This window comes from Paenibacillus sp. 7516 (genome assembly GCF_002272715.1).
Lineage (GTDB): Bacteria > Bacillota > Bacilli > Paenibacillales > Paenibacillaceae > Paenibacillus > Paenibacillus illinoisensis_A.
This window is the reverse complement of the sequence record NZ_NPBI01000020.1, coordinates 346,029-461,371: the sequence shown is the minus strand read 5'-3', so window position 1 is coordinate 461,371 and position 115,343 is coordinate 346,029. Positions and strand designations below refer to the sequence as shown.

The following is a 115,343-nucleotide window of genomic DNA, read 5'->3' as shown; positions in this document are numbered from 1 at the left end:
ATGTACAGCTTCGTGATCATTCAAACGTTTGTTATATATACGTAAATACTCTACCAGGTTCTCGCGATCCACACGTGTGTTCTCCGATTGATCCAGCCACTCGGCACGCGCATGAAGTCCGGATTCCCAGTGAATGTCATACTCGTAAAGGCCCCGCGCAGCATCACGTGAGCAGATATAATCTTCTGCAAGTTTTGTTCCGCTGCGGAGTGCCTCGGTAATACCTTTCATGAGGTCTGCCTCCTATTCTGCTTCAAAGAGCCTTTCTTGATTGTACCGAACTACAGGCCACTTCGTCAAAAGAAAGTCACCAAAAAAATTAAAAAACCGCCGAACAAGCCGGCGGTTTAATAACATCAATAAGTCCAAACGGAATATAATTCCTTAAACGTATGGTTCGGAAACCCAGTGACCTTTGGAAATCTCAATCAATTGAGCATTCTCCAGGTTATATGGATCGTTTACAGGACCAGTTGCTCCATTTTGGATGGGTCCAGACTGTTCGTCCGGCAGCAAAATGCGGCGTTTGTTTGCTTCCACTTCCGGATCAGGTACAGGAATAGCAGATAGCAATGTTTTAGTGTAAGGGTGAACAGGGTTAGAGTAAAGTTCTTCACTCTCTGCCAGTTCAACCACTTTACCCATGTACATAACAGCAACGCGGTCACTGATATGCTTAACCATCGACAGGTCATGCGCAATGAAGAGGTAAGTCAAACCAAGACGCTGTTGAAGCTCTTCGAGCAACTTAACCACTTGAGCTTGGATGGATACATCAAGTGCAGACAAAGGCTCGTCACAGATGATGAATTTAGGATCCACAGCAAGCGCACGGGCAATACCGATCCGTTGTCTTTGACCACCGGAGAATTCATGCGGGTAACGAAGCGCATGGCTTGGATTCAAGCCTACGAGATCCAGCAACTCCTCTACACGTTTCTTCCGCTCTTTACCGCTGGAAGCCAGCCCATGGATATCAAGAGATTCTCCGATAATATCCATAACGTTGAAACGTGGATTCAGTGATGCATATGGATCCTGGAAGATCATCTGCATGTCTTTACGCATTTCTTTCATTTTGCGTGGAGACAGCTTATAGATATCCGTTCCGTTAAAGTTTACATTTCCGCCCGTTGGCTCATAAAGACGAAGAATCGTGCGTCCAGTTGTGGATTTACCACATCCGGATTCACCTACAACCCCTAAGGTTTCGCCTTCAAAAATATCAAAGCTGACATCATTAACCGCTTTGAGAATGTTTCCTTTACCCAAATTGAAGTATTGTTTCAGGTTCTTTACTTCAACTAGCGGCTTGTTGGCACCTTTGATAATACCAACCGGAGTCGGTTTTTCTTTCTTAGGCTCGTCCAAACGAGGCAAGGCGTTCAACAATTTGATCGTATATGGATGCTTAGGATTGCTGAAAATTTCAGCTGTCGTTCCCGTTTCCACAACCTCGCCTTCCTTCATAACGACAACCCGATCACACATACCAGCTACTACACCAAGGTCATGGGTAATGAGCATGATGGAAGTTCCAAGCTTTTGCTGCATATCCTTCATAACGTCCAGGATCTGTGCCTGAATCGTTACGTCGAGTGCAGTCGTCGGCTCATCCGCAATCAGAAGGGATGGACGGCATGCCAGGGCAATGGCGATCATTGCACGCTGACGCATACCACCGGAAAATTGGTGTGGATAGTGATTCATGCGGATTGCCGCATTTTTGATACCCACAAGCTCCAACATTTCCAGAGCGCGTTTCTCCGCTTCTTTTTTGGACATGTTTTGGTGTTTGCGAAGCACTTCGGTAATTTGTTTACCGACTTTAATTGTAGGATTCAATGAAGTCATTGGATCCTGGAAGATCATCCCGATATCTTTACCGCGGATAGCTTCCATTTGTTTATCTGTTTTTCCAAGCAGGCTCTGCCCGTGAAAAGTTATCTCTCCACTTTTGACCTTCGAAGGCGGGGAGGGAATCAACTTCATGATGGTTTGGGCGGTAACACTCTTACCACTACCGGATTCACCAACAATCCCCAGCGTCTCTCCTTTGCCAAGTTCAAAACTCACATTTTTAACGGCATCAAATTCACCAGAACGTGTTGTAAATGACACGCTTAGGTCTTTGACTGTTAAGATTGGCTCCATAATCCCACCTCCTATTTCTATTTACGTAATTTCGGATCGAGTGCGTCACGCAGACCGTCTCCGAGCAAGTTAAATGCAAGCATTGTAAGTACCATCAGACCTGCAGGGAACCACATCCGCCAAGGATACAGCGTCCAGCCTGTCAATGCGTCATTGATCATCGAACCCAGGGAAGATTTCGGTGCAGATACACCCAATCCGAGGAAGCTCAAGAACGCTTCAGCAAAGATGGCATTTGGAATAGATAGAGTCAGCGTTACGAGAATTGGTCCTACTGCATTCGGCAGCAAGTGACGGAACAATTGACGTCCTGTGCTTGCGCCCATGGACCGCGCTGCAAGAATAAAGTCTCTGTTTTTCAATTGCATAATCTCACCACGTACAATCCAGGACATGCTGATCCAGCCTGTGATCGTAAGGGCAATGATGATCGTCGTAAGGCTTGGTTCCAAAACAACGAGCAACAAGATTACAACGAGCATGTAAGGCAGGGAATAAAGGATCTCGGAGAACTTGTTCATGATACCATCAACACGTCCACCGTAGAAGCCCATAATCGCTCCGTAGATTACCCCGATGACAAGGTCAATCAAGGCAGCAGCCAGACCTACAGTAAGGGATACACGTGCACCTACCCATGTTCTTACCCATACGTCACGACCGAGCTCGTCCGTTCCGAACCAGTGCTCCGCACTTGGCGCTGCATTGGCGTTAAGCAAATCATTAGAATAATAATTATAGCTTGTGAATAACGAAGTTGGACCAATCAAAGAGAAAATGACAACAAGAACCAGAACGCCCAAACTGATCATCGCGGCCTTGTTGGTTGCAAGTCTGTACATGGCGTCTTTCCATAACGATACACTTTCTTGCGATTTCACCGCTGCCTGACTATCCAGGGCAGTGTTCGCCGTTTCTTTATTGTTATTGTTCGTGCCAGACAACGTTATGCCCCCTTCCGGCTTTCCAGCTTAATTCTAGGATCAATCAGCACATATGCGATATCTGTAAGGAAACGTGCCAACATCAGGAGGATACCATAGAAAATCGTAATCCCCATGATCATTGTATAATCCCGGTTCGTAATACTCTCTACGAATACTTTACCAATTCCCCCGATGTTAAAGATTTGCTCAATAACGACGGAACCCGTGATGATGTTAGCTGTCATCGGACCCACATAAGTTACAACGGGAAGAATACCGTTACGAATAACGTGTTTAAACATGATTGCAGGCCATTTCAGACCTTTGGCTTTTGCTGTCTTGATGTAATCAGCGTGCAGCACTTCGAGCATGCTGGAACGCGTCAAACGTGCGATAAAGGCAATCGGGGATGCAGACAATGCCGCAACCGGAAGTACATAGTCAAGCGGTCCGTCGAATCCCATAACGTTAAACCAGCCCAGTTTGAAGGCGAAAACGTATTGAAGCAGGGATGCGAGCAAGAAGCTCGGTACTGCGATACCAATTACCGCGAGGATCATCGTGACATCATCTATCAGCTTACGATGGTAAACCGCAGCGATAAGTCCCAGCAAAACCCCAACGACGACAGAGATCACAATAGCGAAGATCCCCAGTTTCAGAGATGCTGTAAACGTTTGAGTGATCATGTCGGTTACTTCTTGATTCAGATATTTCATCGAAACACCAAAATCACCTTTGAGAATTCCACCCATATACTTCAGGTATTGTTCATACATCGGTTTGTCCAGCCCATACTTCTCTTCAAGTAGTGCCCGAATTTCAGGCGATACTTTTTTCTCGGATGTAAAAGGGTCACCCGGAATGGCCTTCATTAGGAAGAAGGTTGCTGATGCGAGTATGAAAAGCGATAGCAGCATAAATAGCAATTTTTTCAGCACGTACTTAACCAACCCTTGCACACCTCCAAAAACAATATTTTGTATACAAATCGATTGTAGAATTAGACATGAATAAAGTCCAATCCATTTATCGGAAATTTCAAGAATTATAAGGAAAATCGGTGCACATACAAAAAAATCGGGATATATATGGAATTCCACATATATATCCCGAAGTAATCATATAGACTTCAGAACAACTTATTTCTCTTCCAGATATGCGCGAGTGAAGTCAATTGCTCCACTGAAATCAAGTTGTACGCCTTTCAGGTAAGGCTTAGTCAAAGATACGTTAGTGTAGTAGTAAATCGGCATTACGCCCATTTCATCTTGAATCAGGATTTTCTCAGCATCAGCAAATGCAGCCATACGTGCAGCTGGATCAGCAGATTTTACAGTGTCTTTAACATCTTTGTCGTACTGTTCGTTGCTGAATTTGGAATCATTGTTTGTGTTTCCAGTAGTCCACATTTCCAAGAAGTTGTAAGGATCGTTGTAGTCTGCAGACCAGCCTGCACGAGCTACTTGGAAGTTTTGGTTTTGACGGTTCTCAAGGAATACGCCCCACTCTTGGTTTTCAGTTTTCACGTCAACACCAAGGTTTTTCTTCCACATGTCAGCAACAGCAAGCGCGATTTTCGCGTGAGCGTCACTAGTGTTATAGATCAATGTAACAGCTGGCAAAGTTGTGTAGCCTTCTTCTTTCATACCTTCAGCAAGCAATGCTTTTGCTTCTTCAACATTTTCAGTGAAGTAGTCGTCTTTGTGCTCATCACGGAATTCGCCGTTTTCACCGCGGATACCTGGAGGTACGAATCCATATGCAGGAACTTGTCCACCTTGTGTAACTTTGTCAACGATCAATTGACGCTCGATCGACATTGCGAAAGCTTTACGGATTTTAGCATTGTTGAATGGAGCTTCATTAACGTTGAACTGGTAGTAGTAAGTACTTGCAATACCAGTTGCTTTGAACTCATCCGGCAATTCCGCTTTTACAGAAGGAATTTGGTCGGTTGGAATTTCACCGTTAGGTGCACCAGTGTAATCCAGTTGTCCAGACTTGTAAGCTTGCAGTTCAGAAGCACTGCTGCTTGTCAGGGACATGTTGATTTCAGACAATTTGATGTCGGAAGCTGCGTGGTAGCCTTCGTTTTTCTTAACTACGATTTTTTGACCTTTAGCGTATTGATCCATTACAAATGGTCCGTTAACGATCATGTTTTTGTAGTCTGTGAAGAATTTATCGTTTGTGTCAGCAGATTGGTGTACTGGGTAGTACGTGTAGAATGCTGTCAGACCCAAGAAGTAAGGTGTTGGGTTTTCCAACGTTACTTCGAGTGTGTGCTCATCAGTAGCTTTTACACCCACTTGGGAGAAATCTGTGATTTTAGTACCTTTGTAAGTTTCGTCTTTGCTGAGGTTGTAACCTTCAGCGCCTTTGATGTAGTACAATTGGTACGCGTACGGGGAAGCCGTTTCCGGTTTCAATGCACGTTCCCAAGAGCGAACGAAGTCTTCTGCAGTGATTGCATCACCGTTGCTCCATTTAGCATCCGGGTTCAGGTTGAACACATATTTCAAACCATCTTCGGAAATTGTCCAGTCTTTTGCAACGCCTGGTGCTTCTTTACCATCAGCATCGATGCGTACAAGACCTTCATACAAGAATTTCAGAACAGTGTTGGTTTGGCTGTCTTTTGCCTGAGCCGGGTCCAACGTAGGAGGTTCAGCTGTCAGGTTAATTTTCAGCACTTGATCTTTTGCGAGACCGCTTCCCTCGCCTGCAGAGCCAGTTCCCGTGTTACTTGTTGTGCCTTCATTTTTCGATCCGCACGCTGCAAGTACGGTACCGAACGCCAGAATCAGCGTCAAAAGGACTAATAGACTTTTCCTTTTCATCTAACACTTTCCCCCTAAATTGATGTGGTTTATGTTTATAGATTATACAACCACCGGTCAAAAAAATCTACATTACTTTTTCAGAAAGTAATGTTTTTTTCAGTTTTCGACAAAATCGACACATTTTTTAGCCGTCTTGCGTTATGTAACCTTACATCTGTTTCATTAAGTATCTAAATAAGCCAAATATAGTAAATAAGACATACCCAAAACTCATCAATACAAAGGCCATGCGCCAAACGGCCCGGAACATTCGACCCCCATCTACCTTTCCTTTCAACCTATTTTGAGCTCCTCCAATCAATCCAAGTGCAATTAGTATGAGTATCATGGTTAGATAAAATCCAAAATTCGAATCAAATGTTAAGTTGAATAACGCCGAAACCGAGAAAATCAGAAAAACCGTGGTGACATCCATTGCGGTGCGAAGTGAAGCTCGTTTATCCTTTTTCCACCCATACATGGCCCAATACACAATCAAAAACGGAAAAAACGGTAGTATGCTCAGCACGATAAAAAAACCCATTAACTCACTCCTTCCGTCCTAATTCCTTCGATCAGATGAAGCATTAATTCATGCTGCGGAGCAGGCAACCCACACCGATGCGCCAGTTGTACCATTTGCCCACTGATGGATTCCACTTCGGTCCGCCGTCCTTGCATCACATCTGCGAGCATCGAGGATGTATTCGAAGCCGTCGATCGACAAACGGATAGAATCTCCTCCCACATGTCGGTACCCACCATAATATCGCTCGCCTTGTAAATGGCTGAAGCTTCATCATATAAATGGCGCATGACCTTTAAGCGATAATCATTCTGAAGCAATTCTCCATTGGGTATTCTCCATATCGCGGTGAGTGGATTAATGACAGCATTGATCAGAAGCTTCCTGTATATCAGCTTATCGATTTGATTCGACGCTGTACAGTTAAATCCTGCCTGCTGCAATAGTGCCTCCAACCGAACTTCTTCCAGATTCCCTGAGGTTTCTTTCTCTATTTCCTCCGTATGTACATCTCTACCAAACCAGGTTTGTCCCTCACCAGCCCGTATTACCCCGTTCTGCACCCTCTTGGCACCTTCAGTAGTTACTGCCGGGTATATGCTGGACATCGGCAGGACAGCTTGTATCTTCTCTATATGACCCATACCGTTCTGGAAGCAGACAATGTTAAGGATATAATCCTTCATCGTCTCCATGCTATGAATAACATCATCTATACTTGTCTGCTTAACCATAAGGAGAAGCCAGTCACCAGGTTGATCATGCCAGTGAGCAGACCATTCGGTTATTGGATAGGCCTGAATATGTTGAGGAAGCAATTTGGTCTTCTTCCCTTGCTCTGTAATCGTTAGTCCGCGCACACGCAGTTCTTCCGCTTGTTCAGGCGTTCTTGTCCAAAAACGCACTGCATGACCTGCAGCCTGAAGCTTGCCTCCATACAAAAGACCAAGTGAGCCAGCTCCTACAATGTCGATCACCATGAGACATCCCTCTTCCACTCTCAATAATTACATCTATATATAATAGAACAAATATTTCAAACAAAAAACCCGTCTTACCTGCCGTTTGTAACGGAGATGTGACGGGCCTGATCAAATATCGTCATTCTTACAATTTGATCCGTTATTCAATTCGTTCCAGATTGCCGTTGGCATCCATTTTGAAACGCGTTTTTAGTTCCTCATCTTCTTCAGCCAGAAAAGCAAGTCTGCGTGCACGATCCATGATCTGAATCAATGCCTTGTAATCATCATTTACGACACGGTAATCAGTTTGTACTTCATTCACTTGTTTGGATAAACGGTCATTCTCACAACGAAGCTCATGGAGTTCATCTTCTTTTTCACGAAGTTCCTTTTCGAGCATTTTGAGTTGACGTCCATTTTCCTGAACATTACCTTTCCACTGGCGCAAAAAGCGAATTACTGCATCAATGGATAAGGAGTCTTCCGAAACTCCATCGGCCTTGTACAGGTTTTCTTCCGTCTCAAGCGTAGATAGAGCTGCGACCTGTGGTCCAAGCAAAGCTGGCTGTTTTCGGAGATAACTTCTCTTTTGACGCTGTGCCTTCGCATTGCTGATGGCAGACTCATACTTTTTACGCACACAGCTGTTCCAGCGAAAACCGCAAGCGGCAGACGTTCTGCCTATTTTTTCGCCCACTTCCTCGAAGGCCGCGAGTTGTGTGCTGCCTTCCCGAATATGCCGCAAAGTCACCTCAGCCAAGATCAAATCGTCCTCTGTACTCCAAGCATCCTGTCTCACTGCAGTCATGCTATAATACCCTCCTAACAACATCCTAAAATAACCGTCCTCATTACCGGTTTCCCGGTTTGTGAATTAGGTATAAAAGCTGCTTCATTCATTCTTATGCCTCTCATAGAGTTCATAGAATTGATTTCATACTAAAATGTATGTCCATATTTGCGAGCACTCATACCTTACATATGGAAAAGGTGACCTATTTGCTCACGGATTCGATAAAAAAGAATTCGCTTTCATATCCAATTCTGTTTACACCTTTTTCCTTTCCCGGTATAATGTTGTGTAGACAATCTATGATCGTACATAGAGAGGAGGACTAACCGTGGCACGCATGTTTCGGGTACTCGGGTTCTTCACGCTAACGATTGGCCTGATGGCTTTTGCGGGAGATTTGGTCGAGATGGCTTTGCTTTTTTTCCTGCAGACTGCGTTTTTCGTCATTTTGGGGTATTTAAAATTCACCGAAAGAACGTACATATTGCTCTTTTGGGGTTATATGATCGTTACTTTCACAGGGTTCAGCTACTGGACTGTGTTCCAAATGGGGTTGCCGCTTTAATCCGCCAACAGCATCAAAGCGATTCGGCCATAAGCCGTTTCGCTTTTTTGTTTTTCCTTTATGGCTGTCTGATTAATGGGTTGTTTTCAGCGTTATGTAACCACTAAGGATATTTCAAGATTTCATTTCATATATTGTCTGGAAGGCAGAAGCCTGTACAATGAATATTGTACTTGAAGGAAAGGAGAATGATACGGTGAATCGTCGATATAGCATATATGCCCTAATCCTATGCACACTACTATTTGTTCAACCTACATCGGCATATGCCAATGGTGAACCTTCACCTGAGGAAACACGTGAAATTTTGCAAAAGAGTCTGTCCATCGTGGAAATCGATCATGAAATTGAACGTATTGCCGTAAGGCAGAAGGAACTCCATCAACAGCAGGAAGAATTGAATGTCCAGCTCCAGGAACAGGAAGATCAAATACATATTCAGCAAGATCGGGCAGGTGCTGTGGTTAGGTCGTATTACACCGGAGAACGAGACAGCCTTCTCATGACGGTCCTGGGGGCCAGATCGTTCAAAGACTTGTTTATCTTATTTGATTACTACCAAATTATTATTGGCAGAGATCAGGCAGTGCTAAGCAAATATCAGGACCGTTATCGCAGCATGCAGGAAACTTCAACGAAAATAAGTCAGACCACGGCTGAGCTGGACGAACTAAAGACCAATTTGGTAAGTCAGCGAGAGCGTGTAATTGCTTTGCAGAAGGAAGTAGACGGACAAGTTTCGGCAAGTGGAAACCCGGCAGCCATTCAGAAGTTAATGGAGGAATTGACCATTTACTGGGAAAATGTTGGAATTTATGAGGTCAAACGTTATTTCAGAGCACTAGCAACGGCCATGCAAAATCTCCCTCAGTTTATACAAGAACAGAATGGCGGAATTTCCACAACCGGAACAGCTTATACCATTCGCATTGAACAAGACGATCTGAATCAATTCCTGCGTGAACAGAACCCGATCTTTGAAGATTTTGCCTTTCAGTTTGACGAGGACCGAATTACAGCCTCCGGACAGCGTGATCAGTTACAGCTCAGTATTGAGGGTCATTATACGGTAGAAAACGAACCTCAGAACTCGATCCGTTTTCATGTAGATAAACTTGTTTTTAACCAACTGGAACTACCTGATACAACAAGACGTATGCTTGAAAAGGAATTTGATCTTGGATTCTACCCGCAGAAGATTCTGTCCTTCGTGAAAGCTACAGATGTATCGACAAGCAAAGGGGAACTTGAAGTTAAACTCGCCATATCATTTTGATGATTGCTGTATTTTTAACATGTCATTCACATACTGATTCGCCGAGATCTCTCCATGAAGAAACTGTTGAACTTTCTTATTATATTGTAATACCAGCTCCGGGTTATTCATCACAGGGGTTTCAGATGTTTTGGACACAAACCATTTCTGACCATTACCACTCATTATTTGCCCTTCGACTGAGAGCTTTTGGAACTCTGTGTTCAATTGCTGCTGTTGACCAGGCAAATAATGAGCTTGCTGGTACCAGTCTGATTGCACGGAATTGGAGGTCATGCCCTCAATCCATCGACTTGCCTGCTCTGCTTCATGTGAACCCGACGTAATCACGAAACTTCTGGATGTTATAGGTGCAAGGGGTTTAAACATGATCCGATTCGGTAGACGATCTTCAGTTAATGCCAGATCATTGTTCACCAGTTGGGAAAAAGGGGTCACAACCATTAACGCTTCTTCCTGCATATCTTTATCAGCAAAATCCGGGTCGGTATTTTGGACCTGAATATAAGGCTGAACACGGTTCAGCACCTGCAGCGCCTGTTCATATCCCCCAGCTGTTTGCGACTCCGTTGCCGTTTTTAACGTACTCGGAGCGACTCCAGACCCAAACTCATTCAACCAAGCATCTGCAGCATAAGCATCATCGATGTTGATCGCAAGTAACTTCTGGCTCTTATTCTCCATTTGATTAATAACCCTGGTCCACTCATCAAGGTTTTGTGGTAACCGTTCCAGCCCTGCATCAGCAAGAGATTTGGACCGTGATGCAAGGACGTAAGGGTCGAAATCAAATGGCATTCCCCATTGATATCCATTCCACTCTGTCTTTTCCCGTAACGAAGATACCGAGTCTCCAAGCGCCTTCGACAACGTTGTTGCATTTAAAGGGTACAGATGGCCTCTTTTGGCATAACCCTGAATGTCCTCACTATCAAGCAGGATAATATCCCCGCTGTCCCCTACAGCAAGCTCGTTATCCAGTACCTCCTTATATGTATCCGAGGCCAGATTGCGTAGATTGATTTTCACCACCCGTGCGGCAGCTACTTGTTTTGCGATTGCCGAGAACACCTGATACTCACTTTCAGACATGGAAACGACAATTTCAACCGGCGCCTGTTGGTTCTCACTACGGGTTACAGCATTGGGAAAGGCATCATTCTCCTGACCTTGATCTTGGTTCTGTGGTACTCCTCTAAAATCAAAGCTTGGAGATAGGATCGTCAATGAAAGCAGCAGCACTGCAAATAAAACAACCTGATGTCTACGCTTCATTAACTCTCCACCTCGCTCCCTATATTTTTCCTGTAAAGTTTATTGTAACAAAAAAGTAGTACTCCTGTCCTATCCTGCCAAAAAACATATTTTTGAGATTTTGCATACTATGAGAATACATAGGTCTGTGCAATAACCCTTTTTAAATATTTCAGCAAAAAAAGACCGGCTCCAGCGAGCCGATCTTTTTCTATATTTTCCCGGGAAATATATCTGCTTAAACTTATAACAAATCCGCCGCCAATTGAGCCAGTTTGGAACGCTCCCCTTTTTCAAGCATAATATGTCCACTAATGCCCTCTTGTTTGAATCGTTCCACAACATAGGTCAGACCATTGCTCGCGGAATCCAGATACGGATGATCGATTTGCTCAGGGTCACCCATCAGTATGATTTTACTGCCTTCACCTACACGCGAAACGATGGTTTTTACTTCATGACGTGATAGGTTCTGGGCTTCATCCACAATAATAAATTGACCAGGTATGGAACGTCCGCGAATATACGTTAATGCTTCCACCTGTATACTGCCTAGTCCCATCAAAATTTTATCGATATCGCCGGCCTTTTTTGTATCGAACAAAAACTCTAGATTATCATATATAGGCTGCATCCACGGTCTCAGCTTCTCTTCCTTTTCCCCTGGCAGATAACCGATATCCTTACCCATGGGAACCACTGGCCTCGCAATCAATAACTTTTTATATTTATGATCATCCTCCACCTTAAGAAGGCCTGCAGCGAGAGCCAATAAGGTTTTACCTGTGCCTGCTTTGCCTGTAATGGTCACGAGTGGTATATCATCATTCAGTAGTAATTCCAGCGCCATACGCTGCTGTGCATTTCGAGCACTAATGCCCCATACGTTATCATTGCTTAGGAACAGCGGCTCAAGTTTAGTTCCCTCCGTGTTTACCTTCAGCAGTGCTGATTTGTTGGTACCCATTTCATCCTTCAGAATCACAAATTCATTAGGATACAGCTTATAGGACAACTGCAACGGTTTAATTGGCAGAAAACGATATGTGTAAAACTCATCGATTACCGACGGGTGAACCTTCAAGGCTGTATAGCCTGGATATAGTTCACTGAGCCCTGCAGTCCGATCGGACAAGTAATCTTGAGTGAACAGACCGAGTACATCTGCTTTGATACGCACAAGTACATCTTTGCTTACCAACACAACCTGCCGTTCCACAACCTCTTTCTCATTTTCTTCAATTTGATAATTCAGCGCAACCGCCAGGATTCGGTTATCATTGGTGATTTCACCGAACATTTCTTGTACCCTTACAAAGCTGCGATGATTCAATTCGACCTTCAGGTTACCTCCATTGGCGAGAGGAACTCCACTGTGCAGGTGACCCAGTTCACGCAGACCATCAAGCAATCTCGAAACATTTCGGGCATTGCGGCCAATCTCATCCGCATTTCTTTTTTTAGAGTCAATTTCCTCCAGTACAACCGCGGGAATGATTACCTCATGTTCCTCGAAGGCAAAAATGGCATTGGGGTCATGCAGAAGCACGTTGGTATCCAATACAAAAATCTTTTTCATTCAATCCCCTCCAAAGCGGCGTCGTTAAAGGCATGGTTTGGAACGTGAACTCGGGAATGCCGGATTAGATCATAGGTTTTCCATGCACAAGCAGTCCTTTTTTTCCATTCCCAAGTTCATCTGTGATCGTGTGATCTTTCAGCAGCGGCATGGACAATCATGCTCCCATACATAAATGTATTCGTCTCGGACAAAATAATTGCAACATTCTGAAAAACTCCAAGAAAGGATGAACATTTATGAGATATTGGGTTTGCACGCTGCTTCTGATCTTTATACTTACAGGCTGCAACAACACCACACGCAGCGCTTCACAGGAGCAGTATAAGTCGCATCCTAGAAGTTACGGAGGCAATATTACAACTCAGCAAGATCAACAAAACGGATCCCACATGCTCTACACAGAGGATGACCGAATGAATCCTTCACGCCTTGACCGTTTCAATGAGAATACGGGTGAAGTTCATGAACTGAACGTTGCCGATGATAACCAGACAGGCCGCATGACCAATGAAAATCGAATCACCCATCTCAAGGCACTTGCCAAGCAAGTGGAAGGTGTCAAAGACGCCAATTGCGTCATTCTCGGAAATACAGCGGTCGTTGGCATTGACGTAGATGGCGAACTGGAACGTGCTCGTGTAGGAACAATTAAATATTCTGTTGCAGAAGCTTTGCGCAAAGATCCAGAAGGTGTTGATTCGATTGTTACCGCTGATGCGGATGTGACCGAACGAATCAGGGAGATTGGAGAGCATATCCGCCAAGGACACCCCATATCCGGATTTGCTTCTGAACTAGCTGATATGGTGGGACGAATTATTCCACAGCTCCCGAAAGACGTCAAGGTCCGTCAAAACCCAGATGAGCAGGCTCCTGAAGAGCAGCAAATGCAGCAGCATACCACCGACAAAAAGCAACAAAAAGCCCAGTGATTTCTCACTAGGCTTTTTTCATGGCAGCAAAAACCTGCTCATCTAATTTCTCAGCAGCACGCTGATCGTATATTTTGACATATTGAGGCATAGAAGATAGCTGGGCTCCATAAAACAGGGCATTTCTGACCGCTTCAATGGATATGTCGAAACAGCACATATTAAAGGGTACATCCTGCAATGGGTCCTGTCGAACAGAAGCACGTCCATTGATCGCATAAACCGTTTCTTCTCCAAATACCGTAACGGTAATCAACGGATTTTGTTTCATATTGTTCACAAGACGTGAACGATGATCCAAAGCGACCCGAAGCGTGGACGCATTCTCCGCATAGATCCAGGAGATTGCGGTGGATGTCGGGCCTCCAGATTCAATGTCTACCGTATTCAGGAGTACAAACGTTTCGTTCTTGAATTGCTGCAAAAGAGATTCAGTCAATTGTGTGACGGCTTCGGACATTAAACCAGCCCTCCCTAACCTTCTTTATGCAATTCTTGAATACTATGAATGATGTTATTATAACATACCCGGAAACTTGCTTCCAATCCCCCAGCTACTCTGCCGCCGGAGTAGCTGTTACTTTGCCTGAGAGCGTGTCCTGCAAGGCTTGCTTCGCATTGGCCAGCTCTGTCTCATTCACATAAACATAAGGGCTTCTCCAGTCCCCGGTCACAGGCGTATAGTGCACATCCGATTTGGAAATGTTCCAATACGTAGCAATAAAGTTTTTCATCTGTTCAGATTCCACGTCGGTTGTCATATTGTCATCAATCGCACCAATGACTTTGCTAATCTTCGTCACACCACCAAGCGACTTCATCTGATCCAGCATGGAGTTCAGTACCTGGTTTTGACGCTTATTACGGTCAAAATCATTGGACTCATCCGTTTTGGGATCACAGTTGGATTTGCGGTAGCGCACAAAATCGAGTGCTTGCTTGCCGTCTAGATGCTGATCACCCGCAACCAGATTAATATCTGTATTGTCGGCCGTATCCCGGTAACACATATTTTTGTCGACGGTCACATCCACACCACCCACGGCATCAACGGCATCGCGGAATGCCTGGAAGTTAAGCACCGTTGTGTAATTGATATCAACGTCAAAATATTTGCCCATCATTTCTTTCATCTGATCCTCAGCATTTTTACCTGAAGTCTTCTCCTGGGCTTTAAACTTAGGATAGTATGAATTCAGTTTGTTTGCCTTATATCCTTCAAGTTCAATCCGCGTATCACGCGGCAAGGAAACAATTGTGGCCGTTTTGGTATCCGGGTTCATTGCTGCTACCATGACAACATCGGATAGATAAGTTCCGGTTTCAGGACGGTTATCTGTACCCAACAGCAGCATGGTAATGGGCTTGGTCTTGGCTGACATCCCTGGAGGCACTGGTTTGTCAATGCCGGTATCCGCCACCTGATTATATACCCAGTAGAGATATCCCCCACCTACAATGATGGCAATCACCAAAAGGCTCAAAACGAATTTGGCAAATGTGCGCATCCGCTTTTTCTTTTTCGGTGGCTTACCTTTACTGTTGTTAGACCCTGAAGCTCCGGATTTGGCTGGTGCCTGTCTACGCGGAGGCAGTCCGTTCGAATTCGAGTTCATATCTTCAACACCTTTATCACATCTGTTTTGGTCCAAATAAAAGACAACCGCTTTCCCGAAGGAAAACGGATGGTCTATACAAAGACAGATTTTATGAATTTCTGGCGGCAGCTTCCGCCTTTTTCTTTTGACGACCTTCGATGAAATAGCGCACTCGCACTAACAGCATCAAACCGACGGCTACCAGTAAACATTGAATAATCGGGAGCTTGTCGATCTGAAAAATAAGAAGCATGAATGTGCCCATCGCCATCAATAGATAAAGAAAGATTTCCTTAACGAGCGGCAATTTCTGACGTACCCGAAACACCTTATTATATACGTAAGTAATCAGCACAAAGATGACGATGTAGGCTACGATCGGGTGTGATGCGAACCATGCTTGCATGCACAGTCAGCTCCTTTCGTTGTTCATGCTTGTATACGTTAAAGGTTGATGGTATTACCCTGTAGCTTAGAGAGCCAGTACGTGCTATTGTGACCGTTTCGGTTTCAGATCGTTCTTCCAATCGCTGTTACCCCCAGATTTTTTTAATCCATTTACACAATGGTAAAATCCGGGGATAAACGCGAACGCTTCGCTTCTTCAGAATCGATTCTGATCCCTACACTACTTTAGCTCCACAAGCTCTCATTACTTGCCGGGCCCATCAAACATTAACTTATACTACTATTTTTTGTTAGTTAAAATTAAGCGTTATTTTGAGCCATTTTGCGTTGTTTCTCTGCACGCTCACGCTCGGATTTGTTCAGGATCTTCTTACGAAGACGAATAGATTTCGGTGTAATCTCACAATATTCATCTTCATTCAGATATTCAAGCGCCTGTTCCAACGAGAAGATAATCGGCGTTTTAATTTTAACCGTATCATCTTTACCAGAAGAACGAACGTTAGTCAGTTGTTTTTCTTTGCAGATGTTGACAACGATATCATTGTCACGTGTATGCTCACCAACGATCATACCTTCGTAAATTTCTGTTCCTGGCTCAAGGAAGAGCGTACCACGATCCTCAACACCCATCATTCCATAGAACGTAGATGTACCCGTTTCAGTTGAGATCAGTACACCTTGGTGACGTCCACCCACTTGACCGGATACGACTGGAGCGTAGCTGTCAAATGCATGGTTCATTACGCCATAACCACGAGTCAATGTCAGGAAGTTGGTGCTGTATCCAATCAGACCACGTGCAGGAATCAGGAACTCCAGACGTACTTGACCGCTACCCGTGTTGACCATGTTAACCATCTCTGCTTTACGTGCACCCAGGCTCTCCATAACGGAACCCATGCTTTCTTCAGGGATATCAATCAACAAGCGCTCAAGAGGTTCCATTTTCTTACCATCAATTTCTTTGACGATAACTTCTGGTTTGGATACTTGGAGCTCATATCCTTCACGACGCATATTTTCAATCAGGATACCGAGGTGAAGCTCACCACGTCCGGATACGATAAATGCATCTGGGCTCTCTGTTTCTTCAACACGAAGGGATACGTCCGTTTCCAATTCCTTCAACAAACGCTCACGCAGTTTACGGGAAGTTACCCATTTACCTTCACGGCCTGCGAATGGACTGTTGTTTACGAGGAATGTCATTTGCAATGTTGGCTCGTCAATTTTCAGAACCGGCAGAGCTTCAGGGTTGTTCGGGTCAGCAATCGTTTCACCGATGTTGATATCCTTAATACCCGCGATCGCAACGATATCACCTGCGCCAGCTTCCTCTGTCTCAACACGTTTCAGACCTTGGAAACCAAACAGTTTCTCGATACGAGCTGTTTTGCTTTTGCCATCACGCATAATAACAGTAACGGATTGGCCTTGACGAATCACACCGCGGTTTACACGACCGATAGCGATACGTCCGAGGTATTCATTATAGTCCATCAGCGTAACGAGGAATTGCAGTGGCTCTTCTACATTCTCTGTTGGATGAGGGATATGACTTACGATGGTATCGTAGATCGCCATCATGTTGTCATCTTGTTTGGCAGGATCGTCTTCCATGCTGGATGTTCCGTTCAGTGCAGAAGCATATACGACAGGGAATTCAAGCTGCTCATCGCTGGCACCCAGTTCGATAAACAGGTCAAGTACTTCATCAATAACCTCAGCCGGACGAGCCGCTGGACGGTCAATTTTGTTTACAATAACGATTGGAGTCAGGTTGTGCTCGAGTGCTTTACGAAGTACGAACTTCGTTTGTGGCATACAGCCCTCATAAGCATCAACAACGAGCAATACGCCGTCAACCATTTTCATGATCCGTTCTACTTCACCACCGAAGTCGGCGTGTCCTGGTGTATCTACAATGTTGATCAGGTAATCTTTATAAGTTATAGCCGTGTTTTTGGCCAAAATCGTAATACCGCGTTCACGCTCCAAATCGTTGGAGTCCATTGCGCGCTCCTGTACTGTTTCGTGATCACGGAAAGTACCGGATTGCTGGAGCAACTTGTCGACTAGCGTTGTTTTCCCGTGGTCGACGTGGGCAATAATCGCAATATTGCGAATGTGTTCTCTTGAATGCATGGTTTGTATCCATATCCTTTCCAATTTCAATTCTTATCTACTAAACTTCCCGCATTTCTGCAGGTTACTCACCCAAAATAAGCGTCGGTGATATCCCGACGCATGTCTTTATCCCTTATATTATAGTTGATCATAGCTAAAAATCAAGATATTTCGCTTGGAGCAAGGTCGGACAATGTTACCAGCCCTTCCTCCCGCGCCCGCGTCCAAGCAGCAACCAGACTCCGGCCAAAATCAAAAGGATCGCCAGCACATAAATAATTCCGGTATGAAGCAGGGTGAATCCGAATAAGACAATGGACAACGCCCCTATGCCCCATGCTGCAGGCAGAACAAACTCGGGTTTATAGCGTTCAGCAAGTCCGTACTCGAGTAAGCCGGCAGCAATGCCCAGCAAGAATGCCGGCCAGAGGCTGTTCATCAGCCCTCCGCCCCATGTATTCGTAATTCCGAACAAAATACCATACACCGTTAATATCCCTGCGGGAACAAGTGACCACGTAGGAGTAACTCTTGCATAGTACATGGCGTGTAGCGCAATTCCCGGCAGTAATAGAAGCAATGGCCAGAAATGGCGTCCAATAAAGCCAAATACCCCAAGCTTGCCAAGCAAAATAATGATACCTGCTGCCACGATAAATATGCCGATCGCTTGTTCATTTCTCATCTTCATCTGCAATCACCTCTTATATCAATTAGGCTATGTAGGTTATAAGCTTCAACGAATTCGCCGTTTCATGATGACCAGCTTTTGTAGACCTGCCTCTAGTGTAGCCCATGTTTTTGCAAAAAACTATACTTGATGTCGCATTTCGTCGCTGCTCTTTTTATGTATTACCCTAAAGGTATTGATCCGTCGCTTGTTCCTCAATGTTCACTACATGAGACGATTTCATTCAACAAAAAAACCGCCCTCGGCAGACGGTTGTCTCTCCACTCTATTTTTCTGCTGCATACCCAGAACGAAATTACGCATTTCGTCTGACAAACTTGTGTGCTCCCCCAACTGCTATGACCAGACCAGCCATCGCCACTGGTAGCAGAGTGTGGGCTTCCGCTGTCAAACTGCCAAGCCACTGACCCAGCTTCGGGTCACTCATCACCATTTCACCTGCCGTGAATGCCAGGATCCCTGAGCCCGCGAATACCAGAATCGGGAATCGTTTCAACAAACCGACAATTAAGCCGCTCCCCCACACCACAATGGGAATACTGATGGCTATTCCGATGACGATAAGTGCCAAGTCTCCATCTGCTAATGCCGCTATGGCAAGCACATTGTCCAGACTCATTACAAAATCGGCAATCAAAATGGTCTGTACCGCTTTCCAGGTCGTAGAAGCTTCCCGAATATGTACTTCGTCTTCGTTTTGAAGCAGGAGCTTCACGGCAATCCAGAACAGTAATATCCCGCCCGCTGCCTGTATAAAAGGAATTCCGAGCATTAACACCGCTGCAAAAGTTAGCACACACCTTAGTACAACTGCACCAAAAGCCCCCCACCATACCGCTTGCTTACGCTGCTTCTCCGGCAGATCCTTACTCGCAAGCGCGATGACCACCGCATTATCTCCACTCAAAACCAGATTGATCATTAGAATTTCAGTCAACAGCCACAATGTATCCATGTTTCTCCTCCCCCCACTCTTACTTGTATGTCAAAGTTGTCCATGCTATTCTTAACGATTGAACAAGCTTTTCGAAGTTCGGACATATAGAGGGAGTGACAGCATATGGAGCTTTTTAGCGCTGTTTTTTGGCTTGCTTTGGTGAAAATTGTATTTATTGATCTTATGCTGGCTGGCGATAACGCAATCGTTATCGGCCTTGCTGCACGTAATTTGCACCCTTCTGTGCAGAAAAAAGCGATTCTCTACGGGACAGCGGGTGCCCTAGTGATTCGTATTGTAGCCACAGTGGTTGTACTCTGGCTGCTTAAGGTGCCTTGGCTGCTGCTTGTGGGTGGCGTTTTGCTGATCTGGATTGCTTATAAACTATTGGCTGACCAAGGTGAAGAACATAGTGATATTAAGGCAGGCAGTTCCTTATGGGTTGCCGTTCGCACCATCGTCATTGCAGATGCCGCCATGGGACTGGACAATGTCATTGCAGTGGCAGGCGCCGCTGAACAGCATCTGGTACTGGTTATCATCGGATTGTTAATCAGTGTACCGATCATCGTTTGGGGAAGCACCCTGTTCATCAAGTTGATCAATCACTTCCCATGGATTATATATCTGGGGGCCATTGTACTCGGTTATACCGCATCCCACATGATTACAGAGGAACGCCGGCTTGTACCGTTTTTCACCGAGCATCCTGCCCTTCGCATTCTGTTTATCGTGCTGGTCGTTGCAGGCGTGGTATTCGCAGGATACCGCAAACGCTCCAGCAGTAGACAAGGTGGAGAGCACCAGCGATCCTACTCGTAAAATAAAGATCCGCACAAAAAAGGACCAGCCGATTTCCCATCGGCCGGTCCTTTTTTCCATCACAGGCAACATAGTCCTTATTATGTCATTCTACCATTTCAAAGGAATACAATCAGAACCAGTCTTCCTTGATTTCATTCCCCGTGTTTTCACTCGTTGCAGGTGCTGCTTCCCCAGCGTGTAGAACGATGGTTTCCGTCTGAGCGACAGCTTCATCTATCCATTCCGGCAAATGGCTCATCGTTGCTTCAATTTTGTCCACAATGCGAAGATTCGGGTTCGTTGTAGGTGATTTCGGCACGAACAGGGTGCAGCAATCCTCGTAAGGCAGAATCGATATATCATATGTTCCAATCTGTTTGGACAATGTAATAATTTCCTGCTTGTCCATCATGACGAGAGGACGCAAAAGCGGAAGTTCCGTTGCACGTCCGATGACATTCATACTCGGCAGCGTCTGGCTTGCAACTTGACCAAGGCTATCCCCGGTAATTAATGCAAGTGCCCGCTCACGTTCAGCCAGCTTCGTCGCAATTCGCAGCATGGAACGACGCATCAGGGTGATGATCAGATTATCCTGGCCAAGCTGGGTGAATGCCGTTTGAATCTCCGTAAAAGGAACCAGGTGCAGTTTGATGGTACCAGCATGATCAGCCAAGGCACGAGCCAGATCGATCACCTTTTCCTTGGCACGCTGGCTGGTAAACGGATAACTGTAAAAGTGTACACATTCCACTTCCAGTCCACGCCTCATGGAAGCCCATGCCGCTACAGGACTATCAATTCCTCCCGACAGCAGCGCCATCGCTTTGCCGTTGGTACCGAGAGGGAACCCGCCGACAGCGGGAATTACTTCATTGAAGATATAGGTCCCCTGATCTCGAATCTCCACGCGCAGTTCAATGTCCGGATTACGTACATCCACACGAAGCTGTTGGAACTTTCTTAATATCGGGGAACCCACCATGTGGTTCATTTCGTGTGAAGAATGAGGATACTCTTTCCACACCCGGCGGGTATTTACTTTGAACGTCGTACCTTCCTTGAACTCGTTTTCTCTCTCATCCATGAAAGCTACAGCCGTTTCCACGATATCCTCAAGCACAGAAGGAGTTACTTTAACCGGACTGATGGACATTACCCCAAAAACCCGTTTCAGGACTGCGATCAACTCTGTATGGGAATGCCCCCCCAGATCCACGTACAACCGCCCGAATTCCTTGCGCAGGCTTGCGCCTGGATATGGCTTGAGCAGGGCCCTCACCTGAGTAATGATGGTTTTTTCGAATCGTGCACGATTTTTGCCTTTCAACATAAACTCTCCAAAACGGAGAAGCAGCATATCATATTTCATTTGACTTTACATCCGCCTTTCCAACGGGCGCAGCTGCGCCACCATCTGATGCAGCGCTTGTTCCAGCAAGGCCACATCCTCTTCTGTATGTTCAATACCTAGACTAATCCGTAATCCTCCTGATGCGCTTGCCGCATCTCTTCCCATCGCAAGAAGGACTCTGCTGGGCTCCGCAGAGCGGGAGGAGCAGGCTGATTGTGTAGAAACGATGATCCCAAGCTGCTCCAGTGTGTGGAGCGCCACTTCAGCCTTCATCTCCGGATAAGAAAAGTGAATAATATGGGGAGCCCCATCCCGACGGCTGTTCAGTCTAAGTCCGGGGATGGTTTCAATGGTTTTCATAATCCGATCTCTCAGCACTGTGGCACGTTCAGCAAACGCGAGCTGCTGTTCTGCCGCAAGACGCATCGCTTTTGCCATACCTACAAGCAAGGGAACATTCTCTGTTCCTGCTCTCATGCCCTGCTCCTGCGAACCACCAGACAGCAGTGGGGTAAGTTCCACTCCACTTCGTACATATAGGAGTCCCGCTCCTTTCGGACCACGGATTTTGTGAGCGGATAAACTGTACAGATCAGCTCCCCACGAAGCGGGCTTTGCTTCCAATTTGCCAAACCCCTGTACCCCATCCACGTGAAAAAGCACGCGTGGTGCGGCACTTTTCAAACGGTTGCCTATCTCTGCAACAGGATGAATGATCCCTGTTTCATTGTTTACATGCATCAGGCTGACAAGAACCGTGTCCGGTCTTAATGCATCGATCACCTGCTGAGTACTTACACGGCCATCCGAATCCACGGGCAGCCAGGTTACTTCCCAGCCCCACTGCTGCAGCTGCAAAAAACTCTCATATACTGAAGCATGTTCGGTAGCCGTCGTAATGAGATGTTTCCCCCGTGTCTGGTACCTGAGTGCCGCTCCTTTTATGGCGAGGTTATTGCTCTCCGTTGCCCCGGAAGTAAACACGATCTCTTCGGGCTTAACACCAAGTGCTGCTGCGCAGCCAGAGCGTGCACGCCTCAGTAGTTGATCCGCTCGTTCTCCGTACCCATGAATGGATGACGGATTGCCATAATGTGCCTCCATAATTTCGGCCATCGTTCGAACCACGTCTGAATCAGGAGGAGTTGTTGCTGCATGATCAAAATATTTCAAATGAGGTCAGACCTCCTTCAGATGTTCTCTAAACCTACAGTGAGCATTGTAACACGATCCCGCCCCAACACAAAAAGACCAATCAGGAACAGGCTGGCTTCCCAGGCATGCTCCCGAATTGATCTCCTCCTGAACTCGCTGTAAAAAATACTGATCTTTGACTCTATACCGTATATTTTGACTGTGCTTTTTCCACTTTGGAAATATACGCCTGTGTCTCCGCAGGCAAAAGGTTAAGTACACTCATCAATTCACTGTCGTTTGACACACCCAATCGGGAAACGCGCCCTGGTCCAGCATTATAAGCCGCAAGCGCCATCTTCACCTCTCCACCAAAACGCTGAAGCTGAAGGGAGAGATATTTGGTTCCGGCATCAATACTCTGAGCAGGATCAAAGGCATTCGTTACACCGAGACCAGCTGCTGTCCCATCCATTAATTGCATTAATCCTTTGGCACCGGCAGAAGATACCACGTTCGGATTGAACCCGGATTCCGTGTCAATGACAGCCTTGATCAGAGATTCAGGTACTCCATACTTGACACTTGCCGCTGCAATCAAAGATTCAAAATCGGTTGGCACAGATCCCTTGGTATCCGCTTTTACAGTATTGGTATGTGTCGACAAAGATACATTCTCACTGCTGCTGGAAGAACTCACACTTGAATCCGTATTATACAAACTGCCCAGCTGTAACCACAACAAGCCGTCACTGGATCTTTTGGAGATGCCAATGGACGTTGAAGAAGATGAATCGCTGCTGTTCGAAGCGTTTGTATTTGCACTCAACAGCCCGTCCATCATATCGGCGAAGTCTGACGATGAACCTGCAGTTTCACCTGACACATTCGTTTGATTGGCAACATTGGACAATTGAAGTTCCAGTAACTGCCGTGACCCGTTTGGATCAATCTGCATCTGTTTTCCCACTCCCGTATAAAAAAACGTATATTATGCCTATATTCTACATCGTTTTACAAAAATCTGCCATGGTCTTCAGAAAAATAAACCCATTTAATCTTTTGTTTGCGTAAACGCGAAAAACCTTCACCCATAACCCGGATTGACGGGAAGGGAGAAGGCTAAGATATGCCCTATTCAGTTCAAAATTGCTGGCTAAATCACGTATTTCGTTAACAAGAATTTAACGGGCAAATGGAATCATGAAGAAATAACTGATGGTAGCGAGCGCTCCCAGTCCAATGGACCAAGCTCCGGCCGTTTTACGCCCGTTTACATAAGCGTAATAACCAAGCACGGCTGCAGCTGGACCAAGTACAATAGACCACATAAATAAGGACGCAATCCCGCAAGCTAACCCAATATAACCGGAGACTTTACCGGTTGACTCCATAACACGATCAGCTTCATGCTTTTCCGGGGCTGCTGCGGCCGGTTCAGCGCGTTCTGTACGTACAGAAGCCGGGGGAGCCACCTCTGCACCATATTCCTCACGATGTTCACGTCGTGGATAATCCACACGTTCACGCTTTTTCACATTGGCAGGAGTGGCAGTTTTGGAACGATGAAATGGATAATCCTCTTTATTATCATTCTTCACTTCAAAGCACCTCCATAATAATTAGGGATGACTGCTCATTTGGGTTTGAATGTGTGACAGCATGTTGCCGAAGAAGTACGCGCATGATCCTGATGATCCGAATCAAACGTTTCTCCAGCAAATTCTTCATGCAAGCGACGAGTAGCATGTTGGTCAATGTCAATCATGATGGCATCGGCATGGCAGAAATTGTTTTCTCCCCAGAAATGACAGTTGGACACACTGCATTTGACAATTGGCTTGTCTTGGCTCATATATTTATCACCTCGACATCTATTGTCTCCCCAGTGTAAAACGGCTATTCTCCGCCGAGATGTCAGATGATGACATGAATTCAGCCACTCTTTACTTGTCCGAAAACGCCAAAAAACCGCCATTGCTGGCGGTTTCGTCCATTTTATATAGGTTGTTAAAACGCTGAACTATGCGTGATTGCGTTGATTCTGCATCCGGCGCTGGGTCAAATAATCACTTTCATAAAAGGCCAGATCATCGCGCAGTTCTTCATATGTTTTGGAGACTTCAAGAATGACATCGCGTACTGCACGAACCGGCTTGTCACGGAAACGAATGGCATCCTGACCTGTGTACGCATATCTTCCATCTTCGGAATAGCATTCATTTTTGGGATAGAAAAAGCTGTTTACGCATTGGTGATACGTATTATAGAGAGCCTTTTCGGCAAAATCGACATCAAAATTGGCACGACGCAGCACAACGCCAAGTTTTTCGTAAGAAACTTCAGAAAAAACAAGCAAATGACGGAGATCCGAAAGAAATCCTTTGTAGAAGGTTGTCGATTCCTCAGTCTGGTTCTGATCCAGTTCAGGCAAGGCATTTTCATTCAAAAATTGTTCGATCCGATCGATAGCAGGTTTTAACTTTTCCCTAGTTGACTCACAAGTTTTCTGTACATTGGCTGCTGACATAAAGGTAGCTCCCCCTTAAATAAGTCCTTACATATAGGTCGGCCACGGTGGTTGTCCCCTGACCTTGGATTCTCAGCTACTATCCTACCATAAAAAGATGACGAGCGGTATCCCTTAATCATCCTTTACATAACCGCCACGATCCTTACCCATTAAGCGAAGCCTGCTCCGTTTTTACCTGCATAAAAATAACCGCTTTTCCTAACGATAAAACTATTCCAAGGACAACGATGAATACAGGAAACCCATGACTGCTGTCCAAAATACAAGAGGAGGTTATATTCCCCATGTCCAGACCTAAATGGATAAACTGGGCCATTGCCGCCGGTGCAGGAGCGCTTGCACTGACCCTGCTCCTTCCGACATCCAACCGTCCTGCACCTGAGCCGAGTGCTATGCCCGATGCTCCTCATGAGGAACATGCGAACAAACAGCATTTAAAAGTCCAGGATGTGAAAGCGACAGATTTGTTGACACGTATGGATGCCAAGCAGCATCTCAGCTTAATGCTCGAGAAGAGTGCCACAATGAATGAGGCCGAGTTCAGTCGTTACGTTCAGGATTTACAGCGTACACACGATCATATCCGTTCCATTGATGTGCTAAATACCAAAGGCACAACCAGTAAACATTTCGCTAAAGAATCTGGTAAAGGAAGCAAAATAGAGCAGCAAAAACTCGAGCACTCCTTTAACCTTGCGAAAAAAGCGGTTATGAAACGCCAAAGCTTCGAATCTTCCTCATTTCCTTTAGGCAAAGAAAAATATTTCGTAATGGGACTGCCCTCCAAGGATGGAAACAAAGCGGTTATTGCACTCTTTAGCCAAAGTGTCTTGAATGCGGTGGAACAACATCAGCGCAAAAATCTGCGCATGATTCCTTACCCGCGTGAGGGCAAATTCAAAATCGAATCCGTACACCCGGATACCCTTAACGAAGTCACGGTAAAAACAGGTCATGATAATGCCAATGCCAGCCATTTTTATGAAAATGAAATCGTTATTCGTTTCCGACAGGAGCCGGGTGAACGGGATATGCGGATCATCAAATCCGATTTGCGTACCCAATCTGCGCGTAAGCTGGGATACACTTATGTTTTTCGTTCAGAACACATGAACTACGAGCAGCTGCATTCCTATTTTGAACGCAAGTGGAATCCGCTGTATATGGAACCCCACTACATGTATTTAACCAATGAAGCCGCACCTGAACAAACCGATACGGATGTAACGATTCCCAACGATATATTGTTTACGGATTACCAGTGGAATCTCCCCGCCATTGAAACCAATCGGGGCTGGAATATTACAAAAGGGAAAGAAGACGTTATTGTTGCCGTAGTGGATACCGGAGTGGACCTGAATCATCCGGACCTGAAGGGCAAGCTGCTGGAGGGTTATAACGTCGTTGATCCGAAGAGCAAGCCCCTTGACGATGTGGGCCATGGTACACATGTAGCCGGAATCATTGGCGCCATTGTCAATAACAGCGAAGGCGTGGCCGGGATGAGCTGGTATAACAAGGTTCTTCCCGTGAAGGTACTGGACAATTCAGGCTCAGGAACCACGTATGCAGTGGCTGAAGGCATCATTTGGGCTGCGGACCACGGGGCCAAGGTCATCAACATGAGTCTGGGCAATTATGCAGATGCCCAATTTCTCCATGATGCCATCAAGTATGCCTTTGATCGCGATATTGTCCTGATTGCTGCAACCGGGAATGATAACACTGAACGGCCTGGATATCCTGCCGCTTATCCCGAGGTGTTCGCAGTTTCGGCCACCGATCCGGATATGAATAAGGCTTCGTATTCCAACTACGGCGATTATGTGGATGTAATGGCGCCTGGCACCAGCATCGCTAGCACCTATCCCAATAATCAATATGCCGCCCTATCCGGTACGTCAATGGCCAGTCCCCATGTCGCTGCACTTGCTGGGTTAATTCGTTCGTTGAATCCGGATCTGACCAATACGGAAGTCATGGACCTGATGCGTCAGAGTGTCATCGACCTTGGTGACCCGGGTCACGACAAGTATTATGGTTATGGTCAGGTCGATGTCTACAAGGCCCTTCAGTCTGCTTCAAGCAACAGTGCACCCTTACAGTTTTGGCCACAACATGTAAGGCAGCAGATGGATAACACGATGAAAAAATATACCAAGTAGCCTTTTGTGGATTGAAACTCCAATTTGCTTCGTGTACAAAAATAAAAGCAGCTGCGCCCCGGGGCGTATGCTGCTTTTTAAGCTGTTCTCTATTTCCCCGGGGCACCCGCTGCGACTAGCGTTTGCGGGACGATGTGCGGGCTTTGCCGGATTTTTTCACGGATTTTTTCTTGCTTTTATAGCTGGATACATAGCAAGGATCTTCTTCTTTGACAACGACAGGATACAAATGGTGATGAACTGGCACACAATGCGTTTTTTTGATGACTTCAATCGGGTGGATGACAGGTACGATCTGAGGAACGTAGTAATCCTCAACAACCTGGATCGGGTCACATACAATCGGGCAAAGCGGTGGACAGTAATGGTTCATTTAAAACCAACTCCCTTTCAAGTGATACTATAACGTATTGCACCAGGACGAAAGTGGATTGGATGTATGTCCTTGTTCCAAAAAATTAAATAAGCGGGAGCCTGTCCGCTGCTGTTCCCCCCTGCCTAGGCATGACCCTCTGAATAACACCGCACAACACACGAAGCCCTTCACACAACCCCTTCAGATTCGTTACCGTAAAGCAGATTCGCAGACTTGCCGTATCCGTCTCACCTACATAACAAGCAGATCCCGGCAGAAAAGAAACTCCTGCAGCCAGAGACTGACGGTGCAGCTCCCGCATATCCAGACCATCTGGCAGCTGAAGCCACAGGTTTAACCCACCTTCAGGCAAGACCCAATACATACCAGGTACACGGTATTCCTCCAGAACATCGGATGCTGCCTGAAGTCTGGCATACAGCTCTTTGCGTAATCGAACAATATAGGAGCTATACTGATGCTGAATGAAGGATTGAAGTGCCTTTTGTGTAAGTAAAGGACTGCCCAGATCTGCCGTGGATTTGGCTGCGACCAAACGGGTCAGCACACTCCCTTCAGCGATGGCACAGGCCACGCGGCAACCTGGAGACAGCACCTTGCTGAAGCTTTTGATATAAACAACATGACCTGTAGCATCCATCGATTTAATGGACGCAGGAGGAGAATCGCGGAAATACAGATCGGCGAATGGATCATCCTCCAAAATGAGACAGTGATAACTCTGGGCCAGATTCAATAGTTGTGCCCGTCTTCTGGCACTCATCGTTACACCTGTCGGATTGTGGTATGTAGGGATGGTATAAATCAACTTCGGCGGGTACGTGTCGCAAAGGCGTGTCAACAGATCAATACGCATGCCTTCACCGTCCATTGGCACGGTAATGATTTTGGCTCCTCTGCTCGTAAATACATCAATTGCACCCGTGTATGTAGGAGCTTCCATGTAGACCACATCTCCAGGCCCGACGAAGGTGCGGGCCACTAAGTCGATACCCTGCTGTGTCCCACTTGTAATTAGCATTCGCTCTGGGGCGACTTGCAGACCCCTTTCGGCAAAGTGGCCTGCAAAGGTCTGGCGAAGTTCCCGGTCCCCCTGAAAAGAGCCATACGCTGCCATGCGTTCAGGATGGTCAGAGGACAGCCGATAGGCACTATTAATAATTTCAGTCGTTGGCAGCAGCTCGGGCTGGATGGCTGACATATGCAGTTCATACTGAACCTGAGGAGACGCATCAAAATGCCGCCAAAGCTGCGCACGCGGCAAATAATCCACAAGTGCCATCTGCCAGTTCCACGGGGTATTATTATCGTGATTTCGCTCAGCTTGCTGTTTTTTATCTGTATCTTCCGTTTGGTCCATCTCCTGGGCCCCGCGTACATAGCATCCTTTTCCCTGTGAACAGGTTATCAGTTGAATGGCCTCAAGTTCAGCATACGCCTTAGACACGGTAACGAGACTTACTCCCAGGTCCGCGGTCATTTTACGTACAGACGGCAGACGTGTTCCAGGCTCAATCAAACCTGAACGGATCCGATCTGCAAGTGTAAGCGCGATCTGAATATACAACTTGGTACTGCTTCCCCGTTTCAATTCAATGTGCATCTGCCTGCTCCCCCAACTGTTATCATCCACATTTTACTGTTATATCGCATTCCGGCTATTATAGTTTATAATATCAGTATAACAGTGAATAACAGGAGATGAGAACACTATGAGTATCCCTTGGTCCAAAATGGCTTTAAACACCCCGTCCTCTGTCGTTCGCGACATGCTTCAGGCTGCACAGGCGCCTGGAATGATATCCCTTGCCGGAGGTTTGCCAGCACAGTCATCATTCCCGGTTGAAGCTATACGTGACGCGTATCAACAGGTGTTTATGAGCGGTGCAGCTGCCCTTCAATATGCAGAAACGGAAGGCTACAGACCGCTGCGCGCCAAAATTGCCGAGCGTCTGGAATCCAAGGGCATTCCCGCTTCCCCCGATCATATGCTCCTGACTACAGGATCACAGCAATCCATAGATCTGGTCTGCCGTATTCTGCTTGATCCAGGTGACAGCGTACTGGTTGAATCACCGACCTACCTGGCTGCTCTTCAAGTTATCCATTCCTATCAGGCCGAATCCCATGGGGTAGCCTGCGATGAAGAAGGCATGCTCCCTGAATCCCTTGAAGAACAGTTAAAACAGCATCAGCCGAAACTGGTGTACATTAATCCAACGTTCTCCAACCCATCAGGCAAAGTATGGAGTCGCGCCAGAAGACAGCAGGCTGTTGACCTATGTCGCAAATATGGAGTACTCATTCTGGAGGACGATCCATACGGTGAAATCCGTTTTAATCCGGAACAATTGGATGCACCTTCCCTTGTGGAACTGGATGCAGCATCCTATGATGGACCGTCCAACGTTATCTACACGAGCACATTCTCCAAAACCGTAGCTCCAGGTCTTCGTACAGGTTGGATTCTTGCTTCTGCAGATATTGTTAAGATTGCTGCACGAGCGAAACAGGGAGCCGATCTGCATTCCAGTAGCATCGACCAGAGAGCTCTTCATGCCTTGCTCGAAACGTTTGATCTTGATGGGCATATTCGAAGCATTTCCAAGGACTACGCCAAACGAATGAATACCATGACTTCACTTATGGCAGAGAAGGCTTGGGAAGGAATCACTTGGAACTCTCCGCAAGGCGGCATGTTCCTGTGGCTCGAACTTCCTGAAGCGATGGCAGCCAGCAATTTGTTTACTTACGGTATTCAGGAAAAAGTGTGCATTGTACCTGGTGATTCCTTCTACGCCGGAACTCCTGAACTGAACCGGATGCGTATCAACTTCACACATACAGACCCTGAGCTGCTTCCTGAAGCCGTTGAACGTATGGACCGAGCTATTCAGCGCTGGCATGCTGCTGCACAATCCGATACGGCGGTTACACTGTAATAAACTGTCATTAACTGTATTATGACTAGTATCCTGTCAGAACTTAATGCGTAAAAAAAATAAGGCGGCAGATCCGAGGAAATCGGGTTCTGTCGCCTTATTGATGTTTGTTTTAATTTTTTAGAAGAGAAGTACAATTAAATGTGAGTAAATCGATCAATACATGTTGTTGAGTTTGGAAAGCTTACCGTAAGCCGGGTTCTGTGCTCTTCGTGGTTCAAACGGGAACTACCCTCCCACCACAAGCGACAATCATCTATCTAGGCCATACATTGCTGCACAGCTCAAGCGACCAACCTAGACACACCTCGGGCTAAGGCTGCCTCCTCCGAAGAGTCGGCTGTGTCCCATTAGGTCTTGCTCCAGATGGGGTTTACCAGGAACGAAGTCACCAGCGTTCCTCGGGGTCTCTTACACCTCGGTTCCATCCTTGCCTGTACCGGAAAATCCGGCCATCGGCGGTCCATTTCTGTGGCACTATCCTTCAACTCGCGCTGACTGGACGTTATCCAGCATCCTGCCCTGTGGAGCCCGGACTTTCCTCTCGTGGCAACAAGGCCACCAGCGATTGTCTGTCAAGCTTTCCGAACAACATTACATAGTATACAAGCATTTGAGTTTACAAACAAGCTTAATATTACTGGAAACAGGTGATCCCAACATAATTACATAAACTGGAATACTTCCGTATTGACCTCCGAAGCCGTCACTTGGGTCTCATAACGCTTGTCTGCCAAACGTGAACGCAGCCAGTCCGCTGTTTTTGACTTCATAATCTTCTCGGCATTATGCCCCGCATCTATGATGCACATGCCAGCCATCAGCGCATCATGAGCGGTATGATAATCAATATCTCCTGTTACGATGACATCGGCCCCTTTGAAACGAGCGGTCAGGGTATAACGGCTTCCTGAACCGCCAAGGACTGCTGCTTTTTTGATCTGCCTGTTCAGATCCCCTACTACACGAACGTATGGCACGTTTAATTGGGCCTTCACGACCTCTACCAGTTCACCCAGTGTCTTTGGTTCCTTAAGGGGTCCTAGACGCCCCAGACCGAGTGTACGGCCTTTTAAATCCATTGCATACAGGTCATAGGCCACTTCTTCATAGGGGTGAGCCTTCAGCATGGCCTGTACAACTTTGCTCCGCAGACTTTGCGGTACAATGGTCTCAATACGCATCTCTTCCACTCGCTCCAGCTGGCCCTGTTCACCGATAAAAGGCTGTGTTCCCTCACCCGGGACAAAGGTTCCTGTTCCTTCGGTATTGAAGCTGCATTTGCTGTATTGGCCAATACTTCCGGCTCCAGCTTCCAGAATGGCCTGAAGCACCTGTTCATGATGCGTACGCGGGACGAATACAGCCAGCTTGTACAGATGGTCTGTATGTACATCTTCCAGTGACTCTTTGCTCTCAATGCCAATCGCTTCGGCCATCCAATCATTCATGCCGCCTTCGGCCACGTCCAGATTCGTGTGACTGATATATACGGCAATATCATGCTTGATCAGCTTCTCATACAATTTCCCCATCGGTGTATCCGTATTGAACGATTTTACCGGCCGGAAAATAATCGCATGGTGTGCAATGATGAGATTGGCACCGATTCGAATAGCTTCTTCAACAACTTCATCAGTCACATCAAGAGCAATCAGAACATGATTTATCTCTTTTTGCAGACTGCCCAGCTGCAGTCCGATCCGGTCATCAGGTACAGCCAGATGTTTGGGAGCCAGCTGCTCCATCAATTGAATTACAGTTTGACCTTTGGCAAACATTCGAGAACCTCCTTCAGGTTTGCAATCAGACGTTCCACCTCAGCAGCCTTTTCACGGGAAGAGTCCTGGTCCGATTTTGAGATGGACTGCACAACACCCTTCAGCTTAACGATCTCACTTTCCCATTTTGCAAAGAATACGTCTGTGGGTCTGTCCACCAGATATGGACCCATACGCAGCAATAGATCTTGCGTCAGAACGACTCCACCTTCAAGTGGACGGGCGAGGTACACTTCCTCATTCGCAATTGGACTGGTTGCCTGCGGCATGGCTGTAATAATCTCATAGATCTTGCCATCTTCCTCAAGCAATCGTTCTGCCACAACCACCCATTGATGATCCAGCAGCCAGCGTCTGAGGATATCCTCACCCACATTAGGTTGAAGGATAAGCATCTTCACTTCTTCCAGTTTGGAAAGGCCGCGGTCCAGTATGGAAGCAATTAATGCTCCACCCATTCCTGCAATCGTAATGACATCTACCTCGCCTGCAGAGACGACTTCAAGCCCGTCTCCACGACGAACGGTAATTTGCTCCTGCAGCCCTGCATCACTTACCTGTTTGCGCGCGGCCTCGTAGGGTCCCGGGTTAACTTCTCCGGCCACAGCACTTGCAGCCTTCCCACTGCGAACGGCAGCTACCGGCAGCAATGCATGATCAGAGCCTATATCGGCTAGACGGCTGCCCTCGGGAATTTGATCATGTATTTGTTGTAATCGATTCGAAAGTTTCATGAAGCACCTGCACATTCATTTAATTTATTGATTTGCATTGGACAACGAAAAGCGATAAAATGAAATCCAATCAAACATTTCAAGGATTAATTACCAAAACCAAGCAATTAAGACATTCGATTTAAAAATAAAGGAGACCTCGCCGCCGCCTAAGCGGCTTGCGAAAAGTCTCCCGTAGTTCTGTTATTCGAGGAAATCCTTAAGCCGTTTGCTGCGGCTTGGGTGGCGCAGTTTACGAAGAGCCTTAGCTTCGATCTGACGAATACGCTCACGCGTAACTCCAAAGACCTTGCCCACTTCTTCCAGCGTTCTCGTCCGTCCATCGTCCAGACCAAAACGAAGGCGAAGTACATTCTCTTCACGCTCTGTCAACGTATCCAGTACGTCTTCAAGCTGTTCTTTCAGCAATTCATAAGCAGCAGCATCCGCTGGAGCCAAAGCTTCCTGATCCTCGATAAAATCGCCCAGATGGGAATCATCCTCTTCACCAATCGGTGTTTCGAGGGAAACCGGTTCCTGTGCAATCTTCGTGATCTCACGCACTTTCTCCACACTCAGATCCATTTCAGCTGCAATTTCTTCTGGCGTTGGTTCGCGTCCAAGTTCTTGCAACAACTGACGGGATACCCGGATCAGTTTATTTATCGTTTCGACCATGTGCACCGGAATACGAATGGTACGCGCCTGATCGGCTATCGCACGTGTGATGGCTTGACGAATCCACCAAGTCGCATACGTACTGAACTTATATCCTTTTTTGTGGTCAAACTTCTCTACTGCCTTGATCAGACCCATGTTTCCTTCCTGAATCAGGTCCAGGAACAGCATGCCGCGTCCCACATATCGCTTCGCGATACTGACAACGAGTCTGAGGTTGGCTTCAGCCAGTCGGCGCTTCGCTTCTTCATCCCCGTTTTCAATCCGTTTGGCGAGCTCCACTTCATCGTCTGCAGACAACAAAGGTACGCGACCAATTTCCTTCAGATACATCCGGACAGGGTCATTGATTTTGATGCCTGGAGGCAAGCTCAGATCATCGTCAAAGTGGAATTCATCGTCTCCCTCTCTGCTGTTGTTTTCTGAGTCATCATTAGGGCGAAGCGTAACCTCTTCATCATTTTCGTTTACCACGTCGATACCCAGGTCACTTAATTGTTCGTAGAACTCATCCATTTGCTCAGCATCCTGCTCAAACGGGGAGAGTTTCTCAATGATTTCCTTGTAGTTCAATGAAGCTCTTTTTTTGCCTGATTCAATCAGTTGATCCTTAACCTGATCCAGCGTCAATTCTGTTTCTAGTTCAGTATGCTGATCATTCGCCATAACTCGACTCCCTCCTCCCTAGAAACATCCAACACACGGACATTTACTGTCTCTCTAGGGCAATCATTTCAATTGCGATTTGTGCCGCGCGTACAAAATCACCTGCACGCTCTGCAGCAATCATTTCTTCTTTTTTAAGATCGTACTCTTTTTTGCGCGGATATTTCAGCACTTCCCTGATACAATCATCGAGTATCTGAACGTTCCATTCACCCGGGCCATCCATCATTGAGATCGAGCTGACGGTTTTCTCCAATCGATCATCATGCAATGAGGACATAAAACGGCTTGTATCCGGCGATTTGCCTTGCGCATAATAGGCATATAGATAAGCAGCAATAGCTGCATGATCATCCAAGTTAAAAGCTTCACCAAGATGCTCATTCACATACTGGGCAGCCTCGTCATCCTGAAGCATCCAGGCAAGCAATTTGCGCTCAGCAGCATGGTAAGCCGGCAACAGATTGGGTGTAGGCACCTGCCTATTTTGTTGCCTACCATTATTCCACCTTTTCGGGTTATTATCCCCATACTGCTCGTTATTTTTCATGGACTGGCGCTCTTCATTACACTCCTGCTTCAGTGTCTCAAATGACACATCCACTTCAGCAGCCAGTTCACGCAAATATACTTCGCGTTCCGTTGGGGAAGATAATGGCGCGATTAGCTTTACCGCTTCCTTGGAATAGGCGATCAGACCGCCGCCTTCTAGCAGTATATGGTTTTTTTTTAGGTTTATAAGCTTAAATTTTGTTGTGGTCACAGCACCGTCTACAATCTGGTTGCGAAACCGTTCACCACCGTACTTCCGAATAAAATCATCCGGATCAAGTCCTTCGGGTATAAGAGCCACCTTAACCTGCAGCCCGGCTTCTTCCAGAATGGGGAAGTTCTTAAGTGCAGCGGCCTGCCCTGCTCGGTCACCGTCATAACAGATAATGACTTCGTCGCACATGCCCTTGAGCATAAGCGCCTGATTCTCGGTCAGCGCTGTACCCATGGCCGCTACTCCGTTCTGGATCTCTTGATCCCAGGCGGAGATCACGTCGCCATAGCCTTCGAACAAAATAGCTTGTCTTTGTTTGCGAATTGCATTTTTGGCCTGATGCAGATTGTAGAGAACTCGGCTTTTGTTGAATAACCGGGTTTCCGGTGAATTTAGGTACTTCGGCTGCCCGTCTCCCAAAATGCGACCTGCAAATGCAATCGGTTTGCCGCTTCTGCCATTAATCGGGAACATAACCCTGTCTCGGAAGCGGTCCACATAGCCCTGACCTTCACTCCGCTGCGACAGAAGACCGCCCTTTTCCATCTCTTCAAGTGGAAAGTTGCGCTTCTCCAGAAATTGCACCAACGTGTCCCAACGATTCGGCGCATAACCAATCTGAAACTGGTCAATCAGCTTGTCGCTAAAGCCCCGCGAGCGTAAATACTCCATGGCTGCTTTTCCATGCTCTGTATTTTTCAATAAGAAATGATACAGCTTTGCAGTTAGCTCATACGCCTCCAGCAGACGTTCGGTCTCCGGATTTACATGAGCGGATTCACGCCCTTGCCAGTCCCCCATGGAGATGTGACTTTCTTCCGCCATCGTCTTGACAGCCTCGGGAAAGGATAACCCTTCGATTTCCATCCTGAATTTGATGGCATTTCCACCCGTGCCGCAACCGTAGCAGTAGAAAATTTGTTTCTCTGGTGTAACTGTAAACGAAGGCGTCTTCTCGGAATGAAAAGGGCAGAGGCCTTTCATGTACTTCCCCTGCTTGGTCAGATGCACAAATCGGCTCACCGTATCGACAATATCATGCTGCTGTAACACCGATTCAATAATGCTTTCGGGTATACCGCCTTGTCCGGTACTCATCTCTGGCCACCTTCATCTCTTTCAGCACGTAAATATAATTCGCTAAACTTACACATTCTCCTGCAAATCTTTCAAAAGTTTTGTCAGTTTATGTTGAAAAATTTCCCGATCCTGCTCTGTGAAAGGCTTTGGACCCTTCCCATAATGCCCTCTTTTCCGTGCTTTGGCAGCAGTATGGCGGGAATCGAGCATAAAATCAATGTCACGATCATTAAATTCGCGACCACGAAATGATAAAACATAACAACGTTTGCCAAGCGCGAGTGCTGCCAGTCCATAATCCTGTGTAATGACGATATCACAGGGCTTGATATGATTGGCGATGTACAGATCCGCACTCTGATCACTGCGGTCCACCTGCACGGTACGCACCCCATCTCCTCCCTGAAGTAAATGATCAAAGGAAGATACTAGCAATACGGGGATATCAAAACGGCGGGCCGTTTCTGCAATCTCGGCTTTCACCGGACAAGCATCTCCGTCCACAACAATCTGGCGTACATTCAACTCACTCAACCTCAGGATCACCCGGCTTCATAAAATAGCTGCATATTGTTATATACGACTTCCGCCAGCGAAATTCCTTCTGACCAGTCAAGGTAAATCAAAGGCTAAAATACGGAACGGCTGTTAAAAATAAAATTTCACAACCCGTTCCGTATATTTATACCCTCATATATCCTTCTTTAATACTGAATTTGAAGCGTATGCTCTAACCTGTCAGTGCCGGGATATTATACTAACACCAATTTGGAGAAATCGGCAAATCCTTTCAAGTCACGATCGATAGCTGCGAGCAGAGCCAAGCGATTAGCACGGACTGCTTCATCTTCGGCCATGACCATTACGGAATCGAAGAATGCTGTTATGGCTTCCTTCCAAGCGGATGCAATCGCCAGCGCTTCCGCTGCAGCGTGCTGCGATAAGGCTTTGCGATATTCCTCATTGGTTCTGTTCCAAGCTTCATGCAGCTGCTTCTCTCCCTCTTCGGTAAACAGTTCAGGATGAACAGAAGCATTCGACGCTTTGGCAGCTAGGTTACCTACCCGGTTGAACGATTCCACTGTTGTTTTGAATGCATCACCGGTTTGAACAGCGGCCATCAGGGCCTCACCTTTTGGAACAATGGCACTAATATCATCGAATCCGGCAGAAATCACAGCATCAACTACATCATAACGAACGGTCTCGGACAACAGTTTTTTCACACGAAGACCGAAGAAGTCCTGCAAATCTTTACGAACCTCTTCATCTGCACGTTTCAAAAGGTTCATCTGAGCATGTACCTGAAGCGCAACCCCGAACACATCGGAGAGAGTCAGTGGAAGCTGATGATCCAGCAAGATTTGTACAATACCCGCGGCCTGACGACGAAGTGCATAAGGATCCTGGGATCCAGTCGGGATGATATTGATGGAGAAACAGCCCACGATGGTATCCATTTTATCTGCAGCACTTACAATTGCACCTACGAGTGAAGCAGGAGATTGGTCTCCGGCAAAGCGCGGCTGATAGTGTTCAAATACCGCTTTGGCCACTTCTTCCTTCTCGCCTGCCTTGCGAGCGTAATCCTCACCCATGACACCTTGCAATTCAGGGAACTCACCAACCATCAGCGTAACCAGGTCAAACTTGCAGATATCTGCAGAGCGGCTCACCGATTCGGCAACGTCAGCAGAAACCTGCAGCTTGGATGCGAGACCGTCCGCAATTTTGCGAATGCGGCGCACCTTGTCACCAACGGTACCCAGTTCCTCTTGAAAGACAATGCTCTCCAGTTTGGACAATGCGTCCTTAATCTCGAGCTTCTGGTCTTCTTCGTAGAAGAACTTGGCGTCGGACAGGCGGGCACGCAGTACTTTTTCGTTACCTTTGGCGATGACATCAAGTGAATCACTGCCTCCGTTACGAACCGTTACAAAGTAAGGCAGCAATTGTCCTGCACTATCCAGTACAGGGAAGTAACGCTGATGCTCACGCATCGAAGTAATCAATACTTCCTGAGGGATATTGAGGAATGAAGGATCGAACGTTCCGAACAATACGGTTGGCGTTTCCACCAAAAACAGTACTTCCTCCAGCAAATCTTCCTTGATGGCAATATCCCAATTTTTCTCGGCAGCCAGTGCCTGAATCTGGGAAACAATCATTTGCTCCCGTTCCTTGATATCAGCAATAACATGTTCGGAACGCAGCAATTCGACGTATGAAGCAGGGTTAGTAATTACGGTCTCCTTACCAAGGAAACGATGTCCCCGAGTTACATTCCCGGATTTCACACCTGCAACTTCAATATCAATAACCTCACTACCAAGCAGAGCCACAATCCAGCGAATCGGGCGGACAAATTTAAAATCATATGAAGCCCAGCGCATGAATTTAGGGAAAGTCATGGCGTGCAGAATCGACAGCAATCCTTCACCGATTACAGATGAAGTCTCTACACCTTTGCTGCTCTTGCTTGCATATATATACTCGACTCCGCCGAGTTCCTTAAACGTAAACTGATCCGGATCAACACCTTGACTGCGTGCAAATCCAAGTGCTGCTTTGCTCCAGTTGCCGCTCTCGTCAAGTGCAATTTTACGGGAAGGGCCTTTTACTTCTTCTTCTACATCCTCTTGCTTCTCGGCAACATTCTGAATCATGACAGCCAAGCGACGTGGTGTAGCATAAGCGTTTACCTCACCATGTGTTATGCGGGATGTATCCAGCCATTTCACAATACGATCCTGCAGCTGTTCTATCGCCGCGCGCAAGAAACGTGCAGGTACTTCTTCCAGACCAATTTCAAACAACAGATCCTTAGACATGCTCGGCTCCCCCTTTCTTAATCAGCGGGAAGCCAAGCTTCTCGCGCTCTTCCACATATGTTGCAGCCACTTGGCGTGCCAGATTCCGAACACGCGTAATGTAACCGGTACGTTCTGTAACACTGATTGCTCCACGAGCATCCAGCAGGTTAAACGTATGGGAACATTTCAGCACATAGTCATATGCCGGAAATACCAGATTCTGTGCCATAGCCTTATTAGCTTCTTCTTCATGCATGTTGAAGAGGGTAAACAGCATCTTCACATCTGATACTTCAAACGTATATTTGGAGTGTTCAAACTCAGGCTGCAGGAATACATCACCATAGGTAATTCCCTCTACCCATTCCAGATCAAACACATTTTCTTTTTCCTGAATGTAAGAAGCTAGGCGCTCCATACCATACGTAATTTCGACAGCTACCGGGTTCGTCTCAATTCCACCGACTTGCTGGAAATATGTAAACTGTGTAATTTCCATACCATCAAGCCAGACTTCCCAGCCGAGGCCTGCGCAGCCCAGAGAAGGATTCTCCCAGTTGTCTTCAACAAAACGGATATCATGTTTAAGCGGGTCAATCCCCAAACGTTTGAGACTTTCCAGGTAAATTTCCTGAATGTTGTCTGGTGAAGGCTTAATAATGACTTGGAATTGATGGTGCTGATACAGACGGTTCGGGTTTTCTCCGTAACGTCCGTCGGAAGGACGACGAGAAGGTTCTACATAAGCTACTTTCCAAGGCTCTGGTCCAAGTGAACGCAAAAAGGTCATCGGGTTCATTGTACCTGCTCCTTTTTCCGTATCATATGGCTGGACAATAATACAGTTGTGCTCGGCCCAGAATTGCTGCAGCGTGAGAATCATCTGCTGAAAATTCATAATCATGCTCCTTTTCAATGAGTTTATTGGCAAGCTGAGAAAACTTCCGATTTGCACAAGCGTCAATCGAAGCCCGACGTAGAACGGACAAAACGCGTTTTGCGAGAGATCCCCGGAATTTATCCACCAGCCCTTGCCGGAAAATAATTCCACAATCAAAAAAAGCCCTCGCCCTACGCCTGTTGTCCAGACGTAGGGACGAGAGCTATTCCCGCGGTTCCACCCTACTTGGCTTGTGTACAAAACAGGATAACCTGTTCACGCAAGCCCACTTTTCCGTGTCCATTCATGCTCCCGAGTGCCATTTCACAGACCGATTCATCCCGGCTTGCACCATCCCAGGCTCGCTCAATTCTCGTAGTCAAGGCCGTCTGGCCTATCTACGAGAATAATAAATCAGGTCTCCTACTCTCTCGTTCAATGCATGTCTCTTAAAAAGAGAAATTATAGTTCATAATAAATAAAAAAGAGTTCAAAGTCAAGTGAATCTTGTCATTCCCAGAAAACAAACCTTAAATCCCGTATTTCTCCATCTGATCGAGAAAAGAACGGGATTTTAAATTGAGACCCAGCTGGTGATCCATGAAGGCTCTCATGATCTTCTTCATTTCATCTCTAGTGGCCTCACTGACGGATATGCTGCCCAATCGCTGCAAATCCAGCTGTGCAAATAACCGCAGTAACCTCAGAGCTTTGGGACTTACAGACAACGCGGGTGGATCAAAGTGTTTACAGGCTCTGCACAGTACACCACCGAGCCTGGGACTTACAAATAACTGTTCATCCGGCCGCTCCTGGCCGCATGAAATGCATTCATCAAGCGACGGGCCGTAGCCCGCCGATTGTAATATTTTCATCTCATAGAGACTGGTAATGACGCTGGGGTCCTTCTCTTCCTTTAACGCCTGAAGACAAGCCTTAAGCTGCTTGAACCAGAAAGCACCTGTTTCCTCATCCTGCAGGACCCTATCCAACAGTTCACATGCATAGGATGCATAAGCTGCTTTAACCAAATCTTCCCGAAGCTCATGATATGACTCCATGATTTCGCCCGCATTTAGTGTCCCCAGGCCCGTGTTACGGAAATATACGTATTGACCGTACGTAAACGGCTGCACCAGCGCAGCATGTCGGCTTTTGGGCTTTTTGGCACCACGGACGAGTACGCCTACTTTTCCACCACTTTCGGTGCAAAGCGTAATAATTTTGTTTCCCTCGCCGTAGTCCATGCTGCGGATGACAATCCCTTCCACCCTGTATAGCATGCCTCGTCACCTAACCATTCCCGAATCAGCCAATTAACCCTCGGCTTCTTCATCTTCTATCACTTCCCCTGCAGTATCAGACTCCTGTCCTGTTGACGCGCATGACTCGGTATACAACAAATAGGACTCCACATCCCCCGTCATTGCAAAAACCTTCCACGAAAAATCTCGCATCAGAATTTCATCCTCTCTTCAGAAATGACGTCTGCATCTACCAGTTAGGATGGAGTCTTGCAAGGTAAACTATGTGTTGCAATTAATGGATACTTGCTCGAATTAAACGTCACGGTGGAAGCCGAGATCACGCAGAACACGATCCTGATTTCTCCAATCCTTTTTCACCTTAACCCACAGATCCATAAAGATTTTTGAACCCAAAAGGTTTTGAATATCTGTACGCGCACGTTTGCCCACTTCTTTTAACAGGGCTCCCTGTTTACCGATAATAATCCCTTTTTGAGAGTCACGCTCTACAAAAATAACGGCCGAAATGTATACTACCCCGTTGTCCTGAACCTTCATATCCTCGATGGTTACAGCAATGGAGTGAGGAACTTCTTCCCGGGTCATTTGCAGAATCTTCTCCCGAATCAGCTCCGCACATACGAATTGTTCCGGGTGGTCTGTAACCTGATCTTCCGGGTAGTATTGTGGTCCTTCCGGCAAATACTTGCCGATCTGATCGAGCAGTGTACTTACATTGCTGCCGAGCTTGGCAGAGACCGGTACGATTTCTGCGAAGTCGTGCAGCTTGCGATACTCCTCAATAAGCGGCAGCAGCGCTTCCGGTTCGATTTTATCAATTTTGTTCATTACCAAAATGACAGGAGTCCGAACATTTTTCAGTTGTTCTGCGATATAACGGTCACCACCGCCCATTCCTTCGGAAGCGTCAATCAGGAACAAAGCTGCTTCCACTTCCCCGAGTGTATTCAAGGCAGTCTGGTTCATATAATCACCCAGCTTGGATTGCCGTTTGTGAATACCCGGTGTATCCAAAAAGACAACTTGCTTGTCTTCGGATGTGTAAACGCCATGTATTTTATTACGAGTAGTTTGCGGCTTGTCCGACATAATGGCTATTTTTTGGCCAATAACCTGGTTCATCAAAGTCGATTTACCAACGTTAGGACGTCCAACAATAGCTACAAAACCCGATTTAAATGCTTTTTTCTTCATATGTTCCTCCTCAGGCGCCTAGGCCTGGAATAGTTTATTTTTTGGCAAAATCCAAATCTGACGGACCAAAAGCCCAAGGCAGCAGTTCGGCAACCGTCGTTTCCTGCAGGTCACCCTTCAAGTTGCCCATAATGACTTTCATGTCCGGCTCACACAGCTCAGCCATAACCTGGCGACACACGCCACATGGCGCGATTGGACCTTCCGTATCACCTACAACGGCAATAGCCTTGAAACTGCGAGGCTGCTCTCCCCCTGCAATCGCACTAAAAAGTGCTGTTCGCTCCGCGCAGTTGCTTGGTGTATAGGCAGCATTCTCAATATTGCATCCATGATGCACATTACCTTCGCTATCCAGCAGAGCTGCACCTACGCCAAAATGGGAATAAGGTGTATACGCTTTGGCACGTGCCTTAATGGCTTCTTGCATGAGCTGTTGATTATCCATAATCCAAATCTCTCCCTCAGGTTATCACTAAAATAAACTTCTTGTTATAGCAGGCTTATCAGAAACCAAGCCAATGCAAAACCGGTTTGAAAAACACCATACATCCGATGACTACAGCGAACACCGCAGCCAGCAAAACTGCGCCAGCAGCGGTGTCTTTCGCCGCTTTTGCAAGCGGATGAATATGCGGATGTGCCAGATCTACCGCTGCTTCTACGGCCGTGTTCATTAATTCGGTGACCAGCACCAAAAAGATGGCTGTCAGTACAAACATCCAGTCTGTTCTCGAAATCCCGAAGATAAATCCTGCCGAACACATGATGACGGCTACTCCCGAATGAACCCTTACATTTCGCTGTGTCCGAAAACCGTATACGATTCCTTCTGCCGCATTGCGGAACACCAGACTCCAGGAGCGCCTTTTCATTATCGTGTCAACCCGGCCTGGGCGAGTACAGCTTCCTGTTTGCCCATCATTTCGGCTTCGCTTGCTTCGTCCTGATGATCATATCCGAGCAGGTGCAGGAAACCGTGCACAAACAGGAAACCAAGCTCACGTTCAAATGAATGCCCGTATTCTTCACTTTGCAGGATCGTACGAGGAACGGAGATAATGATGTCACCGAGAACATCTGGCATCTCCTCCATCTCTTCATCCTCATCCAGTTCGTAGATGATGTCCAGTTCCTCATCCATGGTTTCATTCATGGCAAATGACAGCACATCTGTCGGACGATCGATTCCGCGGTAATCGCGGTTCAACTCATGAATCTGGGCATCATCCACAAAAGTGAGAGCAACTTCTCCATCGGCCACTCCTTCAGCTTCTCCTGCCAGGTTCAGCAATTGCTCCAGCATTGCAATCATCTGTTCTGTAATTTCTTTATCCTGTTGATCATTATTCCATGCCAGGTTAAGACTCATTCTTTCATAACTCCTGTCTGCTCATATTAGTAAGTCAACCTGCTTCAGGTGAGGTCGGCTTCGGTTTTTTGATCTCTTCCGGGTATTCAATCCGGGAGTGGAAGATTCCCATTACCGTCTCTTTCAAGGTCTTTGCAACGATATCCAATTCACGCATGGTCAGATCACAATCGTTAAACTGATGATCATCGAGACGCCCCTTGATAATCTTCTCAATCATGGATTCCACTTGTTCCACAGTTGGCTTTCGCAGGGACCGAACTGCTGCTTCAACGCTGTCCGCTATCCCCACGATAGCCGATTCCTTGGATTGGGCTTTTGGACCTGGATAACGGAAATCTTCTTCTGTAAAGTCAGGCTCCACTCCCGCTTCCTCGGCTTGACGCAGCGCTTTGTGATAGAAGTAATGAAGGAAGGTTGTCCCGTGATGCTGCTCCGCAATATCCCGGATCGGTTTCGGGAGCTTGTAATCCTTCTGCATTTCCACACCATCCCGTGCGTGCGCAACGATAATTGATTTGCTCAATTTGGGATCGATGGAATCATGCGGGTTCTCCATATTGTTCTGATTTTCAATGAAATATATCGGTCTTTTGGTCTTGCCAATATCATGGTAATACGAACCTACTCGGCAGAGCAGACCATTCGCTCCTATAGCCTCGGCCGCGGCCTCGGACAGGTTTCCTACCATGACACTGTGATGATACGTGCCCGGTGTTTCCGTCAGCAGTTTGCGCAATAACGGGTGGTTCGGGTTGGACAGCTCCACCAGCTTCAGTGCTGATAGGATACCAAACGATGTTTCGAAAAACGGCATAAGCCCTATAACGAGAATCGCTGTTAATACACCACCTGCAAAAGCAAATCCAACGCCGTACAGCGTTGTTGTACGGTTCCAATCCCCCGTATCAATCAACGACAGTGTAAAGACGGCAATTGAACCAAACAGGCAGACCATGATGGCCCCCTTTAAGATGGTGGATCGCTGGCTTGCCCGGTATGTCGCGAAGATCGCAACAAAAGACACCAGCACCGCAAAGAAGCCAAGCTCAAAATCAAAAATTTGACCTTGATGCGTATTCAGGATGATGCTTGACAACATGCCTATGATGATCGAGCAAACGAAAGCAAGCGATGTGTCCAGCAATAAGGCAATTAACATCGCCCCCACTGCAACTGGTGCAAGGAAGCCTACATATGACCTATCTGCTGTCTGGATGAATGCCGTTACATGCATAAGCACAATTGTAATAATGAAAATAAGTACAAGCATCAGCAGCTGTGCATTATTATATTTGAAATGCGTTCCGCTGAATTGCTGAATATACATCAGAATTGCTGCCGACAGCAGACAAGACAACATGAGAAGACCCAGCTGCGGCCAGTAGTTTACTTCGTTTTTCAACAAATCATTTTCATCAAGAAGCGCGTACATTTCGGGGGTTATCATTTCGCCCTTGGCAACCAGTGTATCACCTTGCTTGATATAGACTGTCTGTGTATTTTCACGAGCCTGTACCTTGGCTTCCTTTGTCCCCTCTTCATCATAGAAACGGTTGGACGTTACTACAAGGCGGGCGAGCTCCTGAACAACCTCACGCTGCGTACGCTTGCTAAGGGAACTTACACTTACCATTTCGGCAACTTTTGCCCTTGCTGTCGTAGCATCACTGATCTGATCCGTCATCAATCTGGACACAATATCCCGACCAACGGACTTCATTTCCTGGATATCATCCGAGGTCAAGCGAGATATCTTGATATAGGTTTCTTCCGGAATTCGGTAGCTTTGCTCCTGCACCACGTTTCTAATCTCTTCTAAAAGAGTTTCGGAATATGTACCCGCTTTCCGATTGTTATTGATAAAGTTGGACACAAAATCCTTCTGCCGCTGCGGAATCTCATCACGATAGATATCAATCTTGTCCTGACTGGAAATCTGGTCATCCTGATTCAGTCGGTCAATACGATCCAGCAGGGTGGTCATCAAATTTTCATTTCGCAGCTGCACAATTTGATAGATCGGCTGTACACGCTCAGCAGCTTCTTCCTGAGCTTTCAGCGTTGCCTTCGTGTTTGGAATCTGCATGGGCGCAGCAATATCCACTTCGCTTCGTGTGCCTTCCTGAATGTCATACCGCTCGGGAAGCAGCTTGGAGGCCAGACTGAAGTAGAAGAGAATCACCAGAAACAAAAACAGAAGATAGCGTGCCCACACGCTATACTTCCATCCTGTGGTTCTATTCTGAAAAGATTTGCCTTTTGACAGTTCCTTCGAGGTCACTTTAGACAATCCCTTCTATTCTTGATTTTCTGCGGCGTGGTTGTATGCAACGATAATTTTTTGGACGAGGGAATGCCGTACAACATCTTGCTCGGCAAAATAGACAAATCCAATTTCTTCAACTTCACTGAGTATCGTTTTTGCTTCCACCAGTCCAGACTTTTTGCCGCGAGGTAAATCAATTTGCGTTACGTCTCCGGTAATGACCATTTTGGAGCCAAAACCAAGACGGGTCAAAAACATCTTCATCTGCTCCGGCGTCGTATTCTGAGCTTCGTCCAAAATAATGAACGAGTCATCGAGTGTACGCCCCCTCATATATGCCAGTGGCGCAATTTCGATCAAACCGCGCTCCAGTGCCTTGGCCGTTTGCTCTTGTCCCATTACGTCATACAAGGCGTCATACAAAGGCCGCAGATAAGGATCAACCTTTTCCTGCAGGTCTCCAGGCAAGAAGCCCAGGCTCTCGCCCGCTTCGACAGCAGGCCGTGTGAGCACGATGCGCTTGACGCTGCCTTCCTTGAGGGCTGCAACCGCCAGTACAACGGCCAGATAGGTTTTACCCGTGCCGGCTGGACCGATGCCGAATACAACATCACGTTTCTTAATTGTCGTTACATAGTGTTTCTGTCCAATGGTTTTAACACGAATCGGTTTGCCCCGGTAAGTCGTCGTAATCTCGCCCTTGAACAGATCAAGCAGCTGGTCTGCACGCAGATCCTTGGCCAGTTCAATGGCATAGCTGACGTCTCGTTCGGTTAGCACATACCCATTTCGCACCAATTGCAGTAACACATCGAATAATTGTTCAAGCGATTCCACATTCTTTGTATTGCCGTGAATCACAATCTCCGCTTCGCGTGAAGCGATCTGGGCGGGAATTTCGGATTCAATCAGTTTCAGAAAAATATCTTGGGGTCCAAAAAGAGATTGACCCTCTCCCGCACTCTGGAGGGAGATTCGTATGCTGCGTGTTTGTTCTGACAAATAGCCTCATTCTCCTTGACTATGGACTAACGGAAGTTCTTCCGCAATGCTTTCTTCCACTTCAAATAATACTTTCATATAAACTTTACCATTCTCTTTCTTCTCATGCAAAATTTTTTCACTTAAAATTTTCGTTCCTTTGCCATTTTTGGCGATAATATCGTTTCTGGCTCCCTCCAGCCCTTTCGTTCGGGCCCACTCAACCGTCTTTTGTTCCTCTTGCTGCGTGGTCTCCATATCGGTCTCAGTCAACCATCCTATCGGAAGCGTGAAGGATCGCCACGTCAGCGGCTTATGATCACTCGCCGTATTGAAGGAACTGAAGGGCGTCTTTCCATATCCCCAGAGCTGAACAGCCCAATCCCCAAGCACAACATAAAAACGTTCCTTACTCTCACCTGTCATGGTATTATGCTTCTGCACGAGAGGCACTTCCACCTCATATTCACGCCATACGAGTCCACGAACCTCGCCTTTGGCCACCACATTCTCTGTATTCTCTTCATCACCCAAAATACCCGATATTAATACCTGACCTTTCTTAACACGCGTATCTTTCTGTACAACAGGACGCCCCTGTTCCGCGTATATCTGAGTAACTACTGCATCCGATTTGCTCACCAAGTGCCTTGGATTCAGTAGCGGTTCACGCTGAGGCTGTGCAGACTCTACAACCTGAATGGTAATGGTTGTCCCCTCTTTGCTCACACCGATCCAAGTTACGTCTGGAAGTGCCAAAGCCAGCTGTCTGGAAAGCTTGTCCTGACTCTGGAGTCTGAACCCCCACTGAAAAGGATATATCCCTTCTTTTTTGGCTGCAGCAAGCACCACATCAGTGGGGATTTTCACATTCCCCTTCACCTCAACATTCCAGACCATCGATGATAATGCAAACATAGCAATCACGAAAAGCACCATGCCCCCGAGGAAGAACTTCCTTTTCATTAATCTGGCCATAAAAAAAGGAATCCCGCTGCGGTGCGTCACCTTCACCCTGCAGCCTGTCCGCTTCAACAAAGGACGCAGCCTAAAAAAATGCGGCAGCAGAATATTCATCTCTGCCTTGCGTCCATCATGGGCACGCAGGTTCCACACTTCCAGTCCCTGCTCTGCCACCATGTTGATCAGCGCTTCGATGTCTCCCCCAGTGACCGTTATTCGGACTGCACCTCGCAGTTTGTACAGACTGGGCTGTTTCATCCGTTTCCCTCCGCTCCATTCATATGTATATCCAGAATTGTTCCTTCCACCGCCACTTCATCCGGCAAAATATTGCGAATCATCAGATCAACGCCTTTAATCTCGAGCTGGCCCTGGGTCAAAGCCAGAACAATGCGATTCGGCGTAAAATGGATCACACCGCGATGATTTTCGATATACAATTGCTTGCTGCCGATCAGGGTTAACCGTGGCATATCATAAAGCACGTCCTGCGGCAAATCCAGCACCTCACTGGTCCATCTGCGCAGCTTGCGGCTGATCCGGGTCATACGAAGGTCTTCCCCCTTCCTCTACAGTTCAACTTATGCGGAGAAACATGACTTTATGAAAACTACAGCTGCTGTTAGATCATTAATTCTTTAAAAAGGAGCACAACACAAAAAGAGCCTTCTCCGGCATATTGCTCACCAGAGACGGCTCTTTAATTTTTTGGGTATTACATTTTACAACTTACCTCTTGTTCCAAAGGGCTGTTTGGAACGCGGAGGTCCCAGTACTTCGGCCCACAGGACACCACTACGGATATCTTCTGTACGTAGGAGAGACTGTGCAGATTCACTTGTTGAAGCCTCATCCCAACTAGAGTCAGATATCACTGGCGCTTTTGCTGAGGAAAAACGATTCAACCTTTCCTGAATCATCCGCTGCTGCTTTTCCATTTCTATTTTTTGCTTCTCGAGAGAACTCTCCATTCCACCAAGCAAGCTCTGACCACTTGGATCACTTGAATATGCCGGCTCCGGATAGGGCTGATCATAACGATCATCATAAGCATCCTCATCATACCGTTCATCTTCATAACGACCATCATTGGCCGGGCCCGAAGACTGCTGCGGAGATGCTTGAGATGGTGAATTTTCCTTCCGATTCAAATCACCGTTCCCTCCGAAAGTTGGCATCCCATTTTGGGGACGTTTCTTGTTCGGATCAGCTGATTTGGCTGCTTTTCCAAGAAAAGAGAATAGCGCGAATCCAATAACAGCCACAATATATAAATTATCAAAAATCCATTCAAATAGGCCCATGTTTGCTCACCGCCTATCTTTCGTTTTTCGAATCACCCTGATTATTGGAGTTGCTATCACCAGGTTTCCCTAAACTGTTACGCATTTGAGTATCTGCTTCAATGTTTTTCAGGTTCATATAATCCATTACACCAATTTTACCACTACGCAGAGCTTCTGCCATTGCAAGTGGTACTTCGGATTCGGATTCTACTACACGCGCTCTCATTTCTACTACGCGGGCCTTCATTTCTTGCTCTTGGGCTACGGCCATGGCACGACGTTCTTCCGCCTTCGCTTGAGCGATTCGTTTATCCGCTTCTGCCTGTTCGGTTTGCAGGAAGGCACCGATGTTTTTACCTACATCCACATCCGCAATATCAATGGACAGGATTTCAAACGCAGTACCTGAATCCAGGCCTTTGGATAATACGGTACGCGAGATCAGGTCCGGATTTTCCAAAACTTCTTTGTGAGAATTGGAAGAACCATTCGTACTTACAATACCTTCACCGACACGTGCAATGATTGTTTCTTCACCCGCACCACCGACGAGTCGATCAATGTTTGCACGAACTGTAATTCTAGCTCGAACATTAACTTCAATTCCATCTTTCGCTACTGCTGATACGACAGGTGTTTCAATAACACGTGGGTTGACACTCATTTGAACTGCCTGCAGTACATCACGGCCCGCAAGGTCAATCGCCGCTGCGCGTTCAAATTCAAGTGGAATATTGGCACGCTGTGCCGCAATCAAAGCGTTGACTACCCGGTCTACGTTACCACCAGCAAGGAAGTGACTTTCCAGCTGGTTCATCGACAATTGAAGACCTGCTTTGGTTGCTTTGATCATAGGATTTACGATTCGGCTGGGGGTTACACGTCTGAGTCTCATCGCTACCAGCGTAATAATACCGACACGCACGCCGGATGCAATGGCAGAGATCCAGAGCATAACCGGGAAAAAGCTGAAGAATACGCTCAATACGATAATGGCAACGACCGCAATGAGCAAAACCGTAATCAAGGTTGGTTCCATAAACAAATTCCTCCATTTACACATTAATATAGTGAAAATTCATTGTAACAAACTTTGCAAAATGCTGCGTACTTTATTATTGATCCATTCTGCAGGCAGCTCTGTCAGCATGGGTATGTATTTGTCGAGGCTGGAAACAGCTTCGACAATTTTAATAATTATACTGGCAACGCCTGTTGGACAACGATTCGAGTACCCTCTGCCTTAATCACAATAATCGGTGTATCTACAGGGATAAAATCACCATCCGACACGACGTCGATTCGTTCCCCGTTAAACATTGCAGTTCCGGAGGGACGAAGCGGAGTTAAACTGATTCCCTGCATACCGAGAAGTTCTTTGCGTTCTGTTGCGGAGGAGTATCCACGATCAGCAGACAATCGATCACTTAGTATGAATCGGTTCCATATCCCCCGATCCTTAAACAGAATTACAACGATTGCAATGACGACAAGTGCAGCTCCAAAGGCAATGCCCAGAGATATAAAAGCATCACTTGTGTCATAAGCAGCCCGAACTACGCCTGCCACGAGAGCAATCGAGCCCAGGATTCCGAGGATACCCATGCTTGGAATGAACATCTCCAGAATCATCATGATCAGTCCAACCGTAAACAGCACCCATGTCTCTGCTCCTGCGAATCCAGCAATGTAATTCCCCGAGAAATAGAGGATAAAACAAACGATCCCCACAATACCAGGCACTCCGAATCCAGGTACAATCAGTTCAATGATTACCCCCGCAATTCCCAGGAACAAAAGTATAGTCATCACTACAGGATTCGTCAGAAAAGAAGATATATTCTCTGCTGCGGTTCGCTCCACAGTAAATACATCGTCCTGACCATAACCCAGCCATGCTGCTGCCTCTTCCGGAGTTGAGCTGATGTGGTCCGCATATCCCACTTTCAGCGCCTCCTCGGCTGATAAGGCAATAATTTCACCTTTTTGCTTCGTTTTGTTGATCTCCGGCATCTCCACAACCATGTTGACATCTGTCATTCCGGCAGCAATATTGCCATCACGGCCGCCTTGTTCCGCCGCTCCCTGCATTTTGCTCTTCCAGAATGCAACCAACTTCGGATCATCGACATGCTTACCCGTGCTGTCCACCATCGCTGCCGCACCAATCATGCTTCCTGGCGACATTACGATCTTATCTGCATTCAAGGCGAGAAAACTTCCAGCCGAAGCAGCATCTCCGCGGACAAAGGCAACAGTCTGAACAGGGCTTTCTTTAATCAAGTTACCCAGTTCTTCCGCCGTATCGACTCGTCCTCCCGGCGTATTGATATCCAGAACAATCAGGCCAGCATTCATTGATTCAGCTTCCTTGAAACCGCGCTCCATAAACTTACCTAACCCCTGCTCGATTGGTTTATCAACCGGAATAATATATACGGCGCCGCTCTTTTCAGCTGCATGTGCAGACGGCGATCCAACCCAGAGAGGAAGCAGCAGCGTCAGCAGCATCATGAGCAACAATGGCCCCGCAAGCCTCTTCAGGCGCTTTCCCTTCACAATAATCCCCCCTTTTCCATTATTGTTATACTGTCCAGCTTATGGTATTTATTACGTACAATGCAACATTTCGTTTCAAAATCTTAAAATTATATTTGAAAGCCAGAGGAATTGCAAGAAATTAAATCTAATTTTATGTATAATAACCATTTTAATGTAATTTTTATGTCTATTTTGAAAATTGTACTGTTTCTTTATCCTTTATATCGAATTCTTCCATGCTAAATCTAATGGTGTCTGAGGTGTAAATTCAGTACCATGCAAACAGGAAAAAACACCCCCTGACAAGTCAGGAGGTGTTCATTGATTGCTTTATTGCAGAAATTGTTGAACTGCTTGATTAACCAGTTTGCCGTCCGCTTTGCCTTTAACTTTCGGCATAAGGGCCGCCATGACTTTCCCCATCTCGGCTTTCGAAGAAGCACCGGTTTCCTGGATGGTCTGCTGTACAATAACTTTAATTTCTTCTTCGGTAAGCTGTGCGGGAAGGTACTGACCAATTATATCAATTTCCGCTTTTGCATTTGCCGCGAGTTCTTCACGGCCCGCTTTGTCAAATTCTTGGAGGGCATCTTTGCGCTGTTTGATTTCACGACTCAGGATATCAAGCACTTCGTTGTCATCCAAAGTTCTTTTCAAATCTATTTCAAGATTCTTGATCGTCGAACGAATCAACCGAATGGTGGAGAGCTTGAACTTGTCCTTGCTCTTCATCGCTTGCTTCATATCTTCGTTCAATCGTTCGCTAAGATTCATGTTGTTCAAATCCTCCTAAAACTTTCTCTTACGAGCAGCCTCGGACTTTTTCTTGCGCTTTACGCTTGGCTTCTCATAATGCTTACGTTTCTTCACCTCAGCCAAGACGCCATCTTTAGCGATGGAACGTTTAAAGCGACGAAGTGCAGCATCAATAGTCTCGTTTTTGCGAACTTTAGTTTCAGACACCAGTTTTCCCTCCCTCCGACCAGACCGTCCAAGAGCAATAACACGGTTCATCACCTTTCATTATAGGCGAAAGGTAATAAAGGTGTCAACCTTAACGTAATGATCACTTTATTTATGCGAATCACAGTGCTTCGTTTTCCTCCATTGAACAGGAGATGTAGAGCACAGGATCCATTATGATTTGTGCGAATCCGATAGGCTTGTCAGCGCACCGAGTCTGGTGCCTCCAAGCAGATGATAGTGCAGGTGGTGGACCGTTTGTTCACCATCTTTGCCGCAGTTATTAATCAAACGATAACCGGACTCATCAACCCCAAGGCGTTTCGCTGCTTCCTGTGCTGCCAGATGAACCTCACCAATCAGTGCTATATCATCTGCTGTCACATCATTCATGGAAGCAATATGTTTTTTCGGAATAACGAGGACATGTGTCGGTGCAGCGGGCTGGATGTCGTGAAAGACAACCACATGTTCATTCTCCAAAACTTTATTGGAGGGAATGCTGCCCTCTACAATCTTGCAAAACAAGCAATCCATTGTTCATACCCTCCTTTGATTTGAAGATTTATGTATGCCTCTCTATCATACCGTAAGTGAAAAGTGACGTCCAATCTTACATGGAAAATAGTTAAACTTAATAAGCTAGCCTGCGCTAGCATGCCATTAAATACTCCGTACAATTCTCATTCTTTATTCGTTGATCAATAGCACAAAAAAAAGACCTTTCTACATCCAGGTAGGCAGCAGCATGTTGCCAGGATAAGAATGGTCCTTATGATTGTTTAAAATCCTAATCCGACTTTCAGTCCTTCATTAATAGTATGGCAGCAGTGTTAATGCAGTCAGCCCGATCAAGGGAAGCACCAATCTGTTAAAACGTCTGCGGCCGTAGCCATAGTATGGATAGGGATAGGGATATGGATACGGGTAACCGTACCCCGGATAAAATCCACGAGCATGAGATGCAGGATAACCTGCTCCCGGCATCGCGTTTGGTCCCCAATTTGCATGATGCGCGGCTTCAGGACCGACAGGCACTGCCAAATAAATCATGTCGTCATCCACATTTTCCATAATACCGTCATAATGACTTCCATCCTTCATCTGTACACATACATAACGATGAATGTGTTCCTTACAGATCTTCTTCGCTTCCAACTTCTCCACTTCGGTACGCCTCCCTTATCGTGCTTCATCACCCTTTCATGGTATTCAGATCTGGGCGAATTGACACTAAAGGAACAGGGCAAAAAAAGAAGTACCCCATGAGCGGATTTCGAATGAAATCAGCTGCCGCGGACGTCTGACCGGGAGGCTTCCTGATCAAACGTCCGCCGGGGTACTTTACATAAGGTATGTCGGCTTGACTGTAGTATAACAGCTGGTTGAACCTGTATCTGTGAGGTAACTCACTCCAATTTACAAGAATTAAACTTAAATATCCTCTTGATTTACAGTAGAAGCAAGTCAATATCGGTTCTCCTGCTGTTAAAGTCAGATCGCTTTATTAGCTTTCGGAGCAGGCAAAGAAAATCCGTATATTAGAGACTCTCCAATACTACCCGTGAACCGCCTCCTGCTTCGCTCGCAGGAATAACAACCAGCTTGCGCGGCAGACGAGCCCGCAGTTCCGGTACGTGGCTGATGACCCCGACTGCCAAACGATCATCATGCAATTTCTCGAGCGATGTAATGACCGTATCCAGCAGATCCGGGTCCAATGTTCCAAATCCTTCATCCAGGAAGAAGAATTGAAGCGGGTACTGGCCGCGCAGCTGAATCTGTGCGGACAAGGCGAGTGCCAGGGACAACGAGGTCAAGAAGGTCTCTCCACCAGATAAAGTGGATACCGGACGCTTAACTCCGCCGTTGGCATCATCGCAGATGACAAATCCACCGCCCGAATCCACCTCGAGTGAATAGCGCTGCTTCGTAAGAAAACGCAAACGCTGTGACGCAGCTTGGCTAACCTGCATGAGCTGCTCTTCTGCAATATACTCTACAAATGCATTGCCTCTGAATGCTGCCTGCAGTTTGCTGAGCTGCTCCCCGTGATGACTCACTTCCACCCGTTTGTTCTCCAATTCGGTCCAGCGAACGTGACGCTGCTGAACATCTTCCAGATCCCGTTCTGCACGAGCCTTCGCACTTAGCGCAGCTTCATCCTCAGCCCGTCGTAACTTCAGACGTTCTGTGCAGGCTAACCACTGCTCTTCGGACACTTCCGCACCACCCAGCTTTTGCTCCAGTTCACGCAGCTGGGAAACCAGCTCACGTTCCCTTTCACGATGATGCTGAATCTCTGCTGCCAGTCGCTCAGCCTCGTCTGCAGGAATTGCTGCCTCCAGAACGGCTTGGTCAGAGTCAAATGGAGATTGATCAAGCAATTGCTGCCAGCGTGCCTGCGCCTGCTCCAGATGCTCCGATGCTGAAGTCAGGGCCTGTCTGGCCATAACGTCCTTCTTGGCAGACTCCTGTTTCAGGTTATCCGATTCCTTGAAGCGCCGGGCCGAGTCGGCTGCTGCTTTTCGCAGCCCATCCAGCTGTGACTGCGTGACAGCGATGAGCTCTTCTACACGTTGTTCGCCCACCCACTGGCGCAGTCGTTCTTCCTTCTCGGCCAGCTGTTTACGGTTTCCCTGCCACTCGGTTTGCCACTGGATCAGCTGTTTGTCCAGTTCAACCAGCTTTTGTTGGAGGGACTGTACGGACTGTTCCTTTGCTTCCAAAAACGTGACACTCTTGTTCAGCCGTTCCTTGATGTCTTCGGCACGTGCATCGCGTTCCTGCATCGCCTGATGAAGGGCGACAGCCTCCTCTGGGGCGATGCCGGGCAGTTCTGCGGCCCAGCGGCCTTGCAATGCCGCCGCTGCTGCCTCGCTTTCGGCCAACTTGCGCTCTGCCTGGACGAGACCGGCACGGCCGGCCTCCTGCGCGGCTGCCGCCTCCATGCGGCGCTGCTGCGCACCCACAGCCGCCTGCTGCAACGCGGCGGCTTCCGCTTGCACTTGCGCTGCTGCGACAGCCAGCGCACGCGCGGTCTCGCGCAGCGCAGCGGCACGCGCCGCCCAGTCCGCAGGTGAGTGCCCGTGTGCGGGCGAACCTGCGGACTCTTGCTCCGCTGCCGCAGGCGCAGCCTCGGCTGCGGCCGGTGCTTCGCCGGCCGCGGCGCCAAGCTGCGTCAGCAGGCTGCGACGTTCGTGCAGCTGCTGGCGCAGCCCGAAGCGCAGCTCCTGCAGCTCTGCCTGCAGGCTGCGCAGCAGTTCCAGGTCCGCATCGCCTGCGTGCGGACCTTCTCCCGGCGGCGCAGCCGGGAGCGGGTGGTGTGCGGAGCCGCACACCGGGCATGGCTCGCCGTCACGCAGCTCGGCGCGCAAGGCGGAGGAGAGCCGGTGCAGCTCCTGCTCGCGCATCGAGCCGCGCAGCTGCTCCTCCGCCCCGGCCAGCACGCTTTGTTCACGGCCGATGTCCTGCTCACAGGCAAGCATGGCCTCCAGACCCGCCGACGCCTGTTCAATCAACAGCTTCCGCTGTTCTTTCAGGCGTTCCTCTTCGCCTATTGCGAACTGAAGTTTGCTTTCTGCCAAATTGGCAGCCTGCTTGTACGTCTCCATCTCGGCCTGATTCTGACGCAGCTGCTCTGCTGCCGTATCCAGCCGATGCCGAAGCTCCAGCGCAGCTTGCAGTTGTCTTCGCTCCTCTGACTTGACTTCATTCGGCTTCAGACTTTCCTGCAGTTCTTCCCGCCGTTTTCGTCCACGCTGCTGCAATTCTTTTTCCTTCTCCAGCTGCTGTCCATGAACTTCCTGCTCAGCCTGTCCTTTCTCCAGAAGCTGCTTCAAACGTGCGCTGTCCTCCTGAAGACTGTCCCGTTCCCGCTGCAGCTCTTTGGCCTGTTCCAACTGCTCCAGCCGAAGCAGCAGCTTGGGTTCGCCCTCTGCCAGCTGTACACGTGCCGTTTCGGCCTTTTCTGCTTCAAGCACAGCTAATCGTTCGTGTTCCACGGCTTCTTCATGTGCAGCAGAAGCTGCAGTTTGTCGCAGCTTCTGCTGGGTAACTGCATCCCGCATCGTCTGAAGCGCAGGCAAAATGGTATCTGCTGAGCTCGACTGTTTCAAGCGCTGCTCCCCGGTTTCGATTTGCGGTTCGAGAGCTTTGAGCTTATGTTGTTCATCCAGACGCTTCTGGCGTTCAAGACTTAATTCACGTATTTTACCCAGCTGCTCCGCTTCCTTCGCAGCTTCGTCCAGTGTCTGACGGGAGAGCTCCGCATGCTTCACGGTCTCCTGCAGAAGGCGTTTGGTTTCTTCCAACGTTTCTTGGCTTGCATTGCCAAGACCCTGCTGCTCTGCCAAGAGCGCTTGATGAACCATATCGTTATCCTTCACGCGCCTGCTGAGCTTAATGGCAAGCTGATCCCCGTACTTTTCCAAATGAAACAGCCGCTGCAGCATCTGGCGTCGTTCACTGCCTTTCAGCGATAGAAACTCAGCGAATTTTCCTTGAGGAAGCACTACGGCCCGCGTAAAATCATCCATTTTGAGCCCGATCACTTCCTCCACACAGCGGTTCACATCGGCTAGCTTGTCAGCGAGCACCTGTTCCTCTCCGTTTACGGTCTCAATAAATTTGCTGATCGTATTGCTTACCGATATTTCGTTATTCCGCTTAAAACGCCGTTCCACCCGAAATCTTCGCGCTCCTTCAGCTGACGACAGTTCGAAGGTAAAAGCGACTGCGAGGGCATCCTCAGCATGATTCATAATCCCCTGAGTCCCGTTAACCGCCCGCTCCACCTTCCCGTACATGGCAAGGGTGATGGCATCCAGCAGCGAAGATTTTCCACTGCCCGTTGGGCCGAAAATTCCGAATAATCCGGTTTCGGTCAGTACCGTAAAATCAATCTCCTGAGCCTCACGATAACTTTGCAACCCGGCCACTTTTAATAAAATCGGCTTCATCTTCCTTCGACCTCCTCACGCACGCCTGGCTCGTCCTCGTCCACCAGCTCAAGGAACAGCTGTACCAGACTGTCCTCCGGCTGTGCCCCGCCCGTCTGACGCTGGTAGAACTTGCGGAACAATTCATGCACAGGCAGCTCGGAACGCTGCTCCAGCAATCCAGCAGCGGCCATCTCCGGATACACCGGACGGATATGAATAATGCCATCATGGGACTTGCGCAATTGCTGGATCTCTTTGAGTGACATGGCATCGTCCAGCCATACTTCCATATCAATGAATGCTTGGGGGTCTCTTCCTTCTTCCAACCAGCGATACACCTCGGCCAGACCTCCGCGTGCCTTCCAGCGCACAAGTGGGCGTCCACAGGATAATAGCACTTCTTCTACATTCGGAGTTCCGCCGCCTGGCGCCAAATCCACCATCGTTACGGATTTGCTCTGTCCTGCTTCCGAGAAGCTATAGGCCAGCGGCGATCCGCTATACCGGATCACGCCGTCCCCCTTCACAGCCTGAGCGCGATGAAGGTGTCCGAGTGCTGTATATTGGGCACCGATCGATAGTGAAGATGGATCTACGGTATAAGCCCCGCCCACCTGAATTGGGCGCTCCGAATCGCTTTCAACCCCGCCCAGCACATAAATGTGACTCATCGCCAAATTCACCGTATCCGGACCAAATGAGTTAGCCAGACGCTGCATGAGCATGCCCACCCGGCGGCTATAAGCTTGGCGAAGCACGTTTTCATCACCATCCGTGGTGAGAACTTCATTAAGCCTTGCCTCTGAAGGATAGGGCAGAGCAGCAATTTTGGCAGTCTCGCCTGTTCTAGGCGCATGAATAGTCACCGCTTCCGCCGTCGGCATACCCACAAGTGTAATCCCCTGTCTGTTTACAAGCGGTGTCACAGAGGATACCCGTTCCGGCTGATCATGGTTACCTGCAATGACTACCAGTGGTCTTCCCCGCTCGGTAAGCCTGGCTGCCGCTTCGTAAAACAGCTGCTCTGCCGAAGCAGGCGGATTGACCGAATCATACACGTCACCAGCCATCAACACTGCATCAGCCTGCTGCTCATCTGCCAGTCTAACAAGTTCATCGACGAAATCCTCCTGCTCACGCAGCCTGCTTCTTCCTTCCAATGTTTTTCCCAAATGCCAGTCCCCGGTGTGCAAAATACGCATATTCCGTTCATCCCCTCTCCCTACAAAAACGTAATCATAAGAGCACCTAGTCCTAAATATTGGCAGCTCGTTCCCTGAATGGCACTAGCCAATGCGGAAACAAAGGGGACACCATCGTTTCCAAGAAAGCGATTCGTCCCCTTCGTGATTTTCATCGTTCATCACAAGCACATACAACGAATATATCTTCCGTTGCAAGATGCTCCATTAAAGTTCTACTACATGTCCACCATCAAAGAAGTACAGCCACTTCCGATCTACCTTGCGCCCCAAAATATCTTCAATCGCCCGGCCATACAGCTCTAGCTGAAAACGATAGTTTCTGGTCAGTTCATTTAATCCTCCGCGATGTTCCAGCACCCGATCCGTTTTGTAATCCAGCAGCGTAAGCTCACCGTCCACCTCGTAGAGGCAATCAATGATCCCCTGTACAAGTACGGTTTCATTCTCGAGCGAGGCCTGTAGTCCGCTATCTTCATCCAGGGATTGCATTCCCGCATTTGATGACAGATGCTGCACCCATTCGGCGGGAGAATGCTCTGCTGGAAGTCCATAGATAAAAGGAATCTCCCGTTTTACCCAGTCAGCTCGCAGCAGCTCCGTGCCTGGTTCCGTCTGAAAGAATTGAGCCAAATGTTCAGGTTCAATCACTTCTGCCTGATGAGGCAGCAATATCTGAAGTGTGGTCAGTCTTGCAAGCGTCTGTTCAACAATCGCGGCATCCACATTCGTTCCATCCAAAGGTAAATGCTGCATCAACGTATGATACACGGTCCCGCGTTCAGCCCCCGTCAACTGTTTCTCTTCCATAAACTTCGGGCGACGCAAATGCAATTTGAAGGAATGCTCATTCGTGACATCCGTCCGATCAAGACGTGCTTCACTGACTTTATCTTCTGACTGCGGGTTTTCGAGAACCTCCGCATCATCCATTTGTCTTTCCAGCTCTTCCATCACATGGAGAGGCTGATGGTCCTGTATTGCAAGCATTGTCTTTAATTCTGAGACGGACGTGCTCGCTGCTACCCGGGTTGTCGCCTCATATGGGTATGTCCATGATAGGCGACGCTCTACGTTTTGCATCCATTCGGTTTCCGTTACGACCCGATCAACTTTCACGTCTTCTCGTGAAGGTTCATCTTGCGAATCTCTAACCATCTCGCCATGGATTGTGGATGAATGTAAAATTACCGGTCTCACAGCTTGCAGCGCGTTCATTCGCTCTTGGCGAGCTTCTGCCAATTCGTCTTCCTCACCATGTTTTGAATCCACAAAGGTCTCCCTGGATACCCAATCGGCAGACATAATGGAAATGCTCCAGCGTGATTCATCATCCATCAGGCATGCAGCATAGGAGTCTTGTACACCAGCCAGTTCGCGTAATGAAGCTGCCGACGGATGGCGAATTAGAGACGGTCCGATCCAATCCAGATAACTTCGTCCTGCCGCGAGCAGGTAATCCGGCAGAATCAGTTCCGAACTGTCTTTGATCTGTGACCAGGCGGCTGCTTTTTTGGCAGCATCCTTAACCGTCCCAACCAGAATCATTTTCTCCTTGGGCCGAGTCAGTGCAACATACAGTACCCGCATCTCCTCAGCCAGCAGCTCAAACTGGGCTCTGCGTCGAATGGCGAGATTAGCTAGTGTGGGATAAGCCACCCTATTTTCCCGATCCACAAATCTCGGCCCGAACCCAAGCTCCTTGTGCATCAAGAACGGTGCATTCAGATCCTGCTGGTTGAACATTTTGGAGATGCCAGCCACAAATACAACCGGAAACTCCAACCCCTTACTCCGGTGAATGGTCATGATTCGGACCGCATTGTCCTGTTCGCCCGATCCCGCCACTGTTCCGAGATCCCCACCATTCTCGCGAAGTCTGGAGACATAGGTCAAAAAGCGGAACAATCCCCGATTGGACGTCGATTCTTCATATTGACGTGCACGGTCATACAGGGCTTTTAGGTTGCTTTGACGCTGTATACCTCCCGGAAGACCTCCTACCCAGTCCAAATAGCCAGTCTCCCTGTATATACGCCAAATGAGTTCACTTAGACTGCCTTGACGTGCCTCTAGCCTCCATTGCTCCAGCTGGCCCATAAAATGAATTAATTTCTGCTTTAATTCCGATCCTGCATTGGCTGAGTAATCTCCTGAATCATCCTGATTACCTTCATTTTCACTATCCTCATTCAAAGATTGCCGCTCAAGCACCCCGGACTCTGCTGCAACTGCAGCCTCTTGCTTGGCCTGTTCCAGTTCTGACCACACTTCCGGCCATTGCATCTGTACTGCGGACGAATCATCATTGGGCACTTGTCCGATCTGGACAGCAGATACAACTGCTTCATAGAAAGACTGCCTTTTATCCCCCAGGCGAATTTGTGCCAAATCCTCTTCATTTAAGCCCACAATTGGTGAACGAAGGACTGAAGCAAGCGGAATATCCTGCCGTGGGTTGTCCACGATCTGAAGCAGGGATAACATGATCTCCACTTCCGTTGCCTGAAAATAACCCTTGCTCTGCTCCCCTCCGGCCGGAATTCCCTGCTGCCTGAATTCTTCGATCATTAACGGAGCCCACATCAAGGCAGAGCGCAGCAGGATGACAATGTCGCCGTAACGGGCAGGACGCATTGTTTTTAACGCCTTATCATACACATTCAGCGCAGGCTGATCGGTATCGCCAACGATCTCCCGAATGCGCCGAGCCATGGCCCGTGCTTCCAGTTGAGCCGTTTCCAGTTCGGCACTTTCCAGTTCAGCCGACGCCAGCTGATCTCCATTTTCATCGACACTCTCGCCCAGATCCGGTCCCCCGCCTTGTCGGTCAATCAGAAGCAGTTCCGGGGTATAAGCCTCATCTCCCTCGGTTTCTGGTGGAAACGAAGCCCCGTAGGCAAGCTGGGCCCGTTCGTCATAAGCGATCTCTGCTACGCCCTCATTCATGAGCTGCCGAAACAGCATATTTACCGAATGAACAACCTCAGCACGACTGCGGAAGTTACGTGCCAGGTCAATACGTCTGCCTGCACGCCGCGTGCTCCCTTCTCCTTCATCGCTTTGGGTGCCAGAGTTGTACTGACGGTATTTATTCAGAAATAGCCCCGGTTCAGCCAAGCGGAAACGATAAATACTTTGTTTCACATCTCCTACCATAAAGCGATTGCCCGGATTCTCCCTGGAAATGAGCTTTACGATATCTTCCTGAACGGTATTGGTATCCTGATATTCATCCAGGAGCACTTCATCGAAACGAGCCCTGTATTCCATTGCAGCATCTGAAGGCATGGAGAGCTCTGGCGTGGAATCCTCATGACGCAAAATGTGAAGACAATAATGTTCCAGATCGCTAAAATCAACCTGCCCACGTTCTTGTTTGGCCCGCTTGTAACGTTCGCCGAACTCACTTACAAGTTTGGACAGTTCCTGCATGAGCGGAGCAGCCTGCTCCAGCTCCTGCCAGAAGGAAAATGCACTCCGGCCAAAGAGCGAGCCTTTCAAATCGGTGACTGCCTTTTTTGCAGCCTCCCGAAGTTCCTTCACTTGTTCCTGCAGCGCCGGATCGGTTTGATCTTTTTTGCAGGGTTTCAGCTTGCCAAAAGCTGCGGGCTGAAATACTTCAGGCAGTCTCTCCCATGGCATAACCTCCACTGCAGATTGGAGCTCCTCCACCATGGCCAGATCTTCCTTTAAGGTATCCGCGTACGGTTTAGGCCCTTCCGGCTGCAACGCAATGCCAATACCTTGACGCAAGAGCCCCGCTGCACCGCTCAGGGTAAGTGCGGCATCACGTAAAATGCTCTGTACCCATGCTGAATGACCAAGGGCCTCTACACTTTCCACTTGAAATGCAGACGCCATTTCCGCGAGCCAGTGATCCGGCCAGGAGTGACTGCGCGAGAAATCATACAGGCGCTGCACAAGCCGGTGCATGGCATCATCGTTCCGTTCGCCGCTGAACCAGTCCACAAGCTCACGGAATGTGCTGCCTTCGCCTTCTTCCCCGTATTTATCTTCAAACAGCTCTTCCAGGAGCTCCTGACGCAGCATTTCGGCTTCATTCTCGTTCAATATCCGAAAAGCCGGGTTAAGCGGAATTTGCTGATAGTACCGGCGGATGACTTCCATACAAAATGAATGCAGCGTTGTGATTGAAGCGCGCCCAAGCAGCGATAACTGTTTGCGCAAATGCTCTTCCTCAGGCTCTTCTTCGAGTGCACGTTCAAGTGCTTCCCGTATACGCTGCTTCATCTCAGCAGCTGCTGCCTTCGTAAAGGTAGCCACCAACAATCGATCCACACTGAAACCACGAGAAGGATCGGCTATTTTACGAATAATCCGTTCGACCAACACGGCTGTTTTACCCGACCCCGCTGCTGCAGCAACGAGAATGTCTTCGCCACTCTGGGAAATTGCACTCCACTGGTCATCGCTCCAGAAGCTGCCTTCCGGTTTTGGCATATTCGTCATGACGTCTCCCCTCCCTTGTTGTGTGACAGCATGTCCCAGATTTGCTGTTTGCCCGGTTTGGACAACAGATTATATTCATTGCCTTCAATATTCTCATCAAATTGACAGACAGGTTTAAACGGACAGAATGTGCATGCAACCTCCTGCTGAATGCGGTAAGGCTCTATGGCCACATCCCCTTCCGTAATCCGGGTCCCGATCTCCCGAATATTGCTTCGAACAGACGCGAGCAGCGTGTCCCATTGGTCTGGCGTAGCTACCGCTGCGCTGCTATAGAAACTGCCGTCCGCCTTGAGTGCAACAGGAATAATGGCCGAGTAGCCTTTATCCAGCGTGTTATCCATCTGTGCGATGGCATCACGATCTGCCAGAAGCAAGCCCTTCATTTTGAAGCGTTTCAGCAATTCCTGTCCCGCCTGTTCTGAGGTCATGCCGTTCGCAGATTGCAGCAATGGGTTATGCACATGGAAATACAGTGTTCCTCCAGGCATCGCCGATTCTCCCAGCCACTCTTCGGCAGCACTAAGCAGCACTTCCAGATACGTAAGCATCTGTAGGGACAGTCCGTAGTACACTTCATGCAATTTGAGATCCGTCTGGCTTGATTTATAGTCAATAACCCGAAGCAAAAGTCCATTTTCTCCCTCGGCCACATCAACCCGGTCAATCCGGCCCACAATCTCCATCACACACCCGTTCTCCAGTTCGAAACGAAGAGGCGGCAAGGGTTTGCCTGGCCCAAAGTCCAGCTCCAGACCAATAGGTTCAAAACTCCCCCGTCTGGATTGCTCACCCAAAATGACCGAAGCCCGGCTTACAATATCCTTCAGTTTGCGGAAAATGTAGCCGTAACGCTTCGTGCTCAGCAGAATCTCGCCCTGAAGCTGCGGGGCAATCTGATCCACCGTTTGCTCCGCTTCCTTGCGGCATTGTTCCGGAGAGAGGCTGCCCCAGCTGCGGTTCTCTTCACGCAGTCTTATTGCCAGCTGACTCAGCGCAGCATGGAACAGCTGCCCAATGTCCGGAGCTTGAAGACGATATAGCTGACGCTCTTTCAAACGCAACCCATGCGAGGCAAAATGGGAGAATGGACACGCCACGAATCGTTCCATTCGCGAAACACTTGTCCGCACCTCCGTGCCATACAATCGGCGGCTTGTCGAAGTACGAAGAGGCAATGCACGATTGCGATAAAAAATGGAGCCCAGCAATCGCTCCAGCTGTGGTCTGAGACTCTCATTGGAGCAGTGCCAGTTGTAGACCGACCACCAGAGTTCAGGAATCTCTTCACCCCTGCGCCATCTGCGCAGCTGCCCAATCAGAACCGACAGACTCTGCTCTGGATGAATAACGTAAGGCCAGTGAGCTTCTTCCCAACCCGTTACTGGCGGCTGTGCAAGAAGTGGCACTTCATTCAATCCGAACATCTTTCGTACATGTCTCACAATTTCCGAAGGCAAAAGCGTTTTGCCCTCATCATCCGCCACAGGGTAACTCAACCACAACTGCTTACTTGCAGCAGTCAAGGCGGTATAGATCAGGAAACGCTCGTCCAGCATTCGTCTTGTTGTTCCAGGTCCGAGACCGAGACCTCTTTCGGTCAGCAGCTCCCGCTCCTGCTCCGTTAACACGCCATCTTCCTGCGGCACAGCCGGCAGTTCACCGTCAACGGCTCCCAGGATGAATACATACTGGATATCCTGCAGCCGCGTCCGGTCCATGGAACCGACCAGCACCTGATCCAACGCCGGCGGAACAAGTCCCAGCTTCAGCTCAGTCAACCCCGTCTCCATCAGGCCTGCAAACAGATCGATGTCCAGTCTTTCGGCTCCCATCATATCCACCATCTGGTCCAGCAGATCCAGGACAGCTCCCCACATCTGACGATGTTCCCGCGAACGCTCCGGATCGCCCTGAGCTGTTGCCTCAGCAGACATCATTTCGAGCTTCCAGGGAATTTCTGCGTCTTCGAGCAGTCCATAAAGTGCAGCACACTGTTCTCTTGCCGTCTTAGCCTTGATCATGCGTTTCTCAAACGCAGCCATCGGATCCGTAATAACCGTTCGGCATTTCTCCATAAGCGACAGCATTTGTTCCCGCCCTCGGCTTCGGCCGTCCTGTCCATTGTCTTCCAGAGACAGACTCGGGACGTATTTCCAAGGCTTGCCGTCGGTCCAGCGGTATCCGTGAATTCCACACGCGAGTATATAATTTTCGAGCTGGTCCATATCTTCACGAGTGATGGAACCATCACGTGGAAGCAGCAGATCCGTTTTGACACAGCGAAATACATCTTCGTAACGCCAGCGGCGACGAACGACATCAATTGCAGAACGAATGAATTCGGAGAGCGGATGATGAAGCTCACTTCTTCTGCGATCCAGGAAAACGGGCACATCATAGTCCCTGAATAGTGGCTCGGCAATATCAGCGTAGGCATCCAGCTGACGAACGAGTACGGCCATGTCCCGGTAACGCACGCCTTCCTCCTGAGCCAATCTGCGCATTTCACGCAGTGCACCTTCCATCTCAGCCCGGCGATTTTCGGCTGCGTATAACTTCACGCCTGCATCGCGGCCATCACTTTTCCAACGAATCCGTCGGTCGAACCCAGACTCCAGATGGGCCAAACCAGGGCTGTGCTCATATCTTGGTAAAACATCCGGCTGCAGCACTGTCGTTTCGCTCATAACTCCCAGATCCTCAGCCATACCCTTGAGCCGCGCATATGCGCTCGCTGTTGGATGGAACAGATCCAATTCGCTGGGCAGTGCCCCATGATCATATGGCCGATCCAAGGTCAACGTAATGGTTACTGAAGAGGACTGAAGCATCAGTCTCCCAATTACGCTCATTTCCTGTGGTGTAAAGCCCTGAAAACCGTCAATCCAGATTTGTGCATCCTGAAGAAGCTCACTCTCTGCCAAACGTTCGTTCAGTTCTGTCAGTGTGTCTTCATCATCGATGTAGAGTTCCGTTAGTTCCTGTTCATAATCTCGATATATAAGAAGCAAATCATGTAACTTGTCACCCAGGATCGGTGCTGAAGAAGACGTATTCCAATTCGAGAGGCCTTCTTCCAACAAGCCGGGATCTAGTTCATAACGCTTAAACTCACTGTACAAATCATTTAAATGCCCTATAAAGCCCAATTGATTGCCCGAAGCGCCAAAAAGCTTCAACTCTTCCTTGCGCCGCTGAAGTACTTTATAAAGCAGCATCTTCTTCCCCTCAGCCCCGATTGGAATCCGAGCAGAACCACCCGCTTCCTGCATGATACGATAGGCTAATCGGCGAAAACCCAATACTTCTGCACGCATGGTGCCTTTGATCGCGCCAGAAGAAACCAGAGCCTGCTCGGTGCGAAACGAGCTTTGTTCCGGAACCAACCATATGAGTGGTTTGCCTTGAGGTTCCTTTTGAAGCAAAGACGTAATTTCCCGGGTAATCAGCGTCGTCTTGCCGCTGCCTGCCCGGCCAATAATAAAGCGTACAGACATGTCTAATCCTCCAAACCATCACGAACAAGATTTTAGTTCCCAGTATAACATATCTGACCTGGTTCGGAACATACGTTTGCCACAATCCGGTAAAGGCAAATGATTTCCTGTAACACAAAACAAGCCCACAGCTTATTACACCGTGGACTTGTTTCTTAACGTCAACTTTTAACAAGATGACAGATCAGTTTGTTTTGCTGCGCACTTCAAAAATTGCAAATTTCAAGTAATGCCCTTCATCCACACCCAAAATTTGCGGGTGATCCTTGCCGGCAGCTTTCCATTCAATCAGGCGCAGTACCTTGCCCGCATCTTCAGCAGCATCCGCAATCGTTTCCAGGAAGAGATCGGGACGCATATGATACGAACAGCTCGCTGTGACCAAATACCCACCTTCATTCACAAGTTTCATGCCATGCAGGTTAATATCCTTGTATCCACGGCAGGCGCCTTTGACTGCTGATTTGGTTTTGGCAAAGGCAGGTGGGTCAAGAATGACCACATCAAATGTTTTCCCGCCGCCAGCTGCAAGCGCTTTGGAGGTATCCACTTTCTGTTCGGCTGCCCGTGCACGTACGGAACGCTCTTCTACTCCCTTGACCTGTTCACGTAAATACTGGAAGGCATCAGCGACAACAAATTCTACCCGATCCGTAAAACCGTTCAATTCTACATTGGTGCGGGCACTTTCAATAGCATGCTCTGAAATATCTAGGCATGTGACTTTTTTGGCGCCATATTTGCAGGCGTTCAACGTGAAGCTGCCCGTGTGCGAGAAGCACTCCAGAACAGTAGCCCCATCCCAATAGGGGAAGGTCACCACTTTACCACTTTTATTTACAGGTAACAGCTGATGGCTTCCCTCTTGTTCCACTTCCTGCAAAGCAATCCCGCTTTTATAGCCCCAGCCCTTCATAAGCGGCTCAATTGCCGCCCGATTCTCACGCTGGTCGAAGAAATAGCCTGTTTTCTGGCCTTCCACGATATCCACTTTGATAAGCAAGCCATTCTCGGTTACCGTAACATGACGTGGGCACTCCCCGTACAGCGGTCCTTTGGTCTGCTCCAGTCCTTCCAGCTCACGAATCGGCACATCACTGCGCTCATAAATTCCTTCCGGCTGCATCACTTCTATCAGAGCCTGTACGATGGCTTCACGGCAGCGATCCATTCCCAAGGTAAGCAGCTGCACAACGAGAACACTGCCAAAACGGTCCACGATCAGACCCGGCAGAAAATCAGCTTCTCCATAAACGAGACGGTAGGCCTCTCCATCCTGGATAAAACGTTCCCGGTGACGCAGACAATCGCTGAATCGAGCGGCAAAAAAGGCGGTGTCCATCTGCTCAAACTCCAACGGTTGATATGAAACCACTCTCACTGTAATTTGTGAAGCCGGGTTATAGTATCCTGTCGCCAGATAACGACCTTGATGATTCAATACGTTGACCAGATCTCCCGGTTCGGGGTTACCGTCAACCGAGGCAATTTCGTTGTTATATATCCATGGATGTGCATGTTCAAGCCGCTTTTTGCGACTGCGTTCCAGTGTAACCGATGGCAAGGTAAATCCACTTCCTTTGTAGTTAATTAGTTTGTTGAAAAGATAGGTTTAGTGCAAAGGGAGACCGCTACGTGGACGGATTGGTCTTCCGATCGCTGTTATCCCCGGATTTTTTTGATTCCCTTCTTACAAAGGGAAAATCCATGGATAAACGCGAACGCTTCGCTTCTTCTGATCCAATTCCGTCCCCTCCGCTCCGTTTGCACGAATCACCGTATCTTTTGAATGGTGAGGTGAGTCTGCTTAAGACAGAATCCAATACAAAATACGGCTACCACTTCCGGGACGGATTGGTCTTCTGATCGCTGTTATCCCTGGATTTTTTTGATTCCCTTTTTACAAAGGGAAAATGCGGGGATAAACGCGCACGCTTCGCTTCCTCTGATCCAATTCAGTTCGCACCAATGACCTCCGGCTGTCATGGTTGTCCTCTCTTATTCATAAGATGAGATAACGACTAGGCACGGAAGGAATGATGGAACGAGATGTTCAGAGATATTGTGCTGCCGCTCATATATGGGCTAATTATCTTTTTTGGTGGAATGAAACTGATGGAAACGGCTTTACAGCGAATGGCTGGGCCAATGCTGGCCGGGTGGCTTAACCGAGCTACCTCGGCTCCATGGAAAGGCATGGCTTTCAGTGCAGGAGCCACGGCAATACTACAGAGCAGCACCGCCGTTACAGTACTCACCATTGGTCTCGCAAATGCAAGATTAATTACTTATGGTCGCACACTAGGCATTATTCTGGGCACGAACATCGGTACATGCCTGACAACCGAGCTGATTGGGTTACAGATTGGACGTGCTGCCCTGCCCTTGCTAATCACTTCTCTTACAGGTTGGGCTGTCTTTGTTGTTCTTAGTGAACGCAATCAAGCAGCCCCCGAACACACCCGAAGGTTCCTAATGAACTCACAGTACAGCTTTCTTGCAGCTGCCGGTTTTGCTCTGGTGATGACCGGCATTCAAGTCATGCAATCCATCGCCGTCCCCCTGCGCAGCATGGGCGTATTTCAGTGGTTTTTGGATCGCTCGGCTGACAGCCTGTGGTGGGGATTTCTGGCTGGTGCCTGCCTTACGGCTCTCATTCATAGCAGCGCAGCTGTCATCAGCATGGCGATTACGCTGGCAGCTACAGGAGTGCTGCCTGTGGAGATTGGTATTGCCATCGTGATCGGGTCCAATGTCGGGACCTGTATCACGGCTGTCATTGCAGCCGCCGGAGGAGCTTCCGCAGGCAAATTCGTTGCAGCCTCCCATGTTGTATTGAACATTGCGGGAGCATTGCTTTTTATGCCGCTGATCGGTCAGCTGCATGCAGCTTCAGCTTGGCTGTCAGCGGACTACGGGGCACAGATTGCGCATGCCCAGACCCTTTTTAACATCATCAGCTCACTGCTTGCATTACCCCTGTGCTATCTGCCCATCTGGCACAAAAAACCACCGGCTCACGCCCCATCAGCGAAGTCGCCCGCGGCTTGATGCTTGGCTCCTCTATTTGATAATGAACCAAGCATTGCTGTATTCGGCAAGTATTATACGTTAATGCCCAGCTTGTTCAGTGCCACACGCAAAATGTTATCGTTGTTGTCGTAACCGTTCTGCTGCTGTCTTGACCAGGCTTCTTCTGGTGCGTACCAATCAACTCCCTTGATCTCTTCGATCTGCGGCTGCAGGTTTCCGCTCTCTGCTTCAACCAGATAATAGTGAACTTCCTTGTCTACCGGACCAAATTCATCATGCTGATATGTGTAGGCAATGATATCGACAGGCTCCACAATTCGGCCGACCATGCCTGTCTCTTCCAAAATCTCGCGCAAGGCGGTTTCCTCTACCGTTTCTCCTGCTTCCATCTTGCCTTTGGCAAGTGTTGTTTTGCCATAACGATCCACAATAAGCTGAATTTGAAGACTGCCGTCTTCCCCTTTACGATAGACTACACCGCCTGCGGATATTTCCTTTTTGTTCATTCTGATTTCCCCCGTTCACAGATATGTCTTGCCTTTAGTTGAAAAACAAGGACCTCATCTCCCCGGGTACGCTCCCCAAGGAAATGAAATCCTTGTTTTACTGACGCCTCGATTACATCGCTGCGGACTTCAGATTATCTTCCAGTACACGAACCAGCGTAGCCTGGCTTTCGTTTACACCCGCTTCGGTCACTTTGACGCGGCACACTTTACCGATCATGTCCGTAGAGCCATCGAATACGAGCTGAATGTAGTTATCGCTATAACCATGCAATTTTCCGCTGCCTTCACGGCCTTTTGCTTCACCTTCCGGAATGACATCCAGAACCTGACCTACAAATTTCTGTGCATAAGCCAGCTGCATTTGTTCAGACAGGTCGATCAGTTCATGCACACGGGCATTTTTGACTTCTTCATCCACCTGATCTTCCATCCGGGCAGCCGGTGTTCCTGTACGCTTGGAGTACGGGAATACGTGCATCTCCGAGAAACCGATTTTTTTCATCAATTCATAGCCGTTACGGAACATTTCGTCTGTTTCACCCGGGAAACCAACGATAACGTCCGTTGTAATAGCCACATCCGGCATCGCTTCACGAATGCGGAGCATTTTGTTATAAAATTCTTCGGTTGTGTACTTCCGGCGCATGCGTTTCAATACCGTGTCATCGCCTGCCTGCAGCGGAATATGGAAGTGGCGTACCAGCTTGTCCGAACGTTTGATAACGTCCAGCATCCGATCATCGATCTGGCTTGCTTCAATGGAACTGATACGAATCCGTTCCAGTCCTTCCACTTTATCCAGATCCCACAGCAGATCAGTCAGATCGTAGTTCTCCATATCATCACCATATCCACCCGTGTGAATGCCTGTCAGGACAATTTCCTTATAACCGGCATGTACAAGCTGATGAGCTTGCTGAACTATGCTGTTTGCTTCCCGGCTGCGGGAGAGCCCGCGTGACCATGGAATGATGCAGAACGTGCAGAAGTTGTTGCAACCGTCCTGAATTTTCAGGAATGCACGCGTTCGATCCGCGAAGTCCGGCACGTCCATTTCCTCAAATACACGAGTTTTCATAATGTTCCGCACGGCATTGACTGGCTGACGGGACTCCTGAATTTCGCGAACATAAGGTAAAATTTTATCCCGGTCCTGCGTTCCGATGACGAGATCCACTCCAGGAATGTCGAGAATCTCTGCTGGCGAAGTTTGAGCGTAACAGCCCGTAACTGCTACAATCGCATCCGGGTTGCGACGAATGGCACGACGGATGATTTGACGACTCTTTTTGTCCCCGGTATTCGTTACCGTACATGTATTAATCAGATATACATCTGCTGTCTGTTCATCGAAGTCCACTTGATCGTATCCTTCATTTTTGAACAATTGCCAGATCGCCTCTGTATCATAAAAGTTAACTTTGCAGCCCAAGGTGTAAAACGCCACGGATGGCATAATTACATTCCCCCCATTTCTCCGGATTCATATAAAACACAAGTCAGCGCTGCCATCCCTGCGGTCTCGGCACGCAAAATTCGCTTGCCCAGCCCAACAGATACCGCGCCTGCCTGATCGGCTTCCAGCGTTTCTCTCTCGGAGAACCCGCCTTCAGGTCCAACCACAATCAACACGTCTGCAGCCGCATTAGGTGCGAGCTGTTCGATAAACGGCTTCAGCGCATCGCGCAGCTGCTTGCCGTTCTCCTTTTCATAACAATAACATACCAAACTGTAGCCCTCAAAAGAAGACAGCAGCCCTTTCCAGGAAAGTGGCTGCTCGACGGATGGAATGCGATTCCGATGACTTTGTTCAGCGGCTTCCTTGGCAATTTTGCCCCACCGCTCCAACCGTTTGCCTTCTTTCTTGGCATCATATTGGACAATCGTCCGTTCCGAGAGGAAAGGTACAAAGGCTACCGCTCCGATTTCGGTACATCTCTGAATAACCGTCTCCATTTTGTCACCCTTCGGCAAGCTCTGGGCCACCGTTACGCGAATACGGGCTTCATGGTCCATTTTCAGAGATTCCACGATATTTGCCGTTACCTGGCCAGCTTCGATACTCTCAATCTCCACCAAAGCCTCACGACTCTGTCCATCACTGACAATCAGTTTATCTCCAGGCTTGCCACGCATCACTTTACCGATATGGCGCGCATCATCTCCCAGAATGACAACAGAATGCTCTGTAAGCTGCTCTGCAGATACAAAATAACGCTGCATGGGTTTATCCACCTATTCTTTCCTGTTATGACTGGCATTCACCCTGCCGTGCGGCAGGCGTGAATCCAATCGCCACAGATGATCATACAACTTTTATGTCCTTCTGACCAGCATTTCAGTCCAAAAGACTAGTGATATTATCGATATAATCCAATGATTCCTTTTGCCAAATTAACATACATATTCTGCGCTAATTCATATAATGGCTGAATTGTAGCGTTCTGCAGCGGAGGAATAATCAGAATTAATAGAAAAATAAAAATGGACCATTGTTCAACCCCTTGCAGTTTGCGACTAATCGAAGGTGGCAATACATCTTCAAGAATTCGGTAACCATCCAGTGGCGGCAATGGGATCAGGTTAAAGAGGAACAGGAAAAAGTTCGTCAGATTGAAAATGGAGAAGAACATGGAGATCGCCGTGAACAATCGTTCATTCTCAATCCCACCTAACACCCCCGAACCTACAAGAGAAGCATAGATAACGGTTCCCACAATAGCCAAAAGCAAATTGCTAAGCGGTCCAGCAAACGACACGATAACTCCCATTAATCTAGGCTTATCAAAATTCGCACGGTTGACCGGAACAGGACGTGCCCAACCGAACCCGGCAATGACAAGCAGCAGTACACCAAACAAGTCAAAATGCACTGCCGGATTAAGGGTGACCCGACCCAGCAGCTTGGCAGTCGGATCCCCAAATTTATTGGCAAAGTACGCATGGGCAAACTCATGTACAGTGAAAGCAATTAGAATCGTCAGCAGGAAAAACGGGAGCTGATCAATGGGATAACGAAAGAACGAATTCAGAAAGTCCATTCGTTACCTCTTTCTGGCAACATAAGCCAGCCAGTCCTCGTCACGGTGGACCGCACTAATTTCAAAACCGGAAGCAACGAGTGCATCATGCACAACCTGCTCTTTGTTTTTCCAGATCCCTGAAGCAATATAGACACCGCCTGGTTCCAGTGCATTGTATACATCATCAATAAACAGCATAATAATCTCGGCCAGAATATTGGCTACGATCACTTTCACAGGCAGCTGAACACCTAATGCAGGATCCTGGCTTCCAAGAACAGATAGAAGATCACTCTCTTTAACCGTAACTTGCTGCTCCAGGCCGTTCAGATGCACGTTCTCCTTCGCACTCGAAACTGCAACCGGATCAAGATCCAGTGCCAGAACATGCTTTGCACCCAGCTGAATGGCACCAATCGCCAAAATACCCGAGCCTGTACCCACATCAATGACTTCCTCACCGCCCTGGATTACCGTTTCCAGCGTCCGCAAGCATAGGGAGGTTGTCGGATGTGTACCTGTACCAAAAGCCATACCCGGATCCAGCTCGATGATCTTCTCTTCCGGACTTTCAGGTGTGTAGTCTTCCCATGTCGGTTTGATCGTCAAACGATCGGATACGCGGACCGGCTTGAAGTACTGTTTCCATGCGTTAGCCCAATCATCTTCATCTACCGTACGAACCTCATACCGGATCTCACCCGCATCAATATCAAATTCGGAGAGCTGATCAATTCTCGGGTTAACTTCGGCTTTAAGAGCTTCCATATCCGTACCTTCCGAGAAATACCCTTTAATTACAGCCAAACCTTCCGGAATATCATTCAAAGGCAGCTCATACCACTGGCCATAAGACGTATCACGTTCTTTATTTAATGTGCCAGATTCTTCGATCGAGACCCCTCCAGCACCTGCTTCATGCAAAAAATTCGAGATCATTTCCACAGCTTCTTCTGTGGTATGTATTGTTAGTTCATGCCATAACATACTTGATTTTTCCTCCTCATTTTTCAAACATCCCAATCATTGTACTACACAAGGGAGTAGGAGCACAAAACCGTTCCTGAGATTTAAAGCAAAAAAACAGGACACCCGCAGCTAACTGCTCGGATATCCTGTTTCGAATTGTGCCAAAAAGGGAGAACCCTCAGCAAAAACGCCCACCATTCTGGGTAATCATCTCTGCCGCCTGAGGGAGATAGTCGCTTGGTATTGAAACGGTCAGTAGAATTTCTTGCCCAGAAGGAGCGGATGCACGTTGTTCTGTCATATCCATGACCTCGCCATTGGACAACATTTCAGGTTCATCACTGATGAGTGCAAGCACATTCAGTTCGCCACTAAATCCCCCTGTTATAGCAGTAGGTGCTTCATCCATACGCTCCTGCGGTTCTGTGTTTCTTGCAAGCGACTCGCTCGCAAGGCTCTCGATGCTCAACTGATTCGGATGCAGCAACGCCAGAGCCCTTCGTGCAGATTCGGCTTCAGACCAGCTGGTGAATACCGCCTCGATGGTTACAGCCGAGCGTTCTTCATTCATGAAGCTCCCGTCCCTGACGACGATCAGCCGCTTCACTGCGCCGGAGTGCCTCTACGTCATCATGGTCCGCAACCTCAGCGCTGAATTCTACATCTTCGTTTTTAGCGGATTGCATCCGTTTCATCTTTTCCGTTTTTGTTAAAATCTTGCCTGGGCGTTCGTGTTCAGCCATCGTTAATAAATCCTCCCTCAAAATAAGTAAGTTAGTCCGCTTATTTCTAGATCATTCCACCAGCTTGTTCAATAATGGATAACGCTCGGTGATGAACTGTTTCGTCAACCACAACGGTTAACAATACATCTCTGCCGGTAGGACCTTCTTGTCCACCATCACTCATGCCACTTGCAGAGGGATCTGCTGCGGCCATGATTCCCGCTGTTGCATTCGTACCAAGCGCACCAGGCACCCATGATGAGAAGCTGCCGGAAACGCCTGGAGTATAGGAAGCTCCACTGGGTCCAACACCTGCGTAACGGCTGAAACGATTAATGGACAGGTCTTCCACACGCAAGGCCTCCAACTTTTTGGCTGCCCCCTCGGCCTGCTCCGGACTATGAAAATAGGCCAAAATGTTTTTTTCGGTCATTCGGTTCACCTGCTTCCCAAGATTGCGCATCAGTTATGCATGATCGTTCTCGCCTTGCTATCTTTCCGCAGTATTGCTCATATTATGCAGAAATCTCCCATGTGGGGGATCTGTATGGGTAGCTAACGTCATGTAACGAAGGAGCAGCACTCAAGCTTGAATTGTATATGAGAAAAAGGACACCACGGCATAAATCGCTGTAGTGTCCTTACATATGTTATATGTTGATGCTCAGTCTCCGCGGAAAGCCCGTTTCACCCGGTCAAAGAAGGATTGTTCATGTTCATGAGTTTGCTCTCCATCCAGTGCAGCGATTTGACGAAGCAGATCTTTCTGCTCATCATTCAGCTTGCTTGGTGTAACCACAACCACTTTTACATGTTGATCCCCTTGGCCCATGCCGCGCAGGCGTGGAACCCCTTTGCCTTTAAGACGGAAATACGTTCCGGTTTGTGTACCCGCTGGAATTTTCAACTTCACTTTTTCAGTCAACGTTGGAATCTCAATCTCGTCACCCAATGCTGCCTGAGCAAATGTAAGCGGAATTTCACAGTAGATATCATCGCCTTCACGCTCAAAGAAATCATGTGATTTCACACGAATGACGATATACAGGTCTCCTGCTGGTCCACCTCGCAGACCACCTTCACCTTCACCAGTCATGCGCAGTTGAGCACCGTCATCCACACCCGCTGGGATGCGAACGTGAATTTTGCGCTGTTTGCGGACTTTACCACTGCCGCTGCATGTTGTACATTTTTCTTCAATGATTTGACCAGAACCATTACAGTTCGAACAAGCACGACGATTGACCATGCGGCCAAATGGTGTATTTTGCACGACTTCCTGTTGACCGCTACCTTGGCAGACCGAACAAGTCTTCGGCTTCGTACCCGGTTTGGCACCTGAACCATGACATGTATCACAGCTTTCGGTACGCGGAATGGTAATGTCGGTTTCTTTGCCGAACACCGCTTCCTTGAATTCAATGGTCATGGTGTACTGCAGATCATTTCCCCGCTGCGGAGCATTCGGATCACGTCGTCCGCCGCCACCGCCAAAGAACATATCGAAGATGTCGCCAAATCCGCCGCCGCCGAAATCACCGCCACCGCCGAATCCACCCTGATTCGGATCGATATGACCATACTGATCATACTGAGCCCGCTTCTGGCTGTCGCTGACTACATCATAAGCTTCTTTTACTTCCTTAAACTTGGCTTCCGCATCTGCTGCCTTGTTTACGTCAGGGTGATACTGACGGGCAAGCTTACGGTAGGCCTTTTTGATTTCCTCGTCGCTGGCATTTTTGCTAACGCCGAGTACCTCATAATAATCTCGTTTTTCAGCCACTCTTCCACCCCCATAACATTCACCTTATCGCACATCGTGACAAAAGGAAAGCCAAAGCACGGAAGACCCGGCTATGACTTTCCCCTCGATCCGAACGTCACCGATGATTAATCCACGAAAACCGTGAATTCATTTTATTTTTTATCTTCATCCACGACTTCGTAATCAGCGTCTACGACGTTGTCACGTTTAGCGGAACCTTGTTGCTCTTCAGCACCTTGAGCTGCTTGCTCTTGTGCCTGTGCTTGCTCATACAGTTTAACGGACAGTTGTTGAACGATCTCTGTCAGTTCTTCTGTAGCTGCTTTGATATCTTCCAGGTTGTCGGAAGCCAGCACGCCTTGCAGTTTTTCTTTTGCAGCATTGGCTTTCTCAACTTCACCAGCATCTGCTTTTTCGCCAAGATCTTTGATCGTTTTATCCACAGAGTAGATCAGCTGATCTGCGCTGTTTTTCGCTTCAACGAGCTCTTTGCGTTTTTTGTCTTCTTCAGCGTGCAGCTCAGCATCTTTCATCATTTGTTCAACTTCAGCATCGCTCAGACCGCTGGAAGAAGTGATCGTGATTTTTTGCGTTTTGTTCGTACCTTTGTCTGTTGCAGATACGTTAACGATACCGTTAGCATCAATATCGAAGCTAACTTCGATTTGCGGGACACCACGTGGAGCCGGTGGAATATCTCCCAGCATGAAGCGTCCGAGCGTTTTGTTGCCAGCTGCCATTTCGCGTTCCCCTTGCAGGACATGGATCTCAACGCTTGGTTGGTTGTCTGCATATGTGGAGAACACTTGGGACTTGGATGTAGGGATCGTTGTGTTGCGCTCGATCATTTTGGTAAATACGCCACCTGCAGTTTCAATACCCAGGGACAGTGGAGTTACGTCGAGCAATACGACGTCTTTTACGTCACCTGTCAGTACGCCCGCTTGTACAGCTGCACCCAAAGCTACAACTTCATCCGGGTTAACGCCTTTGTGAGGCTCTTTACCAGTCAGCTTCTTGATCGCTTCCTGTACTGCAGGAATACGTGTGGAACCACCAACCAGAACGATTTTGTCGATATCATTAGCAGTCATGCCAGCATCGCTCAATGCACGGCGAGTTGGTTCAAGCGTACGCTCAACCAGACCAGCCGAGATTTCTTCGAATTTCGCACGGCTCAGGTTCAACTCCAAGTGCTGAGGAACGCCGTCAGCTACAGTGATGAACGGCAGGGAAATCGTTGTAGTCAATACGCCGGAAAGTTCTTTTTTCGCTTTTTCCGCTGCATCTTTCAAACGTTGAACCGCTGCTTTATCTTTGCTAAGGTCAATGCCTTGATCTTTTTTGAATTCACTTACGAGATAATCGATGATGACTTGGTCAAAGTCATCGCCACCCAGTTGGTTGTCACCACTAGTCGCTTTAACTTCGAAGAAGCCGTCACCCAGTTCAAGGATGGATACGTCGAATGTACCGCCACCCAAGTCATATACGAGAATCGTTTGGTCTTCGGATTTCTCCATACCGTATGCCAAAGCTGCTGCAGTTGGCTCGTTGACGATACGCAGAACTTCCAAACCTGCGATTTTACCTGCATCTTTGGTTGCTTGACGTTGGCTGTCATTGAAGTAAGCCGGTACCGTGATAACCGCTTGGGTTACCGTTTGGCCAAGGTAAGCTTCAGCATCGGATTTCAATTTTTGCAGGATGATGGCAGAGATCTCTTGTGGAGAATAATCTTTGCTATCGATTGTTTCTTTGTGGGAAGTACCCATGTGACGTTTAATCGAGATGATCGTACGATCCGGATTCGTGATTGCTTGGCGTTTAGCTGTTTCACCAACAACACGCTCTCCATCTTTTTTGAAACCCACTACGGATGGGGTTGTACGTGCGCCTTCCGGGTTAGGGATAACGACAGCCTCGCCGCCCTCCATTACCGCTACGCAAGAGTTGGTTGTTCCTAAGTCAATACCGATTACTTTGCTCATCGGAAAATTTCCTCCCTCAACTATTTAAAATGGATCAGGTTGATCCTTATTTGCAGTTCTTCCTTATCGTGCTCTATGTGTGTAAACCTTTATATTAAACCTCGTCACAGCTTACATACCCATGGAGCGAGGCCCATAATTCTGCAACCAAAATTATGAGCTGACTTTAACCATGGCAGGACGAAGTACTTTATCCTTCAGCATATAGCCTTTTTGGACTTCCTCCACAACGGTACCTTCTTCATACTCGTCGCTCTCCACTTGCATAATTGCTTGGTGGAATTCAGGATTAAACGGCTGTCCAACCGTGTCCATTGCAGTCAGACCTTCATTGTTCAGCACTGTTTCCAGCTGGCGGAAGATCATTTGAATGCCTTTGGAGAAAGATTCGGACTCCGTACCTTCCGGCACAGTAGCCATGGCACGTTCGAAGTTGTCAATAACCGGCACCAGTTCGGTGACCAACTTCATTGAAGCATACTTCGCCAGTTCCTCTTTTTCCTTTTGTGTACGGCGACGGAAGTTATCAAAATCAGCTTGAGCACGGACAAAGCGCTGCTGTGTTTCCTCAACCTCTGTCTTCAAACGTGCGAGCTCATCTTGCCCCTGATCTGCCATCTCCTCAGCCTGCGCTTCTGCAGCTCCTGCTTCGTTAACAGGTTCCTGGCTCTCGGCCGCTGTCGTTTCCTGTTGTTCCTGTTCTTCTGCTGCGAATGATTGCTCCTCTTTCAAGATGTTCACCTCCTTATACTAATGAATTCGTTCAATCCCGTATCCTTATGGCTTGCGGCATGGTTCCTATTTGAAGCGATGCGTTAGCATAGCCGTTAAATCACGAGATAATGTATTTAAAATATGAATGACACGTGCATAATCCATCCGTGTGGGTCCCAGTATCCCGATTGATCCCAAAGCTTCTCCATCCAATGAATAGGATGCTGTAATCAAACTGCAGTTGGCGAAGGCTTCATGATCATTCTCGGTGCCGATACGCACCTGAATACCTGATCCACCCGGTACAGGCATCATTAATTTCATGAGTGTTGGTGTCTCATCCAGCAGGTCAAGAATATCTTTTACCTTTTCGACATCTTTGAATTCCGGTTGGGTTAACATATTCGTTGCACCACTAAGGAAAAGACGGTTATCATGTTCGTTGTCAAAAGCACTGTTCAGCACCTGCATAACTTCCTCGTAGCGTGAAATGTGCCGTTCCATCTCTTGCCCCAGCTCGGTGTAGAGACGGGATTTTAATTTGTAGATAGGCACTCCTACCAGTTTGGCGTTAAGCAAGTTAACCACTTTCTCCATCTCGGCTACCGAGATCTCTGGAGGAATTTGAACAGTCTTATTCTCAACTTGACCCGTGTTGGTCACAATAATAGCCACGGCCGTATTTTCATTTAGCGGAAGCAGTTGAAAGTGGCGCAGTGACGTGTGAAACACTTCGGGTCCAAGCAGGATTGAAGTATAATTGGTCATGTGCGACAAGATGACTGATGCATGTTGAATCACTTGCTCCATGACATTCAGTTTTTCGGCAAAGAATGATTTTAGATCATCCAGCTCTTGCGGCTCCACCTGATTCCAGGGAACCAAATGATCGACATAATATCGATAGCCTTTATGCGAAGGGATACGGCCTGCCGAGGTATGCGGCTGTTCCAGAAAACCCATATCTTCGAGATCCGCCATTTCGTTACGGATCGTGGCCGGACTGTATCCAACATCTCCTCTTTTGGAAATGCTTCGGGACCCTACGGGCTCAGCTGAACGGATATAGTCATCCACTATAGCGTTCAGAATCATACGTTGACGCTCTGTTAACATGGTGAGTATTCCCTCCTTCTGACTGTACTGTCCCATGTCGTTAGCACTCCGGTTAGATGAGTGCTAAGCGGTAATACAAAAATACCAAACTGACGTGAAGATTGTCAAGTCAGTTTGATGAGTGCAACCATCTATTTATAGTATAGACTATTCCTGGCCAGTCATAACAGTGTCAGTCACTTATTAATATAAAAGAAAAGGACCCTGCTCAGACGAAATTTACATTCATCCGAAGCATGTGGTCCTTCATTATTTTATGCAGATACATTCAATTCCTTCAGCACTGCGATCTCATCACAGCAGTCCTGCTTGCTGCAATGAACACAGTCTGTCCACACTTTTTCCGGGAATATCTCTTTGTTCACCACGGCAAAGCCATTTTTGAGGAAAAAGGAAACTTCGTATGTCAGGGCCATGACCTTGGGGATTTGCTGCTTCTCAGCTTCCTCCACCAAACGGTCCAGCAGCAAGGAACCAATACCCATACCTTTGTGTCCTTCGGAGATGCCAAGCGATCTGACTTCCACCAGATCATTACCGAGACGGCACAGCGAGCCGCAGCCCACCACCTCACCGTTTACTTCGGCTACAACAAAGTGTTCCAGCTGCCGATGCAGTACTTCCCTTGATCGCGGAAGCATGATCCCACGTTCAGCATATCCCTTAATCATTTCAAACAATGGTTCAACATCTTCCGGCACGGCTTTTCTGCATATCGCCGACATCCCGCTCTCCTCCTATACAAGCTTTCCAGAGGAAAGCTGACTTCGTAGTTGTTATCCATAACACGCTCTGTAAAATCAATATGAATAAATATACAACAGAGTGTATGGAATTTCAAGCTACGAATTCAGCGATATCGACCCGATAAACTCGGCAAAAACGTCATTCCCGAACAGAATCCCCTGTTCACTGAGCCGGAAGCCGTCTGACGTCCGTTCAAGCAGTCCTGCATTCAGCATTTTGCCAAGCGGCTTAGCAAATACGTCTTCCATGGATTCTCCAAACTGTTCACTGAACCGCGAAGCAGATGCACCCTCCAGCATTCGAAGTCCAACCATCAGATAATCTTCCATGGCTTCCGCACGGCTGATCTCAAAATGGTCCAGGCGAGGCAGTCCTGCGCGGGAAGCTTCGACATAAGGATTTATACCTTTAATATTCATATGACGCTCACGGCCCACGTATCCATGCGCACCGGCACCAAGACCATAATAGTCCTCATTACGCCAGTACGTAATGTTGTGCCGACTCTCGAATCCAGGTTTGGCAAAGTTACTTATCTCGTATTGGCCATATCCCGCTTCTTTCATTCGCTTCATTAATAGAAGATACATCTGCAGCTCATCGTCTTCATGAGGGAGCGGCAGTTGATTTTTTTGATATAAGGTATGGAACAGCGTATTCTCTTCCACTTTCAAACTGTATATGGAGTAGTGAGGCAAACCGAGCTCAAGCGCCTTATCAATACTCTCATTCAGCATTTCCACGGTTTGATTTGGCAGGCCAAACATCAGGTCGATGGACAGATTCGTCAATCCTGCCTTGCGGGCATTCTCCAGACTGCGGTATACATCGTCCGTATTATGAATCCGACCAATACCTGTCAGCAGGTCATTTTGAAAAGCCTGTACGCCGAAGCTGACGCGGTTCACTCCGCCTTCTTTCATCACGGCTAGCTTCTCGGCATCTGTCGTCCCCGGGTTGGCTTCCATCGAAAATTCAATATCATCCGCCCAATTCGGGAAATACGTTTTGACCGACCGCAGGAACACGGCCATTTCATCCGGCTTCAAAGCCGTCGGTGTCCCACCACCCACAAAAATGGTTTTGATCTCTCCTGGCGGATTGGCTTTGACGGTATGTTCCATCTCCCGCTCCAGTGCCTCAAGGTACTGCATTACAGGTTGGTCCTTCAGTACATAGGAGTTGAAATCACAATAGAAGCATTTATTTGTGCAAAAGGGAATGTGAAGGTACACCGCTTGGGGTGCACCTGTTTTCCGGCTGTGTGCTGCCAATGTCATGGCAAGTCCCCCTCTATTTGAAAAAAGGAAAGCCATCCGGCTTCCCTTTCAGCTTGGTTTATTTAGTATTCTGCAATTCAATTTTCATACACACACTCTGTGATGTACCTCAAATTAAATTGTTTAACGCATTCTCTGATACGCAACGTATTGTTGTACCCAGAGATTGCGTTTTAGTCATCAATTTTCAGCACCGCCATGAACGCTTCCTGCGGTACCTCAACGTTACCGACCTGCTTCATCCGCTTCTTACCTTCCTTCTGCTTCTCCAGCAGTTTCCGTTTCCGCGAGATGTCACCGCCGTAACACTTGGCGAGTACGTTTTTACGCATGGCTTTTACGGTTTCACGCGCAACGACCTTTGTACCTACGGATGCCTGAATCGGCACCTCGAACATTTGCCGTGGAATCAGCTCACGCAGCTTCTCACAGATAATGCGGCCGCGGTTGTATGCACGATCACGGTGAACGATGAAGGAAAGGGCATCGACCTGTTCACCATTAAGCAGGATATCCATCTTCACCAGATTGGACTGACGATAACCGGACAGTTCGTAATCAAAGGATGCATATCCTTTTGTACTTGATTTCAACTGATCGAAGAAATCATATACAATCTCGGACAACGGAATCTCATACGTAATGGTAACCCGAGTTGTATCGAGATATTCCATATTCACGTATTCGCCGCGTTTGTTTTGACAAAGTTCCATAATGGTACCTACATAATCATTCGGAACGATAATGGAAGCTTTTACGTACGGTTCCTCAACATAATCAATTCTTCCCACCTCAGGATAGTTGGATGGGTTGTCGATATGCAGGACTTCACCATTAGTCAATGTGACGTGATAGATTACGCTTGGTGCCGTCGTAATCAGCGGAATGTTGAACTCGCGCTCAATCCGCTCCTGAATAACATCCATATGAAGCAATCCCAGGAATCCGCAGCGGAATCCAAATCCGAGCGCACTTGAAGTCTCCGGTTCGAAGCTGAGGGATGCATCGTTCAGCTGCAATTTTTCCAGCGCTTCACGCAGATCCACATAATCGGAAGTCTCAATTGGGTAGAGACCGCAATAAACCATGGGATTGATTTTACGGTAACCCGGCAAAGGTTCCGGTGTTGGATTTTTCGCATCGGTTACGGTATCCCCGACTTGAGTGTCGCCTACATGACGGATACCTGCAACGACGAAACCAACATCGCCGACGTTCAGCTCGTCCACAATGGTCATGCGTGGTTTGAATGCACCCACTTCAATAACCTCAAACGATTTTCCTGTTGCCATCATTTTGATTTTGGAACCCGACTTAATTTTGCCGTCAATGACACGGATATACACAATTACGCCTTTGTACGGGTCATAGTGCGAATCAAAAATCAGCGCTTTCAGCGGTTGGTCAGGATCACCCTGCGGTGCAGGCACGCTCTGTACCACCTGTTCCAGGATTTCTTTGATCCCGATGCCTGCTTTGGCCGAAGCCAATACTGCGTTGCTCGTGTCCAAACCAATGACATCTTCCACTTCCTGCTTCACCCGATCCGGATCTGCACTTGGAAGGTCGATTTTGTTGATGACTGGTAAGATCTCAAGATCATTGTCCAATGCCAGATACACGTTTGCCAGCGTCTGCGCTTCAATTCCCTGAGCCGCATCCACAACGAGAAGGGCACCTTCACATGCAGCAAGGCTGCGAGATACTTCATACGTGAAGTCTACGTGTCCAGGCGTATCAATCAGATTGAGCAAATATTCTTCACCATCATCGGCTTTGTAGTTCAGGGCAACAGCCTGCAGCTTGATCGTAATACCACGTTCGCGTTCAAGTTCCATTTGGTCCAGTACCTGCTCCTGCATTTCCCGAGTGGTGAGCGCACCTGTGTACTCCAAGATCCGGTCCGCAAGCGTTGATTTGCCGTGATCTATATGTGCAATAATTGAAAAGTTACGAATTTTACGTTGTCTTGCCCGAATGTCAGTCATTCCTTACCCCCAGAAACAGCCTAGTGTCAATCACTTCATTATAACAGTTGATGCAGGGTGCATCAATCCCGCGTTGTCTCAACTTTATAATAATCAACCCGTTTTGTGAATCTCCAGGGGTTTATTTTACCTATACCGAGCAGCTTTTTATTCAGCAACCCCGCTAAACAAGGAAACTACCCACTTAATACCATTATGAGACAGATTTTGGAGCAGTCCGGCGGTTTTATCTGCGAGTACATCCACGGGGGCTTTGTTCTGTTCCGCTCCAAGCACCTGACTCGGCGTTTGTACAGGAACAATCGGTGTCTCTATTTTTTCCTGTTGCACGGGAACAGCAGTTTCCGATTCGGCAGCGGGTTCAGGTTCTGTTTGGACTACGGCTGGCACCTCTGGAATGTTACCCACCTGAAAATTACTTCCTGCCAGCTGCATCCCCAGCAGAACCCCTAATAACATGAGTACAATGACCGTTAGCATTTTTTTGCCGAATTTGGACACATGCTTCCCCTCCAATCAGGTTACATTTTGAAATAATCAACTACCCTGTGACTTGGTCCCCGTACTGGCTTTATCCACGTTCTGATCTTCCCAATATACTTCGGCAATCATGTCTGCAAGCACTTGTGAAGTTCGCTTGAGTTCAGCGCCTGTATTGTCGATCCCTCCGATTTCAATCAGTATGCTGTTGGGTGAGAGGGTTTGATTGTACTCGCCATTATTTGCTCCGCCGCCATCCTTGCCCCAGACTCCTCTGGAGACACCAGGATACTTTGCTTCAAGTTTCTTGTGTATTTTTGCAGCGAAAGCTTCATTTTGTTGCCAGTTCGGATTCTCATGCCCGATGATGAAATATACTTTGGCGTATCCCTTGCCATCTATGGTTGTGGTTGTTTTGTTGTGACGCTGGGAATCCCGGTGAATATCAATGAGATAGGTTAAATCATCATTTTCGGCAAGGGCCGCCTTTACCGTCTGACGTGAATATTTATAGGAATAGTTCCAGTTGTAATCCTTTACTTTGGTCGGGTAATCGTCCTTTGCATGCTCCACTCCAACGCCAAGCTTTTGCAAACTGTCGGAAAGGTACGTCCCTACCTGGAAAACGTTACCTGTTGCTTTTCCGGAGGAAGGGTTATCACTTTTGGTGCCAAGCAGCGGATTGTATCCTTCACGCGGATGGGAATGATAGATCAGCACGGCTTTTTTACCCGTTGTAGCTCCACCTTCCTGACCACCGTTCTTCGGCGGCGAATCTTCTTTTACTTCTCCGCCCTCAGGCTCGTCCGTTTCGGAATTGTCCGGTTCATCCTGACCTGGTGGAATATGCAGTTCGCCACCTGTTTTGCCTCCTCCAGCAGATGCCGTATCCGTCAGCCCTGGTCCTGGTTGATAGTCTTCAGGTGCTTCGGCCTTCTCGTTTCCTGAACCTGGCCGGAGCAGTACCGGTTGATTGCTGCCCATGCCTGGCATCTCTCTTGCAATCAAGCTTTTAGGATCCTGTGGATTAACATTCGTAAGAAGTTGAAATACAAATGTAGTCAAGTTTTCGCCGGAGAATGCGGAAGTTTGCTCCTTCTGGGTCAGGTGGGGCATCTCCATGCCGAGCATATCCACAAAAAAGCGGCTGGACACAGCACTCGCGAAACCTTTCATGGAAGAAACCGGCGAGTTGTTCAACCTTTTCTCTGCCATGCCCCCCAGACCGAGTACGACAAAAAACAACGCGGATATAATCATAAGCAGCAGCAACGTACGGCCCATGGCCAGCACGTGCAGACATCTTTTTTTCCACTTTCCGATATTCCAGGCCAATATTTTGTTCATTCTTCTGTCTCCTTCCCTGCTGGACAACTCTTATACTTCAACTCTATGAGCCTGCAAGAATTGATAGAACAGAAAGTAGAAGAAAGACAAAAAAAAGAAAGTCCGATAGATTCGGACTTCCTGCCTGTGATGGATTACTGTTTAATGAGTATAAGCCGCCACGTTATCCGGATTCACCGCGTCATGCAGGGCTGCATTCAGGCCTGTCGCAATAACGTTGGCAATTCCCTCGATGAATTCATCAATTTCCTTTGGAGTAACAATCAAATCGTGTCCGAGTGGCTCCAACACCTCTTTCACCAAACTTAAACGATCCTGCTCACCGATATCGTCCAGCATGCCCATAATCTGCTTCGTTTGATCCGTCTCTTGACGGAAGTGCGCACTCATCATTTCAATGACATTATTTACTATAGTAGAAGCATAACACACGGTTGGTACACCAATGGCGATACATGGGACACCCATAATCTCTTTGGTAAGTCCGCGCCGTTTGTTGCCGATACCTGAACCCGGATGAATCCCGATATCAGCCACTTGAATGGTGGTGTTGACACGTTCAAGTGAACGAGAGGCCAGTGCATCAATGGCAATAATGGCATCCGGTTTGGTCCGATCCACAATCCCCTGTACAATGTCGCTCGACTCAATTCCTGTAGTACCAAGCACACCAGGGGCGATGGCACTAACTTCACGATATCCGGGAGCCACCTGATCGGGTACCAATTCAAAATACTGACGGGTTACCATTAAGTTCTCAACCACCAGTGGCCCAAGCGAATCAGGAGTTACGTGCAAATTACCAAGACCTACAATAAGCACTTTGGATGTCTTGTTAACACCCGCCTTGGTCAGAAAATCCTCCATCTCCCGCGTAAACTCCGCTGCCACGCGTTCTTGAAGTTCGGTGTCCCCGTTACGTAGTGACGGAACTTCCAGCGTGACGTAATGACCTTTGACACGTCCGATGGTCTTTGCGGCAGCATCGTTCAGCACATCAATCCGGGTGATGGTAATGCCGTCTTTTTCTTCTACGTCTTCCCGCAGCCCGGGAATCGTTTGTTTCTTTGAACCCTGAGCCATCTCCTTTGAGTCGATTGCCAAGTCAGTGCGAACGGTATAGTTCTGTAAATCAAGCGTCATGTGTTCCTGCCTCCCTTACCGCATTTGAGCATATTGTGTGGGGAAAAGGGGTTCTTTATGCAATGCCGAGAACACTATAGGAATATTTGTTGCATTTTACATGCTAGCGTGCTAGAATATTTTAAGTTGTGAAACGTTTGTATTCATGCGAATGCCTTACAGGAGGTGAATGTAATGCCAAACATCAAATCCGCTGTTAAACGCGTAAAAACGAGCGACAAGCGCCGCGCACTCAACGCTTCCCAGAAATCCGCACTCCGTACAGCTGTTAAAGCTGCTGATGCTGCTCTGGTAAGCAACGAAGTTGATACTGCAAAAGCTGCGATTCAAGCTGCTTCCAAAAAGCTGGACAAGGCTGTAACTAAAGGTCTGGTTCATAAAAATGCTGCAGCACGCAAAAAGTCTCGCTTGGCGAAAAAACTGAACGCTCTTTCCGCACAAGCGTAAGAAGCGTTACTTATACGATCCAATGGAAAAATCCTGAACAGCACCGTGCTTTCAGGATTTTTTAGTATCTGGTCTAATAAGTATCCGAATAAAGAACCCGTATCCGGTGATCTATCTGACGATCGGATACGGGTTCTTTTATTGCGAATCAATTTGATCTTACGATGCAGTCATTATGCTCCAAGTCTAAGCAAGAACAACTCCAACCCAAGCACCTTATCGACTGCACCTGTCTTCATCTGGTAATCCAGCTCGCTAAGATGACTCAGAATGTTTCTGAGCCGTTCCGGTTGAAACTTGCGAGCCTGCTCACCGGCAATTTTAACGGCATATGGATGCAAACCAAGCTGGCTGGCAATTTGCTGCTGCGAATAACTTTGCTGCCCAAGCTCTTTCACTTGTATCATGATTCGGAACTGACGAGCGATCAGGGCTGCAATTTTAATGGGCTCTTCACGCTGTTTCAGCAGTTCATAGAACAGTCCCAGCGCTTTCTCCAGACGCAAGTTGGCTAGTTCCTCCACCAAGGCAAATACATTCTGCTCCGTACTGCGCGCGACCAATGACTCAATGTCGGCACGGCGGATGGTTCCTCCGTTACCCGCGTACAGACACAGCTTGTCTACTTCAGCAGAGAGCGTCTGCAAACCTGTCCCTGCATAACTCACAAGTGTATCGGCAGCCCCTGATTCAAAGGAGACATCACGCTGCTTCGCAAGCTTCACGATCCAATTCAGTAGTTCTTCTCCGCTCAGTGGAGCGAAAGCCAGAACAACTGCCTGTTTCTTGACTGCCTTCACCAACTTCTTACGCTCATCCAGTTTGTCTCCCTGCGCGAGGAAAACAATGGTACTATAATCAGCCGGATTATCCATATAGGTAAGCAGACGATCCACCTGGTGATCAATTTTGGACTCTTTACCTGCCGTAAACAAGCTTGCATCCCTTACAATAATTAGTTTCCGAGGAACCAAAAAGGGAACCGTCTCCGCTTCCTCAATAACCACCTCTACAGGTGTTTCGGACAGATCATACGGAATAATCGCAAAATCCCGATGCTCTTCCTCGATGACCTGTTCTTTTAACATATCCGTAAATTGCTGTATCTGGTATTTCTCCGTTCCGTACAGCACATATATCGGAGCCGTCTCCCCATTGCGTATCGCCTTTGTTGCACTTTTCACATCCATCACGGTGCCCCCTATCCCTACTATCCTACCAGAAAACTGGACAGACAACAAAGGGGCCTTCATCCTTAATAACGAATGAAGGCCCCCTGGTCCTACATCTATATAAACGAGGACACCAGCGATTCTAGAAATGGCTGGGCCCCGGTCATACGACGTCAGTTGTTACAACTGAGATAGGACGTTATTGATACGTTCAGTATATTCTTGCCAAGCTTGAAATGTTCTGCTGATTCGAGAGAGCAGACTCACATTCTCCGAATTATTTGGTGGAAGTTCCAGCCGAGGCTGAAGGTACGGTAAATGAATTCTTTACCGTGGTTCCATCCTTGTCTGTCTCGTAGTTAAACGAGGTACTGTCGCTGGACCAGCCGGCTGTCTTCAGTGTGCCTTCCAGATTGCGCTGTTCCACCAGATTAAGAACGTCTGAATCCGTAGCTGATTTGGAATATACACTTAATTGATTGTCGATTAGCATGACCACATAAGACCCATCAGGGGAACTCCATTCCTTCGACGTCATGGTAGAGGTTATCCCCTGATCGGGTGCTACAAATTCTTTGCTGCCATTCGGCGCCGCAGTTCCTGAATCGGTACCGGAGGATTGATTATCTTCAGTCGGTTCCTTCATTTCTACCTCAGGCGCGATTCCTTGTGTGTTGTAAGATTCTGGATCTCTACCGTCACTTGTTTCTGTTGATTCTTTTTCATTCTCATCTGCAGGGGGTACCGCAGCTGTACTTGAATCCTGATTTTTGGGCTGCGTATCCTGTCCTTGATCCGGACTCTTCTGACTATTGGAATTATCAGGAGTGCTATTTCGAGCTTCGGTACTGTTATCCGTTTCGGACGTTGTACCTGGCTGGTTTGACGTTTGGTTATCCTTCACCTCGGGCTCTGGAGACTGATCTGACTCGTTTTCTTCCGGAGCAGTCATTGGATCCGTCTTTTCTGTCATGGATGACTTCTTCTCCGTATCAATTAACGGATCACTGTCACTTCGAGGTGAGAAGGATTCGTCGTTCTCAAGCTCCCGACTTAGCGGATTTTGTTCAACTGCACCAGTCTCCTGGGTGCTGCCCGAACTCAACATCATAGACTCGGCATTCTCCACCTTTTCAGGTTCATAGCCCCAAATCGCCACTCCCAGCACCACAGCCGCAGCTGCAGCACCCATTGACATCCGGCCGACCATGGAATTCAGCCACTTCTGCTTCGGTTTGCGCTCACTTGAACGTTGTAAATTCTCGAATGCAGCAGGGACAGGAGTCATTTCCTGTATTGTACTGCTTTGTTCCCTCCGCGCTTCATCAATTGCGTCCAATTGAGGCATAATGGCATCAACCAAACTGAATTTCGGGGTCACCTGCGGCAAATCTTCCAATTCTCTTGATAGAGCTCTAAGCAAACTAAAATTCTCGGCGCACTCCGGGCATTGGGCCACGTGCTGTAGCATCTGAGCAGTTTCCGCATCGCCCAGATCATGATCCAGATACCGGTGCATCCATTCCACCACCTCTTCGCATTTCATCCTGTCACACCACCTTTCTGATACTCCTGAAGTAGATTTTGCAATTGCTGTCTGGCTCTGAATAAATATGATTTGACTGTATTCAGCGGAAGATCAAGACAATCCGCAATTTCGTTATACGATAAATCCTGCAAATACCTGAGTACGATTACCGTTCGATGATGTTCCGGAAGCTTGTTGATCGCATCCTGAATATCTTTGGCAACATACGTAGACATGACTTCAAACTCCACATCCTGATTATCCTGAAATACCATCTCATGCTCGTCAATGGAGACCGAGGGCTTGGTTCTTCTGAATTTATCAATACAGATATTCGTTACGATGCGCTGCACCCATGTTTTGAATTGGGCTTTTTCTTCATAGGAATTAATTTTCGTATAGATTCGGATCAATGCTTCCTGAGCAGCGTCCAAAGCATCCTGTTCATTATTTAAGATGTAATATGCGGTTCGATATACATGCTGTTCTATGTCCCGCAATAGGGTAATTAGAGCGTCGCGATCGCCCGATTGAGCGGCTCTGATGAGTTCCGGCTCTACCACAAAGGATCCCCCTCTCCCTGCAACCTTACAGACGTGTTCATCAATAAAATTGTTGCAAAGTTAAGTATTTTTTTAGACAGAAAAGGTAAAACCATGGAACATTCACACTTGTTATCGCTTACTAAGCTCAGCATAATTCTAGAATACGGTACGAGATGTGAATACTACCACAACAAAATAACGGCTTATGTATGAAGGGCCGCTGAAACTTATCTTAGAATAACAGAAATTGCATACTGAGTCACCACGCCGCTTCAACCAGCCATTCCATTACTTACACGACTCAATTCAATTGCAATGGCATACATTATAGATAAGCGCGTGAAAGTTTTCAAAAATAAAAAAAAGTCGAAATTTGTCCAAATTTAAGCTCTTTTTAATGCAATTTTCATGAAAATAGTGTATTGTAAATTTACATTCATAATACGAGGTGATGAGCATGACAGCTCTTGCGAAAATTCAATTATTAAAAGAACAAATGCCGAAGGAATATCAAAGCATTTCTCATTTTGTGGAACATGCATTGCAATCCATTGATACTTTGGTTGAGGAACACCGTAAATATACCGCTGCACAGGCGTTATACGGCGATAAAATCGTCGGATCGGAAGAACGTCTGTACAGAGAAACTGTACTTGATGTCAGAGAGCAGCTTCTTCTCACACTGGAAAAAACAGTGGAAGACCTGTTGCACAAAGGTGACAAACATTGGAACAAACATTTTAAGGACGGCGTTGAATAATTCCTTTCATTAATAAATGGCCCGTTTCGACTGTACTCCAACTGGGAGGCTAGCCGAAACGGGCTTTTTGCATTAATAAATACTAATCAGTTTTCCATTGATAAAACTCAAAGCACGCAATAAATTCGGCCCAGCATAGACCCACACTTCTATTTTCCCCTTTGAACCCATTTCTTGGGTAATGCTCGTGGGGTCTCCCCAAGCTAAACCTGCTTGTGTTGTCGTCATACCGAGAGCGACTTCACCAGCAATAATCTTCTTCCACGTGGACTGCGACCATTTGTATTTTTGGTAAGGGTCATAAGGGAAGAATTGATCCGAATCCGACAGCATTTCCGTGACCTGGCTGGCAGTGCCTCCGGCATAAGCAACAACCGTTTTACCTTTCGCGTTACGAAATACTACAGAGTAGCTCTTATCTCCGGAATCATACTTATCCATCTTGATATCCGTAATTGTTACTTTGCTGAAACGCTGCCCCAACTCGGTGGTACTATTAATCCAATACGATTTTCCGATCAATCGACTAAGACTTCCAAGTTCTTTTTTCTTGATAAGAGCTGGTGTATCCTTCGATTCAACAAGAATGGATGACTTACCGACCAGAACCTCTGCCTGTTTTAACTCCCCATCCCATCGAACTTTAATCCCTGCAGTCTGGCTCAAGAGGCTTGCTGGAAATACCGTCTGTCCTCCAATAGTTTGCACTTTCCCTTTTAACTTGAGATCTTTATTGTTAAATTGTGCAGTTGCACTTCCCTTTTGCAGAGTGATCTTGTCATCTCCAAATTGAATCGCAAAAGACGAGCCTTTCACATCAACTTTGGCACCTAACGTCTTAAATACCGACTGAACTGGCAAATATATGGTACCATTTAATAGCGTAGCTCCTGTCAGCTTTTGGTGTACTCCAACATCCAACTGAACGCTTGAAGTCAGATCTTCTATTGTGACTGTTACTTTGGTCGTTCCAATCCCTGTAACCTTAAGTTTGCCGTCACTCTGAATTTTAGCAACTTGAGGATGTTCCAACGTTATTTCCGCGGGCAGCGGCTGACGTTTGGTTTTAAAACCGTTGCTATATGTCTGCTGAACCGAAAGTTCAACTTCATCTCCAATAACAGCTTCTTTTGCCGATGCTGTTAATGTTACCTTAGTTAATGAAGGGACTTGAAGAGGTACCATTTTCCCTTCATTATAGACAACCCAAGAGCCATCCTGTAATCGTGCATATAATTCATCCAGCTCATACGAATATATAAGCTGATCGACATTCATTAGCCCCGGCAATTGTTCAAACTTATATTTAGCCGTACGATCGTAGCTCCATACCGTGCCATCTTTCTTCACCGTTAGCAGCTTATGTGTACTCCCTTGCCAGATTAGGGATTGAACGTCACTCGTGACCTGTACCTGCTCCTCTTCATACATCATGTTAACAATAACCACGGATCCGTCGCTCTTCAGAACAGCAGCATATGCACTATTGGTGGCAACGGCTTTTCCATCTGCTACATTCCCTACTTTGCGAACAATGTTACGATAGTCCGCATAATAGACGTCTCCCGATGAAGATAATGCCCCATATGAATAATTACGATCCACTGGATAAGGACCGACGTCGATAATGGATTCCAACCCTTTAATCTGCTTTCCATCGTCGTGGAGAGTTCCATCCTGTAGAAGTATCAAACCATTTCCATAGACCTTTTCTACTCCATTGTATTGATTTATCTCAGGCTTTTGTGGATTGTCCATATCCCAACGATAGACTTGCCCATCCGTAGTCCAGCCATAAAGGGAATGGGAATCCCCTTTGGAGATGCCAACCAGATTTCGATTTTGCGTCCAGACCCCACTGGTCAAGCCCTTGGACCAAACTGTACCATTGTCGAGTAGATAGTGGTTACGATCCAGCACGGAAATGATTGAGCTGCTTGTAGTGGATGCTGCTGCCGCAGGAGACTGACTAGGCAGCAAGCTGGAAAAGATAACTCCAATACACAGCATCATTGTTATTCTGAGCCACTTGGCTCTGATATGCTGGTTTACTCCGTCGTTCTTTCGTGTTGTTTCTTCGTAGCCTATTGCTTCGTATCCCATTGCTTCTTATCCCCTTCTTATTATGTATCTCGGTATCGCTGGTTCCCAATAAAACTGGGACTAATCATTATTCGGTAAAAATAACCATTATCCTGCACTGGGCAAAAATTCATAATTCATCCATTATCAACTTTTGACGTACGTCAATCCTGCCGTCCTTTATTCTCATCTGAATTTCGCCCATCTGATCTGTTCGGTAAATCTGCGAACCCACAGCTTCCAGGCGTTCGAGCACACCCGGGTTGGGATGTCCGTATGTATTGTTGGCTCCTGCGGAGATGACTGCTGATTGGGCATTCCAATACTGCAGCCATGCCTCGGTAGACGAAGTCTTGCTGCCGTGATGCGCCACCTTCAACACATCGACTGCCGCTCGAGTGGAGGAAGACAAAGAGAACGAATCCCGCTCTTGTTTGAATGAGGCTGCAAGAGATCCGTCTTGGATCATATATAATAGATTCTGTTCTGCTGCCGCATCCATATCTCCTGTGAATAACAGGGAAGCCCCAGCCATATCCAGCAGAAATACAACGGAATCATGATTCTGGTGTTCAGACACAGGCAGCCTGCCTCCTTCATTCAGTGAATGATCCAGATCCGGTGATATGAAATGAAGCATGGTCTCTGCATCAGGTGCATATGACATTCCTTGTTGAATGGCATATAAAGGGATATGTCGTTCTAGAGCTGTATCCAGCAGCTTTTCGAAATTGTCTTTGCCACTCGTTGTGCCGTTAAACATGAAGCGCTCAACCGGAATCTGCTCAAGCACGGCCTGCAAGCCTCCGGCGTGATCCTGATCGGCATGCGTTAGAATGACCGCATCCAGTCGGTGAATACCACGTTTTTTCAATAAAGGTACAACCACTTTAGCCCCCACTTCGTAGGGATCTCGCCGAATTCTCCAGGATTCCTGATTGCCAAAATGAACTGTACCACCGCCATCCACCAAAATATGTTTACCTCCAGGCGTAGTGATTAGTGTGCTATCTCCCTGGCCAATATCCAGAAACTGAACGACCCCAGTCCCCGGAGGCTGTGGAGTCCGGTAAGCCCATACCAACCCTGCAATAAGAATCAGAATGAGCAAACCACACATCGCTTTATGAAGCAAACTCATCCGTTCACTTCCATAGTAGCCTGCGCCTCGTGCCGTAAATGCACTTGTATATTCCGGCCACGCAATGCTTGCACTGAGTGTAGTCATCGATCCAGATTTATTACTCCGAACCTGATCACTCCTACCTTGATTTTCCGTCGATCTAACGATTACACCAGGCTGAACCGTCTCAACCAAACGACGTTCCCGAGAAGCATGACTCAATGGTACTGTGTCTCCTTCAACGTTCAAGGTATGCTGCATCTCTCCTTTTCCCCGATGAAGAAGGTACAAAAGTACATATAAAACCGCATAATATGCCGCAATCCAGAACAGGGAAGGTTTGGCCCAGATGAGTACAAAACCCGGCAGGCTGTTCATCCATTCCACGCTCACAAATGTCAGTTTGTTGAGTGAAATCGCAACCCAGGCAAGAGGTTTGGCCAGAGGCATCCACAGGAATGACAATAGAAGTGCGACCGTCCCAAGCGGCAGTACAACAGCGCTAATTAAAGATACAAGCAGAAAATTGGCGACGAAGGAAAGCAGCGAAAACTGGTTGAAATATAAAATAGTAACTGGAAAAGAAATAAGCTGTGCGGTTACCGTCACTGAAGCTGTCGCTGCAATGGCTTTGGGCCATCCGTTAAATAAACGATTTATAAGAGGCATATAGATCATCAGCCCTGCAGTCACGAGAAAAGACAGCTGAAAGCTCACGCTGAGCAGGAAATAGGGATTCCACCACATCATCATCAAGGCAGCTGCGCTGATCATCTGCAGTCCGTCCCTGGCCAGCCCTCGCCTGGCCATATACAAACCAATCATGGACATAATCCCTGCACGAATTACCGAAGGTGAACCTCCAGATAACAGAACGTAGGCAGGGATTAACAATAAGACGATGGTAAGTGATGTTTCCCGGGTTAACCTCAGCCACGACATCAGAAGTAATAGCGACGCCACATACACCGCAACATGTGTACCCGAGATAGCCAGTATATGTGTAAGTCCGAGTTGTGAAAACTGACCGTATGTATCGGGATCGATATCGTCAGCCATACCGATAATAAGCCCTTTCATGTACCCTGCATGTGGTTCCGGAAACAGTCTGTCTACAGCTGAGCCCAATTGGTTTCTGACCAGGTCATTCCATCGGAGTATATTGAACTGCCCACCCCCTTCAGGAGAAGTGGCTGTTACCGAACTAGCTCCCTTTACTTTGAACAACCAGTGGATGTACTGTGTCTTTAGATAATTCCGATAATCAAAACCGCCGAAATTCCTCGCTTCTCCAGGCAGCGCCAGGGAACCCGTCAACGTGATTGCATCCCCTCGTCGCCATTCTGCCGCCACCTGCTGTTCTTCCTCTTCAGCCAATCGCACCTGCACCATCAGGCGTTCTTTTTTGGCAGGCAGCTGAAGAATCTCTGAATCTGTCCCGGATTGGCCCTCTAGCGGTTCTATAAAAGCAAGCTGAATCTGAAAGTCTGCCCGGTCGCCATCAATCCGAACGTCTGAATCCAATGTTCCATGAAGCGTTGCAGCGTACCCATCGAGCTCTTCAGCTGCCATATGAGTCACCTCAGGCAAACTGCTTACATTCCGAGCCTCGTTCCACTCCCAGTGCACAGCGCCACCTGTTAGCGACGCAATCAACACCAAGATGGACCACCCGCGTATCCCAATCCACCCAAGCAGGAATGGGAAACAGGCAATAGCACCGAGCATCCCCCAAAAAAGCGTCCATCCTGTCAACGCACATGCCAACCCGCTGCCACATAACCAACAGACGGTGAACACTACCAAAGGTCTACCCTTCACTAACTTATTCCTCCCTTCGCCATAAATAAATGAACGCAAAGAACCCCCGGCAGCTGAACCAGCTAAACCGGGGGTTCTTCCCCATCAATGCACTGAGCATTATCCTTTTTTTCAAAAGAGATCCTGCCTGTATTTTCGAATATTCAGTCGCATTAGATCATCTTCAATCACTAATCGTCATCATGGTTTCTCGCGGCGGTTGATAATTCTCCAACCTGCGAAACGTTATCCCCTTCTGAGCCATCATGCGTGTTACTTTGCCTGTATCCTTGGGATAAGGGCGGTGAAAAACAATCTCCGTGATGCCGCTGTTCGCCAGCATATTGGAGCACGTCCAGCAGGGTTCATCCGTCACGTACACGGAAGACCCTTCACGGTCATTCCGATCGGTGAACAAAAGTAGATTTTGCTCCGCATGTATCGTCCGTATACACCGCTGCTTTTTGATCATTTCTTCCTGACCATCCGTTACGACCAGCTCATACTCTTCAGAAATCATGCATCCGGCTTCGGAACAGTCGGGAACGCCCATGGGTGCACCGTTATACGCTGTTCCAAGCAATTTTTTACCTTGAACCAGCACGGCCCCCACATGGCGCCGCGAACAGCGGGAACGGGTTGAGACCATATAAGCGATGTCCATGAAATAAGTATCCCAATCTTTGCGTACGTCTGCTGTACTCATGTTCGTTTCCTCTCCCGTTCGTTAATAAGTTACAAATTGTGCAATGCATATTCACTTAACATAAGAAAACTTTGGTTTACTGCTCGTAATCATTTTATTAAAGTAATTATCGGATCTGAACATAGGGGGCCATTTTCTCCAACATTTTCATCCCAATTCCCTTGACCTTTGTCAGATCACTCACTTTGGTAAATGGACCATGGGCATTTCGATAGTCGATGATGGCCTGGGCTTTTTTCTCCCCTATGCCCGGAAGCTCCGTAAGTTTGGAAGCAGGTGCAGTATTGACATCAATTTTACCATTATCGATATCCTGTACCGGCTGAGCAGTTTGGATATTTTCTTGTGCAGCTTCCGCAGCAGGTGCCGGTGCTGTTGACGAAGGAACCTCTGGTTCGTTTGACGTGCTATTCGAACCGGCCTCAACGACAGGTTTTGCCTGTTCAGTTTCCTTCGAATCAGCGCCATCAGCAGCTTTCTTCGCATTCTCATCCGCAGTACCCTTTGCTTCGCCTTGACCCAAAACAGCCGACTGCACAGCAGAGGGTTCCTGCTCTTTCGTCGGCGTCTCGGTGCCGAGCTGCATGGGTTCCCAGCCAGAAGGTGGCTGTTCACTTTTGCCCGACCATAATATTAATATACTTCCTATCACCGCAGCAGCAATGGCTGCTCCCTGCTTCCATTTCATGCTTCCACACCTCTCCCTGTCTTCAAAATAAATATTCTGAACACGGGCGGTGCTTCCGAACCGTTGAATGTTGCTGGTGAAATCAAAACTTTGCTATTTTCATGTCATGTCATACAAGTCCTGGTGCATAGACTAGAAGGAACGAACTGCGCCAGTACCGTAAAGCATGAAAGGAGGCCTGAAACAATGAAGGTTGGATTTATCGGAACCGGCAGCATGGGAAGCCTGCTGATCTATGCCTTGATTCAATCCGGAGCACTCGAGCCCCGGCAGATCGCTGCAAGCAATCGGACCCCTTCCAAAGTGCGTCAGTTATCCCTCCGTTATCCCGGTCTGCATGAATCACAGAGCAATCGGGAAACTGTCATCCGAAGCAACATTATATTTCTATGCGTGAAACCACATGAATTCAAGCATGTTATTGACGACATTCTGCCTGTTGTAAATTCCAATCACATCATCGTCTCGATTACGAGTCCCGTGCAGCTGCGCCATCTGGAATCTTCACTTCCTTGCAAAGTCTCCAAGATCATCCCCAGCGTTACACACCAGGTCGGCAGCGGAGCATCCCTGTGCATTCATGGCGAACGCATGACCCCTGAAGACCGATCCGTTCTGGAGGGACTTCTCAGTCACTTCAGCAGACCTTACCAAGTCGATGAAGCCTGCACCCGGATCACATCCGATTTTTCCAGCTGCGGACCTGCATTCATATCCTTCTTCCTGGAACAATGGATCGACAGTGCCGTCAAGCTAACAGGGATCAAACGCGCAGACGCCTGCGCTCTTGCAGGTGAAATGCTCCTCGGAACAGGTAAGCTGCTGACGGAAGGAGGATATACACCCCAAGAGCTCCAGGCTCGCGTTGCCGTTCCCGGCGGCATTACCGCCCAGGCACTTGCTTTAATGAAAAACAGCCTGGACGGTGTATTTGACAGCCTCATCCATACAACCCACGACAAGTATGAAGAGGACTTGTTGAAGCTGGATGAAGTATTTAGAGCCGGTGAAATTAACCGGCAACAATATTAACAAGTTTGCCTGGAACGGCAATGACCTTGCGAATGGTCTTGCCTTCCAGAGCCTGTTTGACAGGCGCCAGTTCCATTGTAAAGTCCTGCATGCCTTGTGCATCGAGATCTTTGGCAATCGTTGCACGAGTTACGATTTTGCCGTTAACCTGTACAACAATCTCCACTTCAGCATCTACTGTCATGGATTCATCATACTCCGGCCAAGCTACGTAGGAGATTCCTCCTTCGTGTCCAAGACGGCTCCACAATTCTTCCGCCATGTGCGGTGCCAGTGGAGACAAGAGCTGTACAAAGTTTTCCATCGCTTCACGTGGCAATGTATCTGCTTTGTATGCATCGTTGATGAAGATCATCAACTGGCTGATCGCTGTGTTGAAACGCAGATGTTCCAGATCATCCGTAACTTTTTTGATCGTTTTGTGAGCTGTGCGTTTGAATTCTTCCGTTCCGCCATCCACAGTGATCTTGTCGTTGATTGCCCCAGTGTCCTCGTTGATGAAGAGACGCCACACACGTGACAGGAAGCGGTACATGCCCTCTACCCCGTTAGCATTCCACGGTTTTGTAGCTTCCAGAGGTCCCATAAACATCTCATAGAGACGCAATGTGTCGGCACCGAATTCATTCACAATCTCATCCGGGTTAATGACATTACCACGGGATTTACTCATTTTCTCGTTATTGGTTCCCAGAATCATACCCTGGTTCACCAGTTTGTGGAATGGCTCCTTGGTATTCACCACGCCCAGATCATACAACACTTTGTGCCAGAAACGAGCATACAGCAGGTGAAGCACGGCATGCTCGGCTCCCCCGATGTACAGGTCAACCGGCAACCACTGCTGCTGTTTCTCCTGGGAGATCAGCTCTTTGTCGTTGTGTGGATCGATAAAGCGCAGATAGTACCAGCAGCTTCCCGCCCATTGTGGCATCGTATTGGTCTCGCGTCGTGCTTTCATTCCCGTTTCTGGGTCCACCGTATTTACCCACTCTGTTACGTTCGCCAGTGGAGACTCCCCAGTACCTGAAGGTTTGATCTGGTCGATATCCGGCAGCAGCAAAGGAAGTTGATCTTCCGGTACCGTCTTCATTGTTCCATCTTCAAGGTGCAGAATTGGAATCGGCTCACCCCAGTAACGCTGGCGACTGAACAACCAATCGCGCAGGCGATACGTTGTTTTCCCTTGCCCCTTACCATTATCTTCCAACCATGCGATCATTTTCGCAATCGCTTCTTCGTTATTCAGTCCGTTCAGGAAATCAGAGTTCACATGCGGTCCGTCGCCGGCATATGCCTCTTGTGTTACGTCCCCACCCTGGATAACTTCAATGATGTCCAGACCGAACTGCTTCGCAAATTCCCAGTCCCGACCATCATGACCTGGAACCGCCATAACCGCTCCTGTACCGTATCCTGCGAGCACATAATCCGCAATCCAGATAGGCAGTTTTGCACCATTAACCGGATTGATCGCATAGGCACCAGTGAATACGCCTGTTTTTTCTTTGGCCAGATCCGTACGTTCCAGATCACTCTTACGAGCAGCCTGCTCCTGGTAAGCCTTAATGGCTTCACGCTGTTCCGCTGTCGTAATTGCATCGACCAATTCATGCTCAGGAGCAAGAACGGCGAAGCTTGCACCGAACAGGGTATCCGCACGTGTTGTAAACACTTTAATAACTTCTTCACTGCCCTCTATGGCAAATACAACCTCTGCACCTGTGGATTTGCCAATCCAGTTGCGCTGCATATCCTTGATGCTCTCGGACCAATCCAGCTCTTCCAGATCTTCCAGCAAGCGCTCAGCATATTCCGTGATTTTCAGTACCCATTGGCGCATCGGTTTGCGCACAACCGGATGACCACCACGCTCACTTTTGCCGTCGATAACCTCTTCGTTAGCCAGTACCGTACCCAGCGCTTCACACCAGTTAACCGGCACTTCATCTACATAAGCCAGGCCTTTATTATACAGCTGGATGAAGATCCATTGTGTCCATTTATAGTATTCGGGGTCTGTTGTGCTGATCTCACGATCCCAGTCGTACGAGAAACCAAGGGACTTGATTTGACGCCGGAAATTGTCGATGTTGCGGAATGTAATTTCCCGCGGGTGCTCGCCCGTGTCCAGAGCGTGCTGCTCAGCAGGCAAACCGAAAGCATCCCAGCCCATCGGATGCAGCACATTATAACCACGCATACGTTTGAAACGGGAAACGATGTCTGTTGCCGTATACCCTTCCGGGTGACCTACGTGCAGACCTGAACCGGATGGATAGGGGAACATGTCGAGTGCATAAAACTTCGGTTTATCCGGGTCTTCACCTGTTTTAAACGTTTTGTTCTCATCCCAATACTGCTGCCAACTTTTCTCCATAACCTGCGGCTGATAGCCGTGCTTCGGCTGGTGATTTTCACTCATCTATTGTTCCTCCTCTTGGTTATTCACTTTTATTGCAACAAAAAAACCTCAGCATCCATAGCGTTTGCAGCGCTAGGGACGAGAGGTTGAATTCCCGTGGTACCACCCTAGTTAGCGGACGAACGTGCTTCGTCATCCACTCCCTTTGGACCTGTAACGGCGGTTAACCGATGCGGATTTCCATTCCTGAACGAAATGCCAAACATTCAAGCACAGGATGGTGTAATCACCGCATTTCTCCAAGGCGAGTTCGTGAAATACTGTCAATCGGCTTGCACCAACCGCCGACTCTCTGTCATGTACAGGATCCACTACTGTTCCTTATCATCGAAATATGTATACAATATCGGGACCATTATATAAAAAAGCACGACTAAAGTCAATATTGCTTGGTTTTTTGACTATAAATAATGCTGTTCTTCCCCATTCAGCCTAGGACAATCGAAATCGCTCGATTCCTTCTTCCAAGTTATGAATTGCCCACTGAATGTGTTCCTTGTTATCATATTGACGATATTCGCATTCAATCCACAGGATCAGATCAAAATACAGATCGTACAAGCTTCTTCGTTTTCGTTCACTATCGGTTGTGATGGCCCTACCATAACCCTTCACAAACCCTTTTGTATAATTGAAATGACTGAAGTAGTGCTCCATTAGGGGATCCGCCCAAAGGCAGCGCTCAAAATCAATAATGGCTGTAATCCGCCCCTGTTCCACAAATACATTGCCATCCCACAGATCCCAGTGAATGAGTACCGGCTCGTTGACATCACTCAGCACATCCGATTTCTCGCTAATCAATTGGGCAAGCTCATCATAATCCATAGGAAGTTTTACGCCAGCCTCTCTTCCGTCGGTCAGCAGATCATCCATCAGACTCAAAAATGCTTCCTTCCAGGTGTTATACTTTGGTTTCTTTTCTGAAAAATAGCCAAACTTTTCACCTTTGATCTCGTTGATCCGGCGATTGAATGCACCAAGCTGCTCTTCAATCTCTGCCTGCTCTGCTGCACTATACTGATCTTTGACCTTGTTATAAGGCGTGCCAGGCATATATTCCATCATAAAGTACTCCGCCGGAGCAAGACTGCATGTGGTATCCCACGCCAATACACGGGGGACCGGTACATCTCGAAGCTCTCCCACAAGACGCAGTGCCTGAACTTCTGCCATCAGGAGATCCTGCTCACAACGCAATGGTTTACCAACCTTGGAAGGAGCGATTTTGAGCACCACCTCTTGCCCGTTGCCGAGCGAGATATAATAAGCATGGTTGGCCCATCCGTCAATCATTTCCCTGTATTCCTGGATGCCTGTATTAAAATGTTGCTTGGCAATTGCATTCAGCTGTTCTGAACTCAGCCTTGTTTTGTATGTACTTTCCACTTCTACACCACCTTTTTTTATCAATAAGAATTCTATTCATCAAGATCGGGTAAGCGTTTTCCACGTTTTCCACCTTCGTCCATTATGGCTCTCTTTACTCGTGCTGACAATGCATTTCATCATAAAAACAGGAAAAAACCGCCCTCACTGTTACAAGGACGGTTCCCTATCTGCAATCCTATTTCACCGCGACGTAAAATAGTCGCTGCGCTCCTTCTCCAGCTTCTTCCCATGTGAAATCAGCATATACACGGACATTCCTGAATCCAGCTTTGGTCAGTTCCAGCCTCATCCAGTCCGGATCGTATGCACGCTGAACGTGAACCTCTTCGAACCGCTGGTACATGTCCTTGCCGCCGTCACCCACCCGGGAGAAAATGCTGAGATGATGCTCAATCTCACACCGTTCACGATCCATGTCGCAGGTCCAGATATAAGATACGGAGCGTTCATCCAGGACAAAAGGCTGCTCTTCTTCATAGCGGATCAAGGTGTCTGGATGGTGTACATCAAACAGGAATGTGCCTTCCGGCTTTAGCATCTCGTAGGTACGCTGGAACGTTCGAACGACGTCTTCCTTTTCTAGCAGGTAATTAATGCAGTCACAGAAGGAGATTACTGAATCCACAGGTTCGGGTACTCTCCAATCCCGCATATCCTGCTGAACCCAGCGGACACTACCTTCACGATACAATCGATGACCTTGAGGGGTTCCCTCCATTTTGCTTCGCGCCACAGATAACATATCCGCAGACAGATCAATGCCCGTCACTTCAAACCCCGAGTTGACCAGTGGGATCGTAATGGAGCCTGTTCCACATCCAAGCTCGGCTACGCTCTTCGGCATACCATGCTGTTCCCAGGCTGTTCTTGCAAACCTTATCCAGTCCGGATAAGGCATATCTTCCATTAATTCATCGTACACATAAGCAAATTTACGGTAAGACATGTCAGGCACCGCACTTTCAATTTCATTTTCCGATTCCAAAAGAAAAAGCAGGGGCGTCCGGAGTTCACCCAGCCTTGCCCTGCCTTCCTTCGTTCCAATATGTCGTTAACGATTACTTGTTTTCACTTGAATCCTTGGGAGCTGACTCCGCCAAGTACGTCCAGTTTTCCTTCTGCGTCACCAGTCCGTCTTTCATCAGCTTGCCCAAAGCACGCTTAAAAGCAGACTTGCTGATTCCAAAGCGCTGCTTGATGATATCCGGTGGAGTGGCATCCGAGTAAGGCATACCGCCCATAGGACGTTCTTTCATAAACGCCAGGAGTTTGTCCGCATCTTCGTTACGGCCCACCTCTTTGCGAGGTGACATGGCCAGGTTAACACGCCCATCTTCACGAACCAGCGTTACCCGACACTTCACCTTTTCACCCAGCCGCAGCATTCTGTTGCGCTCAGATGAATGGATCATGCCGATAGCACCGAAGCCAAGTACCCCGCCTTCTACAAGCACAAAAGTACCCATCTGCAAAGGTTTGTACACCGTCGCTTCCACCCATTCATTCAACCATGATGTTGGAGCGTGGAATGACAGGGGAGCAAGCTCACGTTCCCCGGCCAATTTGGCACGAAGACGTCCCTGCTTGTCATGTTCCATAATAACAAAAACTTCATCGCCCACGTGTGGACGCAGCTCTTCCAATTCGGGCAATTCACGGATGGGGAGCAGCAGCTGCCGTCCAAGTCCCATCTCAAGGAAACAGCCGAGGCGTGGATGTATATCTGCCACAACCAGTCGGGCCATTTCGCCGAGCGTGAGATATGGTTTTTTCATGGTTGCTGCCAAGCGGTCCTCTGTATCAAAGAACAAAAAGACCTCGAGCGTCTCCCCGATTTTGACATCCCGTGTGAGTTCCGTATAGTGAAGCAGTACATCTTCCGATCCTGTCGTCAAAAAGTAGCCAAAAGGCGATACTTCACGATCAACCGGCAGGGAGACGACCGTGCCTGCAATCAAACTCATACCGTTTCCACCACTTTGGCGTCAGACCATAGTCGTTCAATGTTGTAATATTCGCGCTCATCACGATGGAAAATATGCACAACCACGTCGCCCATATCCATCAGCACCCAACGTGCGGAATCCATGCCCTCGATCCCTTTAATGTTAACGCCAGCTGCATGTGCCTGTTTGCGAATTTCTGTTGCAATGGACTGTACCTGTGTATCGGAATTACCGTGACAGATTACGAAATAGTCTGCAACGAGAGAGATGCCTTTCAGATCGAGTGCTACAATGTTCGATGCCTTTTTATCGTCAGCGGCGGTTACCGCCATATTCATAAGTTCTTTCGATGATACTGTCATGAACCAACCTCCATATTTTATAAGTGTGCAATCAGATCATTCCGCGACAACATTGTCAGCGGATAAATGACGCGGCGCTGCGAGATCAGCAAGCTGATCGTGGAATCAAAGCCGGCAATCAATCCCTCTTCCAAGCTGCGCTCTGCCTGCTCACGAATGTGATCTACCCCTGGGAAATCTCTTCCCGGTTCAATATAGTCAGCAAGACATACGACCTTATCGAGCAGACTCATACCTACACGCCCGGAAGTATGCCAGCGGATTGCGTTAATGATTTCCGGGTCATCAACACCATAATCGCGCTGTGCCACAAAAGCACCTACTTCAGAGTGCCAGAGCTGCTTGTCATGCAGTAAGAGTTCTTCGTTCAATCCGTTTTCACGGATGACCGCTTCCATCTCGGATACAGGCCAGTACTTGGCGACGTCATGCAGTATGGCTGCGAGGTCGGCTTTGACAGGATCCGCCCCATACTTCTCTGCCAACTGGACGGCCTTTTCCATTACGCCAAGCGTATGCTTCCAGCGCTTCTCCGGCATCTGACCGGAAACGGCCTTCATTAATTCTTCACGGCTTAGCCCCATATAAACCGCTCCTTACAATATATTGATGAACTGCATCAGGGATCATGAATCGTACCGAATGTCCCTTAGCGAGTCTCCTGCGAACAGCCGTGGATGAAATGTCCACCAGGGGCATCTCGGCCAGCAGCACGCTGTCCTGCAGTTCCTCCGGCAGGTCATCCAGATGCAGCTGAAATCCTGGCCGCCCCACACCAATAAAGGTTAATTTCGCAGCCAGTTCTTCAATCTGTTCCCACTTCGGAAGATAGTTCACCATGTCCGCTCCGATAATGAAATAAAATTCATGCTCCGGATAACGGCGCCACAGTTCCTTCATCGTATCGATCGTATAGGACACCCCGCCGAGTTCCATTTCGATGCCCAGCACTTCATACTGTTCTACACCTTGTACCGCAGCCTCAGTCATATCCAGGCGCTGCTGTCCCGAAGCTCCAGCTCCGCGTTTATGGGGCGGAACATGGGAAGGCATAAACCAGATCTCATCCAGGGCATGTGAATCTCTTGCAGCTTCGGCAGCGAGCAGATGTCCCATATGGATCGGATCAAACGTCCCGCCCATGATGCCAATCTTCACCCGTGTCACCGTCCTAAGGAAGTTCGATTTGTTTGTTGTCGCGTGATTCCTTGTACAGGATGATGGTGCTTCCGATAATCTGCACCAGTTCGCTGCCGGTTTCCCGAGCCACTTCTTCAGCAATTTCGTTTTTGTCATCCAGACAGTTGTTCAACACTTGCACTTTCATCAGTTCGCGTTTCTCGATTGCCTCTTCGATATGACGGAACAGATGATCATTGGTGCCCCCTTTGCCGATCTGAAATACAGGGGTCAGATGATGTGCTTGTGAGCGCAAAAAGCGCTTTTGTTTACCGTTTAACATAATTACTCCATAACTCCTTATGCCCGGCAGGCACTGTAACAGCATTTTTCGTCTGTCTGTTGCCTGACCGTTCAATGATATTTTTCACTTATTAAAACTATCCAATACAGCGCGTCTCATTGTCTCAACTGGCGCAGGAATGCCGAGCCAGTGTTCAAATGCGACCGCGCCCTGATACACAAACATGCCTAGGCCGCCATGCACAACACATCCACGCAAACGCGCTTCTCGCAGCAAGCGTGTCTCCAGCGGATTATAGATTAGATCACTCACGGCCGCACCTTCCCGAATCAGGTCCGGGTTCACAGGTACATCATCGATATGCGGATGCATGCCTGCCGCCGTAGTATTGATCACGATATCAGCCGAGGCTAACACAGCTGCAGCTTCTTCCATGCCGCTGCCAGTGATGTTACCCAATCCGTGCCTTCTCAAATCGGAGGCAAGAGCCTCTGCTCTCTCTGCTGTGCGATTCAGGATGCTAATCCGTTCCGGCTTCTCCAGTGCCAGAGCATAGATGGCGCCTCTTGCAGCACCTCCTGCCCCAAGAACTGCAATCTTCTTGCCTGCGAGTTCCGGCACTGCCTCTTCCTTCAACGAACGAACATAACCAATACCATCGGTATTGTACCCAGTCAGTTTACCATTATCGTTGACAATCGTGTTCACAGCACCAATCAGCCGCGCACTTTCATCAATGACATCAAGGTATTTCATCACTTCTTCTTTGTGAGGTATTGTTACATTAACACCCCGGTACCCCAAGGCAACAATGCCTTTAACAGCTGCTTCCAGCTGCTCTGGACGAACATGAAGCGGCATATACAATCCGTTCACACCCGCTGTCGCAAGAGCCGCATTATGCATGGCTGGTGACTTGGAATGTCCAATCGGATCCCCAAAAACGCCAAGCAAAACAGGAAGTGAAGTATAGGTATTCTTTTGTTCTGGCATGTGTCCGCCCCCGATCTATAGAGAATCAATTTGCCATATAACTAGATCAAAGATGGACGAACCAGCACTCGAATACCTTTTGGTGCATGTACAGCGACAAGCGCCCCATTCTCACCATTGACCTTGATCCAGCCCAGACCGGATATGAACACATCGGACTGGCTGCCGCGTTTGATACGGAACTCATGCCGTGTCCATTCAGGCATGTCCGCTGCATCCTCCCGGCTTGGCGGGGACAGCAATTCTCCGGCGTGGTCACGATACAGATCATCTGCACGCTCAAGTTTCGTCCGGTGAATATCGATTGCATTGCTTGTATAACAAGTGAAGGACTGACGATCCCCTTCAATGAAATCAAAACGAGCCATGGCGCCAAAGAACAGCGTCTGTCCGGCATTCAATTGATACACGGCCGGTTTAAGCGGCTTGTCCGGCATAATGGCTGCCAGATCCTTGCGTGATACGATCTCACTGAAACGCCATGGATACACGATTCCCGGCGTATCAATAATAAATTTGCCATCATCGAGTGGAATGTTGACCATATCCAGCGTCGTTCCCGGATAACGGGAGGTTGTCAGTTCCTGCTCCAAATCGCTGTAGTCGCGGATCAGACGGTTAATCAATGTCGATTTACCCACATTGGTACCGCCGACCACGTAAACGTCACGATCCTCGCGATACGTACCAACAAGCTCCAGCAGGCGATCAAATCCCTGATTTTGCTTGGCACTGCAGAGCACGATATCCACCGTACGCAAACCTTGCTCCTTAGCCTGCTTCTGTACCCAGTTACGAACCTTGTTCCAGTTGGTTACCTTGGGAAGCAGGTCCGTTTTGTTAACAGCCAGCAGAACCGGGTTGTTCCCTACAAAACGCTGCAGACCGGAAATGATGCTGCCGTCAAAGTCAAACAGATCAACGATATGGATGACAAGTGCATCCTTATCCCCGATTTTGCTAAGAAGAGCCAGGAACTCGTCCTGATCCACCGTGACGGATGATGACTCATTGTAGTTTTTGATCCGGAAACAACGCTGACATATGACCGGTTCACGATCCAACGCTTTCTCCGGAATGAATCCCGGTTTGTCCGGATTTTCCGTTTGCAGATGCACTCCGCATCCACTGCATCTTACGGCAGGATTGCCGTTATGCGTTTCTGTCATTTCTTCTTTTCCTCCTCGAGCCATAAGCCTTTCTTGCGCAAACTGGTTAGAGCAATCCGTTCCACGCGACGATTGAAGCGGGTCATAAAACCTTCATCACCGATGGAAATGGGCAGTACCAAGACCGTATAAAGTCCCAGTCGGTTGCCTCCATATACATCCGTAAGCATCTGGTCACCTACAACAATCGTTTTTTCTGGAGTAAGCTCCATCATCTTCATTGCTCTACGAAACGGTGCATTCGATGGTTTGCGTGCACTATGCACAAACTGGATATCCAGCGGAGTCGCAAACAAAGATACACGGTTCAAATTGTTATTGGACACGATTATCAGCTTGAAACCCGCCTCTTTCACACGCGCAAACCATTCAATCAGTTCCGGTGTGGCATCAGGAGCTTTGGCACCGACAAGCGTATTATCCAGATCAGTTATAATTCCACGGTAGCCTTGAGCGTACAGCTCTTCCAGATTTATGTCAAAAACCGTGTCTACTCGCAGCTTGGGCATTAACATTTTAAACAAAGAAGTCACCTCAGTTTCATACGACACACTATATCACAAATCCGTCTTTCCTGAAAATGCATACAGTGCCTGATGGTATGGGAAAAAGGAAAAACGGGACGGGCATCCTCTATGCCCGTTCCGCTTTGAGTTCCTTGCGCAGCTTCGAGGCTGTCTCATAGACTGCCTTCCAATCGTCCGAAGTAACGGAAGCCGGGCTGTAACGCGTGCGTTCAAACATCGCCAGCAGTTCTTGCAGCGTTGCTGCCGCAGCCGGTTTGGCCTGACTCCATCGGTTGACAGACTCGCGCAGGGTCTCGTCTCCGCTTCGGGTTAATCCTTTTCGTTTCACATAGCGAATCCAGCGTTCCGTCTCTGCAACAACTTTCTGCTCGGGGGTAATTGGCCCGCCGGTGCGCAGACGAAGAAGCCAGAAGCGGAGTGAGAAGCGGTTCCGCCAGAACATATAAGCAACCCATAGGGCAAGTACAGCCACCGCAGCCCAGATGACAAACGCGGGAATGCCGGATGTCTCTTGTTCAGGTGCAGGTACTTGCTCTTCTTCTACAACCTGTTCTTCTTCGGGTTGTTCTTCAGGCTCGTCTACCGGCTGTACATCAGGCTGTTCCGTTAACAGAGGCATATCGAACCCGGGTGTCGCTTCAACCGGAATCCATCCATATTCGCCAAAGTACACCTCCGCCCAGGAATGAGCATCTGCATTGGTCACGGTATACGTCGTCTCAATTTCAGAACCAGGCTGGCGTGGCGCCTGCATGTCGGAATTAAGAGACATTTGCCCAGGGGCATATCCTTTTACCCAGCGGGCGGGAATACCTTCCGAACGTGCCATCATGACGAGTGCCGTAGAGAAATAATCACAGTACCCCTCACGGATGTCAAACAAAAATCCTTCAACAAAGTCATTGCTTACTTTTCGGGATAAATCGGGATTGTTGGTGTAATTAAAGTTTTGTTGTAAGTAGTCTTGCAGTAATGCCACTTTTTCATACGGGGTATTTGCCGCAGCCGTTATTTCGGCTGCAAGCTCTGTCACCCGGTCCGGGAAGCGGGAAGGCATTTGCAGGTACATGTCATCTGCAGGATTGCTTCCATATAGATCATCAAACGTCTTGGTACGGAGCTCATCTTCCACGATGACTGGTGCTTCGGATACAACCGTATACGTTTTAGGGAATTGCGGCTGCTGCCGATCTGTGACGATGTGCAGCTCTGCCTGATTCGCATTCCACAGCATCCGGCCTGATTCGTTCTCACCATTGACCGAACTCACTTCGGTTATGGAATAAGCACCAAAGAGGATTGGATACACACTATCGTTCAGCATGGTTACCTTTTGCGTAACTTGCTTGGTATTTACGTTGCCCGCATCCTCATTCTCAAGAGCTTGTCCAATTTCTACATCTTCCGAGGACACCCGTCTGCGGTCATCCCACCCTGTACCGGTGTACTCCTCCCGGGTTTCACCCCGCCAGTAGCTCCGTTCATTGGTCGTTACCGACATGACTGGTGTGTAGTCAAAATTGAATCCACCGCCCAGTTGGTTATCTTCACGGCTGTATCCGGACTCTGTGGAACTTGGAATATCCAGCGTCCCGTTGCCGGTCTGGCTGGTAGAGCTTCCGGTATAGTTACGCCATGCCGTATAAGGATCTGTCAGTGTAGGCGGTACTTCGGGCATGTTAACACTCGCTACAATAATCAGGGAAAAGATAATCGCGATGTTGGCGAGTATTTTGTACGGATAACGGAGCAATCGTTTCCAGCCCTGTGGGTAGTTCAATTGGAAATTGCGGAAGTGCTGGCAAACGAGCCACCCCATCCCGGCAAACATGACCCAGGCTACTTCAATCCAGAGTGGAATCTGGGTGAAGGAATCCAGGATACCCATCGAAACGATGTTCACACCCAGAAAAACAAGAATACGGCGTGTTGTCGTCACCAGACGAAGAGCCGCTTCGAGCATGACCCATGCGCATAGGGAGAACCAGATGTACGGGGTCAAATGCAGCAGAAATTGCTCCGTGCGATCGCTCAGTGTACCGTAAGGAATGTAGACAGAGTAATCAATGAGCGTTTTATGCAAAATATAAATAAGAACAATGGCCTTGATGATGTTACGATATATTGTTTTGAAAGGTAAAATAATCTCCAGTACACTGACCGCAGCCAGCGTCCATAATACCAATGATGTCGTTTCGGTGTACCAGGATTCCTGTGTAAACGAAATCCACTGCATCCCAATCAGGAAAATCCAGAGCAGGGACGCTGCATGGTACCAGGATCTTTTCCCCATCGACTGTTCTCGACTAATTGTACTCATACAGAACCTCCCCCCATAACCGTTGGAAGTTCCTGCAGATGGGAAACAACAAAGGATCTCGTGCCTCTTCCTCGCAGCATGGCGGCCCATTCGGCACTCTGACGTGACTCCTTGGTATCAAGGATAATATGGCACGGAGTCATCCCGCGAGTATCAGCCCACCGCAGCAATTCCAGTACTTTTTCATCCTTCTGGGGTGATATGACTACAAAATAAGCGCCCTGCGGCAGCTGCCGAGCAAGCTTCTCAATCCCGGGCAGCAGCCTCTTATCCTGACCATTGTGCTGAACATCCACCAGGTGATGCATCATCTTCTGCCGTTCAAGCAGGCTTTCGCTTGGAGGGAGCAGCTTCGTTTGGTCAGATAGCGTCATCAGTCCCATACCCATCCGTTCTCTCGTACCATACTCCAATAGCGATGCCGCAGTGGAAACCGCCAGCTCAAATGTTTCTCCCTGCTCGTAACTGCCCGCCAGCGCGTCAAGTACCAAAATGGTTTTGGGTATCGACTCATGTTCAAACTCCTTGGATTTCCATGTTCCTGTCTTGGCTGTAGCATTCCAGTGAATGCGGGACAGCCTGTCGCCATACACGTAATCACGAACACCGTTAATTTGAGTGGTTTCCCTACGGGAACGCGTCTGCGCGGTCTGTGGACCAGACAGTCGTGATTTACGATCGTACAGCTGCCAGTACGGTATGAATACCGTACGAGGCAGCACCCTAAACTCGCCTTTGGCCTTGAATGTACCACGGTGCTCAATCAGGCCAAAGATATCCTCGCTTGCACATTCCGTTTCGGAAAACGCATATTTGCCACGCTCCAGCGGCGGAGTCTGGAAAGACAGCTCTCCATTTCCCCGCATGTTTGGAATCAGGCTCTCCCTGAAGGACCAGGATTCCCCGTTATGACGATGCAGCATTTCACGGACAACCACATAAGGCAGCGGCAAAAATCCGGGAATGGTCAGCCTGAGCTTCACCTGAACCTGGTCACCGGCATGCAGCAGCTCTTCATGGTCCTGACCCGATGATAGCATTCGTACACCGCGTGCACGTCTTACTCCACTGAATCCGGCAATGGCAAGATACAGACAAAGGAGGGTTACCATCGAAAGCAGCATGATGGATGTTTTCCCGCCCTGGAATAATACATAGGCCAAGCAGCAAATCCACACCGCAGCGATACTCCATACGCGAGGGTGGCGCATTCCTCTTCTGACATTACTCAAAAGCGGCTTCATAAATTATTGCCCCATGGAGACGGGCACACGAACCTGCTGAAGTACAGAATTCAGTACGGCTTCAGAGCTCATGCTGTCCAGTCTCGCTTCAGGACGCAGTACAATCCGATGGGAAAGGACATATGGTGCCATCGTTTTTACGTCATCCGGGAGCACATAATCACGTTCCTGCAGGAAGGCAAACGCCTTCACTGCCATCATAAATGAAATCGCTGCACGCGGGCTGGCCCCCAGCAGCACGGAAGGATGCGAACGTGTATTGCGAACGACATCAAGCAGATAGTCCATGACCGGATCACCGATAAAGACCTCCTTGATCTCCTGCTGAATCGCCGATATCTGGTCCATGTGAGTTACGGACTCCAGCCGGTCCACGGGCTGTCCTGACTGATGCTGCTTCAGCAATGTTCTCTCGATATCCTTGTCGGGATAACCCAGACTTATTTTCAGCATAAACCGGTCGAGCTGCGCTTCCGGCAGTGTATACGTTCCCTCAAAATCGATTGGATTCTGTGTAGCACAGAGCATGAACGGGTGCGGCAGATCATAGGTATCGCCATCTACCGTTACACTGCGTTCTTCCATGACTTCCAACAGAGCTGACTGGGTCTTCGTTGTTGCCCTGTTGATCTCATCCGCCAGAAGTATGTTGGTCATGACCGGACCCGGACGGAAATAAAAGCGCTCGTCACGCGGGTGGAATACAGATACACCTGTAATATCACTTGGCAAAATATCTGGATTACATTGAATGCGGCGGTATTCTCCGCGCATGGATTTCGATAATGCTTTGATCAACTGTGTCTTGCCTGTTCCGGGTACGTCTTCGATCAGAACGTGTCCGCCTGCAAGCAAAGCTGTGAGCAAAAGTTGAATTTCAAAGGATTTCCCCATTATGCAAGATTCTAGATTAGAACGAACTGCTGAAATGATTTGGATCGACTCTTTGCGCACAGGCATGTGGTCTAACCTCCTAAAAAAGCATACAGATTTCCTTTTATTGTACATGAACAACGGGCGCGAGTACACTCGAAGAGAATCACAATTTGTTTCCAGCCGTCAGATTGGCCGCCATTCCCGCATGATTGCGACAAAAAGCCCCGGATGTTAAACATCCGGAGCCTCATAGGGTATACATATATGGCTAAAAGCAATTGACTGCGCCTTGTCAGCCTTTCGGCCGAACCACCAGCGCGGCGAGAAAGGAGAAGATAATCGCCGCTGATATCCCTGCAGCCGTCAAGTCGAATATCCCGGTAATAACCCCGATCCATCCTACCTTTTCAAGCTCTGTCAATGCCCCGTGCACGAGTGAATTGCCAAAACTCGTAATGGGGATGGATGCTCCAGCTCCTGCAAATTTAACCAGTGGATCATACCATCCGAGCGCATCTGCAACCGCGCCTGCCACAACAAGCGTACTCATGGTGTGAGCAGGCGTCAGCTTGACGCCATCCATCAGCAGCTGACCCACCACACAGATCAGTCCACCAACAATAAATGCCCATAAAAATTGCATCGTTTACCCCTCCTTTTCAATGGCTACGGCGTGTGCAATACACGGGATGCTCTCGCCCTGCTGGTAGGAAATCGGTGACAGCAGTGCACCCGTGGCCACAACCAG

The 115,343-nt window shown here is 48.0% G+C and carries 106 protein-coding genes, 1 other RNA gene and 1 other annotated feature (2 of these 108 cut by a window edge); of the genes, 11 read left to right on the top strand and 96 right to left on the bottom strand.

Annotation, left to right across the window (positions count from 1 at the left end):
* The 8 genes from bshC to CHI14_RS17985 all read right to left on the bottom strand — a co-directional run.
* A protein-coding gene (bshC, locus tag CHI14_RS18020; RefSeq protein WP_095289954.1) for a bacillithiol biosynthesis cysteine-adding enzyme BshC crosses the window boundary here: on the bottom strand, positions 1 to 231 show its 5' end (the start). The gene continues 1,401 nt to the left of window position 1, outside the view; only the first 231 of its 1,632 coding nucleotides appear in the window; its start codon is at positions 229 to 231; its stop codon lies beyond the left edge, outside the window.
* A gap of 153 nt (positions 232 to 384) precedes the next feature.
* Positions 385 to 2,154, bottom strand: a complete 1,770-nt coding sequence (locus CHI14_RS18015; protein ID WP_095289952.1) for an ABC transporter ATP-binding protein — start codon at positions 2,152 to 2,154, stop codon at positions 385 to 387.
* 17 nt (positions 2,155 to 2,171) lie between these two features.
* Positions 2,172 to 3,053 (bottom strand): ABC transporter permease, encoded by an 882-nt coding sequence (locus CHI14_RS18010; RefSeq protein ID WP_376768976.1) that lies wholly within the window; start codon positions 3,051 to 3,053, stop codon positions 2,172 to 2,174.
* A gap of 47 nt (positions 3,054 to 3,100) precedes the next feature.
* A complete protein-coding gene (locus tag CHI14_RS18005) occupies positions 3,101 to 4,033 on the bottom strand; it encodes an ABC transporter permease (protein ID WP_095289949.1) in 933 nt (310 codons plus the stop codon).
* A gap of 189 nt (positions 4,034 to 4,222) precedes the next feature.
* A complete protein-coding gene (locus CHI14_RS18000; RefSeq protein ID WP_095289948.1) occupies positions 4,223 to 5,923 on the bottom strand; it encodes a peptide ABC transporter substrate-binding protein in 1,701 nt (566 codons plus the stop codon).
* A 151-nt stretch (positions 5,924 to 6,074) separates the two neighbouring features.
* Positions 6,075 to 6,449 (bottom strand): DUF3397 domain-containing protein, encoded by a 375-nt coding sequence (locus CHI14_RS17995; protein WP_095289946.1) that lies wholly within the window; start codon positions 6,447 to 6,449, stop codon positions 6,075 to 6,077.
* Positions 6,449 to 7,411, bottom strand: a complete 963-nt coding sequence (locus tag CHI14_RS17990) for a ketopantoate reductase family protein (RefSeq protein ID WP_095289944.1) — start codon at positions 7,409 to 7,411, stop codon at positions 6,449 to 6,451. The genes CHI14_RS17995 and CHI14_RS17990 overlap by 1 nt, the downstream gene beginning before the upstream one ends.
* Positions 7,412 to 7,553: 142 nt before the next feature.
* The gene (locus tag CHI14_RS17985; RefSeq protein WP_095289943.1) at positions 7,554 to 8,204 is read right to left on the bottom strand and encodes an RsfA family transcriptional regulator; all 651 of its coding nucleotides are present in this window, start codon (positions 8,202 to 8,204) and stop codon (positions 7,554 to 7,556) included.
* Positions 8,205 to 8,517: 313 nt separating this feature from the next.
* On the opposite strand from CHI14_RS17985, the gene CHI14_RS17980 reads away from it, so the two are divergent.
* Together CHI14_RS17980 and CHI14_RS17975 are read left to right on the top strand one after the other, a co-directional pair.
* A complete protein-coding gene (locus tag CHI14_RS17980; protein WP_095289941.1) occupies positions 8,518 to 8,754 on the top strand; it encodes a DUF2626 domain-containing protein in 237 nt (78 codons plus the stop codon).
* 196 nt (positions 8,755 to 8,950) lie between these two features.
* Entirely contained in the window at positions 8,951 to 10,030 is a 1,080-nt protein-coding gene (locus CHI14_RS17975; protein WP_170948178.1) for a coiled-coil domain-containing protein, read from the top strand.
* On the opposite strand, the gene CHI14_RS17970 is transcribed toward CHI14_RS17975, so the two are convergent.
* Both CHI14_RS17970 and CHI14_RS17965 read right to left on the bottom strand, forming a co-directional pair.
* Complete coding sequence (locus tag CHI14_RS17970; RefSeq protein WP_095289938.1) at positions 10,022 to 11,305, bottom strand: extracellular solute-binding protein; 1,284 nt, start codon at positions 11,303 to 11,305, stop codon at positions 10,022 to 10,024. The two genes, CHI14_RS17975 and CHI14_RS17970, sit on opposite strands and share 9 nt — an antisense overlap.
* A 223-nt stretch (positions 11,306 to 11,528) precedes the next feature.
* Complete coding sequence (locus CHI14_RS17965) at positions 11,529 to 12,863, bottom strand: PhoH family protein (RefSeq protein ID WP_095289936.1); 1,335 nt, start codon at positions 12,861 to 12,863, stop codon at positions 11,529 to 11,531.
* Between the two features lie 239 nt (positions 12,864 to 13,102).
* Here CHI14_RS17965 and CHI14_RS17960 point away from each other — a divergent pair, with 239 nt between their 5' ends.
* A complete protein-coding gene (locus CHI14_RS17960) occupies positions 13,103 to 13,798 on the top strand; it encodes a YhcN/YlaJ family sporulation lipoprotein (RefSeq protein WP_095289934.1) in 696 nt (231 codons plus the stop codon).
* Between the two features lie 7 nt (positions 13,799 to 13,805).
* Here the strand turns inward: CHI14_RS17960 and CHI14_RS17955 are convergent, their stop codons facing one another.
* The 6 genes from CHI14_RS17955 to CHI14_RS17930 form a co-directional block, all read right to left on the bottom strand.
* On the bottom strand, positions 13,806 to 14,258 hold the full coding sequence (locus tag CHI14_RS17955) for a pyridoxamine 5'-phosphate oxidase family protein (protein WP_095289932.1): 453 nt from the start codon (positions 14,256 to 14,258) through the stop codon (positions 13,806 to 13,808).
* A gap of 94 nt (positions 14,259 to 14,352) precedes the next feature.
* Positions 14,353 to 15,414, bottom strand: coding sequence for an LCP family protein (locus CHI14_RS17950; protein WP_095289930.1), 1,062 nt, complete (start codon positions 15,412 to 15,414; stop codon positions 14,353 to 14,355).
* Positions 15,415 to 15,505: 91 nt separating this feature from the next.
* A complete protein-coding gene (locus CHI14_RS17945) occupies positions 15,506 to 15,802 on the bottom strand; it encodes a YlaH-like family protein (RefSeq protein WP_095289928.1) in 297 nt (98 codons plus the stop codon).
* Positions 15,803 to 16,104: 302 nt separating this feature from the next.
* Complete coding sequence (typA, locus tag CHI14_RS17940) at positions 16,105 to 17,952, bottom strand: translational GTPase TypA (RefSeq protein WP_095289927.1); 1,848 nt, start codon at positions 17,950 to 17,952, stop codon at positions 16,105 to 16,107.
* A gap of 178 nt (positions 17,953 to 18,130) precedes the next feature.
* A complete protein-coding gene (locus CHI14_RS17935; protein WP_095289925.1) occupies positions 18,131 to 18,625 on the bottom strand; it encodes a hypothetical protein in 495 nt (164 codons plus the stop codon).
* A 295-nt stretch (positions 18,626 to 18,920) separates the two neighbouring features.
* Positions 18,921 to 19,580, bottom strand: coding sequence for a TerC family protein (locus CHI14_RS17930; RefSeq protein ID WP_095289923.1), 660 nt, complete (start codon positions 19,578 to 19,580; stop codon positions 18,921 to 18,923).
* Positions 19,581 to 19,685: 105 nt separating this feature from the next.
* Here CHI14_RS17930 and CHI14_RS17925 point away from each other — a divergent pair, with 105 nt between their 5' ends.
* Entirely contained in the window at positions 19,686 to 20,384 is a 699-nt protein-coding gene (locus CHI14_RS17925; protein ID WP_095289922.1) for a TerC family protein, read from the top strand.
* A gap of 112 nt (positions 20,385 to 20,496) precedes the next feature.
* Here the strand turns inward: CHI14_RS17925 and thiI are convergent, their stop codons facing one another.
* From thiI to CHI14_RS17895, 6 genes are all read right to left on the bottom strand, one after another.
* Positions 20,497 to 21,738: a tRNA uracil 4-sulfurtransferase ThiI gene (thiI, locus tag CHI14_RS17920; RefSeq protein WP_095289920.1), complete on the bottom strand. Its 1,242-nt coding sequence runs from the start codon at positions 21,736 to 21,738 to the stop codon at positions 20,497 to 20,499.
* 6 nt (positions 21,739 to 21,744) lie between these two features.
* Complete coding sequence (locus CHI14_RS17915; RefSeq protein WP_095289918.1) at positions 21,745 to 22,893, bottom strand: cysteine desulfurase family protein; 1,149 nt, start codon at positions 22,891 to 22,893, stop codon at positions 21,745 to 21,747.
* 163 nt (positions 22,894 to 23,056) lie between these two features.
* The gene (locus CHI14_RS17910) at positions 23,057 to 23,812 is read right to left on the bottom strand and encodes a lytic transglycosylase domain-containing protein (protein ID WP_095289917.1); all 756 of its coding nucleotides are present in this window, start codon (positions 23,810 to 23,812) and stop codon (positions 23,057 to 23,059) included.
* 226 nt (positions 23,813 to 24,038) lie between these two features.
* Positions 24,039 to 24,455 carry a hypothetical protein gene (locus tag CHI14_RS17905; RefSeq protein ID WP_402876077.1) on the bottom strand — a complete coding sequence of 139 codons (417 nt, stop codon included), beginning with the start codon at positions 24,453 to 24,455 and terminating at the stop codon, positions 24,039 to 24,041.
* 35 nt (positions 24,456 to 24,490) lie between these two features.
* Positions 24,491 to 24,709 carry a DUF1540 domain-containing protein gene (locus tag CHI14_RS17900; protein WP_095289916.1) on the bottom strand — a complete coding sequence of 73 codons (219 nt, stop codon included), beginning with the start codon at positions 24,707 to 24,709 and terminating at the stop codon, positions 24,491 to 24,493.
* Between the two features lie 168 nt (positions 24,710 to 24,877).
* Positions 24,878 to 25,384: a YpuI family protein gene (locus CHI14_RS17895; RefSeq protein WP_095289915.1), complete on the bottom strand. Its 507-nt coding sequence runs from the start codon at positions 25,382 to 25,384 to the stop codon at positions 24,878 to 24,880.
* A gap of 287 nt (positions 25,385 to 25,671) precedes the next feature.
* Here CHI14_RS17895 and CHI14_RS17890 point away from each other — a divergent pair, with 287 nt between their 5' ends.
* Positions 25,672 to 27,552, top strand: coding sequence for a S8 family peptidase (locus tag CHI14_RS17890; RefSeq protein WP_095289914.1), 1,881 nt, complete (start codon positions 25,672 to 25,674; stop codon positions 27,550 to 27,552).
* Between the two features lie 115 nt (positions 27,553 to 27,667).
* Here the strand turns inward: CHI14_RS17890 and CHI14_RS17885 are convergent, their stop codons facing one another.
* Complete coding sequence (locus CHI14_RS17885) at positions 27,668 to 27,925, bottom strand: hypothetical protein (RefSeq protein ID WP_095289913.1); 258 nt, start codon at positions 27,923 to 27,925, stop codon at positions 27,668 to 27,670.
* 85 nt (positions 27,926 to 28,010) lie between these two features.
* Positions 28,011 to 29,531, bottom strand: coding sequence for a MocR-like pyridoxine biosynthesis transcription factor PdxR (gene pdxR / locus CHI14_RS17880; protein ID WP_095289912.1), 1,521 nt, complete (start codon positions 29,529 to 29,531; stop codon positions 28,011 to 28,013).
* A gap of 109 nt (positions 29,532 to 29,640) precedes the next feature.
* Between pdxR and CHI14_RS17875 the strand changes: the two genes are divergently transcribed.
* The gene (locus CHI14_RS17875; protein WP_095289911.1) at positions 29,641 to 30,870 is read left to right on the top strand and encodes an aminotransferase-like domain-containing protein; all 1,230 of its coding nucleotides are present in this window, start codon (positions 29,641 to 29,643) and stop codon (positions 30,868 to 30,870) included.
* Between the two features lie 175 nt (positions 30,871 to 31,045).
* Here CHI14_RS17875 and rnpB read toward each other — a convergent pair.
* From rnpB to CHI14_RS17725, 31 genes are all read right to left on the bottom strand, one after another.
* Positions 31,046 to 31,454, bottom strand: an RNA gene (rnpB, locus tag CHI14_RS17870) — RNase P RNA component class A.
* An 81-nt stretch (positions 31,455 to 31,535) separates the two neighbouring features.
* A complete protein-coding gene (locus CHI14_RS17865) occupies positions 31,536 to 32,651 on the bottom strand; it encodes a Nif3-like dinuclear metal center hexameric protein (protein ID WP_095289910.1) in 1,116 nt (371 codons plus the stop codon).
* Complete coding sequence (locus tag CHI14_RS17860) at positions 32,627 to 33,385, bottom strand: tRNA (adenine(22)-N(1))-methyltransferase (protein WP_095289909.1); 759 nt, start codon at positions 33,383 to 33,385, stop codon at positions 32,627 to 32,629. Before CHI14_RS17860 ends, CHI14_RS17865 begins: the two co-directional genes overlap by 25 nt.
* A 183-nt stretch (positions 33,386 to 33,568) precedes the next feature.
* Positions 33,569 to 34,708 (bottom strand): RNA polymerase sigma factor RpoD, encoded by a 1,140-nt coding sequence (gene rpoD, locus CHI14_RS17855; RefSeq protein ID WP_095289908.1) that lies wholly within the window; start codon positions 34,706 to 34,708, stop codon positions 33,569 to 33,571.
* Between the two features lie 43 nt (positions 34,709 to 34,751).
* Positions 34,752 to 36,572 (bottom strand): DNA primase, encoded by a 1,821-nt coding sequence (dnaG, locus tag CHI14_RS17850; RefSeq protein WP_095289907.1) that lies wholly within the window; start codon positions 36,570 to 36,572, stop codon positions 34,752 to 34,754.
* Positions 36,573 to 36,620: 48 nt separating this feature from the next.
* Positions 36,621 to 37,088, bottom strand: coding sequence for a YaiI/YqxD family protein (locus tag CHI14_RS17845; RefSeq protein WP_481856425.1), 468 nt, complete (start codon positions 37,086 to 37,088; stop codon positions 36,621 to 36,623).
* Between the two features lie 218 nt (positions 37,089 to 37,306).
* Complete coding sequence (gene glyS, locus CHI14_RS17840) at positions 37,307 to 39,385, bottom strand: glycine--tRNA ligase subunit beta (protein WP_095289906.1); 2,079 nt, start codon at positions 39,383 to 39,385, stop codon at positions 37,307 to 37,309.
* A complete protein-coding gene (glyQ, locus tag CHI14_RS17835; RefSeq protein ID WP_095289904.1) occupies positions 39,378 to 40,265 on the bottom strand; it encodes a glycine--tRNA ligase subunit alpha in 888 nt (295 codons plus the stop codon). Before glyQ ends, glyS begins: the two co-directional genes overlap by 8 nt.
* Positions 40,266 to 40,489: 224 nt before the next feature.
* Complete coding sequence (locus tag CHI14_RS30105) at positions 40,490 to 40,630, bottom strand: hypothetical protein (RefSeq protein WP_170948176.1); 141 nt, start codon at positions 40,628 to 40,630, stop codon at positions 40,490 to 40,492.
* Positions 40,631 to 40,777: 147 nt separating this feature from the next.
* On the bottom strand, positions 40,778 to 41,530 hold the full coding sequence (recO, locus tag CHI14_RS17830) for a DNA repair protein RecO (RefSeq protein ID WP_095289901.1): 753 nt from the start codon (positions 41,528 to 41,530) through the stop codon (positions 40,778 to 40,780).
* Positions 41,531 to 41,563: 33 nt separating this feature from the next.
* Positions 41,564 to 41,704 carry a YqzL family protein gene (locus tag CHI14_RS17825; RefSeq protein WP_095289899.1) on the bottom strand — a complete coding sequence of 47 codons (141 nt, stop codon included), beginning with the start codon at positions 41,702 to 41,704 and terminating at the stop codon, positions 41,564 to 41,566.
* Between the two features lie 102 nt (positions 41,705 to 41,806).
* Positions 41,807 to 42,709, bottom strand: a complete 903-nt coding sequence (gene era / locus CHI14_RS17820; RefSeq protein ID WP_095289897.1) for a GTPase Era — start codon at positions 42,707 to 42,709, stop codon at positions 41,807 to 41,809.
* A 34-nt stretch (positions 42,710 to 42,743) separates the two neighbouring features.
* Positions 42,744 to 43,157, bottom strand: a complete 414-nt coding sequence (locus CHI14_RS17815; protein WP_095289895.1) for a cytidine deaminase — start codon at positions 43,155 to 43,157, stop codon at positions 42,744 to 42,746.
* Between the two features lie 58 nt (positions 43,158 to 43,215).
* Positions 43,216 to 43,584, bottom strand: coding sequence for a diacylglycerol kinase family protein (locus CHI14_RS17810; protein WP_095289893.1), 369 nt, complete (start codon positions 43,582 to 43,584; stop codon positions 43,216 to 43,218).
* Positions 43,584 to 44,081, bottom strand: a complete 498-nt coding sequence (ybeY, locus tag CHI14_RS17805; protein ID WP_095289891.1) for an rRNA maturation RNase YbeY — start codon at positions 44,079 to 44,081, stop codon at positions 43,584 to 43,586. The genes CHI14_RS17810 and ybeY overlap by 1 nt, the downstream gene beginning before the upstream one ends.
* A gap of 34 nt (positions 44,082 to 44,115) precedes the next feature.
* Complete coding sequence (locus CHI14_RS17800; RefSeq protein ID WP_095289889.1) at positions 44,116 to 46,365, bottom strand: HD family phosphohydrolase; 2,250 nt, start codon at positions 46,363 to 46,365, stop codon at positions 44,116 to 44,118.
* 15 nt (positions 46,366 to 46,380) lie between these two features.
* The gene (locus CHI14_RS17795; RefSeq protein WP_095289887.1) at positions 46,381 to 47,352 is read right to left on the bottom strand and encodes a PhoH family protein; all 972 of its coding nucleotides are present in this window, start codon (positions 47,350 to 47,352) and stop codon (positions 46,381 to 46,383) included.
* 6 nt (positions 47,353 to 47,358) lie between these two features.
* The gene (yqfD, locus tag CHI14_RS17790) at positions 47,359 to 48,552 is read right to left on the bottom strand and encodes a sporulation protein YqfD (protein WP_095289885.1); all 1,194 of its coding nucleotides are present in this window, start codon (positions 48,550 to 48,552) and stop codon (positions 47,359 to 47,361) included.
* Complete coding sequence (gene yqfC, locus CHI14_RS17785) at positions 48,549 to 48,842, bottom strand: sporulation protein YqfC (RefSeq protein ID WP_095289883.1); 294 nt, start codon at positions 48,840 to 48,842, stop codon at positions 48,549 to 48,551. Before yqfC ends, yqfD begins: the two co-directional genes overlap by 4 nt.
* Before the next feature lie 174 nt (positions 48,843 to 49,016).
* Entirely contained in the window at positions 49,017 to 49,598 is a 582-nt protein-coding gene (locus CHI14_RS17780; RefSeq protein WP_095289881.1) for a hypothetical protein, read from the bottom strand.
* A gap of 13 nt (positions 49,599 to 49,611) precedes the next feature.
* The gene (gene floA / locus CHI14_RS17775) at positions 49,612 to 50,619 is read right to left on the bottom strand and encodes a flotillin-like protein FloA (protein WP_095289880.1); all 1,008 of its coding nucleotides are present in this window, start codon (positions 50,617 to 50,619) and stop codon (positions 49,612 to 49,614) included.
* A gap of 158 nt (positions 50,620 to 50,777) precedes the next feature.
* The gene (locus CHI14_RS17770; RefSeq protein ID WP_095290164.1) at positions 50,778 to 52,094 is read right to left on the bottom strand and encodes an NfeD family protein; all 1,317 of its coding nucleotides are present in this window, start codon (positions 52,092 to 52,094) and stop codon (positions 50,778 to 50,780) included.
* Positions 52,095 to 52,451: 357 nt separating this feature from the next.
* Positions 52,452 to 52,895, bottom strand: coding sequence for a GatB/YqeY domain-containing protein (locus tag CHI14_RS17765; protein WP_095289878.1), 444 nt, complete (start codon positions 52,893 to 52,895; stop codon positions 52,452 to 52,454).
* 15 nt (positions 52,896 to 52,910) lie between these two features.
* Positions 52,911 to 53,084: a 30S ribosomal protein S21 gene (rpsU, locus tag CHI14_RS17760; RefSeq protein ID WP_005547957.1), complete on the bottom strand. Its 174-nt coding sequence runs from the start codon at positions 53,082 to 53,084 to the stop codon at positions 52,911 to 52,913.
* A 174-nt stretch (positions 53,085 to 53,258) separates the two neighbouring features.
* Complete coding sequence (locus tag CHI14_RS17755; RefSeq protein ID WP_095289876.1) at positions 53,259 to 53,621, bottom strand: histidine triad nucleotide-binding protein; 363 nt, start codon at positions 53,619 to 53,621, stop codon at positions 53,259 to 53,261.
* 276 nt (positions 53,622 to 53,897) lie between these two features.
* Entirely contained in the window at positions 53,898 to 54,251 is a 354-nt protein-coding gene (locus CHI14_RS17750) for a hypothetical protein (RefSeq protein WP_095289874.1), read from the bottom strand.
* A 374-nt stretch (positions 54,252 to 54,625) separates the two neighbouring features.
* Positions 54,626 to 58,045 carry an AAA family ATPase gene (locus CHI14_RS17745; protein WP_095289872.1) on the bottom strand — a complete coding sequence of 1,140 codons (3,420 nt, stop codon included), beginning with the start codon at positions 58,043 to 58,045 and terminating at the stop codon, positions 54,626 to 54,628.
* Positions 58,042 to 59,229: an exonuclease SbcCD subunit D gene (locus tag CHI14_RS17740; protein WP_095289870.1), complete on the bottom strand. Its 1,188-nt coding sequence runs from the start codon at positions 59,227 to 59,229 to the stop codon at positions 58,042 to 58,044. The genes CHI14_RS17745 and CHI14_RS17740 overlap by 4 nt, the downstream gene beginning before the upstream one ends.
* Before the next feature lie 207 nt (positions 59,230 to 59,436).
* Positions 59,437 to 63,702, bottom strand: coding sequence for a helicase-exonuclease AddAB subunit AddA (addA, locus tag CHI14_RS17735; RefSeq protein ID WP_095289868.1), 4,266 nt, complete (start codon positions 63,700 to 63,702; stop codon positions 59,437 to 59,439).
* Positions 63,699 to 67,202, bottom strand: a complete 3,504-nt coding sequence (gene addB, locus CHI14_RS17730) for a helicase-exonuclease AddAB subunit AddB (protein ID WP_095289867.1) — start codon at positions 67,200 to 67,202, stop codon at positions 63,699 to 63,701. Before addB ends, addA begins: the two co-directional genes overlap by 4 nt.
* Positions 67,203 to 67,386: 184 nt before the next feature.
* Entirely contained in the window at positions 67,387 to 68,766 is a 1,380-nt protein-coding gene (locus tag CHI14_RS17725; RefSeq protein WP_095289865.1) for a class I SAM-dependent rRNA methyltransferase, read from the bottom strand.
* Between the two features lie 71 nt (positions 68,767 to 68,837).
* Here CHI14_RS17725 and CHI14_RS17720 point away from each other — a divergent pair, with 71 nt between their 5' ends.
* Both CHI14_RS17720 and CHI14_RS17715 read left to right on the top strand, forming a co-directional pair.
* Entirely contained in the window at positions 68,838 to 69,068 is a 231-nt protein-coding gene (locus CHI14_RS17720; protein ID WP_095289864.1) for a hypothetical protein, read from the top strand.
* 183 nt (positions 69,069 to 69,251) lie between these two features.
* The gene (locus tag CHI14_RS17715; RefSeq protein WP_095289862.1) at positions 69,252 to 70,253 is read left to right on the top strand and encodes a Na/Pi cotransporter family protein; all 1,002 of its coding nucleotides are present in this window, start codon (positions 69,252 to 69,254) and stop codon (positions 70,251 to 70,253) included.
* Positions 70,254 to 70,306: 53 nt separating this feature from the next.
* Here the strand turns inward: CHI14_RS17715 and CHI14_RS17710 are convergent, their stop codons facing one another.
* The 18 genes from CHI14_RS17710 to gpr all read right to left on the bottom strand — a co-directional run bounded on the left by CHI14_RS17710 (position 70,307) and on the right by gpr (position 88,035).
* Positions 70,307 to 70,741, bottom strand: a complete 435-nt coding sequence (locus CHI14_RS17710; protein WP_095289860.1) for an NUDIX hydrolase — start codon at positions 70,739 to 70,741, stop codon at positions 70,307 to 70,309.
* Between the two features lie 112 nt (positions 70,742 to 70,853).
* Complete coding sequence (gene mtaB / locus CHI14_RS17705) at positions 70,854 to 72,200, bottom strand: tRNA (N(6)-L-threonylcarbamoyladenosine(37)-C(2))-methylthiotransferase MtaB (RefSeq protein ID WP_095289859.1); 1,347 nt, start codon at positions 72,198 to 72,200, stop codon at positions 70,854 to 70,856.
* A gap of 2 nt (positions 72,201 to 72,202) precedes the next feature.
* Positions 72,203 to 72,967, bottom strand: a complete 765-nt coding sequence (locus tag CHI14_RS17700) for an RsmE family RNA methyltransferase (RefSeq protein WP_095289857.1) — start codon at positions 72,965 to 72,967, stop codon at positions 72,203 to 72,205.
* 137 nt (positions 72,968 to 73,104) lie between these two features.
* On the bottom strand, positions 73,105 to 73,785 hold the full coding sequence (locus CHI14_RS17695) for a site-2 protease family protein (RefSeq protein WP_095289855.1): 681 nt from the start codon (positions 73,783 to 73,785) through the stop codon (positions 73,105 to 73,107).
* 3 nt (positions 73,786 to 73,788) lie between these two features.
* Entirely contained in the window at positions 73,789 to 74,754 is a 966-nt protein-coding gene (prmA, locus tag CHI14_RS17690; RefSeq protein ID WP_095289853.1) for a 50S ribosomal protein L11 methyltransferase, read from the bottom strand.
* Between the two features lie 160 nt (positions 74,755 to 74,914).
* Positions 74,915 to 75,307, bottom strand: coding sequence for a hypothetical protein (locus CHI14_RS17685; protein ID WP_095289851.1), 393 nt, complete (start codon positions 75,305 to 75,307; stop codon positions 74,915 to 74,917).
* Complete coding sequence (locus tag CHI14_RS17680; protein ID WP_095289850.1) at positions 75,300 to 75,479, bottom strand: YfhD family protein; 180 nt, start codon at positions 75,477 to 75,479, stop codon at positions 75,300 to 75,302. The genes CHI14_RS17685 and CHI14_RS17680 overlap by 8 nt, the downstream gene beginning before the upstream one ends.
* 46 nt (positions 75,480 to 75,525) lie before the next feature.
* On the bottom strand, positions 75,526 to 75,894 hold the full coding sequence (locus CHI14_RS17675; protein WP_095289848.1) for a hypothetical protein: 369 nt from the start codon (positions 75,892 to 75,894) through the stop codon (positions 75,526 to 75,528).
* Positions 75,895 to 76,125: 231 nt separating this feature from the next.
* On the bottom strand, positions 76,126 to 77,247 hold the full coding sequence (gene dnaJ / locus CHI14_RS17670; protein WP_095289847.1) for a molecular chaperone DnaJ: 1,122 nt from the start codon (positions 77,245 to 77,247) through the stop codon (positions 76,126 to 76,128).
* Between the two features lie 134 nt (positions 77,248 to 77,381).
* Positions 77,382 to 79,220 carry a molecular chaperone DnaK gene (gene dnaK, locus CHI14_RS17665; protein ID WP_095289845.1) on the bottom strand — a complete coding sequence of 613 codons (1,839 nt, stop codon included), beginning with the start codon at positions 79,218 to 79,220 and terminating at the stop codon, positions 77,382 to 77,384.
* A gap of 153 nt (positions 79,221 to 79,373) precedes the next feature.
* Positions 79,374 to 79,952 (bottom strand): nucleotide exchange factor GrpE, encoded by a 579-nt coding sequence (grpE, locus tag CHI14_RS17660; RefSeq protein ID WP_095289843.1) that lies wholly within the window; start codon positions 79,950 to 79,952, stop codon positions 79,374 to 79,376.
* 66 nt (positions 79,953 to 80,018) lie between these two features.
* On the bottom strand, positions 80,019 to 81,050 hold the full coding sequence (gene hrcA / locus CHI14_RS17655; protein WP_095289841.1) for a heat-inducible transcriptional repressor HrcA: 1,032 nt from the start codon (positions 81,048 to 81,050) through the stop codon (positions 80,019 to 80,021).
* Positions 81,051 to 81,304: 254 nt separating this feature from the next.
* Positions 81,305 to 81,775, bottom strand: a complete 471-nt coding sequence (locus tag CHI14_RS17650; protein WP_095289839.1) for an N-acetyltransferase — start codon at positions 81,773 to 81,775, stop codon at positions 81,305 to 81,307.
* A 117-nt stretch (positions 81,776 to 81,892) separates the two neighbouring features.
* Complete coding sequence (gene hemW / locus CHI14_RS17645; protein ID WP_095289838.1) at positions 81,893 to 83,077, bottom strand: radical SAM family heme chaperone HemW; 1,185 nt, start codon at positions 83,075 to 83,077, stop codon at positions 81,893 to 81,895.
* Positions 83,078 to 83,250: 173 nt separating this feature from the next.
* The gene (gene lepA, locus CHI14_RS17640; protein ID WP_095289836.1) at positions 83,251 to 85,065 is read right to left on the bottom strand and encodes a translation elongation factor 4; all 1,815 of its coding nucleotides are present in this window, start codon (positions 85,063 to 85,065) and stop codon (positions 83,251 to 83,253) included.
* A gap of 147 nt (positions 85,066 to 85,212) precedes the next feature.
* Positions 85,213 to 85,566 carry a DUF3679 domain-containing protein gene (locus CHI14_RS17635; RefSeq protein ID WP_095289835.1) on the bottom strand — a complete coding sequence of 118 codons (354 nt, stop codon included), beginning with the start codon at positions 85,564 to 85,566 and terminating at the stop codon, positions 85,213 to 85,215.
* A 36-nt stretch (positions 85,567 to 85,602) separates the two neighbouring features.
* Entirely contained in the window at positions 85,603 to 86,892 is a 1,290-nt protein-coding gene (locus CHI14_RS17630; protein ID WP_095289833.1) for a stage II sporulation protein P, read from the bottom strand.
* A gap of 141 nt (positions 86,893 to 87,033) precedes the next feature.
* Complete coding sequence (gene gpr / locus CHI14_RS17625) at positions 87,034 to 88,035, bottom strand: GPR endopeptidase (protein ID WP_095289832.1); 1,002 nt, start codon at positions 88,033 to 88,035, stop codon at positions 87,034 to 87,036.
* Positions 88,036 to 88,209: 174 nt separating this feature from the next.
* Here gpr and rpsT point away from each other — a divergent pair, with 174 nt between their 5' ends.
* Positions 88,210 to 88,482, top strand: a complete 273-nt coding sequence (gene rpsT / locus CHI14_RS17620; RefSeq protein WP_024628504.1) for a 30S ribosomal protein S20 — start codon at positions 88,210 to 88,212, stop codon at positions 88,480 to 88,482.
* Positions 88,483 to 88,655: 173 nt separating this feature from the next.
* Here the strand turns inward: rpsT and holA are convergent, their stop codons facing one another.
* The 3 genes from holA to CHI14_RS17605 form a co-directional block, all read right to left on the bottom strand.
* Complete coding sequence (gene holA, locus CHI14_RS17615) at positions 88,656 to 89,672, bottom strand: DNA polymerase III subunit delta (RefSeq protein WP_095289830.1); 1,017 nt, start codon at positions 89,670 to 89,672, stop codon at positions 88,656 to 88,658.
* Between the two features lie 259 nt (positions 89,673 to 89,931).
* Positions 89,932 to 91,200, bottom strand: a complete 1,269-nt coding sequence (locus CHI14_RS17610) for an anti-sigma factor family protein (protein WP_095289829.1) — start codon at positions 91,198 to 91,200, stop codon at positions 89,932 to 89,934.
* On the bottom strand, positions 91,197 to 91,745 hold the full coding sequence (locus CHI14_RS17605) for an RNA polymerase sigma factor (protein WP_095289827.1): 549 nt from the start codon (positions 91,743 to 91,745) through the stop codon (positions 91,197 to 91,199). The genes CHI14_RS17610 and CHI14_RS17605 overlap by 4 nt, the downstream gene beginning before the upstream one ends.
* A gap of 439 nt (positions 91,746 to 92,184) precedes the next feature.
* Between CHI14_RS17605 and CHI14_RS17600 the strand changes: the two genes are divergently transcribed.
* Positions 92,185 to 92,487: a hypothetical protein gene (locus tag CHI14_RS17600; RefSeq protein WP_095289826.1), complete on the top strand. Its 303-nt coding sequence runs from the start codon at positions 92,185 to 92,187 to the stop codon at positions 92,485 to 92,487.
* A gap of 72 nt (positions 92,488 to 92,559) precedes the next feature.
* Here CHI14_RS17600 and CHI14_RS17595 read toward each other — a convergent pair whose 3' ends face one another.
* From CHI14_RS17595 to CHI14_RS17580, 4 genes are all read right to left on the bottom strand, one after another.
* Positions 92,560 to 94,590 (bottom strand): copper amine oxidase N-terminal domain-containing protein, encoded by a 2,031-nt coding sequence (locus CHI14_RS17595; RefSeq protein ID WP_095289824.1) that lies wholly within the window; start codon positions 94,588 to 94,590, stop codon positions 92,560 to 92,562.
* A 109-nt stretch (positions 94,591 to 94,699) separates the two neighbouring features.
* Positions 94,700 to 97,513 carry a ComEC/Rec2 family competence protein gene (locus CHI14_RS17590; RefSeq protein ID WP_141236702.1) on the bottom strand — a complete coding sequence of 938 codons (2,814 nt, stop codon included), beginning with the start codon at positions 97,511 to 97,513 and terminating at the stop codon, positions 94,700 to 94,702.
* A gap of 163 nt (positions 97,514 to 97,676) precedes the next feature.
* The gene (locus tag CHI14_RS17585; RefSeq protein ID WP_095289821.1) at positions 97,677 to 98,198 is read right to left on the bottom strand and encodes a deoxycytidylate deaminase; all 522 of its coding nucleotides are present in this window, start codon (positions 98,196 to 98,198) and stop codon (positions 97,677 to 97,679) included.
* Positions 98,199 to 98,304: 106 nt separating this feature from the next.
* Entirely contained in the window at positions 98,305 to 98,886 is a 582-nt protein-coding gene (locus CHI14_RS17580; RefSeq protein ID WP_095289819.1) for a ComEA family DNA-binding protein, read from the bottom strand.
* Positions 98,887 to 99,072: 186 nt separating this feature from the next.
* Here CHI14_RS17580 and comER point away from each other — a divergent pair, with 186 nt between their 5' ends.
* Positions 99,073 to 99,918 (top strand): late competence protein ComER, encoded by an 846-nt coding sequence (gene comER / locus CHI14_RS17575; protein ID WP_095289818.1) that lies wholly within the window; start codon positions 99,073 to 99,075, stop codon positions 99,916 to 99,918.
* Here the strand turns inward: comER and leuS are convergent.
* The 16 genes from leuS to spoVAD all read right to left on the bottom strand — a co-directional run.
* Positions 99,899 to 102,343: a leucine--tRNA ligase gene (gene leuS, locus CHI14_RS17570; RefSeq protein WP_095289816.1), complete on the bottom strand. Its 2,445-nt coding sequence runs from the start codon at positions 102,341 to 102,343 to the stop codon at positions 99,899 to 99,901. The two genes, comER and leuS, sit on opposite strands and share 20 nt — an antisense overlap.
* 71 nt (positions 102,344 to 102,414) lie before the next feature.
* Positions 102,415 to 102,680: a binding site (T-box leader), on the bottom strand.
* Positions 102,681 to 102,775: 95 nt separating this feature from the next.
* Complete coding sequence (locus tag CHI14_RS17565; RefSeq protein ID WP_095289815.1) at positions 102,776 to 103,732, bottom strand: phosphotransferase family protein; 957 nt, start codon at positions 103,730 to 103,732, stop codon at positions 102,776 to 102,778.
* A gap of 178 nt (positions 103,733 to 103,910) precedes the next feature.
* Entirely contained in the window at positions 103,911 to 104,681 is a 771-nt protein-coding gene (locus CHI14_RS17560) for a class I SAM-dependent DNA methyltransferase (RefSeq protein ID WP_095290162.1), read from the bottom strand.
* A gap of 112 nt (positions 104,682 to 104,793) precedes the next feature.
* Positions 104,794 to 105,699 (bottom strand): CvfB family protein, encoded by a 906-nt coding sequence (locus tag CHI14_RS17555; RefSeq protein WP_095289813.1) that lies wholly within the window; start codon positions 105,697 to 105,699, stop codon positions 104,794 to 104,796.
* Complete coding sequence (gene rsfS, locus CHI14_RS17550) at positions 105,696 to 106,043, bottom strand: ribosome silencing factor (RefSeq protein ID WP_095289811.1); 348 nt, start codon at positions 106,041 to 106,043, stop codon at positions 105,696 to 105,698. The genes CHI14_RS17555 and rsfS overlap by 4 nt, the downstream gene beginning before the upstream one ends.
* Before the next feature lie 17 nt (positions 106,044 to 106,060).
* On the bottom strand, positions 106,061 to 106,627 hold the full coding sequence (gene yqeK / locus CHI14_RS17545) for a bis(5'-nucleosyl)-tetraphosphatase (symmetrical) YqeK (RefSeq protein WP_095289810.1): 567 nt from the start codon (positions 106,625 to 106,627) through the stop codon (positions 106,061 to 106,063).
* On the bottom strand, positions 106,611 to 107,201 hold the full coding sequence (locus CHI14_RS17540; RefSeq protein WP_095289808.1) for a nicotinate-nucleotide adenylyltransferase: 591 nt from the start codon (positions 107,199 to 107,201) through the stop codon (positions 106,611 to 106,613). The genes yqeK and CHI14_RS17540 overlap by 17 nt, the downstream gene beginning before the upstream one ends.
* A 13-nt stretch (positions 107,202 to 107,214) precedes the next feature.
* Positions 107,215 to 107,505, bottom strand: coding sequence for a ribosome assembly RNA-binding protein YhbY (yhbY, locus tag CHI14_RS17535; protein ID WP_095289806.1), 291 nt, complete (start codon positions 107,503 to 107,505; stop codon positions 107,215 to 107,217).
* 84 nt (positions 107,506 to 107,589) lie between these two features.
* Positions 107,590 to 108,459 carry a shikimate dehydrogenase gene (aroE, locus tag CHI14_RS17530; RefSeq protein WP_095289804.1) on the bottom strand — a complete coding sequence of 290 codons (870 nt, stop codon included), beginning with the start codon at positions 108,457 to 108,459 and terminating at the stop codon, positions 107,590 to 107,592.
* Positions 108,460 to 108,500: 41 nt separating this feature from the next.
* The gene (gene yqeH, locus CHI14_RS17525; protein WP_095289803.1) at positions 108,501 to 109,628 is read right to left on the bottom strand and encodes a ribosome biogenesis GTPase YqeH; all 1,128 of its coding nucleotides are present in this window, start codon (positions 109,626 to 109,628) and stop codon (positions 108,501 to 108,503) included.
* A complete protein-coding gene (locus CHI14_RS17520) occupies positions 109,625 to 110,152 on the bottom strand; it encodes a YqeG family HAD IIIA-type phosphatase (protein WP_095289801.1) in 528 nt (175 codons plus the stop codon). Before CHI14_RS17520 ends, yqeH begins: the two co-directional genes overlap by 4 nt.
* Before the next feature lie 109 nt (positions 110,153 to 110,261).
* The gene (locus tag CHI14_RS17515; RefSeq protein WP_095289800.1) at positions 110,262 to 112,475 is read right to left on the bottom strand and encodes a transglutaminase TgpA family protein; all 2,214 of its coding nucleotides are present in this window, start codon (positions 112,473 to 112,475) and stop codon (positions 110,262 to 110,264) included.
* The gene (locus tag CHI14_RS17510) at positions 112,472 to 113,719 is read right to left on the bottom strand and encodes a DUF58 domain-containing protein (protein ID WP_095289798.1); all 1,248 of its coding nucleotides are present in this window, start codon (positions 113,717 to 113,719) and stop codon (positions 112,472 to 112,474) included. The genes CHI14_RS17515 and CHI14_RS17510 overlap by 4 nt, the downstream gene beginning before the upstream one ends.
* A 3-nt stretch (positions 113,720 to 113,722) precedes the next feature.
* Entirely contained in the window at positions 113,723 to 114,679 is a 957-nt protein-coding gene (locus CHI14_RS17505; RefSeq protein ID WP_095289796.1) for an AAA family ATPase, read from the bottom strand.
* Positions 114,680 to 114,887: 208 nt separating this feature from the next.
* Positions 114,888 to 115,238, bottom strand: coding sequence for a stage V sporulation protein AE (spoVAE, locus tag CHI14_RS17500; RefSeq protein WP_095289795.1), 351 nt, complete (start codon positions 115,236 to 115,238; stop codon positions 114,888 to 114,890).
* A 3-nt stretch (positions 115,239 to 115,241) separates the two neighbouring features.
* A protein-coding gene (gene spoVAD / locus CHI14_RS17495; RefSeq protein WP_095289793.1) for a stage V sporulation protein AD crosses the window boundary here: on the bottom strand, positions 115,242 to 115,343 show its 3' portion. Its footprint extends 915 nt past the window's final position; 102 of the gene's 1,017 nt are visible here — the last part of the coding sequence; its start codon lies off the right edge, out of view; it ends in the stop codon at positions 115,242 to 115,244.

Excerpts from the sequence above, each read along its gene's own strand:
- glyS (WP_095289906.1), bottom strand. The coding sequence starts at position 39,385 with ATGTCTAAGGATCTGTTGTTTGAAATTGGTCTGGAAGAAGTACCTGCA.
- CHI14_RS17945 (WP_095289928.1), bottom strand. The coding sequence starts at position 15,802 with ATGCAAGCATGGTTCGCATCACACCCGATCGTAGCCTACATCGTCATC.
- pdxR (WP_095289912.1), bottom strand. The coding sequence starts at position 29,531 with ATGCACATTGAATTGAAACGGGGAAGCAGTACCAAGTTGTATATTCAG.
- CHI14_RS17630 (WP_095289833.1), bottom strand. The coding sequence starts at position 86,892 with ATGAACAAAATATTGGCCTGGAATATCGGAAAGTGGAAAAAAAGATGT.
- CHI14_RS17955 (WP_095289932.1), bottom strand. The coding sequence starts at position 14,258 with ATGTCCGAAGCCGTCACACAATTGACTGAATCTCTTTTGCAGCAATTC.
- rsfS (WP_095289811.1), bottom strand. The coding sequence starts at position 106,043 with ATGACAGTATCATCGAAAGAACTTATGAATATGGCGGTAACCGCCGCT.
- CHI14_RS17580 (WP_095289819.1), bottom strand. The coding sequence starts at position 98,886 with ATGAAATGGAAGCAGGGAGCAGCCATTGCTGCTGCGGTGATAGGAAGT.
- CHI14_RS17950 (WP_095289930.1), bottom strand. The coding sequence starts at position 15,414 with ATGAACTCGAATTCGAACGGACTGCCTCCGCGTAGACAGGCACCAGCC.
- CHI14_RS17585 (WP_095289821.1), bottom strand. The coding sequence starts at position 98,198 with ATGAGTACAGCAGACGTACGCAAAGATTGGGATACTTATTTCATGGAC.
- CHI14_RS17865 (WP_095289910.1), bottom strand. The coding sequence starts at position 32,651 with ATGTTTGCCAAAGGTCAAACTGTAATTCAATTGATGGAGCAGCTGGCT.
- CHI14_RS17995 (WP_095289946.1), bottom strand. The coding sequence starts at position 6,449 with ATGGGTTTTTTTATCGTGCTGAGCATACTACCGTTTTTTCCGTTTTTG.
- CHI14_RS17610 (WP_095289829.1), bottom strand. The coding sequence starts at position 91,200 with ATGAAATGCGAAGAGGTGGTGGAATGGATGCACCGGTATCTGGATCAT.
- gpr (WP_095289832.1), bottom strand. The coding sequence starts at position 88,035 with ATGACGCTTGATTTACAGAACTATACCGTTCGCACTGACTTGGCAATC.
- CHI14_RS17555 (WP_095289813.1), bottom strand. The coding sequence starts at position 105,699 with ATGAGTTTGATTGCAGGCACGGTCGTCTCCCTGCCGGTTGATCGTGAA.
- CHI14_RS17885 (WP_095289913.1), bottom strand. The coding sequence starts at position 27,925 with ATGAACCATTACTGTCCACCGCTTTGCCCGATTGTATGTGACCCGATC.
- CHI14_RS18015 (WP_095289952.1), bottom strand. The coding sequence starts at position 2,154 with ATGGAGCCAATCTTAACAGTCAAAGACCTAAGCGTGTCATTTACAACA.
- CHI14_RS17745 (WP_095289872.1), bottom strand. The coding sequence starts at position 58,045 with ATGAAGCCGATTTTATTAAAAGTGGCCGGGTTGCAAAGTTATCGTGAG.
- CHI14_RS17780 (WP_095289881.1), bottom strand. The coding sequence starts at position 49,598 with ATGGGCCTATTTGAATGGATTTTTGATAATTTATATATTGTGGCTGTT.
- lepA (WP_095289836.1), bottom strand. The coding sequence starts at position 85,065 with ATGACTGACATTCGGGCAAGACAACGTAAAATTCGTAACTTTTCAATT.
- CHI14_RS17505 (WP_095289796.1), bottom strand. The coding sequence starts at position 114,679 with ATGCCTGTGCGCAAAGAGTCGATCCAAATCATTTCAGCAGTTCGTTCT.
- CHI14_RS17815 (WP_095289895.1), bottom strand. The coding sequence starts at position 43,157 with ATGGATAATCAACAGCTCATGCAAGAAGCCATTAAGGCACGTGCCAAA.
- comER (WP_095289818.1), top strand. The coding sequence starts at position 99,073 with ATGAAGGTTGGATTTATCGGAACCGGCAGCATGGGAAGCCTGCTGATC.
- CHI14_RS17715 (WP_095289862.1), top strand. The coding sequence starts at position 69,252 with ATGTTCAGAGATATTGTGCTGCCGCTCATATATGGGCTAATTATCTTT.
- CHI14_RS17985 (WP_095289943.1), bottom strand. The coding sequence starts at position 8,204 with ATGACTGCAGTGAGACAGGATGCTTGGAGTACAGAGGACGATTTGATC.
- CHI14_RS17515 (WP_095289800.1), bottom strand. The coding sequence starts at position 112,475 with ATGAGTACAATTAGTCGAGAACAGTCGATGGGGAAAAGATCCTGGTAC.
- CHI14_RS17895 (WP_095289915.1), bottom strand. The coding sequence starts at position 25,384 with ATGTCAGCAGCCAATGTACAGAAAACTTGTGAGTCAACTAGGGAAAAG.
- yqfD (WP_095289885.1), bottom strand. The coding sequence starts at position 48,552 with ATGAAACAGCCCAGTCTGTACAAACTGCGAGGTGCAGTCCGAATAACG.
- CHI14_RS17825 (WP_095289899.1), bottom strand. The coding sequence starts at position 41,704 with ATGCGAGATTTTTCGTGGAAGGTTTTTGCAATGACGGGGGATGTGGAG.
- CHI14_RS18000 (WP_095289948.1), bottom strand. The coding sequence starts at position 5,923 with ATGAAAAGGAAAAGTCTATTAGTCCTTTTGACGCTGATTCTGGCGTTC.
- CHI14_RS17990 (WP_095289944.1), bottom strand. The coding sequence starts at position 7,411 with ATGGTGATCGACATTGTAGGAGCTGGCTCACTTGGTCTTTTGTATGGA.
- typA (WP_095289927.1), bottom strand. The coding sequence starts at position 17,952 with ATGCATTCAAGAGAACACATTCGCAATATTGCGATTATTGCCCACGTC.
- leuS (WP_095289816.1), bottom strand. The coding sequence starts at position 102,343 with ATGAGTGAAAATCACCAGCCGAAGCACGGCTATCAGCCGCAGGTTATG.
- yhbY (WP_095289806.1), bottom strand. The coding sequence starts at position 107,505 with ATGTTAAACGGTAAACAAAAGCGCTTTTTGCGCTCACAAGCACATCAT.
- CHI14_RS17970 (WP_095289938.1), bottom strand. The coding sequence starts at position 11,305 with ATGAAGCGTAGACATCAGGTTGTTTTATTTGCAGTGCTGCTGCTTTCA.
- CHI14_RS17925 (WP_095289922.1), top strand. The coding sequence starts at position 19,686 with ATGGAGCTTTTTAGCGCTGTTTTTTGGCTTGCTTTGGTGAAAATTGTA.
- CHI14_RS17765 (WP_095289878.1), bottom strand. The coding sequence starts at position 52,895 with ATGAATCTTAGCGAACGATTGAACGAAGATATGAAGCAAGCGATGAAG.
- CHI14_RS17600 (WP_095289826.1), top strand. The coding sequence starts at position 92,185 with ATGACAGCTCTTGCGAAAATTCAATTATTAAAAGAACAAATGCCGAAG.
- ybeY (WP_095289891.1), bottom strand. The coding sequence starts at position 44,081 with ATGAGTCTTAACCTGGCATGGAATAATGATCAACAGGATAAAGAAATT.
- aroE (WP_095289804.1), bottom strand. The coding sequence starts at position 108,459 with ATGCCAGAACAAAAGAATACCTATACTTCACTTCCTGTTTTGCTTGGC.
- CHI14_RS17900 (WP_095289916.1), bottom strand. The coding sequence starts at position 24,709 with ATGAGCCAAGACAAGCCAATTGTCAAATGCAGTGTGTCCAACTGTCAT.
- addA (WP_095289868.1), bottom strand. The coding sequence starts at position 63,702 with ATGACGAATATGCCAAAACCGGAAGGCAGCTTCTGGAGCGATGACCAG.
- CHI14_RS17890 (WP_095289914.1), top strand. The coding sequence starts at position 25,672 with ATGTCCAGACCTAAATGGATAAACTGGGCCATTGCCGCCGGTGCAGGA.
- era (WP_095289897.1), bottom strand. The coding sequence starts at position 42,709 with ATGAAGAAAAAAGCATTTAAATCGGGTTTTGTAGCTATTGTTGGACGT.
- thiI (WP_095289920.1), bottom strand. The coding sequence starts at position 21,738 with ATGAAATATGATATGCTGCTTCTCCGTTTTGGAGAGTTTATGTTGAAA.
- yqeK (WP_095289810.1), bottom strand. The coding sequence starts at position 106,627 with ATGGGGCTAAGCCGTGAAGAATTAATGAAGGCCGTTTCCGGTCAGATG.
- yqeH (WP_095289803.1), bottom strand. The coding sequence starts at position 109,628 with ATGACAGAAACGCATAACGGCAATCCTGCCGTAAGATGCAGTGGATGC.
- CHI14_RS17700 (WP_095289857.1), bottom strand. The coding sequence starts at position 72,967 with ATGCAGCGTTATTTTGTATCTGCAGAGCAGCTTACAGAGCATTCTGTT.
- addB (WP_095289867.1), bottom strand. The coding sequence starts at position 67,202 with ATGTCTGTACGCTTTATTATTGGCCGGGCAGGCAGCGGCAAGACGACG.
- CHI14_RS17935 (WP_095289925.1), bottom strand. The coding sequence starts at position 18,625 with ATGAAGATGAGAAATGAACAAGCGATCGGCATATTTATCGTGGCAGCA.
- dnaK (WP_095289845.1), bottom strand. The coding sequence starts at position 79,220 with ATGAGCAAAGTAATCGGTATTGACTTAGGAACAACCAACTCTTGCGTA.
- CHI14_RS17810 (WP_095289893.1), bottom strand. The coding sequence starts at position 43,584 with ATGAAAAGGCGCTCCTGGAGTCTGGTGTTCCGCAATGCGGCAGAAGGA.
- CHI14_RS17710 (WP_095289860.1), bottom strand. The coding sequence starts at position 70,741 with ATGAACAAAAAGGAAATATCCGCAGGCGGTGTAGTCTATCGTAAAGGG.
- CHI14_RS17755 (WP_095289876.1), bottom strand. The coding sequence starts at position 53,621 with ATGGATTGCTTGTTTTGCAAGATTGTAGAGGGCAGCATTCCCTCCAAT.
- CHI14_RS17695 (WP_095289855.1), bottom strand. The coding sequence starts at position 73,785 with ATGGACTTTCTGAATTCGTTCTTTCGTTATCCCATTGATCAGCTCCCG.
- rpoD (WP_095289908.1), bottom strand. The coding sequence starts at position 34,708 with ATGGCGAATGATCAGCATACTGAACTAGAAACAGAATTGACGCTGGAT.
- dnaG (WP_095289907.1), bottom strand. The coding sequence starts at position 36,572 with ATGAGTACCGGACAAGGCGGTATACCCGAAAGCATTATTGAATCGGTG.
- CHI14_RS17860 (WP_095289909.1), bottom strand. The coding sequence starts at position 33,385 with ATGAAACTTTCGAATCGATTACAACAAATACATGATCAAATTCCCGAG.
- spoVAE (WP_095289795.1), bottom strand. The coding sequence starts at position 115,238 with ATGCAATTTTTATGGGCATTTATTGTTGGTGGACTGATCTGTGTGGTG.
- prmA (WP_095289853.1), bottom strand. The coding sequence starts at position 74,754 with ATGTTATGGCATGAACTAACAATACATACCACAGAAGAAGCTGTGGAA.
- holA (WP_095289830.1), bottom strand. The coding sequence starts at position 89,672 with ATGGATGTGAAAAGTGCAACAAAGGCGATACGCAATGGGGAGACGGCT.
- CHI14_RS17595 (WP_095289824.1), bottom strand. The coding sequence starts at position 94,590 with ATGGGATACGAAGCAATAGGCTACGAAGAAACAACACGAAAGAACGAC.
- CHI14_RS17770 (WP_095290164.1), bottom strand. The coding sequence starts at position 52,094 with ATGATGCTGCTGACGCTGCTGCTTCCTCTCTGGGTTGGATCGCCGTCT.
- CHI14_RS17740 (WP_095289870.1), bottom strand. The coding sequence starts at position 59,229 with ATGCGTATTTTGCACACCGGGGACTGGCATTTGGGAAAAACATTGGAA.
- CHI14_RS17960 (WP_095289934.1), top strand. The coding sequence starts at position 13,103 with ATGAGATATTGGGTTTGCACGCTGCTTCTGATCTTTATACTTACAGGC.
- CHI14_RS17510 (WP_095289798.1), bottom strand. The coding sequence starts at position 113,719 with ATGAAGCCGCTTTTGAGTAATGTCAGAAGAGGAATGCGCCACCCTCGC.
- CHI14_RS17930 (WP_095289923.1), bottom strand. The coding sequence starts at position 19,580 with ATGGATACATTGTGGCTGTTGACTGAAATTCTAATGATCAATCTGGTT.
- glyQ (WP_095289904.1), bottom strand. The coding sequence starts at position 40,265 with ATGAATTTTCAGCAGATGATTCTCACGCTGCAGCAATTCTGGGCCGAG.
- CHI14_RS17685 (WP_095289851.1), bottom strand. The coding sequence starts at position 75,307 with ATGAATGAAGAACGCTCGGCTGTAACCATCGAGGCGGTATTCACCAGC.
- recO (WP_095289901.1), bottom strand. The coding sequence starts at position 41,530 with ATGCTATACAGGGTGGAAGGGATTGTCATCCGCAGCATGGACTACGGC.
- rpsT (WP_024628504.1), top strand. The coding sequence starts at position 88,210 with ATGCCAAACATCAAATCCGCTGTTAAACGCGTAAAAACGAGCGACAAG.
- hemW (WP_095289838.1), bottom strand. The coding sequence starts at position 83,077 with ATGACATTGGCAGCACACAGCCGGAAAACAGGTGCACCCCAAGCGGTG.
- CHI14_RS17910 (WP_095289917.1), bottom strand. The coding sequence starts at position 23,812 with ATGCAGATTGATCCAAACGGGTCACGGCAGTTACTGGAACTTCAATTG.
- CHI14_RS17650 (WP_095289839.1), bottom strand. The coding sequence starts at position 81,775 with ATGTCGGCGATATGCAGAAAAGCCGTGCCGGAAGATGTTGAACCATTG.
- CHI14_RS17875 (WP_095289911.1), top strand. The coding sequence starts at position 29,641 with ATGAGTATCCCTTGGTCCAAAATGGCTTTAAACACCCCGTCCTCTGTC.
- hrcA (WP_095289841.1), bottom strand. The coding sequence starts at position 81,050 with ATGTTAACAGAGCGTCAACGTATGATTCTGAACGCTATAGTGGATGAC.
- yqfC (WP_095289883.1), bottom strand. The coding sequence starts at position 48,842 with ATGACCCGGATCAGCCGCAAGCTGCGCAGATGGACCAGTGAGGTGCTG.
- floA (WP_095289880.1), bottom strand. The coding sequence starts at position 50,619 with ATGGAACCAACCTTGATTACGGTTTTGCTCATTGCGGTCGTTGCCATT.
- CHI14_RS17675 (WP_095289848.1), bottom strand. The coding sequence starts at position 75,894 with ATGACCGAAAAAAACATTTTGGCCTATTTTCATAGTCCGGAGCAGGCC.
- mtaB (WP_095289859.1), bottom strand. The coding sequence starts at position 72,200 with ATGCCATCCGTGGCGTTTTACACCTTGGGCTGCAAAGTTAACTTTTAT.
- CHI14_RS17560 (WP_095290162.1), bottom strand. The coding sequence starts at position 104,681 with ATGTCTTACCGTAAATTTGCTTATGTGTACGATGAATTAATGGAAGAT.
- CHI14_RS17680 (WP_095289850.1), bottom strand. The coding sequence starts at position 75,479 with ATGGCTGAACACGAACGCCCAGGCAAGATTTTAACAAAAACGGAAAAG.
- CHI14_RS17965 (WP_095289936.1), bottom strand. The coding sequence starts at position 12,863 with ATGAAAAAGATTTTTGTATTGGATACCAACGTGCTTCTGCATGACCCC.